The sequence below is a fragment of the Arthrobacter sp. ZGTC212 genome, assembly GCF_002929255.1.
In the GTDB taxonomy this organism is placed as follows: Bacteria; Actinomycetota; Actinomycetes; order Actinomycetales; family Micrococcaceae; genus Arthrobacter_B; species Arthrobacter_B sunyaminii.
Map to the genome: position 1 here is coordinate 1 of NZ_PJIJ01000001.1, position 111049 is coordinate 111049.

The window sequence follows — 111049 nt, forward strand, 5'->3', positions numbered from 1 at the left end:
CGGAAACAACCAGTTCAACCAATTAAAATAATTGGTATCAATAAACTTGGCACACTATTGAGTTCTCAAACAACAGATGCATCCGAAATACTCGGAAAAACAAAGAATGTTTTTCTTTTCTCTTCGCTGCAGTGTTTCTTTATTCTATTTCATCCGGACCGTATTTGGCAATTCGGGGTAATTCCCGAAGACTGCTTCATTGTGTCCGGCTGACCCCGCGCAAAAGCCCCGGCTTTCCGCTCCCGGGCCGTAAGGCGCAGGAAGGATCACCAGGAAGTTTTTGGTGGGGTTTGGCCGCCATGCTCGGGATGTTTTCCAACTCCCGGCCGCGGCGACTTAGAAGACTTTACACAGGTTTTGACCCACCCGCAAATCGGCCGCAAACCGTCCCCAAGCCGCCTCCGCTCCCGTCCCAAACGGACGCCGGAGCGCGTGGGAAGAGCCCGAAAGATCCCGCTGACTCCGGGGCCCTGCAGGATAGGTAGCGGACACACTATAGATAGGGACAGTGCAGGTTGGGGACACGGCGCGGGTTGGGTACACAGTGCGGGTTGGATACACAGTGCAGCTACGGATAAGTGGACAGGAAGTTGTCCACGCCAGGGGCCCTGGCCCGAGGAGCAATAGGAGGGAACGCCATGCCGTCGTCCCGTAAGCGGGCACTGAGCATTCCGCTCGAACTCCCTGTCCTCACAACTCCCTCCCACACTGCCGGCACCCGGGTGACGCTGCGTGCTTTCACAGCCGCCGACGTCGGACTTGTCCAATCTGCGTCCCGGGATCCCCTGATTCCCCTCATTACCTCCGTTCCCTCTACCTCCGGACCCTCCGAAGCCCTGGCATTCATAGAACGCCAGCATCAGCGGTTGAACAGCGGATCCGGCTGGTCCTTCGCCATTGCCGATGCCTCCTCCGATACTGCCGTGGGCCAGATCGGCTTGTGGCCGGGGCAATCCTCCCGCCGGACCAGCAACCCGGACACCATCGGATATTGGATCGGCCCGAACCACCGGAAACAGGGCTATGCGGGTGCCGCACTGGACCTGCTGACGGAGTGGGCCCTGACGGAGGCGAACATGCGCCAAATCCACCTGTATATAGAGCCATGGAATGAGGGGTCCTGGCGTACGGCGGAACGGGCCGGCTACAGAAGGGATGCACTGCTGCCCTCCTGGCAGAAGGTGGGGACGCAGTGGAAGGACATGTACCGCTACATACGGACGCCGCTCTGACCCTCGGATCCGCCTCCTCTGCGGCTCTCCCATATTCTGCGTGTCTCCTAAATACAGGTCGCGTTCAGGGGCAAACAAGGGCCCCGAAGGGCAGGCAGAACCTCCTGGAGCCGGCCGCCGCATAAGCACTCGAAAAATCGGGTAGACTGGTTCGCGGCCCCTCATGTGGTGTCATCCTGTGAACTCCCCCAGGACCGGAAGGTAGCAAGGGTAAGCGGGCTCTGGCAGGTGCATGGGGGGTCTTTAATTTTTTCAGGACCAGCAGGTTTTCCCCGCCCCAGGTGCCGGGATGCAAACCGTCAGTGCCAACCGATAGGGTTCTATCTGTGAGTACAGCCCTTTACCGCCGCTACCGTCCCGAGAGCTTCGCGGATGTGATCGGGCAGGAGCACGTCACTGAACCGCTGATGGCGGCGCTCTCCAAAAACCGCGTTAATCACGCCTATCTCTTCTCCGGCCCCCGAGGCTGCGGCAAAACCACTTCCGCACGCATCCTTGCGCGCTGCCTGAACTGCGCCGAGGGCCCGACGCCGGTCCCCTGCGGCAAGTGCGACAGCTGCGTTGAGCTGGCCCGCAACGGCTCCGGCAGCCTCGATGTCATCGAGATTGACGCCGCCAGCCACGGCGGTGTCGACGACGCCCGCGACCTGCGCGAACGCGCCACCTTTGCCCCGGTCCGCGACCGCTACAAGATTTTCATCATTGACGAAGCCCACATGGTGACGTCCGCCGGCTTCAACGCCCTGCTGAAGATCGTCGAAGAACCGCCGGAGCACATCAAGTTCATCTTCGCCACCACGGAGCCGGACAAAGTGATCGGCACCATCCGGTCCCGCACCCACCACTATCCGTTCCGCCTGGTTCCGCCTGAACCGCTCCTGGCCTACCTGGACAAGCTCTGCCAGCAGGAAAACGTTCCGGTTGCCCCCGGCGTCCTGTCCCTGGTGATCCGTGCCGGCGGCGGATCCGTCCGCGACTCGCTCTCGGTGCTGGACCAGCTGATGGCCGGCGCCGGAGAATCCGGATTGGACTACGAGCTGGCCGTCAACCTCCTGGGCTACACGCCCATCTCACTGCTCGACGACGTCGTTGACGCCTTTGCAGCCGGCGACGCCGCAACCGTCTTCCGCGCCGTGGACCGCGTCATCCAGACCGGCCAGGACCCCCGCCGGTTTGTCGAGGACCTGCTGGAACGCTTCCGCGACCTGATTATTGTCCACGCCATGCCGGACAGCGCCGCCGCGGTGCTGCGCGGCATGCCCGAGGACCAGATCAGCCGGATGAGCACCCAGGCAACCCAGCTAGGCGGCGCCGAACTCTCCCGCGCCGCGGACATCACCAACACCGCGCTGACTGAAATGACCGGCGCCACTTCCCCGCGGCTGCACCTGGAGCTGCTGTGTGCACGCATCCTGCTGCCGGCCTCGGACCAGACCGAACGCGGCACCGCCGCACGTGTAGACCGCATTGAACGGCGCCTGAGCTACGCCGGGGACAGCACCGAGGCCGTGGGCCGGGCTGCAGCTGCGTCGTCGCCGGTGGAATCCATCCCGGCGGCACGCCCGACGGCGGCACCGGAAACACCCGCCGTGGTTGCGGATGCACCGGCAGCGCCGGCTGAATCCCGACCGGATGCCGTGCCGGCAGCTGCTGCCGCTTCGAGTGCTGCCGAGACTTCGGGTTCAACAGGTGCTGCGGACAGTTCTCCCCTGGACTGGGGCGGAACGTGGGCAACTGCACCGGAACCGCAGGGCGCAACAAACACGTTCCAAGGCTCCGCGGCGGCCGCCCCGTCCGGATTTGCCGGCAACGGTACAACGCCTCCGGCCACGGCCGCCGGTCCGGCCGCTCCTGCACCTGCAGCTGCAGAACGGGATCCCCGGCAGGCACCTTCCGCGGCACAGGCACCCGCAACTCCAGCCCCTGCCGCGCAGCAGACGGGTGGTGCCGGTGATGCTTCGGGCGGCCAGATCGAAATGATCCGCCGCGCGTGGCCTGAAATCATGGATGCCCTCACGGGAATCCGCCGCGCCACATGGCTCAATGTCAGCAAGAACGCCAGCCCCAAGTCCTTCGACGGGCGAATCCTGCAGCTGGCGTTCAGCAATCAGGGCGCCGCCACAAACTTCAACCGCCCGGACCATCTGGAGAACCTCCGGAAGGCGGTCAGCCAGGTCCTTGGAGTGGATTGCCAGGTCAATGTGGTGCATGACAGTTCGGCGGGTGAGTCGGGCCCAAAAGCAGGTAGCCGGTTAACCCCGGCGCCGGCTCCCGCTCAGGTCCAGGCTCCGTCCCAGCAACCCGTCGGCCATTCGGCACAGGCTCCGGCTGTGTCGTCGGCACCGGCGGTTTCCGTAAATTCCCCCGCACGCGCCGCAGCTCCGGCTGCCCAGGCCAGTTCCGATCACCCGGCGCCACCCAGCAGGCCGGTACCGTCCAGCAGCTCGGTACCGCCCAGCAGCTCGGCACCGTCCGTCAGCCCAGAACAGCTCAACGGCTCGGCACGTCCCGACGCCTCAGGACCGTCAGCACAGCCACAGCGCGCCCACGGCTCCTCGGCCGTTGTTTCCGGCCCCGCGGCTGCCGCTGCCCTGAACCGTCGCCGCGGGCAAAGCCCTCAGCAAGGTTCCGTCCCCCAGCAGGGTTCAGGACAGCAGGGTTCAGCACAGCAGTCCTCGTCCTCTTCGCGGTTCCCGGGCCGCGGCGGCCGAAGCACTTCCGTCGAACCCGGCCCGCTGCCGGATGACTGGCAGCAGGAGCCGCCGGAGGATCCGTATGCCGGCGGTCCGGAAAGCAACGCCTGGGAGCAGGCCGAGCCGCCCGTTGACGTGTACTCGTCCGGCAATCTGTCCGACAGCGAATGGGCTGCCACTAACTGGGCCGGCACAGGTTCGTCACCGGCCCGGCAAGCGGGCGGAACACAGGCAGCCCAGGGCGCCCCGTCCACGGCGGCACAAGCAGCACCGGCCCAGGCAGGATCGGCCCAGGCATCGTCGTCGTCCACAAGCGCGCCCGTGCAGCCGCAGGCACAGCGGTCCGCCCCTTCCGCTGCGGTGCCTCCCACCGCCGCGCCCGGGCCGGGCAACGACGGGCGGCCGCTGAGCCGGTATCAAAAACTGCTCAATGAAGCTGCCGCGCGCAGCGGTTCGGCAAACCCCTCCGCCGGGCGCAGCACAGTAAACTTGGTGGAAGACATCCCCAGCGCGGATGACATCCGGCTTGAAGATTCCGGGCTGGTGGGCAGGAAAGCCATCGAGCGAATCTTGGGCGGCCGATTGATCGAAGAACGCAGCGTCGACGGCCGGTAACCCGCCGTTTCCGCGGTCCGACTGACAATGCACTCCCGTCGGCTTTGTCGGCGGGATCGTCCGGTAACGGCAGCACCAACGCAGCCCCAACGGCGGCGCACCAATTCAGCAGAGAAGGTCACGTGTACGAAGGCGCAGTTCAGGAACTGATTGATGAGCTGGGACGGCTTCCGGGGATTGGCCCCAAGTCCGCCCAGCGCATTGCCTTCCACATTCTGGAAGCGGATCCGGAGGACATGCGGAAACTGGCGTCCTCCATCGTCACGGTCAAGGACAAGGTGAAGTTCTGCAGCATCTGCGGCAACGTCACCGAGCAGGAAACGTGTGCCATCTGCCGCGACAGCCGCCGGGACCCGACCATGATCTGCGTGGTTGAAGAGTCCAAGGACGTCATTGCGGTGGAACGCACCCGGTCCTTCCGCGGCCGGTACCACGTGCTGGGCGGCGCCATTAATCCCATTGCCGGAATCGGACCGGACCAGCTTCGCATCCGTGAGCTCCTCAGCCGGCTCTCGGACGAGCAGATCTCCGAAATCATCATCGCCACGGACCCCAACCTCGAAGGCGAAGCGACGGCCACGTACCTGTCCCGCATGCTCAAGACGCTGGGCATCAACGTCACACGGCTGGCGTCCGGCCTGCCGGTGGGCGGGGACCTGGAATACGCCGACGAAATTACGCTGGGCCGGGCCTTCGAGGGCCGGCGCAGCATGTCCTAGCCGGTTCTCCGGGTCCCGTCTGCACCTCGGAAGCATCCGGCATCCCCCCGGACCTGCCCGAACGTGACATTAAGTGCATATGTCCCCTCTATTTCGGCCGGTTCAGGCCGCAACGCTAGACTTTTGATGATTGGCCACAGTATCCGTGGCCCGGCTTCCCTGGACTGCCGGGGATGACATCAGATGCACTGCGCCGAGGACGTCGCCGGGCAGCAAACCGGAAGTGATTCAGAGAGCGTGTACGCATGAGCCTGATAGTTCAGAAATTCGGCGGTTCCTCCGTGTCGGACGCCGAAGGCATCAAGCGCGTTGCCCAGCGGGTTGTGGACACTCACGCCGCCGGCAACGAGGTGGTGGTGGTGGTTTCCGCCATGGGTGACAGCACCGATGAACTGCTGGATTTGGCCGCGCAGATTACCTCCGGTGGAAACGCCCGCGAGATGGACATGCTGCTGAGCGCCGGTGAACGTATTTCCATGGCGCTGCTGGCCATGGCCATCAACGAACGCGGCGGATCCGCCCAGTCCTTCACCGGCAGCCAGGCCGGCATGATCACCGATGCCATCCACGGCAAGGCCCGCATCATTGATGTTTCGCCGCACCGGATCAAGACGGCCATCGAGAAGGGCGACGTCGCCATTGTCGCCGGGTTCCAGGGCATGAGCCGGGACAGCCACGACATCACCACGCTGGGCCGCGGCGGTTCGGACACGACCGCCGTCGCGCTGGCCGCCGCGCTGGGCGCTGACGTCTGCGAAATCTACACCGACGTGGACGGCATTTACACCGCGGATCCCCGCGTGGCACCCACCGCTCAGAAGATTGACACCATCTCCAGCGAGGAAATGCTGGAAATGGCGGCGTCCGGAGCCAAGATCCTGCACCTGCGCTGCGTGGAGTACGCCCGCCGTTTTGGCGTTCCGCTGCATGTGCGCTCCTCCTTCAGCCAGCACGAGGGAACCTGGGTCCTGCCCAGCCCCGATGACAAGATCAAGATTCAAGAGGGAGAACCCTTGGAACAGCCCATCATTTCCGGCGTCGCACATGACCGCTCCGAAGCCAAGCTCACCGTGGTGGGCGTGCCGGACATCCCCGGCAAGGCGGCGGAGATCTTCGGCATCGTGGCCGGTGCCAACACGAACATCGACATGATCGTGCAGAACGTCTCCACCCAGGGCTCGGGAAAGACGGATATCTCCTTCACCCTGCCGATCGTTGACGGCCAGGCGGCCATGGCAGCCCTGAACGCGGCCAAGGCGGAGGTCGGCTTCGACAGCATCGACTACAACGAGCAGATCGGCAAGCTGTCCCTGATCGGCGCCGGCATGCGCTCCAACCCGGGCGTCTCGCACAAGTTCTTCGAGGCACTGCATCTGGCCGGGGTGAACATCGACATGATCTCCACGTCGGAAATCCGCATCTCGGTTGTCACTGACGCCGCGCTATTGAACACGGCTGTCCGCGCCGTCCATGCCGCATTCGGGCTCGACGGCGAAGCGGAGGCCACCGTGTACGGCGGCACCGGCCGCTAGAACGACTGTTTAGGCGTCCGGGGGCAGCGGCGGACGAAGCGAATAGTTCCGGTAGGACAGGGGCAGTCCCGGCGGCTCAGGTTCCGCCGGGTCGGTAACCCGGACGGCGTAGTGCCCGCCGTCTGCATCCGTTTCCACCCGGATGGACCGTAGCTGGTCGTCGATCTCATTTTCCAGATCGTCGTGCAGATGCCGTACGGGTTCGGTTACCCGATCGCGTTCAGCATCTCCGTAGAAGACGGAGACCAGGCGGGCCACCCGACCGGCCATCCCGGCGCCGTGGGCGAAGGGTGCAGGCCGGGGAGGGATTTCAGCGCTCATGGAAAGTTCCTTGTGCGGTTGAGGCCGGAAGTCCGTCCAGACGCAGGTGGCCTGGGTTCCGGGTTAATCAACCGTACGCGCTCACCGTGGTGGTACGGGTCGAATACGCAAACGTCGGTATCGGGTTTTCTCGGAGTTGCTACTCAGGCTTGCGGGAAACGATGTAACTGCTGCCGTCGGCGCGCGTAACCGTTTCCCAAAGAGCCTTTTCCTGGGCCTGCTGTTCCTTGAGCAGCTGCTGGTTTTCATCCGTCATGGGATGGTCCAGGGCACTGGTCTGGGCAGGACCGAAAATCAACCGGACCTTGCCGGTTGTCCGCATGAATTTTGAGGTAAAGCTCTCTTTGTCAGCCATGTCCTGCACCTTTCGCAACTTCCTTGCCTGCAGCCCATAGTACGCTAATCATTAGTGCACTAATGATTTCAAGAAGGGATGAGGACATGAGCCGGGTTGATGAGGACCTCCTGCTGGAACATCAGCTGTGCTTTGCCCTGTCCGTGGCCTCCCGAAGCGTTGTCGGCGCCTACAAACCCGTGCTGGAAAAACTCGGTCTCACCCATCCGCAGTATCTGGTCATGCTTGCCCTCTGGGAGCAGAGCCCGCGAAGCGTCCGCAGCCTCGGTGCGGCCCTGGCCATGGAGCCGGCCACCCTGTCGCCGATGCTCAAGCGGCTGGAGGCGGCCGGGCTCCTCACGCGCAACCGTGCACCGGAAGATGACCGGTCCCTGGCCGTGGAGCTGACGGAAGCCGGACGTTCCCTTCGGGGGATGGCTGCTGAGGTCCCGGGCACCATGCTGGAACGGTTGAATCTGACCCGGGAACAGGTGCAGGAACTGAATGAAGCCATGCGGCGTCTGATTGAGTCCGCACAGTTGGCAGTGGCAGCGGATCAGAACTGATTCGGTCCCCGGGGGCCGCAGCAACGGCACCGGGCCCCACAACGGGGAGCGGGAGCGGGATAATGATTGCGTGACTTCTTCCGCTTTCTCCGCCGTCCTCCGAGAGGATCAGTGGCTGCCGCTGGTTCAGCAGCACCGGGAGCGCGTGCAGCCTTTCGTGGAGGGATTCCTGTCCCGCCGGTCGGCGGGGCAAAAACACCCCGTGGAAGATTTCCTCTTTACCTACTACTCCCAGAAGCCCGGACAGCTGCTGCGCTGGCATCCGGGGGCCGGCGTCGTCCTGGCTGGGACGGCGGCCGGCGAGCGCAAAGACTGGAAGTTTTACCGCCCCCTCAGCGAGCCGGAACTTGCAGCGGCGGGACTCGGCGCCGGCACGACGGCGGTGACCGTGGACCTGCCCGCCTTTGCGGCGGCGCGGGGAGACGCCACTGCCTTCACGGCCAGGCTGCTTGCCCGCACTGCCGCACGGAAGGCAACACTGGGCTGCTTCGGCATGCATGAGTGGGCGATGGCCTACAAGTCGGACACCAACGGCATCAGACATGAATACCTGCAGCTCCGCCTGGGTGCGCAGGGAACTGACGAGCTCGTGGAGCGCAGCAAGATCCGGTGCACCCACTTCGACGCATTCCGTTTCTACGCACCGCAGGCGGTGCCCCTGAATGAACTCCGGCCCACCCGCGAAAACCAGGTTGACCTGGAGCAGCCCGGCTGCCTGCACGCCAACATGGACCTCTACAAGTGGGCCTACAAGCTGGTGCCGCTGCTGCCGAGCGAACTGGTCATGGACTGCTTTGAACTGTCCTGGCGCATTCGAACCATGGACATGCAGGCCTCCCCCTACGATTTGCGGGATTGGGGCTACTCTCCAATCCGTGTGGAAACCCCGGGCGGCCGGAGTGAATATGCTGCCGCCCAGCGACAGTTCAGTGAAGAATCACAACTGCTGCGGGCCCGCATCCTTGGCCTGCTGGAACCCCTTCAGGAGCAGCTATGGAGCCACAACCCACCGGCAGGATCACCCGCACCGGACCGGAATCCTACGACCTGACTTTTTCCCGGTTGTTTTCGGAACCGCCGGACGCCGTCTGGTCCAGCTTCACGGATTCCGCCCAAACAGCCTCCTGGTTTGGACGCTGGCAGGGCACCCCCGCCCGGGGATCATGGCTGGATCTTCAGATGCTCTATGAGGATGGACTGCCGTGGAGCCGGCTGCAGGTTTCCGAATGCACCGCCCCTGAACTGCTTCGCCTGCTGGTGGAGGACGAGTACGGCAGCTGGGACCTGGAGATCCGTTTCCAGGGCCGCTCCGGCGGAACCCGGTTGGATTTCATTCATCATCTGGACGATCCGCTGGCTGCGGAAGGCGTGGGGCCCGGCTGGGAATACTATCTGGACCGGCTGGCGGCTGTCCGCGGAGGAGCCACGGTTCCGGAGTTCGGCGACTATTACCCCGGCCAGGGGCCGTATTTCCTGGCTCAGGCGCGTGCTGCAGCGGATGCGGACGAAACCGGTGGAATTGGCTAGGCTGGGGCCACCCTACCCGGAGGTCTCGCCCATGTTCCGTCCCCTTCGAGGACTGCTGGTCCTTGGTGTTGCCGCCCTTGCCCTGTCGGCGTGCGGCGACTCCGCCGGCGCACCGTCAGCCGACTCCTCGTCTGCCGCTCCCTCTGCTTCCTCTTCTGCATCCCCCTCAGCATCCCCGTCAACCGGCGGAACTCCGGCACCGGATGCATCATCAGCCGGGACCTCGCTGACCGTGGAGTACCGGCAAGACGGAGAGACCACCAGCGCAACCTGGACATTGCAGTGCGACGGCGCCACCCCCGTGGGCAGCTCCGACGCACCTGATCCGGCAGCGGCCTGCGCAGGACTGGCGGACCAGGGAAGCGCGCTGTTTGCCGCCCCGGACGCGAATCTGATGTGCACCCAGATCATCAAGGGGCAGCAGCGCGCCCATGTCACCGGCACTGTGAACGGCGAAGCCGTGGACCGCACCTTCTCGCTGCGGGACGGCTGTGAAATCGGCCGGTGGGAGAACCTTACCGCCCTGCTCGGCCCGGCGGAGGGAAACCTGTAGCGGCCGGTCCGAGCGTTCGGTTAGCCAGCTACTGTCTTGTTCCGCTCCTGCTTGCGGCGGACGTAGACCTGCTTGCGCACCCGCGCCACCACACCGCCGTCGGCATCCACCACGTCCACGGAGAACCACTCCAGGACCTTGTCCCCGCCGGCAGCCAGCTTCCTCAGGCGCTCCACGTCGGCCGGAGCCAGGACAAAGCGGGCCGTGACCTCGCCGCGCCCGGGCTTGATGAAATCGATTTCCGCCGCCCGGTCCCACACCACGTGGTCCGCGCCCAGATGACGCAGCAGAAGCATCATCCAAAAGGGATCCGTCATGGCAAAAAGCGACCCGCCAAAATGCACCCCCGCTACATTGCGGTTCCACCAGTGCAACCGCAGCCGCACCTCTGCGGACAGCGAATCAGCGCCCAGATGCGTGATGTGAATGCCGGAAAAAACAAAGGGCGGCCAAAGATTGATGAACCGGCGCATCACGGCCGGCTTCACGGTCAGAGCTTTCACGCACCCACTCTAGCGGCCGTGACGCAGCTCATCTTCCATCCGCCTGCCTTCGAAGACTTGTTCCCTACCCCTTCACTACGTAAAATCATTAAGCATGCTTAGTATCCGATCCGGCCGGAGGTCTTCCGCCCGGACCATATCTGGAGGCACAAATGTCAACGCAGGCACGACCCGAAGGCGAAGCAGACCCTGCGCCTGAACCCTACGTTCCCTGGTGTACCCGGTGCGGAACGGATGACTACCTCATTATTGAATCCGTGGAACCGGCCGTTGGCGATGACGCAGCGGAGTTCCTGGAAATCAGCTACACCTGCTCGGAATGCGACAGCTTTTATGGCCATCCGGTGCGGCACTCGTCCGTGCGTGCACGGCAACTGAAATCGGACAGCACCACCGCACAGTATCTGCACTGCGGAGAGCCGATGCAGCCCAAGGACAGCGCCATAGCGTCCATTTTTGAACCCGTCTTCACCGACCCGGACGGCACTCCCGTTCCCGAGGTCCAGCTGGACACCACAGTGCTGCGGTGCCGCTGCGGGTTCCAGATCAGCGTGCCGGCCTGACCGGGCCAGGCGGGATCTGCACGCAACGTAACAAGCTGCGTGCAGATCCCGCCGCCAGTGCGTAGTGTGTCTGCCACACCCCTAGGAGACTCATGCGCATCCACAAGACCCTCGCAGCACTCGCACTGGCCACCGGGACCCTGACGCTTGCTGCCTGCGGGTCAAGCGGGACTGATGACGCCGCCACCGCTCCCACCGGACTTGAGGCCATTCAGGAAGCCGGCACCATAGTGGTGGGCACGGAAGGCACCTACCGTCCGTTCAGCTTCCACACTGACGGTTCGGGTGACCTGACCGGATATGACATCGAAATCACCGAGGCCGTAGCGGACAAACTCGGCCTTGACGTGAAGTTCGAAGAAACGCAGTGGGACGCCATCTTTGCCGGGCTGGAGGCCAACCGTTTTGCCATGATCGCCAATCAGGTGTCCATCAACCCCCAGCGCGAAGAATCATACGAGTTCTCCGAGCCCTACACCGTGAGCCCGGGGGTCATTGTGGTACCCGCCGGTGAATCGTCCATCAGCTCCTTTGCGGATCTGAAGGACAAGACCACCGCGCAGTCCCTCACCAGCAACTGGTACACACTGGCGCAGGAAAACGGGGCAAAAGTCGAAGCCGTGGAGGGCTGGGCCCAGGCAGTGGCCCTGCTGGAGCAGGGACGCGTTGACGCGACGGTCAATGACAAGCTCACGTACCTGGACTACATGCAGCAGACCCCTGACGCCCCGCTGGAGGTCGCCGCCGAAACCGATGATCCCGCGCTTTCGGCCTTCGCCTTCGCGAAGGGCAACACTGAACTGCGCGACGCCGTGAACGAAGCGCTGTCCGAACTGCGTGCTGACGGAACGCTCGCCGAGATCTCGGAGAAGTACTTCGGCGAGAACGTCTCCGAGTAGGTCCGTCCGTGGATGAGTCGACCTGGGACCTTGTCCTGCGCTCCTTCCTGCCCCTTGTGGAAGGAGCGGTGAAGGGCACCATCCCGCTGGCCTTGGTCTCGTTTGTCCTGGGTCTGGCCATTGCGCTCGGCATCGCCCTGATGCGCCTGTCGAAGGTGCGGATCCTCTCCGGCATTGCCCGCGCCTACGTGTCGGTTGTCCGGGGCACGCCGCTGCTGGTCCAGCTCTTTGTCATCTTTTACGGGCTGCCTTCCATCGGAGTGCTGGTTCCCCCGTGGCCCAGCGCCGTCATCGCGTTCTCCCTCAACGTGGGCGGTTATGCGGCCGAAGTCATCAGGGCCGCCATCCTCTCCGTCCCGCGCGGCCAGTGGGAAGCGGCGTACACCATCCGGATGTCCCCCGCGCAGACCCTCATCCGCGTGATCCTCCCCCAGGCGGCACGGGTATCGGTGCCGCCGCTCTCGAACACCTTCATCAGCCTGGTCAAGGACACTTCCCTCGCCTCGCTGATCCTCGTCACCGAGCTCTTCCGGCAGGCACAGGAGATAGCGGCCTTCAGCCGGGAGTTTATGGCCCTCTACATTGAGGCCGCCTTCATCTATTGGATGATCTGCCTCGTCCTGTCCACGGGACAATCAGCCCTTGAAAGGAGGCTGGACCGCCATGTCGCCAAATGAGAACCCGGCCGGGTCCGACGTCCTTACCGTCCGCGGCCTCCACAAACGCTTCGGCCCGGTGGAAGTGCTCAAGGGAATTGACCTGGACATCCGCCGCGGCCAAGTGGTTGCACTGATTGGTCCCAGCGGATCAGGCAAAACCACCGTCCTGCGCTGCCTCAACGGCCTGGAGGTACCTGGCTCGGGGACGGTGCAGTTTGCCGAAGGGGCCGCGGTGGACTTCGGCAGCAAACCTCCGCGCCGCACGGTGTCGGGATTGCGGGAACACAGCGCCATGGTTTTCCAGCACTACAACCTGTTTCCCCACCGCACGGTGCTGGAAAACGTGATGGAGGGGCCGGTTCGGGTGCAGCGGCGCCCCCGGGAGGAAGCCTCCGCAGACGCGCTGGCCCTGCTGGAACGCGTTGGGCTTGCCGACAAGAGCGACTCTTATCCTTATCAGCTCTCCGGCGGCCAGCAGCAGCGGGTGGGCATAGCCCGGGCACTCGCCCTCAAGCCGCGCCTGCTGCTTTTCGACGAGCCCACCTCCGCACTGGATCCGGAACTCGTGGGTGAGGTCCTGGAGGCCATCCGTGAACTCGCAGCCGAGGGCTGGACAATGCTGCTTGTCACGCACGAGCTTCGCTTCGCACGGGATGTGGCAGACCGCGTCATCTTCATGGACGGGGGCGTTGTCGTGGAGGAGGGGCCGCCCTCGGAGGTTCTTGCGGCCCCGAAGCAGGAGCGCACCCGCCAGTTCGTGCAGCGGCTGCTGGACCACTAGCGGCCCCGCCGAAAGGGCCGTTCCGGACCCCTGAAAGACACGAAAGGACGGGCACGGAAAACGCCGCTAGACTGGACAGTGCAAGCTCGCGGAGCGCTGAATCAGCGTGAGACGGCAGGGTCCGCGGCCACCCATTTTCTCTCACAGGAGTTGCCCGGATGCCCCGGATCGTTGTTGACGTTATGCCCAAACCCGAAATCCTCGATCCGCAGGGCAAGGCCATCGCCGGCGCCCTCCCGCGCCTGGGCCTGACCGGATTTACCGGCGTCCGCCAGGGCAAGCGCTTCGAACTGACCGTGGACGGCGACGTGACTGAAGAAGTCCTCGAGCAGGCACGCACGGCAGCCGCCACGCTGCTGTCCAACCCCGTTATTGAAGACGTCACCCGCGTTGAAGTAATCCCGGAGGCCTGATTTTGAGCACTCCCCTGATCGGCGACTTCTCCGTCGCCCCCGAAAACGATGCCCTGCGGGCCGTGCGGATTGGCATTGTCACCTTCCCCGGCACCCTGGACGACCGCGACGCCGCCCGTGCGGTAACGCTCGCCGGCGGCACCGCCGTCGGCCTCTGGCACAACGAAGCGAACCTGCAAAGCGTGGACGCCGTCATCATCCCCGGCGGTTTCTCCTACGGGGACTACCTCCGCGCCGGGGCCATCGCCCGCTTTGCGCCGCTGATGGACAAGGTGGTGGATGCCTCCAAGGGCGGCATGCCCGTGCTGGGCATCTGCAACGGCTTCCAGATCCTCACCGAGGCACATCTGCTGCCCGGCTCCATGATCAAGAACAACCACCTCAAGTTCTCCTGCGCGGACCAGCTCCTGCGCGTGGAAAACAACACCACGGCCTGGACCGGTTCCTACGAGAAAAACTCCGGCATGGTCATTCCACTGAAAAACCAGGACGGCCAGTACGTCGCGGATGAAAAGACGCTGGACGAGCTCGAGGGTGAAGGCCGCGTGGTGTTCCGCTACGACGGCGCCAACCCCAACGGCTCGCGCCGGAACATTGCCGGCATCACCAACGCCGCCGGCAACGTCGTGGGACTCATGCCGCACCCCGAACATGCGGTAGAGGCCGGCTTCGGCCCGGATTCCTCCGCCTACGGCGAGGTCGGGCTGGGCTACGGCACCGACGGCCTGGGCATTTTCACCTCAGTTCTCACCTCGCTTGTTGCCGGAGGCAAATAAATGACAGTTTCCGCAGACTCCCCCGCCGGAGCGAAGAAATTCCGCATCGACACCGTCGAGCACGCCGCCGCGACCCCGGACACCGATCTCCCCTGGGCTGAACTCGGCCTGAAGGAAGACGAATACAACCGCGTTGTGGAAATCCTGGGCCGCCGCCCCACCGCGGCGGAACTGGCCATGTACTCGGTCATGTGGTCCGAGCACTGCTCCTACAAGTCCTCCAAGGTGCACCTGAAACAGTTCGGTGAGAAGGTCACCGAGAAGATGAAGGAGCACCTGCTGGTGGGCATCGGCGAGAACGCCGGCGTCGTGGACATCGGCGAGGGCTGGGCCGTGACCTTCAAGGTGGAATCCCACAACCACCCCTCCTTCGTGGAGCCCTACCAGGGCGCCGCGACCGGCGTCGGCGGCATTGTCCGCGACATCATTTCCATGGGCGCCCGCCCGGTGGCCGTGATGGATCCGCTGCGTTTCGGCGCCATCGACCACCCGGACACCGCCCGGCTGGTGCACGGCATCGTCTCCGGCATCGGCGGCTACGGCAACTCCCTGGGCCTGCCCAACATCGGCGGCGAAGTGGTCTTTGACTCCGTCTACCAGGGCAACCCGCTGGTCAACGCGCTGGCCGTGGGCGTCATGCGCCACGAGGACATCCGCCTGGCCAACGCCTCCGGCGTGGGCAACAAGGTGGTCCTGTTCGGTGCGCGCACCGGCGGCGACGGCATCGGCGGCGCGTCCGTGCTGGCCTCCGAATCCTTCGACGCCACCAAACCGTCCAAGCGCCCCGCCGTGCAGGTGGGCGACCCGTTCGCGGAAAAGGTCCTCATCGAGTGCTGCCTGGAACTGTTCAAGGCTTCCGTGGTGGAGGGCATCCAGGACCTGGGCGCGGCCGGCATTTCCTGCGCGACGTCGGAACTGGCGTCCAACGGCGACGGCGGCATGCACGTGGAGCTGACCAACGTGCTGCTGCGCGATCCCACCCTGACCCCGGGCGAAATCCTGATGTCAGAGTCGCAGGAACGCATGATGGCCGTGGTCACGCCGGAGAACGTTGAGGCGTTCGAGGCCATCATGGACAAGTGGAACGTGGAGTACTCCTGGCTCGGCGAGGTCACCGGCACCGGCCGGCTGATCATCGACTGGGACGGCGAAACGATCGTCGACGTCGATCCCAAGACCGTGGCGCACGAGGGCCCGGTCTACCACCGCCCCTTCCACCGCCCCGAATGGCAGGACAAGGTGCAGGCCGACGCTTTTGCCGGCACCCGCCCGTTCGGCGCCGAGGCCATCAAGGCGTCCATCCTGGAGCTGATGGCTTCCCCCAACATGTGCGACAAGTCCTGGGTCACCAACCAGTTTGACCGCTACGTCCAGGGCAACACCGCACTGGCAATGCCCGACGACGCCGGTGTCATCCGCGTGGATGAGACAACCGGTTTGGGCGTGGCCATCTCCACCGACGCCAACGGCCGTTACACCTACCTCAACCCTTACGAGGGTGCGCGTCTGGCCCTGGCCGAGTCCTACCGCAACGTGGCCACCTCCGGGGCCACCCCGCTGGCGGTGACCGACTGCCTGAACTTCGGCTCCCCCGAGGATCCCGAGGTCATGTGGCAGTTCGCCGAGGCCGTCCGCGGCCTGGCCGACGGCTGCCAGGAACTGGGCATCCCGGTCACCGGCGGCAACGTCTCCCTGTACAACCAGACCGGCGGCGTTGCCATCCACCCCACCCCCGTGGTGGGTGTGCTGGGCGTGTTCGACGACGTCGCCCGCCGCACGCCGTCGGGCTGGCGCGAAGACGGTCAGGCCATCTACCTGATGGGCGTCACGAAGGACGAGCTGGACGGCTCAGAATTCGCCAACCTGCACGGCCACCTGGGCGGACAGCCGCCCGCGGTGGACCTGAAGACGGAAAAGCTGCTCGGCGAACTGCTGGTCAACGCCTCCCGCGACGGCATGATCGACGCCGCGCATGACCTCTCCGAAGGCGGTCTCGCAGCGGCCCTGTCCGAGATGGCGCTGCGCTTCGGCGTGGGTGCCCGCATTGGGCTGGACGAGGTCTGCGAGCGTGACGGCGTGGACCTGTTCACGATGCTGTTCTCCGAGTCCCAGTCCCGTGCCCTGGTGTCCGTGGCCCGCAGTGAAGAGGTCCGTTTCAAGGACATGTGCTCGGCCCGCGGCTATGCGCACATGCGTATTGGCGTGGTGGACACCGAGATTGAGGCGCTGGACTTCCAGGGCCGCTTCTCGCTGCCCCTGTCCGAGTTGAAGGAAGCCCACGAGGGCACCCTGCCGAAGCATTTCGGCTAAGCTCCGCTCCGTCCGCTGAGGGCGGCAGGTGCTCGTCCCGTCCGGGGCCGCGCCTGCCGCCCTCAGCCGCGATGTGGTGAAGATTACTTTCCCTGAGTGAGGGCACGGGCGGTCTGACGTGCACAATTATGCTGTGACCCTTACCCCGGAACGTTCGGCACCCTCCACGAGTGTGCTCACCGAACGGCTGCGCCTGGAGACCATGTCTCCCGCAGAGATGGATGCCCTTATTAGCCAGTCCCGGCTGCCCGGCTGGGCTGAGGACTTTCCCCAGCCCACGGACCTCGACGCCGCCCGGCAGTTTTTTGAACAGGGCCTTCACACCGCTGCCCCTGCCCTGGCGACGCGGGTTATCCGCGAGCAGAAGACGGGCGAGGTGGTGGGAACCATTGGTTTCCTGATGCTGCCTGAGGCGGGCGACGCGGAGGTGAGCTACAGCGTGGTTCCTTCCCGCCGCAATCAGGGCTACGCCACTGAGTCACTGCTTGCGCTCTCCCGGGTGGCTCTGGACGAGCCCACCGTCTCCCGGGTCATTGCCCACACGGAGGAAGAGAACACCGCCTCGCAGGAACTCCTGCTCACCGCCGGTTTTATGCCGGTGGAAATCCCGGGCCTGGGACTGACGTTTGTCCTGCTCCGTGATCAGTTGCCGGACGCGAGTTTGTAGGCTGCGGCCAGGTACCGCCGGGTGATGAAGGCCTGCACTGCGCGGTTGGCGAAGTCTCCGGCAGCTATCACCTTGTTGGCAGGGCGGCTGTAGGCAGCGATGCGGAAGATGAGCTTTCCGTCGCCGTCCAGTTCGGCGTAGAAACCCTCTTCGCCCCGTTCCGGATGCCCGCGAAGGGTTCCGTAGCCGAAGCCGGCCCGCTGCCCCGGAACCGGGGTGCCGTCATCGTCCACTGCGGGCTCATCAGCCCACAAAACCCGGCAGGGAGCGTAGTAGCGCAGCGGTCCCGCGCCGATCCCGGAGGCCATTTCCACTCCCGGCGCCGCACGCGGCGTGCCCGGCGCCACCCGCAGCCCGCTTCTCCGGTGCAAATCCCAGTTCAGAATTCCGCTGGCCAGCCGCAGGTACCCGGCCGCCGGATCCGGAATGTCAAAACTCTCCCGGCGCAGCACCAGCCGGTAGCCTTCAGGCCACCGGTCGGTCAGCGGCTGCGGATAGGGCCGGCGGGTGTAGCCGCTTTCCGCATAGCCCAGATCCCGGCTCATCCACCCGCCAGCCCTTTCCAGGCCAGCGACTCGCGGTCCCGTGCCGGAAGGGAGGCCACCACCAGATCATAGGAATCCTCCACCAAATCGCGCACCAGCCCGTCTTCCAGTCCGTCATCCAGCACCACGGAATTCCAGTGGGTCTTGTTCATGTGCCAGGCACCGTTGATTTGCGGATGCGCGGCCCGCAGCTGCCGGGCCAACTCCGGCTCGCACTTCAGGCTGATCGTCAGCGGAAGACCGGCCAGCGCACACAGGGCAAACATTTTCGCCTTGCCGCCGGTTGCCTGGACCTTGAACACGGACGATTCCGGACCAAAGGGGAAGTCCTCGTAAGCGCCCGGGAAGCCCAGGCACAACCGCCTTACCTCTGCCGCGTCCATCATCCGAGCGTAGTCCGTCGCCCCAGGCCGCGCCATAGGTGACAAAATGGAGCCAGACCAGCATCAACCCGCCACACACCGCACGTGTGCTCACCTAACGGAGGACAGTTTTGGCTCGCACAGGACATGGGGACCGGCTCGCTTCGGCCGCGGAAAAAGCGGCGGATTCACAGGGGTTTGAGCGGGCCGCACGCATGGGATACGTCGCCAGCGGAGTGCTGCACCTGCTCATCGGCGTGATCGCCCTGCAGATTGCGTCCGGCAGCGGCGGCAGCGCGGATTCCTCCGGCGCCGTCTCTGCCCTGGCCGCCCAGCCGGGCGGACTGGTCCTGCTCTGGATCTGTTTCCTGGGCTGCCTCGCCCTCGCGCTGTTTCAGGCATCGCGCGTCTGGCTGGACGGCCGCGGGCTGCAGGGCAAAGACGCCTGGAAAGTGCGAGGCTCCGCGGCCACCCAGGCCATCACCTACGGTGCCATCGGCGTATCCTTCGGCACCGTAGCCCTGGGCGGCGGCACGGACAGCGGCGAGAGTTCCGCAGGCTGGAGCGCCAAGCTGATGGCGCAGCCGGCGGGCGCCGTCCTGCTGGGCCTGGTGGGACTTGGCATCGTCGGTGTTGGCGGCTATTTCATTTTCAAGGGCGCCACCGGACGTTTCCGCAAGGATTTGACGGCGATTCCGGCGGGCATCTGGGACCGCGCCGTCACCATTACCGGCACGCTGGGCTTTGTCGCCAAGGGAGTCTCCCTGGCTATTCTGGGCCTCCTGGTGATGGTGGCCGCTTTCACGGCCGACCCGGAGAAGTCCACCGGGCTCGACGGTGCACTCCGCGCCCTGCGCGAGCAGCCCTTCGGCGTGCTGGCGCTGGGAGCCGTGGGCGCGGGAATGATCTGTTACGGGTTGTACACCGGGATCCTGCGCGCCCGGTTCGCCAAGCTGTAACGGATCAGAGACCGAACCGGGGAGCTTCGATGACGGGACAGGTATCCATGACCACGTCCAGCCCGGCGTCGGCCGCCCGCTGCGCCGCTGCCTCGTCGATCACGCCCAGCTGGAGCCACACCGCCTTGGCGCCTGCCTCGATGGCCTGGTCCACTATGTTCCCGACACGGGAGGAATTCACGAAGCAGTCAACGACGTCGATCTGTCCGGGGATTTCGCTGAGCTGCCGGTAGCCCTTGTTGCCGTGGACATCGTCTCCCTTCAGGCTCACCGGGATGATTTCCATTCCGAGGTGGTCCTGGATGTAACGGGAGACGCCGACGGCGGTGCGGCGCGGATTGTTGGACAGGCCCACCACCGCCCAGCGGGCGCCCTTGTTGGTCAGAAGTGCTTCGACAACTGCGGGGTTATTGACGTGTGTCATCTGCCGTCCTTCGGTGGGCTCTGGATCGGGCACCAGCTTACGCCCGGCTGCGTGCCTCAGCTCAGGAAAGATTCGATGGCATCGGCCAGGGCGGTCTCCGGCACACTGGCCGTGTTGCCTTCCAGCAGCTGGAACTCCCCTTCCTCCAGGGCATCGGCGGCCCGCCGGGCCAGATCCTGCGTTTCGTTGCCGCTGGCGCTCCCTGCCAGCACCAGCACTGGCACCTGCACACCGCCGAGTCCCTCAAGTTCCGTCTGCAGCACCAGCATCTCGTCTTCGCCCTCCTCCAGGGCCAGGGTGGGCTCCAGCGCGACAACCCGCGTGATGACGGCGGACTCCTCGGCGGCGCGCAGCGCCAGGAAGGCACCCGACGCGAACCCGTAGAGGTCTGCCCTTCCGCCGGCCACCTGCACCACTGCCAGCAGGTCATCAACGTCGGACTCGGCCGTGTACTCCTCCCCCACGTCGCTTTCACCCAGTCCGCGCCGGTCATACGTGTAGACGGTGTGGTTTCCGGAGAGCAGCTGCGCCAGGGCCCGGGTACTGGAACTGTTGCGGTCAGCTGTCAGCGGATCCACGATCACCAGGGGCGGACCGTCGCCCTGCCGGGACCAGGCGATGCGGGTGCCGTCGGCGGAAAGGGCCATGCCGGTGGCGCTGGGTGAGGGTTCCATAGCCGACTCCTGCTCGCTAAAGGGGTTCACTGCGCGGACCCTTCAAACGTAAGGAGGCAGTCCGTCCCCGGTCAATGGCCCCGCCCGGAACCCGCCCCGCAAACCTCCGGCCGGACGGCGGAACCCCTCAGCGTGCCGGAATCCCTGCCGGCTGCAGACGGAAGGACGCGCCGCGGTGGTTTTCGGGCAGCTTGTCACCGGCACCGAAGAGCTTGTGGCGCAGCGTCCCCGGGGTATATTCCGTCCGGTAGGCACCGCGCTTCTGCAGCTCCGGCACCACAAATTCCACCACGTCCTCGAAGGTACCCGGGGTAATGGCGTAGGCCAGGTTGAAGCCGTCCACATCGGTCTCTTCCACCCACCGGATCAGCTCCTCGGCGACGTCGGACCCCGAGCCCACCAGCCGCGGACCCAGCCCGCCGATCCCCGCGGATTCGGCGATGTCGCGCACCGTCCAGGGTTCGCCGTCGTCCTTCGCTTTTTGGAAGTTGTCCGCGGCAGACTGGATCGCATTGGACTGCACATTGCCCAGCGGCTCGTCCAGGTTGTAGGTGGACAGGTCCACGCCGAGCCAGCCGGACATCAGGGCCAGGGCACCCTCGTCGCTGGCGTACCGCTGGTAGTCCAAATGCTTGGCTTCGGCTTCCTCGGATGTTGCCGCGGTGATGATGGTCAGCAGCGTGTAGATCCGGATGGAGTGGCGGTCCCGGCCGGCGGCTTCGGCGGCATCACGAATCCGGGTGACCGTGGCCCTGAGCTTTTCCTTCGTGGGGGCGCCCACGAAGACGGCCTCGGCATTGCCGGCGGCAAAGGCAATTCCCCGCGGCGAGGCGCCGGCCTGAAAGATCACCGGGGTGCGCTGCGGAGACGGCTCACTGATATGGATGCCGGGAACCTTGAAGTACTTGCCCTCATGGTTGATGTCATGCACCTTCGCCGGGTCGGTGAAGATGCCGCTGTCCTTGTCCCGGACGACGGCGTCATCCTCCCAGGAGCCTTCCAGCAGCTTGTAGATCACCTCGAGGTATTCATCCGCGTGGTTGTAGCGCTCGTCGTGCTCAAGCTGGTCTTCGGCACCCATGTTGCGGGCCGCCGAGGGCAGGTAGCCGGTAACCACGTTCCAGCCAACCCGGCCGTTGGTGAGGTGGTCCAGGGTGGAGAGGCGCCGCGCGAAGGAGTAGGGGTGTTCATAGGCTGTTCCCGCGGTGATGCCGAAACCGAGGTGCTCGGTGACCAGTGCCATGGCGGAGACCAGCAGCAGCGGGTCATTCACCGGCACCTGGGTGCCCTGCCGCAGTGTGGCCTCGTTGGAGTTTCCATACACGTCATAGGTACCCAGGACGTCTGCGATAAAGATGCCGTCAAACAATCCGCGCTCGCAGGTTTGGGCCAGGTTGGCCCAGTAGCGGAGATCCGTGTAATTCGCGGACTGGTCCTGCGGATGGCGCCACAGTCCCGGAGACTGATGGCCCACGCAGTTCATGTCAAAGGCGTTGAACCGGATCTGCCGCCGGCTGTTCTGAGGTGTTGAGGAAGATGATTCGGACACGGGGAAATCCTTCGGGATGGGACGCACCCGCTGGGGCGCCGTACTTGCCGTTCGCGGACGCGACACGGCCGGATCCTCATCTGGGGCACCCCGCTACGGAAAGAGGGTTGCCGCCCAACCAGCCAGAGCTTTGCGTTGGGACTCATGATCCTTCGCCACCAGTATTTGCACAGAGGGGCAGGCATGGAAAGAACATGACCCCGTGTGAACGGATTTATGACCCCGCATGACCACTGGTTGGCAGCATTCCCCATCCTGTCCCAGACTCCACAGATGGATGGCCTGGCCTGCGTCCCCGCCGGCACAGGCGGCGTCGAAATATTACGCGGGGGACTTGCCGGTTTCCGCAATCGCGCGTTTAGTTGCTCTTGACCATCCCGAGCGGCTGAGAGACCTGGATCAGTGAAGCCGCAGCAACCCTGGTTGCCGTACCTCCTCCTTGAGGGACGGCAATAGCGAGGACAACACCGCAGGAGGCCTACCGGCCCAAGGCGTTATCCGTAGGGTGCTACTGCCAGGACCGATGGAGAGTTAACATGACCGCTCTGGCTTCACAGTCCCCTGCCGCCGCGCCGCCCCAAACGCGCGCCGCCGGCTCCGCCCTTCCCGTTGCCTTTTCCTCCCTCGGCCGCGCATTCGGCTCCGGCGGTGAAACCCACCAGGTGCTGCGGGACATCACCTTTGACGTACATGCCGGCGAAGTCCTGGCCATCCTGGGCTCCAGCGGCTGCGGAAAGTCCACGCTCCTGCGGGCCGCAGCCGGCCTGGACGCTCCAACCAGCGGGGAAGTCCGGATCAACGGAACGCCCGTGCGCGGCATTGATGACCGGTGCGCCGTCGCCTTCCAGGAACCGCGGCTGCTGCCCTGGCAAACCCTGCAGGCCAACATCGCCATGGGCCTGCCCAAGGGCATCAGCGCCAAGAACGGCAAGGCCAAGGTGGCCGAACTGCTGGAGCTGGTGGAACTGGCCGCCTTCGCCAAACACCGTCCCCGGGCAGTTTCCGGCGGCATGGCGCAGCGCGCTTCTCTTGCCCGGGCCCTGGCCCGCACGCCCGGCGTGCTCCTGCTGGATGAACCGTTCGGTGCACTGGATGCCCTGACCCGGCTGAAGATGCAGGACCTGCTGCTCGCGGTTCACCGGGCCACCCCCACCACGGTGCTGCTGGTAACCCACGACGTGGACGAAGCCCTCCAGCTGGCAGACCGCATCATCGTCCTGGGCAGGGAGCCCGGTGCTGCCGGAGCCACCATTACGGACACCATCACCGTGCCCGGCCCGCGCCCGCGGAACCGCGCCTCGGCCGAGCTGGCCCGAATGCGCGGCGAGCTCCTGGCCCGCCTCGGCGTCGACCGCCACTAAAACTTCTCCCGGCGTCACCCCTCTAAGGGCCGCTACCCCCGCCGTTCTGCGCCCATTTTGCGCATGAACCGCGATGCCTCGCAGCCAACTCATCAGAAAGAATTTCCATGAACAGCCGTTCCCATAGTTCCCCCTCAGCTTCCCGCACCGCGCTCAAGGCCCTGGCCGCAGCCGCCGCCGCAGCTTCCCTGCTGCTGACCGGTTGCGTGGCAGGCGAGGATTCCGATGCCGCCGCCGACGCCGGCGCGGCCGACGGCGGAACCCTCACCCTCGACTTCGCCACCTACAACCCGCTCAGCCTGATCATCAAGGACCAGGGCTGGCTGGAATCCGCCCTCGCCGACGACGGCGTCACGGTGGAGTGGGTGCAGTCGGCCGGCTCCAACAAGGCCAACGAAAACCTGCGCTCCGGGGCGATCGACGTCGGTTCCACCGCAGGCTCCGCAGCACTGCTGCACCGCGCCAACGGATCCCCGATCAAGGCCATCGACATTTTCTCCCAGCCGGAATGGGCGGCCCTGGCGGTGGGCGCCGACTCGGACATCACCTCCGTGGCGGACCTCAAGGGCAAGTCCGTGGCGGCAACCAAGGGCACCGACCCCTACTTCTTCCTGGTACAAGCCCTGGACGAAGCCGGACTGAGCCTGGACGACGTCACCGTGGAACAGCTGCAGCACGCGGACGGCCGGAGCGCCCTGGAAAACGGATCAGTGGATGCCTGGGCAGGGCTGGACCCGATCATGGCGGGTGCCGAACAAAACGGTGCCCGGTTGATCCACCGCAACCTGGACTTCAACACCTACGGCATCCTTGCCGCGAACGAATCCTTCCTGAAAGAGGATCCGGAACTCGCCCAGGCGGTGGTCAACGCCTATGAGAAGGCCCGCGCGTGGGCTGCTGAAAACCCGGAGGAAACGGCGCAGATCCTGGCCGATGTTGCCGGTCTGGACCTGGCGGTGGCCCAGACCGTGGTGCTGGAACGCAGCAACCTGGACGTTGACCCCGCACCGGGTGAGGCCCAGCGCAGCGTGCTTGAGAAAATCGGCCCCACACTGGTGGAAACCGGGGACGTCGCCGGCCAGGACGCCGTGGACAAGGCACTGGACGGCCTGTTCGATGACTCCTTCGTGAAGTCCGCTGATCCCGAGTCCATTTCGGATGCACAGTGAGTTCGGCCCTTAAGACCCCGGCATCCGCGAGCGCCGGTGCCGGGAATACAGCGCCGGCCGGCACCATCCTGACAAGCCGCTGGACCCGCGCGGGCCTGGGCCTGGTGGTTCCCGTCCTGGTACTGGCCGCCTGGCAGATCACCACGGCGGCCGGGATCTTCAGTCCGGTCCAGCTGCCCTCGCCGTCGGCCGTCTACACTGCCGCAGCTGACCTGATCGGCCGCGGCCAGCTGGGCAACCACGTGGCCATCTCCACCCAGCGGGTGCTCATCGGTTTCGCCGCCGGCGGGCTGCTGGGCCTGGCCCTGGGCGCCGTGCTGGGGCTGTCCCGCCTGGCCGACATCCTGCTGGGTCCGATGATCGGCGCGCTGCGTGCCGTGCCGTCGCTTGCCTGGGTGCCCCTGCTGATCCTGTGGCTGAAGATCGGCGAGGACTCCAAAATCACGCTGATCGCGATCGGTGCCTTCTTCCCGGTGTTCACCACCGTGTCACTGGCCCTGCGCCACGTGGACCGGAACCTGGTGGAGGCCGCCCGCGCCTTCGGACTCAACGGGCTGAAACTCCTGACCACGGTGCAGCTGCCCGCCGTCGTTCCGGCGGTGTTCTCCGGGCTGCGGCTGGCGCTGGCACAGTCCTGGCTGTTCCTCGTGGCCGCGGAGCTCATCGCCTCTTCCATGGGGCTGGGCTTCCTGCTGACCGATTCGCAAAACAACGGGCGCACCGACCGGCTGCTGCTGGCCATCATCCTGCTGGCGGTGATCGGCAAGGTTACCGACGCCCTGCTCGGACTGGCCGAAAAGAAGGCGGTGGCCAAATGGGCCTGAGCACAACACTGCAGGAAACGCTCGAAGAAACCCTGCAGGCCCGGCAGGGCACGGCTGCGGACCCAACCACCGAAACCGAGCGGATCGCCTTCTGGGAGGCGGCAGCCCGCCGGCTGCAGTGGGAGCAGCCCTGGCACACGGCGCACACGTTTACCCCGCCGCAGCGGCTAAGCGGACCGGAGACCCCGGAGCCCGAGCCCGAGGCCGAGTACAGCGTCCCTGCCATCGAATGGTTTGCCGGCGGAACCCTGAACGTGGCGGTGAACTGCGTGGACCGCCATGTTGCCGCCGGCCGCGGGGACAAGGTGGCCCTGCACTTTGAGGGTGAACCCGGAGACCGGCGCACCGTCACCTACGCGGATCTGCAGCGCGACGTCTGCCGCGCCGCCAACGCACTGCTGCAACTGGGCATCGGCAAAGGTGACCGCGTGGTCATCTATCTGCCGGTCATCGTGGAAACCATCGTCATCACCCTGGCTTGCGCCCGGATCGGCGCCGTCCATTCCCTGGTGTTCGGCGGCTTTTCCGCCGAGGCCCTGAAGTTCCGGGTCGAGGACACCGGCGCCAAGCTGCTGGTCACCACCGACGGCCAGTTCCGCCGCGGCGCCGCCGTGCCGGTGAAGGACAATGCCGATGCAGCCGTGTCCGGGGCCAACGCCGTCGAACACGTTCTGGTGGTCCGCCGCACGGGCTGCGACATCGCCTGGACCGAAGGCCGCGACCTCTGGTGGCACGAGACCGTGGACACCGCCTCCGACATCCACGAACCCGAGGCGTTCGACGCCGAAACACCGTTGTTCATCATGTACACGTCCGGAACCACCGGACGCCCCAAAGGCCTCGTGCACACCATGGGCGGTTACCTGACCCAGGCGTCCTGGAGCTACGAGTTCCTTTTCGCCAACCCGGACGAACGTGCACGGGAAGCGGACGTCCACTGGTGCACCGCGGATCTGGCCTGGGTCACCGCGCACACCTACGAGATCTACGGGCCGCTCTCCAACGGCGTCACCCAGGTGATCTTCGAGGGCACCCCGAACACCCCGCATCCGGGACGGCATTTCGAGATCATCGAGCGCTACAAGGTGACCAGTTATTACACCGCTCCCACCCTGGTCCGGTCGCTGATGGGCTGGTTCCCCGACGGTGTCCCGGACACCTGGGACTTATCCTCCATCCGCCTGCTCGGCACCGTGGGCGAGGCCGTGAATCCCGAGGCGTGGCGGTGGATGCGCGGGCAGCTCGGCCGCGGCGAAGTTCCCGTGATCGACACCTGGTGGCAGTCCGAAACCGGCGCCACCATCCTCTCCCCGCGTCCCACCGACACCGGTTTCAAGCCCGGCTGCGCCTCCCGTGCCCTGCCCGGGGTATCCACCCGGATTGTGGATGAGGCCGGAAACCCGGTTCCCCCGCACACCCAGGGGTTCATCGTGGTGGACAAGACCGGCCCGGCCATGGCCCGCACCGTCTGGGGCGATCCGCAGCGTTATCTGGCGTCCTACTGGCGGCAGTACGCACGGCAGGGCTGGTTCCTCGCCGGTGACGGCGCCAAATACGACGACGACGGCGACACCTGGATCCTGGGCCGCACCGACGACGTCCTCAACGTCTCCGGACACCGGCTGTCCACAATCGAGATCGAGTCCGCGCTGGTGTCCCATCCCTGGGTCACCGAAGCCGGGGTCTGCCCCGTTGCCGATCCGAAGACCGGGCATGCCATTGCCGCGTTCGTCGTGCTGTCCTCCGCTGCACCCGCCGCGGGCACCGAAGCGGGCACTGAACCGGATTCAGATTTCACCCAGCGGGTCACGGCCGAGCTCCGGGCACACGTTGCCCGGCAAATCGGGCCGATCGCCAAGCCGGCCGCCGTCGTCGTGGTTCCTGATGTTCCCAAGACGCGGTCCGGGAAGATCATGCGCCGCCTGCTGACGCAGCTGTTCGAGGGCACCCCGCTGGGCGACACCACCAGCCTGCAGAATGAACCGTGCATCGCGGACATCGCGGATGTGTGTGAAGCGCGCCGCCGCGGGGCTTCTCAGTGAACGCGGGCCAGGGTCACCCGGTCCAGCACCACCACGCCGCCCATCAGGCGGTGGATGCGCACGAATTCCGTGGGCGAAACCTCCAGCATGGTGGTGTCCGCCTTGGCCGGCAGCAGGTCAGCGTGCATGCCCTCCAGCAGTTCCAGGAACAGCCGGTTAGCCTCCACCGGCGGCATCGGATCGGTGGCGGTGACCTTGTGTGTAGCGGCGGCAACTTTGTAGCCGGTCTCGATGACAACCACGTATTGGTCCATTGGGATCTTGCCCTTCGTCGTGCCGTCCGGCTCCCCCGCCGCTGTCCGTCTCGGATCTGCGGTTCTGCCCAGCCTTGCAGTCCTGTTCCCCATTGTTCGTCCGCCGCCCTCTACTTGCAACGATCCACCCGCCGCTTTGCGGCGGCACACCAGGAAGGAGCACTCATTTCATGAGTGATCGCCAGTTTGGCTTCCGTACCCGTGCCCTGCACGCCGGCGGCACCCCCGACGCCACGCACGGTGCCCGTGCCGTGCCCATCTACCAGAGCACGTCCTTTGTCTTCAAGGACACCGACGATGCCGCGAACCTGTTCTCGCTGCAGAAGTACGGCAACATCTACTCACGGATCGGCAACCCCACGGTCGCGGCCTTCGAGGAGCGCATCGCATCCCTGGAGGGCGGCATCGGAGCGGTAGCGACGGCGTCGGGAATGTCCGCGGAATTCGTCACCTTCGCCGCCTTGTGCGGAGCCGGTGACCACATTGTGGCCGCCGCCCAGCTGTACGGCGGCACCGTCACCCAGCTGGACGTGACCCTGCGCCGGTTCGGGATCGACACCACCTTCGTGGCCGGCACGGACCCGGCCGACTATGCCGCGGCCATTCGGGAGAACACCAAGGCCGTCTACGCCGAGGTGGTTGCCAATCCCAGCGGCGAGGTCACCGACATTGCCGGGCTGGCTCAGGTGGCGCACGACGCCGGTGTGCCGCTGATCCTGGACGCCACCTTGAGCACGCCGTATCTGGTGCGGCCGTTTGAGCACGGCGCGGACATTGTGATCCACTCCGCCACCAAGTTCCTGGGCGGGCACGGCACCACCCTGGGCGGCGTCGTCGTCGAATCCGGAAAGTTCAACTGGGGCAACGGGAAGTTCCCGGCAATGACCGAACCGGTGGCCAGCTACGGCAACATTTCGTGGTGGGGAAACTTCGGCGAGTACGGGTTCCTGACGAAGCTGCGCTCGGAGCAGCTGCGGGACATCGGCCCCTCGCTCAGCGCCCAGTCGGCGTTCCAGCTTCTGCAGGGCGTGGAAACCCTGCCGCAGCGACTGGACGAGCATCTGCGCAACGCCTCCGCCGTAGCGCAGTGGCTGGAAGCGGATCCGCGCGTGTCCTGGGTGAGCTATGCAGGGCTGCCCTCCCATCCGCACTATGACCGTGCCCGGAAGTACCTGCCCAAGGGACCGGGATCGGTCTTCAGCTTCGGTGTCCGCGGGGGCCGGGAGGCGGGCAAAGCGTTCATCGAGGCCCTGCAGCTGGCGTCGCATCTGGCGAACGTGGGTGACTCGCGCACCCTGGTGATCCACCCGGGCTCCACCACGCACGGTCAGCTCTCCCCCGAACAGCTTGCCGCCGCCGGAGTCGCGGAAGATCTGGTGCGGATTTCGGTTGGCCTGGAGGACCTTGAGGACATCCTCTGGGATCTGGACCAGGCTCTGGCCGTTGCAGCGTCTGCACCGCAGGCCGGATCCGAACCAGGCGTTCCCGCCGCCGCATTGTCCGGCACCGCCCCGCAGGCCGCCCGCACCTTTGATCTTGAGGAGTCCGCCCATGTCCGCTGAAGCCGCCGCACCGCGCACCTGGGAGGGCCCGAGCGCTCCGGAACGGCTGGCGCTGCTGCGCCGGGCCAAGTCCATCGCGATTGTGGGCGCCTCGGACAAACCCTCACGGGCGTCCTATTTTGTGGCAACCTACCTGTTGTCCTCCTCGCCGTACACGGTCTATTTCGTGAACCCGGTCGCCAAGGAGATTCTGGGGCAGCCGGTCTACGCGTCGCTGGCTGACCTGCCGGAGGTGCCCGACATTGTGGATGTGTTCCGCCGCCATGATGACCTGCCCTCCGTGCTGCAGGAGAGCATCGCCGTCGGTGCGAAAACGCTCTGGCTGCAGCTGGGCTCCTGGCACGAGGAGGTGGCCCGAGACGCGGAAGCTGCCGGGCTGGATGTAGTGATGGACCGCTGTGTGAAGATTGAACACGCCCGCTTCCACGGCGGTTTGAACCTGGCGGGCTTCAATACCGGGGTCATTTCCTCCAAGCGGCAGCTGACCGCTTAGGGCTTGCCGGCTCCGCCGGGCCTCCCGGGGGAACCCTGGCCGGGGTTACCGGGATGCTTGTCACCGGATTGCTTGTTTTCGGCCTGCTTCCCGCCGGCGCCGCCGGGCTCTCCGACACGGCTGCGTCCGTTCTCCCCCGGCCCGCGATCCTGGCCTCCGCCTTCCCGGGGGCCGGGGCCGCCGGTTTCCCTCGGGGCTCCAGGAGCATTGTTTTCCCTGTCGTTACTGCGGCCTCCGTCCGGACGCTCGCCGCCGTTCCGGCCGGGACCGCTGCGCTCAGGGCCGTTCCGGCCGTCGGGGCGGACGCCCGTGTCCGCCCCGGAGTCCCGGTCTGGCGTGCCGGAATCACACCCGGTCACGTCGTCGTCCTCACACTCGGGATCCACTACCTCGGGAAGCCCGGGGGCGGGATGAACTGGTGCAGCGGCAGCAGGGGGCGCGGAGACACCGCCGTCCGCACCGGATCCCGGGCCGGAGACGCCACTCGGATCCCCAGGAGAGGAGGCGTCCGCAGCCACCGGTGCGGGCAGGTCCGCGTTATCGGTGTCCTCCGGGATGACCTCGGCGGGAGCTGGAGTTTCAGCCTCTGCATCCTGGGCGGTGATTTCCTGTCCCGAAACCGTTTCGCGGTCGGCTGTTATCGGTGAGCTGGCGGTCAGGCGCAGGCCGGTGCCGGTATTGGCAGCCACACCGGTTGCGCCGGCTGCCATAGCAGCGGCCAGCGTGAAACTCAGAATGAGGCCCCGGTTGCGGCGCTGCGGCCGCTTAGGCGCAGGTTCCGGCCTTTCCGCTAGCAGCTGGCCCAGCTCGCCGGTTGGAACCGGTGCGGACGCGGCGGAGTAGAACCGAAGCCTCCGCAGCCCCTCCAACAGCTCAGGGCTCTCCTCGACCCCCGATTCAGTCAGGAGCCGCCGGATCATGATGTCGTCCTGCTCAGGCGATTTGTTCATGATCGGGCACCTCCTCGTGTTCCATCCGGTCCTTCAGGGTCTTTAGGGCCCTACCCTGCAATTGTTTGACGGCACCGGCGCTGATGCCCATGATCTTGGCTGTTTCCTCGATGGAAAGGTCCGCCACGACGCGCAGCAGCAGCACTTCCTGGTGACGGCGCGTCAAGCCCTGAAGCAGTGCGCTCACCCCGGAGGCTGACCCCAGCACGGTTTCCTCAGCTGATGAGCTGAACCTGTCATCAGCTTGGGGGTCAAACTGTGCCAGCACGGGTTGGCGTTCCCGGCGCCGCACGTCATCGACCATGCGGGCGTGGGCCACGGAAAAGGCAAAAGTCCGTAACCCGCTGACCCCGCCGGTGAGGTTCCCCAGCTTGCCGAACAGGGTCAGGAAGACTTCCTGGGTGAGACCCTCGGGATCGTCGCAGCCCTTGCCGGCGAGATACGCCAATATGGAGGGAGCCAGGAACTCATAAATATCGCGCAGTGCCCGGGGCTGTCCCTCACGAGCAGCGGAAAGGATTTCCTCAGTCGGGGTTATGGCCAAGGGGCGGTCTTTCCCTCGCGAAAGATGAGCATCCCACATGATATCCCGCGGACATAAAGAAACATCCGCACCGGGGCTCGTTGGGGGGATAAGCCTCGGTGCGGACGTTCCAAGAGAGTAATCGTTACCGGTTCCAAAAAGGTTACGCCCCGCTCGATAATTTTTTTATTCTTTCGGTTGAGCGGAGCGTCCGGCCAGAATACGAGCCCGGATTGGCTCCTATCCGGCTGAATTTATCTGGTCGTTCGCCGCAAACCGCCGGTTCTTCAGCACAGGCAGGAACTCGCGCACATCGTCTATCCGTTTCCGGGTAACTTCCGCGGTGACCACGGCCTCGGGTTCGTCGTCGAGGAATGCCTGCGGCACTCCCATGGGGTCGAGGATGGCCGAGTGCCCCACAGTGTGCCGGCTGGAGGTCCCCGCAGCAGCCACCCAGACCGTGTTTTCAATGGCACGGGCCTTAAGCAGGGTTTCCCAGTGTTCAATCTTGTGCTCGCCCTTGAACCACGCGGCGGGAACGGCCAGCAAATCGGCACCCTTGTCGGTCAGTGCACGGGCCAGTTCGGGGAAGCGGATGTCGTAACAGGTCATCAGACCCACGTTGATGCCGTTGAGTTCCACCACTTTCACGCCGCCGTCGCCGGGTTTAATCCGGGAGGACTCGGAGTAGCTGAACGCGTCGTAGAGGTGCAGTTTGCGGTAGGTGTCAGCAATCCGGCCCGTCTCATCGATGAGCACCAGGGTGTTATAGGGACGTTCCTCCCCGCTGGACTCATAGCCGCCCGCAACAACGGCCATGCCCAGTTCCGCTGCCAGCAGCGACAATTGCTGGACAAAGGTGGTCCAGCCGGCATCCACCGCAGCCGCCAGGGAACCCTCCACCTTGCCCACACTGAACATGGACTCCTCAGGAAACACGATCAGCTCTGAGCCGTCCGCCCTGGCCTTGGCCGCCAGCGAGCGCATCACCTCGAGGTTCGCTCCGACGTCGCCCGTGGGACTGAACTGACCTACGCTCACCAACATTGTGCGGCACCGCCTTATCTGGGCTGAAGTTTCTCCCCCAGCCTAAACCAGGACCGCTGGGCCCGGCACGGAAACAGCGGGCGCAAAAGGCAGGCTCCGGCCGGGGTGGTGCGCCGGCGGGTGCCGCTGACCCGCCTAGACTTGGGCCGCATGAACGAACTCACGCTGCCGACGGACCTCACCACCGCCCGCGGAACCCTCAACCCGGAGGCGGTGGGCTACTCCCGCTCACCGCTGCACCGCACTCCGCTCGCCGGCAACACGGCGTCCCGGATGCGCACCAAGCGCTGGGAATACTGGGGTGTGCTCACGCCGGAGCTGGCGGTCGGCATGACCATCGTGAACCTTGGCTACGCCGCGACGCTGCAAATTTACGTCCTGAACCGTGCAACCGGCGAGGAAATCAGCATTGAACCGTTGAAGATCCTGCCCGGCGCCGCGGACATCGTGCTCCCGGATACCCTGCCTCCGCTCACGGCACTGGGCACCGCGGGGGACGTGACGCTGCGTTTCCACGACGACGGCGGCGGCACCCGCCTGCGCGCCCGCTCCCCGCGGGTGTCGGTGGACTTGTACGCCCCGGCGTCGGGCGATGTGCTGGGAGTGGTGGTGCCGTGGTCGGACCGGCGGTTCCAGTACACCCTTAAGGACGTGGCGCGAAGCGTGTCCGGAGCAGTGACCGTGGACGGCAAAGTCTTCACAGTGGGGGCAGATGCCTTTGCCGTGCTGGACCGCGGAAGGGGCCGCTGGCCGTACCGAACCACTTGGACCTGGGGTGCCGGATCAGGAACCGTGAACGGTACCCGGCTTGGCCTGCAGATCGGCGGACAGTGGACCGCCGGAACTCCGGCCACGGAAAACGCCCTCATTGTTGACGGCCGGCTGCACCATTACGACGGCGAACTGGAGTTCGCGTACGATCTCTCGGATCCCGCCTCCACCTGGACCGTGCACGGTCCGTGGATCGACGCCGTGCTCACGCCCTTCCACCGCAGGGAGTCCGCCACCAAGCTGGGTGTCATTTCCTCGGAGATCTGGCAGGCCTTTGGCACCTGGGCCGGAACGGCGCGCACCCCGGACGGCACCAGCTACTCCCTGGACGGGCTGGGCGGCTGGATCGAGGAGGCCCGGCACCGCTGGTAGGCCTGCTTACTCAGGCATCGCGTTGGAGACCAGGATTCCGGCGCCGACGATGAAGAGGATCAGCGGAACAAGCGTAATGCGCAGGGTGTAGGCCACTGCATCCCATGCTCCGTGCCTGCGGGCGGAAGACTCCCGTCCCGCGGGCTTTTGCAGCACCCTGCCCACCACGAAGGGATTGTCCGCACCGAGGGCAAGCTGCAGGCGGGCAAGGTACGCCGCGCGTGCCATCCAGAGCAGCGCTGCCAGGCAAGCTCCCGCCCCCGCGGCGGCAGGTGTATCCGATTCGGAAAGCCCGGCCACCGACATCCCGGCGATGCCGAGAATCAACCCGGCCCAGGCAATCCGCCGGGTCGACAGGTATATCTTCACGCGGTTGTTCCAGTAGGCACGCCTGGCGTCCGCATCGGCATCGGGCCAGGCGGAGAAGCGCTCGGGGTACTGCCCCTGGCTCAGCAGGTGCAGGCTGGCAATGACCGGAACCGCCGTCAGGGCCAGCGCAACGGCACCGAGCTGGCTGCCCCCGGACAGGGCAACCCAGAGCGCACTCACGCTCACCCATGCTTCTGCCGCTGCCGCACACTTCACAGCCCTGAGCGCCCGGGGTGATGAGCGGAGTTCTCCCCGCAAATATCCCCGCGGCAGCCGTCCTTCGAGCCGGCGGAAGGACAGGAAGAAGAACGCGGAAACCGCCGCGGTCAGCCCCAGGGCCACCAACGCTGCAGCCGCCGGATGCGGCAGGACCAGTCCGGAAGTGACACCGAAAACCAAGCCCTGCAGCCACGGCAGGTAGAAGAGCCGCCGCAGTCCCCGGAAGGCCAGGGCACGCAGGTCTTCCGCGCTTTCATCATCAAACGGGTTGGATGCCAGCTGAGAGGACAACAGCGGTGCACGGTCGCCCACCACCCGCTCACCGCCGTCGACAATCCCGGCGGCCTGGAGCAGCACCGCACTGTTGGGGTGGGCGGCGAGGCCGGTCCGCAGCAGATCAAGTGCCTGGTCTTTGCGGCCCAGCAGGTCTACAGCCCGGCTTCCCAGCGCAAACGCGTCCTCGAGTTCCGCTGACAAATTGATGGCATTCAGGGCGGCCTGCAATGCAGTCCACAGATCCGTCCCGCTCGAGCGGCGGTAAAAATGGGCGGAGGCAACGGCAAGGTGCGCGGAAGGTTCCTGCGGATGTTCCGCGGCAGCTTGGAGCGCAGCTTCCACGGACTCGTCACCGCGCCTGAGCCATCCCAAAACATAGCTGAGCAGCACCAGCGCCGGAAGCATAGTCGGGGCCAGATTCAAGGCCTCCCGGACGGCACGTTCGGATTCCTCCAGCTCCCCGGTGCTGGCCAGCCCGCTTCCCAGGTAGAACCAGAGCCGCTCGTCGTCCAAGTGGTGGCCAATCTGGTCCCGGAGCAGCGCCACAGCTTCCTCGTACCTGCCCGCCTGTGCATAGGCGGTGTAGCGGACGGCTATCAGATCCGGGTCGAGGACGTCGCTCACAGGATGCTGCGGGAGCGCAGGTATTCGGCCAGGTCGTTGTAGCGGCCGTGGTCGTTGCTGAATTTCACCACGTTCCGGGAGGACTCCAGCCAGGCGAGGGTGGAGGGCCCGATTTCCTCCAGCGCCGCATCAATGTGCGTCATGCTGATGGGGCAGATCCGGTTGGCCTGGATGGATTCCGTCATGGCCTTTTCAGCCGCGGTCACGCAGATGTGGGCCAGGTCCGCGCCGGAAAACATCTCCGTCCGGGACGCGATGCTGGTCAGGTCAATTCCGGCCAGCGGACGGTCCTTGAGGTGGTACTCCAGAATGGTGCGGCGTGCCTCAAAGTCCGGCGGCGTCACCAGCAGCGTACGGTCCAGCCGTCCGGGCCGGAGCAGGGCTTCGTCCAGATCCCAGGGGTGGTTGGTGGCGGCCAGCAGGTACAGGCCGTCATTGTTGCCCGCCATGGAGTCCATCTCGATGAGCAGCTGGTTCACCATTTGCCGGATCATGGCGTGGTGGCCCAGTCCGCTGCGCTTCATTCCAATGGCGTCCACTTCATCCAAAAACAGGACGGTTGGCGAGTGGGCCCGGGCGGAGTCGAAGACGGCCTTCATGTTCTTCTCGGTCACCCCGTGGTACGGATCGAGGATGTCCGTCATGGTCACGGACATAAAGACGGCGCCCAGTTCTCCCGCCACTGCGCGGGCCAGGAACGTTTTTCCGCAGCCGGGCGGCCCGTACAGCAGCAGACCGCCGCGCAGCGACTTCCCGAAGGCCTTGGCAAGCTCTGCATTCTTCATGGGCTGCATGAAGGACTCGTCCAGCCGCTTCTTGACGGCCTCCAGACCGCCCACGTCCTTGAGGGTGACCGGCGGGGTTGCGGGTTCCAGCGGAGCCACACCCTCGCGGCTCTCTCCTGCTGCCAGCTGCGGTTCCGCCACGAAGGGCGGCGGAATGTCGGAGCCAACTTCGGTTTCTGCGCGGGTCCAGTCGAAAGCCGCGGCAGCAGGTTCTTCCGGGTCGGAGACCGGGTCCGGTTCCGTGGCGGGGTCAGCACTCGGGGCCCCGGAGGCCGCGGTGGCGGATGCTGAGGTCAGCGCTGCCACGGTGCGGCTAAGCAGCTCCAGTGCCGCCTCATGGGTCGGCTCCTGCTGCAGCACGGCGTTTACCTCGCCGATGGTTTCGGTATGCCGGCCTGCTGCCAGCAGCATTTCCGCTACGTGAAGGCGAAGGCCTGTGTCCTCCGGGCTGGCTTCAACGGCCCGCCTCAGGCTGGCCAATACGTCGTCGTTCATTTCCCCGTAGTCCTTCCCCCGATATGCGTGACACCAATTACTCTGCCACGGCGGCGGTCCAATGGCGGGGAACCACGGGCCGCCTACGACGACGGCGCCGTCCCGGTGGACGACGCCGTGCGGACCAGCTGGTTGACCGCAGCTCAGACGGGAGCCGCGTTAACGGGAGCCGGGGACGATGCGGGCCCCCGCATCGTCCCCGGCTAACGGGCACCCTATTCGGAAATCAGGTCCCGCACCACAATGGTCTGGTCCCGGTCCGGGCCCACGCCGATGGCGGAGAACCGGGTGCCGGACATCTTCTCCAGTGCCAGCACGTAGTTGCGGGCGTTCTCCGGCAGGTCCTCAAGGGTCTTGGCGCCGGTGATGTCCTCGGTCCAGCCGTCAAAGTACTCGAAGATCGGCTTGGCGTGGTGGAAATCGGTCTGCGTCATCGGCATTTCGTCGAAGCGCACGCCGTCGACGTCGTAAGCCACGCACACCGGAATCTTCTCAATGCCGGTGAGCACGTCCAGCTTGGTCACGAAGTAGTCCGTGAAGCCGTTGACGCGCGAGGCGTGGCGGGCCAGCACGGCGTCGTACCAGCCGCAGCGGCGCGGCCGGCCGGTGTTCACGCCAAACTCGCCGCCGGTCTTCTGCAGGTACAGACCCATGTCGTCGAAAAGCTCGGTGGGGAACGGACCGGCCCCCACGCGGGTGGTGTAGGCCTTGATGATGCCCACCGAGCGGGTGATGCGGGTGGGGCCGATGCCCGAACCCACTGACGCGCCGCCGGCGGTCGGGTTGGAAGAGGTCACAAACGGATAGGTGCCGTGGTCCACGTCCAGGAACGTTGCCTGGCCGCCTTCCATCAGGATGACCTTGCCCTCGTCCAGCGCCCGGTTCAGCTCAAACGTTGAGTCAATGACCATGGGGCGCAGCCGGTCCGCGTAGGACAGGAAGTATTCGACGACCTCTTCAACGTCCACGTCGCGGCGGTTGTAGACCTTGACCAGCAGCTGGTTCTTCTGGCGCAGGGAGCCTTCAACCTTCTGGCGCAGGATGGACTCGTCGAAGATGTCCTGGACGCGGATGCCCAGGCGTGCCACCTTGTCCATGTAAGCCGGGCCGATGCCGCGGCCGGTGGTGCCGATGGCGCGCTTGCCCAGGAACCGTTCGGTGACCTTGTCCATGACCTGGTGGAACGGGGCCACGAGGTGGGCGTTGGCGGAGATGCGCAGCTTGGAGGTGTCCGCCCCGCGTGCTTCCAGCCCGTCAATTTCGGTGAAGAGCGCCTCGAGGTTCACCACGCAGCCGTTGCCGATCACCGGAATGGCGTTGGGGCTCAGGATGCCGGCCGGCAGAAGCTTGAGTTCGTATTTTTCACCGCCGACGACGACGGTGTGGCCGGCGTTGTTTCCGCCGTTGGGCTTGACGACGTAGTCGACACGGCCCCCGAGCAGGTCAGTGGCCTTACCTTTACCTTCGTCGCCCCACTGGGCGCCGACGATGACAATTGCGGGCATGGGATCCTCCCCCATTAGTTACGAAAGGGAGAAAACGCCGACGGCGCGATCCGCTTCCGTGCATGAGAACGCCCCTAAACTCCCAAGCCGGACCGGAAATGGCTGTGCGCCGGGTCTGGCCGGAGTCGCGGGGCTCTTACCTACCAAGTTTAGCCGATTGTAGGTCTTCTGCTCTTTTGAAGGCGCCACAAGAGGTATTCTGCCGGGCGATACCCGCGTAGCGTGGCCGGATGGACCGTTTTCGGGGCTTCATTGCCGGCATTGGAACAGCCTCCGGCACCCGGATGGTGGTGGGCCACTGGCTGGAGTCGCCATTCGGCGCGTTCACGGATGTCATGGCGGAGAACGCCGCCGGGTCACGCCTGCTGCTGGCCCCCAGTTCCGAGGTTGCGGACTACGTGTCCGGTACCTATTCCTTTGATGCGGTGGACGTGTTCGACGTCGATGCCCGGCTCACGGCGGACAGCCTCCTGGTCAGCGCGGGACCGCTGCGACTCAGGGCCGAGCTGGGGCCGCGCACCGCCCTCGGGCAGCTGCTGGAGCGGGTTCCGCCCGCTGTCGCGGTGCATCCGCGCTGGCTGGCCGCCGTCAGCCCCCTGGCCGGGCTGCTGGTGCCCGGCGTCCGGACGTCGGGGTCTGCGGGCGGCGGTCGACGCGAGTACTACGGGGTCCGGTCCATCCGGTCCGTCACGGGGGCACTGGCCAGTTGGGACGGCCGGGATTTGGGCGGTTTGTCACCTGTAGATCCGCCGGTTCGGTTCGGTTTCAGCTCAGTGCCGCCGAAACCGCAAATAGTTGCTGTGACGACCAGCATTGTTTCCTGACGCGCTTTTGACCCGATTTAATCTGCGTGCTGCGCAGGCATAAACGCCGGCTACCCGGGTGACAAAACTACCGTGTCCATACTCTCTTTCCTGTCACCGTCACTCGGATGACGACCCCACATGGAAAGCAGAGCCCAATGAAGAAACGCACAGCAGGACTCGCACTCGCAGCCGTAACCGGACTCTCGGCACTATCCGCGACGCCGGCTTTCGCCGTGACCTCCGGTCCCTATGTAAATTGCACTGCCGCGGAACTGGACGGCGTCTACAACATTCAGCGTGGTGACTACAGGTACGTAGAGGAACAGGACAGAGACGGTAACGGCGTCGCCTGCCAAGACGACAGCAAACAGCTGACCCCTGTTGTCGCTCTCCCGGGCGATCCGATGCCGCCCACGCCAGCACCCACCGGGATGCCCATGCCCGAGGGCGGAGTGGATGCCGGTGTGGCGGCGGAGAAGGGGACGGACTTCGGTTCAGTCGCCCTGGCCGGAGGATTCATGCTGGCAGCCGCCGGGGCCGGAACGTTCGTCATCCGGCGCCGCAGCGGGAACCATGCCTAGTTCCGTGCGATCAGGATCAGCCGGACTAAGGTTCCATCACTCATGAGCCGACTGACACCTGAGACCGGCGGCGGCAGGAGTCTTCGGGCAACTGCCGCCGCCGGCCTGCTCATTACAGCCAGCTTGCTGATCCCGGGATGCGGAACCAGCCCTGGCGCTGAAGCGTTGCCGCCGGAACCCTCGAAGTCGTCCTGGCAGCTGCCGCCGTCGCCCGCTCAGACCACCGGCAGCACCGTCACCTCCGAGCCAACAGAAACACCCAGCCCTGAGCCGGCCCGCGAGATCACGGCACCACCCAGAACCCTGACGCTTCCGTCCGTTGCCGCAGGTTCGGACCTGATGCAGGTGGGGCTGAGGGAAGACGGCACATTGGAAGTGCCCCCCGGCAACCCCGGAGCACCCGCTGCCTGGTACAGAGATTCACCAAAACCCGGAGACCCCGGACCGGCAGTGATTCTGGGGCACGTCAACGCCGATGACGGCGGACCGGGGGTCTTCGCGAACCTGCGCGAACTGCAGCCAAATGATGAGATTCAGGTGCAGCGTGAGGACGGTTCCACCGCGGTCTTCACAGTGATGTACGGCGAACAGTATCCCAAGGACACCTTCCCCACCGAGAAGGTCTACGGAAACACCGACGGGCCGGAACTCCGCCTGATCACCTGCGACGGTTACGATCCCCAGACCGGAACCTTCGGTGACAACTACGTTGTCTATGCGCGGATTGCCTCCTAGAGCTTCTTCCCCCCGAAGCACCCATCCCGAACATCCACAGCTCCGAAGCACGGCATAACCCGGAGAAACCGAAACCCCGGGGAGGAGCCGACTGCGGCCGGCAGGTGAAAGGGCTGATCATGGAACAACTTCCTCTGCATCCGGAACAGGAACGCGCCGCCGAATCCGTCTGGGACTACCCCCGCCCGCCGCGGCTGGAGCCGACGTCGGAGCATGTGCAGGTGTTTCTCGGCGGAAAGCTGATAGCGGACACCACGTCAGCCGTCCGGGTCCTGGAGACCAGCCACCCGCCGGTCTACTACATTCCGCTGGAGGACTTCGCGCCGGAGGCGCTGGTTCCTGTCCCCGAGTCCACCTGGTGTGAGTACAAGGGAAAGGCGGCGTACTTCGACGTCGTCGGGGGAAACGGGCGGGCCGCCCGTGCGGCGTGGACCTATCCCGATCCCGTGACCGGCTATGCACCGCTGGCGAGCCGGGCGGCGGTGTATCCCGGAAGGATGGACCGCTGCACTGTGGATGGAGAAGAGGTCCGTGCGCAGGACGGCGACTTCTACGGCGGCTGGATTACCGGGCGCATCACGGGACCTTTCAAGGGGGCGCCGGGCTCCGGCGGCTGGTAACAGCGATAACCCGCGCGGCCCGGACAGGCCAAAGGCCGGGCACCCAACCGAAGTCGGGCACCCGGCCTCTGGCACGGATCAGCGGGGAATCAGGACTCGCGCCCTTCAATGGCGATCTTCGCCTGCGGATCCGACTCGTTCAGGAACTTGGTGATCCGGTCTACTTCCTCGGCCTCGCCAATGGCCGCTGCCGCCCGGCCCAGGGCGTACAGCGAACGCAGGAACCCCTGGTTCGGCACGTGCTCCCACGGGATGGGGCCGGCACCGCGCCAGCCGGAACGCCTCAGGGCATCCAGGCCGCGGTGGTAGCCAACCCGCGCATAGGCGTAGGACTCAATGGTCCGTCCCTCATCGAAGGCCTCGTCGGCCAGAATGGCCCAAACCTGGGACGAGGTGGGGTGCTTCGCGGCCAGGTCCACGGCTTCGTCTCCGGCCTCAAGGCGCGCGACGACGTCGGACTCCTCGGGCAGGTACGTGGGCTCGGGGCCGAGCAGGTTCTTGCGGAATTCATCTGACATTAGAGGGACTTGCCTGCCGATCCTAGGTTCTGTGCTGCTTCAACTACGCGCGCGGACATCCCGGCTTCCGCCGAGGCGCCCCATACGCGCGGGTCATACTGCTTCTTGTTCCCAACTTCTCCGTCAACCTTCAGCACGCCGTCATAATTCCGGAACATGTGGTCCACCACGGGGCGGGTGTAGGCGTACTGGGTGTCGGTATCGATGTTCATCTTCACGACGCCGTAGGACACCGCGTCGGCGATTTCCTGTGCGGAGGAGCCGGAGCCGCCGTGGAAGACCAGGTCAAAGGGACGTTCCCGGCCAATCGATTCACCCACCGCGTCCTGGATGTCCTTGAGGATTTCGGGGCGCAGCTTTACGCCGCCGGGCTTGTAGACGCCGTGCACGTTGCCGAAGGTGAGAGCGGTGAGGTAGCGGCCCTTGTCGCCGGCGCCGAGTGCCTCAATGGTCTTCATGCCGTCCGCAACCGTGGTGTAGAGCTTCTCGTTGATGGCGTTCTCCACGCCGTCTTCCTCGCCGCCCACGGTGCCGATCTCCACCTCGAGGATCATCTTGGCAGCGTGGGTGCGGGCCAGCAGTTCCTGGGCGATCCGCAGGTTGTCTTCCAGGGTTTCCGCGGAGCCGTCCCACATGTGGGAGTTGAAGATGGGGTCTTCGCCGCGCTTGACGGCAGCTTCGGAGGCCGCCAGGAGGGGCAGCACAAAGTCGTCCAGCTTGTCCTTGGGGCAGTGGTCCGTGTGCAGGGCAATGTTGACGTTGTAGCTCTTCGCCACTTCGCGGGCATAGGCTGCGAAGGCCAGTGAGCCGGTGACCATGTTCTTGATCTTGGCACCGGACCAGTACGCCGCACCGCCGGTGGACACCTGGACAATGCCGTCCGATCCGGCCTCGGCGAACCCTGCAAGGGCGGCGTTCAGCGTCTGGGACGAGGTGACGTTCACTGCCGGATATGCGAATCCCCCGGCCTTTGCGCGGTCGATCATCTCGGCATAAATCTCAGGGGTTGCAATAGGCATGCTGACTCCTCGTGAAAGGTCGATCTACGGCAGGGCCAGGGCCCTCATTGGCTTCCTACATCCTAGCCATAAGTATCCTTCCGGCAGTGCGCCGTGTCACGGCATAACGGACTGCGGACGGGCGCCGGGGCCTACAAGGGACCGAGCGGAGCCGGTCCCTGCTCAGTTCACCGTCTGGCCGAAGACATGCCGCCGGATCCAGCCGTGCATGGCGATGGCCGCAGCGGAGCCTGCGTTGATGGACCGCGTGGATCCGAACTGGGCAATGGACAGGGTGGCGTCGGCGGCGGCGTGCACCTCGGCGCTGAGCCCGGGTCCTTCCTGGCCGAACACCAGGACACAGTTTTGCGGCAGTTCGTAGGTTTCCAGCGGCACCGAATCCGGAAAGTTATCGATTCCGATGATGCGCAGGCCCTCGCTGTGCGCCCACTGCACAAAGTCCTCCACCGTGGGGTGGTGGCGCACATGCTGGTAGCGGTCGGTGACCATGGCGCCCCGGCGGTTCCAGCGGCGCCGGCCGATGATGTGCACTTCCTTGGCCATGAACGCATTGGCTGTGCGTACCACCGTGCCGATGTTGAAGTCATGCTGCCAGTTCTCAATCGCCACATGGAACGGATGCCGCTTGGTGTCCAGGTCCGCCACGATGGCGTCATGTTTCCAGTAGCGGTACTCATCCACGACGTTCCGGACATCACCGTTGGCCAGGAGCTCCGGGTCCCAGTGATCCCCTTCCGGCAGGGGGCCTTCCCACGGTCCTACGCCCACCTGGTGCGTGGGGGCGGTGTCGGGTGTTTCAACGGGCAGGTCCGGCAATTGTTCAGCGCTGTCTTTCACCCAACAAGCCTAAGGTGAAAGACTGGGACGGACGATCACGGGTCACCGGCAGCACGGCGTGCACAGCCGGACCCGCACGGCAAGAAAAGGGACAGCGTGGGCGAAAACGAGAACATTGAGTGCTGGCTTACGGACATGGATGGTGTCCTGGTTCACGAGAATAATCCCATTCCGGGCGCAGCCGAGCTCATTGACCGCTGGGTGGCGACGTCCAAGCGGTTCCTCGTCCTGACCAACAACTCGATCTACACTCCACGGGATCTCGCTGCACGGCTGCACGCGTCGGGACTGGAGGTTCCCGAAGAAAACCTGTGGACTTCCGCCCTGGCCACGGCCGAATTCCTGAAGGACCAGGTCAAGAACGCCGGGGTGCCGGGCCGCTGCTTTGTGGTGGGTGAGGCAGGGCTGACGACGGCGCTGCACGAGGCCGGAATGATCCTTACGGACACCAATCCGGATTACGTGGTGCTGGGCGAAACCCGCACCTACTCCTTCGGCACCATCACCAAGGCCATCCGGCTGATCATGGGCGGCGCACGCTTCATTGCCACCAACCCGGACGTCACCGGGCCTTCACCGGAGGGGCCCCTGCCGGCCACCGGCGCGATCGCGGCCCTGATCACGGCGGCCACCAACATGAAGCCCTATATTGTCGGCAAGCCCAACCCCATGATGTTCCGTTCCGCGATGCGCAAGATCGACGCGCATTCGGAATCGACAGCCATGATCGGGGACCGGATGGACACCGACATCATTGCGGGCATCGAAGCAGGCCTGACCACGGTCCTGGTGCTCAGCGGCATCACGCAGCGCGAGGACATCAACAGCTATCCGTTCCGGCCCACCCAGATCGTCAACTCAGTCTCGGACCTGATCAGCACCGTCTGACCCGCCGGCGGGCAGGCCGGCATGCAACCTCAAAACACCGATTTCAGGCCGCCTCCCTGTTCCGGCGGCGAGTACTGCCGGAGCACCTCGCGCACCACCCGCTGATAAACCACGGGATTCCACTGCGGGCTGGCATGCGCCGGGCTGGCTCCTTCGGTCACCAGATCATTGGACACCAGGTTGCGCGGGAACACCGCCGCCCATTCATACTTGGCGCCGAAGTAGTTGACCGTCCTGTCATCCGGATTGCCGATGAACGCCAGCGAGGTTCCGCCGAGGGCGCCTGCGTAGCGCCGGGCGTCGTAGTGGAAGATGTAGGACGCCTCGGACTGGATCAGCGTGGTGGACGGCGCCAGCGGCGAGAGCTGCTCCAGGGTCTGATCCACCACGGTCCGCCACGTCCGCTCGTCCTTGTGCAGGACCCGCTCGCCCAGTTCGTAGCCGCCGCGGACCACGCTGGGAATCCGGTAGCCGGCGTCGTACAGGGCCACCACTCCTTCGAACATGGCACGGTCCAGGACGTCCTGCGGTCCGGCCGGGCTGGAGTCCAGGATGACAAGCTCGACGGCGACTCCGCGCTCGAGCAGCCGGGCCGCCACCTGGACGGCGAGCATGCCGCCGAAGCTGTGGCCGTAAAAGTAGATGCGCCGCAGCTGATGGTTGCGGATGTAGCGGTAGACGGCGGCCACAATGTCATCGACGTCCAGCCCCCGGTTGGAGTAGCCGACGCCGGCCAGCTGCCCGCGGGAGGCCAGCACGGGGCGCAGGGAGTTCAGGATCCAGACCGTTTCTTCCCAGCTGGTCTTGTACCCGGGAAACAGGAACCAGGAGGCCGTGGGAAACCGCCGCTCCGCGGTCTCGTCCCGGACCCGGAGGATTTCCAGATCCTCCCGGTAGCGCTGGATCCGCTGGGTGATCAACAGATCCGCGGCCAGGGTCAGCCCCAGTGCGCTTCCGGCCAAAAAACGGCGCCGGGAGAACCGCTTGAGGTCTTCGGCGGACCGCAGGAACTCTGCCGGATCCCCGCTCACGGCTGCCCGGTCCCTGTGCCCGGCACTGCGAATCCCGCCGTGGTGGCCGCGGCCTTACTCCAGGCCCAGTTCATCCTTGCCGAAGGCATACAGGTAGGGCACGCCGGCTTCGGCTTCAATGCGCTCCTTCGATCCGGTGTCCCGGTCCACGATGACGGCAACGGCAACCACGTTTCCGCCGGCACGGCGGACGCCCTCCACCGCGGTGAGCGCCGAGCCGCCGGTGGTGGAGGTGTCTTCCAGGACCACCACGTTGCGTCCGGCAACGTCGGGGCCCTCAACCTGGCGGCCCATGCCGTAGGACTTCTGCGCCTTTCGCACCACGAAGGCGTCGATGGGACGGCCGGCGCGGGCGCCAGCATTCATCACCGCCGTGGCCACCGGATCAGCACCCATGGTCAGTCCGCCGACGCTCTCAAAGGAAATGCCGGCCGCGTCGATCAGGTCCAACATCACCTCGCCCACCAGCTGGGAGGCCTCATGGTGCAGGGTGACGCGGCGCAAATCAATGTAGTAATCAGCCTCGGCGCCTGAGGATAGCGTGACCTTTCCGCGGACCACCGCCAGCTCACCGATCAGATCCAGGAGGCGGGCACGGGCAGCAGGCGAAACGGGCGCAGTCATGGCCTCCATCCTAGCCGAGCACCCCTTTCCCGGACGCAGATGTGACGGGAGATATAGGCTGGAACACATGCGCCAACTACAAGCTGAAATCATCGCGGAAATGGGCGTGCAGCCCACCATTGAACCCGCTGCTGAAATCCGCCGTCGGGTGGATTTCCTCAAGGCCTACATGGCCGCCTCGCACACCGGCGGTTTTGTCCTGGGAATCAGCGGCGGCATCGACTCCACCCTCGCCGGCCGGCTGGCCCAGCTGGCCGTGGACGAACTCAACGCCGGGGGCACCGAGGCACAGTTCATCGCCCTGCGCCTGCCTTACCAGGTCCAGCATGACGAAGCTGACGCCCAGGCCGCCCTGGAATTCATCCAGCCCACCCTCTCCTGGGTCTACAACGTGGCGCCCGCCGTGGACGGCTATGAAGACGAATACGTCAAAATGACCGGCGAGCGGATCAGTGACTTCAACAAGGGCAACATCAAGGCCCGCGCCCGGATGACGGCGCAGTATGCGGTGGCCGGCCAGCACAACCTGCTGGTCATCGGCACGGACCACGGTGCCGAATCCGTCACCGGTTTCTTCACCAAGTACGGTGACGGCGGCGCCGATGTCCTGCCGCTGTTCGGCCTGAACAAGCGCCAGAACCGGCAACTGCTGGCCGAGCTCGGGGCTCCGGACGCCCTGATCCACAAGGCTCCCACCGCGGACCTGCTGGATGACGCCCCCGGCCAGACCGATGAGACCGAACTGGGTATTTCCTACGACACCATCGATGACTATCTGGAAGGCCGCGATGTTCCGGAGGAGGCTGCGGAGAAGATTGAACGCCGCTTCCTGATGACCCGGCACAAGCGCACCGTGCCCGTCAGCATTCTGGACACGTGGTGGAAGCCCTGAGGCATGCCCTGAACCGGCGCCGCATTCGGTAACGTAGCAAGGGTGAAGATTGCTACCTGGAACGTGAACTCCATCCGTGCCCGTGCAGACCGCGTTGAAGCGTGGCTGCAGCGCTCCGACGTCGACGTCCTGGCGATTCAGGAAACCAAGGCCAAGGACGAGAATTTCCCCTGGGAGATTTTTGAGAACAACGATTACGAAGTGGCGCATTTCGGTGTGAACCAGTGGAACGGCGTGGCCATCGCCTCCCGGGTGGGGCTCGACGACGTCGAGCGCACCTTCCCGGGACAGCCGGCCTTCGGCAAAACCGAAGCCACCACCGCCACCGAGGCGCGCGCCATCGGAGCAACCTGCAACGGCGTGCGGGTGTGGAGCCTGTATGTTCCCAACGGCCGGGCCGTGGGAGACCCCCACATGCCGTACAAGCTGCAGTGGCTGGACATCCTGAAGGACCAGGCCGCAGGCTGGGTGAAGGACAACCCGGACCTGCCCCTGGCGCTCATGGGCGACTGGAACATCGCCCCGCAGGATGACGATGTGTGGGACATCGACTGGTTCCGCGCCCAGAACGCCACCCACGTCACGGAGCCCGAGCGGGCAGCATTTCAGGCTTTCCTGGACGCCGGATTCACCGACGTCGTCCGGCCCTACACTCCGGGACCCGGTGTGTACACGTACTGGGATTACACCCAGCTGCGGTTCCCCAAGAAGGAAGGCATGCGCATCGACTTCGTCCTTGCCTCCCCCGCACTTGCCGCCCGGGTCACCGGCGCGTCCATTGACCGCGAGGAACGCAAGGGCAAGGGCGCATCGGACCACGCCCCCGTCATCGTGGAGCTGGACTGACCATGAGTCCGCGGCCCGGAGATCCCATGCACCACACGTTCCCCTACGTGTCGCATCTGCGTGTCTATGAGCCGCTGGACGTGTTTGACGATGACCAGCAGCTGGCCATCCTCGAGCAGCGGGCACGGGGACGCCACGAGACCGAGGTCTTGGAACGCAGCGACGCCGTGCGGCGTTTGGTCCGTGCCGTGTCGGATCCTTTTCCTCACAGTTCCACTGATCTGGTGCGGGTGCTGCATTATCCGGACCATCAGGGCTCAACGCGCCGGCTGTACTGCCCCAACCAGCTGGCGGTCCGGGCTTCACTGGCCGCCGAGTCGCTGGGCGAGAGCATGCGCGGACCCCTGGTCGATGTCCTGGTACCGGAGGTGGCCCGCGAAGCGCACGCCGCCCGAATTGATCCCGACTCCTTTGCGGACTCTCTGGCCCGCCTGCACACCCGATCCGCCACATGGGGTGTTCCGTTCGGCTGGTTTGTGCTGCTCCACGAGGATGACCACAGCGAGGTGGTAGAGGACGACGGCAAGGTGCAGACCGTCCGGCTCGCAGCACCCGTAACCCAGTGCCTGGAGCGGGCACGCGCCGCCACTGCGTCCCTGGCGCTCGCCGCACCCGAACTGGATCTGCTCGATGAGCTGGACGAGCTGACGAACTGGCTGGAAATCTTCTCCGAGGACGCCGTGCTTGAACTGGACTACGGCTCGGTGGCGGACCTGGTGTTCCCCGACGATTCGCCCTCGGACGTCCGCCTGGGCATCGAATCCCTCGCAGACGGTGACATGACAGGAGCCGCCGCCTCTTACCGGAGGCTGGCCAACCGCTGGATTCCGATCCGCCAGCTGGCCCGCGCCAGCTAAGAGCGCCGGGTTACCTAGCGGACGCGGTCCTCGCGGTTGAAGCGCAGCTTGCGGCCCGCATCGATACTGATCAGTACCGCCGGCTCCCGGCCCAGTGCGGCGTCCAGCGCCTCAACTAGGCGCGTGGCGTCGGCGGCGATCAGGTGGGGTGCCGCACCTTGCCGGGGATTGATGCGAATCCGCAGGGCCGAGCTGCCCCGCACGTCATAGGTGCTGACGGCGGCAGCCGCCACATCGGGATCTTCCTGCAGCGCCGAGCGCAGGGCCTGCTCCGCCATCGCGCCGCTGATCGCCACCCGGCCCGGTGCGCCGTCGTCGTCGTATTCTGACACCAGGGTTCCGGTTCGGCCGCGGCCCTGCGCTGCGGCCCAGAGGACCAGAAGCACAATTGCCACCAGCATGACTACCGCCAGCAGCACCCAGATCCAGCTCTGTGACTGCCCCGGGAGGGCGGTGTCCGCCCCGAAAGCCTGGATCCGCTCCAGCATGTTAGGCGCGAAGCGCTGCCAGCTGCCGGCGGCACCGCTGTCGAGGGTGAGCCAGAGCAGGCCGCCGCCGATCCCGATGAGGATCAGGCCGATCAGCCCCAGCAGGATGCGGTTCAGTGCCCGGGGTGTGCGGTTCACTGGCCGATCACCCCCACGGAAGACACCTGCACGCGAACCTCGGGGCGGGGCACCAGGCCGGTCAGCTCCAACTCTTCGGTCACGGCCGCGCGCACCGCCTCTTCATCGACGGGGATACCCGACGTCGGCCGGATGCGGACGTCAATACGGGTGCGGCCCACCGTCACCAGCACCTGCTCGGCAGTGACGCCGGCAGTGAGGCGGGTCCGGCGCGCCAGCGAAGAGGCCAGCACTTCAGCGTCCACCACGACGGCGGCGCGCGGGTTGGGCAATGAGTAGCGCGGACGCCTGCCCGGCAGGACCGCCTGCAGGAAGAACACCAGGCCCGCCAGCAGGATCAGCAGTCCGCTGAGTCCCAGAATGGCGGAGTCTGCGTTTTCGGGAAGCCGGGAAAGCCAGGCGCCCAGGGCGGCAGGGTCTGTGAGCCAGGCATCCTGGCCGAGGGCCTGGAGCGTTGCTTCCAGCAGGACGTATAGGCAGAAGATGATGGCCAGGATGACCAGCACTATGGAAGCGGCTGCCCGGCTGGCGTGGGTTTCACGGCGTACGATCTGCCGCGTGCGAACGTCGTTGCTGCTCACCGGACCCTGCTTCCTTCCTCGAGGTGGACCCCGGTAATGCGTATGTCCACGCGGGAAACGAGCGAGCCGGTCAGTTCGGTAACCCTGTCCCTGAGCAGGGGTTTGGCCTCATGGGCGCGGTCCCAGACGGATCCGCCGGCCCGGCTTACAAGATTCGGATCAGCCGCGATGCGGTTCAGGGGCGGAAGAGCAACCGGCAGGGCAAGAGACATGGCGAGCATGCCCTGGTCATCGGACCAGGTGACCCTGATCTGCGCCGGCGGAACCCGAAAGAACTCGGCTGCCGCGGCTTTGGCCGTGGAGGTCAGCGCCTGGGTGCTGATCCGGTTGTGTCCGGCGAGACCTGCTTGGCGTTCAGCGGCCGGAACTGCGGGCAGGACTGCGGAGCTCACGAGGAAGAACGGCGTCCGGTCAGCGCGTCACGGACAGTGCGGAAATCCACTTTGCCCTCGGCGGCGCGCCCGCACAAAGCCCCTGCTGCAATGAACAGTGCCATCAGCAGGAAGCCCCAAAAATCGAAAATCAGTGCGGTGAAGGCGAGAACGGCTCCGATCGCCATGCCTGTAACGGTTGGTTTCATTGTTCCTGCCTCATGACGGTGATCCCGAACTCTTCTTCGACCCTATAACGGATACTGCCGCAGCCCTTCCGCTAAGCGGACTCGGACCCTGAGCCCGGCTTGTCGGACCGGCCTTCGGCCGCACCCGGAATCTGGACATCATTCACGTCAACGTTCACTTCCACCACCCGCAGTCCCACCAGCGATTCCACCGCAGAATAAACGGCGGTACGGACATTGTCGGCAATCCGGGTCAGCGGGGTTCCGTAAACAGCCACGAGGGTCACGTCAACCGCAACTTCAGTCTCACCCACATCAACGTGGACCCCTTGAGTGGCGCTGGACGCACCCACTGCATCGCGGACGGCGCCCAGCGCACGCCCGGAACCGGTGCCCAGTGCGTAAACTCCTGCCACGGACCGGGCGGCAATGGCAGCAACTTTGGCCACTGCCTGCTCGCTGATGGCCGTCTTGCCGCCGACCGCGGTTGGCGGAACCGCATCGGGAACCGATGCGGCGGCCGGATTTACCGTGCGGTCCGGAGCAGGTGCGTGCACGGGGGCCCGATGGGCGGCGGCATCCGCGGATCCCTGCCCGGCCAGGCCGGCCTGGGCCGCGGACATGTTCTGGTTCTGGGCATCATCCATGCTGCAAAGCGTATCCTGCAGGTCCGCACTTTGGGCAGGCAGGGCCACGGGCGGCCGTCATCGCCGCCCCACCCTGCGCCCGGTCAGGAGCCCCGGCTCAATGCCGATGAAAACATCCCGCTGACCGCCGCCCCAGGGCTCATCCATGCGGCGGCCCCAGAGTTCGGTCAGCAGGTCTGCGTCCGTGACCGGCTCGGCACGGCCGCTGAGCAGAACCGACCAGCCTTCCATGCGCCCGGAATCATGGTGGTCAATCTGGAACGATGCGTTTTGGTGCTCCGGTCCACCTCCCAGCACGCCGTCCCGCGCTGTTCGGAAATACACGCCTTGGTCGTGGACCACGTAGTTGACCGGGAACACCAGCACCCGGCCGTTGTCCTGGTAGGCAACCCGCCCGGTTCCCGTGTCCGCCAACAGCGTCCAGCACTGCGCTTCCGTCAGGTCCTCACTCTGGTGGGTTGCAGCAGTTTCCCACACAAAAGCCCGTGTATCTTCCGTCGCCATCATTGCCTCCGAAGTAGATTCGGGACCATTCAAGCGGGAACCCGCAGATTTTGGGAAGAGAAGCTCCGGATTTTTCCGGTTATAGGGTGTGGGTTCTGTTGCGACGCCGGGGGTGCCACAGCCGAAATCAAAGACGCCGCCGGCAGCGGCGGACAGTTAAAAGAAAAACCCCGGACTCGTAAGTCCGGGGTTTTAGCTGGTGGCTCCGACCGGCGTCGATCCGGTGACCTTTCGATTTTCAGTCGAACGCTCTACCAACTGAGCTACAGAGCCGGGCATCATCGCAACCGATGATCACCGAGATCTTCCAAATCGCTTCAGAAAATCTGAGCGACCCTGACGGGACTCGAACCCGCGACCTCCGCCGTGACAGGGCGGCGCGCTAACCAACTGCGCTACAGGGCCTTGCTTTTCACGAGTGTAAACTCTACCAGCATTTTGCCGGTCCGATTACCACTCCTGAGTACCCCCAACGGGATTCGAACCCGTGCCGCCGCCGTGAAAGGGCGGTGTCCTAGGCCGCTAGACGATGGGGGCCTTTAGAACACACAGGGAACGCTTGGAAGCGGAAGTTTCCGTTCGTTTGCGCCCCTGTGGACTCATAAAACTATAGGGCCTGATTGGGCAAACAGCAAAACGGCCGCCGTAACCGGGCCGGAGACCGCCCCGCTAGAGTGGCTTAGGTGCCCATAGAGATGCTTCCCGAAGACTTCGAGACCGCAGTGGATGACGCCATCGATACCATCCCCGCGGACCTGGCCGCCGCCATGAACAACGTCGCGATCTTCATCGAGGACGAGTACATCCCGGGCCCCGGAGAGGACCCCGCAACCGAGCTGCTGGGCCTGTACGAAGGCACCCCCCTGACGGAACGGGATTCGTGGTGGGATGCCGGTTCCCTTCCGGACCGCATCGTCATTTTTCGCGGTCCACTGATGCGGATGTGCACCTCCAGGGATGAGTTGGTCGATGAAATCCGCATCACGGTTATCCACGAGGTCGCCCATCATTTCGGGATCGACGACGAGCGCCTGCACGAACTTGGCTGGGGGTAGTTAGCCTTAAGCCATGGGAGATCATCACGGCCACAGTCACGGACTGCCCGCAGGAACCGCCACCGGACGGCACCGCCGCAAACTGCTGATCGTTTTCCTGATCACCATCAGCGTTGTCTTCCTCCAAGTAGTGGGTGCCCTGCTCTCCGGCTCACTGGCTTTGCTTGCCGACGCCGGCCACATGCTCTCAGACGCCGCCGGCGTTTCAATCGCGCTGCTGGCAGCCTGGATTGCCACCCGGCCCGCCACCAAGCGCCGCACCTACGGTTACCAGCGCGCGGAAGTCCTGGCCGCCCTGGCCAACGCCGTGCTGCTGATCGTCATTGCCACCGTCATTTTCGTGGAGGCGATCCGCCGCTTCGGATCGGAACCCGAAGTGCACACCGGCCTCATGCTCGGTGCCGCGATTGTGGGCGGGCTGGCCAACCTCGCGTCCCTGCTGGTCCTGCAAAGCGGCCGCAAGGAGAGCCTGAACGTGCGCGGCGCCTATCTGGAGGTTCTGGGCGACCTGCTGGGGTCGGCCGCCGTGGTGGTATCCGCCGTCGTCATCATGCTCACGGGTTACCAGCAGGCGGACACCTGGGCGTCCATCCTGATTGCCCTGATGATCCTGCCGCGGGCGTGGTCGCTGCTGAAGGAAGTCATCGATGTCCTGCTCGAAGCCACTCCGCAGGGCGTGGACACCGAAATGATCCGGGACCACATTGTGCGGGTGGACGGCATCTCGGATGCGCATGACATCCACATCTGGACCATCACCTCGGGTGTTCCGGTGTTCTCTGCACACGTGGTGGTCGACGACGACCATCTCACCTCCGAGCGGATGGACCAGCTGCTGGACCGGCTGACCACGTGCCTCAGCGAGCACTTTGACACCGAGCACTGCACGTTCCAGCTGGAGCCGGCCACGCACGCCGTACACGAGGGACAGCAGCACGCCTGACCCCGGGCATCCCGGTCCGGGCTATTCCTCCGGAAGGGAACCGAAGTTCGCCCGGTCCGCCAGCCGCGGATCCTCGTGATCGGGAACCACCATTACCGGACCCTTGGCATGATGCAGCACGCTTTGGCTGGTGGAGCCCATCAGCATGCCGGCGAACCCTCCGCGTCCGCGCGTGCCCATGACGAGCAGTTCCACGTCCGCCGTCCGGTCGATCATGATCTCGGCGGGAGGACCGTCGAGCAGCTGCACGGACATCGGCAGGTCCGGGAAGTGGCTTTGCAGCCAGGCCTGGCCTGCCCGCAGCTGCTCGGAGATTTCCTCGTGCAGGGCTTCAAGGTCCAGCGGGGCGGGAACCCAGGCAAGGGAGCCGCTGAAGGGCGGCAGTGCGCAGAGGATCTGCAGCGGCAGTCCTCGGCTCATGGCCTGCTCAGCGGCCACTAGGGACGCCGCACGCCCCTGTTCGGAGCCGTCCACGCCCACCACCACCACGTCCTCAACGGTCTGCGTAGTGGGTGATCCGGACGGCGGCCGGACCCCGGCTTCGGGGAGCCGTCCCGCCGTGCGCAGGGGAACCACCACCGTGGGGCATTTGGCATGCGCCGGCAGGGCGCTGGAGACCGACCCCAGCAGGCGCCCCACGAAGCCGCCGCGGCCCCTGGACCCCACCACCATCAGCTCCGCTTCCTCGGACAGCTCCAGCAGGACGGCGGACGCATCTCCGGTTTCGACCCGCGGAAAAACCTCAATGTTGTACCGGCTGATGCGCTCCAGGGCCTTGTCCAGGACAGACTGTGCACCCTCACGGATGATGGCGTCATCCATGGTCGAGTAGCCGGCGTCCATGGACGAGGCCGCAAAGATGGGCACGGTGTATGCGGTGACGACATGCAGCGGGCTTCTGCGCCGCTGAGCCTCCTTCGCTGCCCACACGAGGGCACACAGGCTTTGGTCGGAGCCGTCCACACCCACCACGATGCCCGTCGATGCCTCCAGCCCACTGTCTTCGCTCCACATTGAACTACCCACAGTTCCGCACCCCTCTCGCTCCGCCCACGGCCGCCGGCGTCCCGGAGGAACGCCGCCAAACACCGCTTTAGTGGGTAGCCTACAGTGCCTCGCCCCGGAGAGAGACGGCTTCCGGAACACACCGAAAGAGGCACTACACGGCACCGCGAAAGGCGGATATGCTTCGGGGCATCACAACCGGAAAACCTGCCCGCATCCGTCCGGGGCGGGCATCTGCGGAACCGGAAGAGGCGCCGGACCCGCAGCCTTGATCTACGTCAGGGGGTTGCCTCGGTGGTTAGAACAGTGACCCGCACAATTAACGGCACGGCAGAAGCAGTACCCCCGGAGGCGGGAATCCACACGGAAGTGACCAGCGCCGTCGTCATTGGCAGCGGGCTGACCGGTCTGGCAGTAGTGAGTGAATTGAACCGCCGGGGCGTGGAGTCCGTTGTCCTGGACGGCCTTGCGCATGACAGCCAACCGGCCCATGTGCCGGTTACGGATTCCGCGGGCCTGCCGGGACGGGCCGAGCTGCTCCGCCTGCTGCACGGTTACGCGACGGGCCACTCCTTGGATATCCGCCGCGGCACTGCCGTCCAGGCAGTGGGCCTGCTGCGGGGTTCCAAGATTCCCGCACCGGTGACTCGGACAGCCGTCAAGTGGGCGGTCCGCACCCCCGAGGGCCTGCTGCTGGCCGATGCCGTGGTGCTGGCCGGATGCGGGCGCCCGGCAGTGCTAAAGCTGCTCCGCTCACTCGGATTCACTGCCGGAGCGGAACGGCGCAAGTCCCTGCGCAGTGCGGGCCTCTACGTTGTGGGTGCGGGGGAAGCAGTTACTTCATCCACCCGCGAACTGGTCCGTCAGGCCAAGCGCGCGGGACAGGAAGTGGCTCAGCGCGGCGCGGCTTTCGACTCTGGTTCCGGGGTTTGGACCGGCAGCGCTTAGTTCCGGCGCGGACGGACGCGATGAATCTCACGTTACGGGCTCTCCACCCTTATATGTCCTCCCGGTAATGCGACCAAAGGCGCGCGATAAGATCGAATGGCGGGATTCCCCTCACACGCCAAGACCCATTCAGAGGAAGCGTCATGCTCAAACAAGGTTCAAAGCTGGACCGGTATTTCGAGATCTCCAAACGGGGTTCGTCCGTCTCCCGCGAAGTCCGGGGTGGTTTGGCCACATTTTTCGCCATGAGCTACATCGTGGTGCTTAACCCGCTGATCCTCGGCGGCCAGGACGGCGTAGGCAACACACTGTCCGGGCCTGCTGTCGCTGCTGCCACCGCCCTCGTGGCCGGCGTGCTGACCATCATCATGGGCGCCTGGGCCAAGCATCCGTTTGCGCTCGCTACCGGGCTGGGCGTCAACGCCTTCGTCGCCGCAACGGTGGCAACCAATCCGGGCCTGACCTGGCCCGACGTCATGGGCCTGGTCCTGCTTTCCGGCGTGACCATGTTCATCCTGGTCCTGACCGGTTTCCGGACCGCGGTCTTCAGGGCCGTTCCGGCCAGCCTGAAAACGGCGATCGTCGTCGGCATCGGCATGTTCATTGCACTGTTGGGCTTTGTGAACGCGGGCTTTGTCCGCCGCATCCCCGACGCGGCCGGCACCACCGTTCCGCTGGAATTGGGCACCGGGGGCCAGCTGCTGGGCTGGCCGAGCCTGGTCTTCGTCTTTGGCCTGCTCGTGACGATCGTCCTGATGTCCCGCAACGTCAGGGGCGCCATCCTCATTGGCATCGTGTCCTCCACCGTCCTCGCCGTGATCATCGAGATGGTCGCTGCCCCCGGCTCCCAGGGCGCCGGCATCGAAACCGGCTGGTCGCTGGTCACCCCGAGCATGCCGCAGTGGGCGGCCCCGGATCTTTCCCTGCTGGGCGAAGTCAGCGTCTTTGGTTCCTTCCAGACGCTTGGTGTCGTCGCTGCGTCCCTGCTGACCTTCGTGATCCTGCTGAGCATCTTCTTTGACGCGATGGGCACCATGGTGGGCCTGGCGTCCGCCGCCGGATCCGTCGACAAAGACGGTCACATCCCGAACGTGGACCGCGTCCTCCTGGTCGATGCAGCCGGTGCAGTTGCAGGCGGTGCCGCGGGTGTTTCCTCCAATCAGATCTTCGTGGAATCCGGCTCAGGCATCGCCGAAGGCGCCCGCACCGGGCTGGCCTCCGTGGTGACCGGCCTGCTCTTCATTGTCGCCATGTTCCTGACGCCGCTGATTTATCTGGTGCCGTTTGAGGCTGTCGCCCCCGCACTGGTGGTGGTGGGTTTTCTCATGGTTTCCCAGGTTGGCAAGATCGACTGGAGCGACATTGGGTTGGCCATTCCCTCGTTCCTGACGATTGTCCTGATGCCGTTCACGTACTCCATCGCCACCGGCCTGGGTGCCGGGTTCGTGACTTTCGCCGTGATCCGCCTCTTCCAGGGCCGCGGCAAGGAAGTCCACCCGCTGATGTATGTGGTGGCCGCAGCCTTCGTGGTGTTCTTCTCCGTGGGGGCAATTTCCTCAGCCCTCGGGATCTAAGTCCCCGTTCCCGAAGCAGTCGGGTTTCGAAGGGCATGAAGAAAAGGCCGCCCGTGGTGCACTGTGCATCACGGACGGCCTTTTTGATGCCAGAAATTTGTCAGGACGCCTCTTCGTCCGTCAGCGGACGCGTGCCCGCGGCAAAGGCGCGCACCTGGGCGTCATCCCACAGATGGGCAGGAACGCCGCCGCCCAGCAGGGTCCGCGGCAGGGACGGGTGCCCGGCAAACGGTGCGTCACTGCCGGCAATGATCATATTGCCGTAGCGCCGGCCCTTGAGCATCGCGGGATCCGCGACGACGGCGGTGTGCGCAAACACCCGGCTCACCGCGGCGGCTTCGCGGCGTGCTCCGCGCAGATCCGGGGTGTCGCCGCAGTTGATGATGTAGAGCCCGCCGGGTGCCAGTACCCGCGCCGCCTGGGCGGTGAATTCGAGGGTGGTGAGACGCTCCGGAGTTTTGGCACCGGCGAAGACATCACGGATCACCAGGTCGCGGCTGTCGTCGTGCAGGGTTTCAGTGACCTCGCGGGCTTCCCCCACGCGCAGCCGCATCAGGGGTGCACGCGGCAGGTCAAACCAGGCACGAACCAGTTCGGCGAGGCGGCCGTCCAGTTCCACCACCACCTGGCGGGCATTGGGAAAACCGGCGGCAAAGTAGCGGGCCATGGAGCAGGCGGCGCCACCAAGGTGCAGGGCGCGCAGCTTCGCGTCGGCTTCCCAGTGTGTGTCCACAAGCGCAGCGATCCAGCGCATGTATTCAAAGTCCAGCAGGCGCGGATCGGCGACGTCGATGTGGGAGCTGTGCACTCCGTTGACCTTCAGGATCCAGCCGTGGGGGTTGAACTGGTCCGGGATCAGTTCACAGGTTCCGGTGTCCACCGGATAGGTTCCGGCCACAGGCCCACCCGAGGGCGCATCTCCTGTATCCGCAGAGTGAGCCGGATTCTTTCCGGGCCGCTGCCGGCCCATCAGGCAGCCATCCGGAGAACCGGAATGGTCCGGAGGCAGCCGGTCGGCGTCGTCGCGCAGGGAGTAAGGGTCATGCTTCCAGTTTAAGCGCCTGCAGCGGTGCCGCCCGCGGCAGGAACGAGACTTCAGGAACGGGTGCTGCCGCTCCCGGAATCCACTTCCCGGGAGCGTTCCAGCGCCGCTTCAAGCCGCTCAACCTTGCCTTCTATTTCACCGGTGTGGCCGGGCCGGATGTCGGCTTTGAGCACCAGGGACACGCGGCTGCCGTAACGGCCCACCGCTTCCGTGGCACGGCGGATCACCTCCATCACCTCGTCCCACTCCCCCTCAAGGGTGGTGAACATGGAATCGGTGCGGTTGGGCAGGCCGGACTCGCGCACAATCCGGACTGCCGCGGCGACGGCGTCGTGCACTGACGCGTCAGCCGCCGCGGGACCCGCGGGAGTGTCCGGACCAACGCCGGACGGGGCTACTGAAAAGGCAACTAGCATGAGGCCCAGTCTGCCACCGGCGCCTCCGAAAGCAACCCCGCCGGCCCGCCCACGGGTCCAACCCGCAGGCGAGCCGGACGCGTTCAGGCCTCCGTTGCGGAAGAGTCCTGTTCGCGGGCCAGCCGGTCCGCGCGTTCATCCCGTTCCGCCTGCCGGACCTCGGCAAACTTCTCATTCATGCGCGAATTCCGCTGGCCGTAGGCGAAGTACACCAGGAATCCGATGAGGAGCCAGCCGGCGAAGTAGATCCACGTTTCCACGGCCAGGTTGGCCATCAGGTACAGGCACAGCAGGGCTGAAAGCACGGGCAGCACGGGCCCAAAAGGCACCCGGAAGGAAGGCTTGAGGTCCGGGCGCTTGCGGCGCAGTACGAGGACACCCAGGCTGACCACCACAAACGCGGACAGCGTGCCGATGTTGATCATCTCTTCCAGCACATCAACCTGCGTGAAGCCGGCTACCAGTGCCACCAGGGTGCCGCACAGGATCTGCAGGCGGGCCGGGGTGGCGTGCTTGTCGCTGGTGCGGGAGAGGGAGCGGGGCAGCAGGCCGTCGCGGCTCATGGCCAGCACCACGCGGGCCAGGCCCATGAGGAGCACCATGATCACGGTGGTGAGGCCAATCAGTGAGCCAATGGCTATGACCTGCGCCGCCCAGGTGTTGCCCACCAGGCTGAAGGCAGTGGCGAGGTTGGGCGCTTCGGCGGCAGCGAGATCGGTGTAGGAAACCATGCCGGTCAGGGCCAGGGATACGCCGATGTAGAGCAGGGTGACCACTGCCAGTCCGGCGAAGATGCCCCGGGGAAGGGTTTTGCCCGGGTCCTTCACTTCTTCGGCGGACGTCGCCACGACGTCGAATCCGATAAAGGCGAAGAAAACAATGGCGGCACCGGCAAACACGCCGAGTGCACCGTACTGGGCCGGCGCCGCACCGGTCAGGAAGGAGAACAGCGACTGCTGCATAACGCTTTCGGCGCCCGTGCCTCCGGTGGGTACGGAATCCGGAATGAAGGGCGTGTAGTTCTCGGCCTTGACGTAGAAGAAGCCGGCGACGATGACAAACAGCACCACGCCGATCTTGATCAGCGTGAAGACGTTGCTGACCTGGGCGGACAGCTTGGTGCCCATCACCAGCAGTACGGTGAAGACCGCGACGATCAGGAGCGGGCCCCAGGTCAGGTCCACCGGACCGAGGTCGATGGTGGCCGGAACGTCCCAGCCGATCAGCCGGAACACCTCACTGAGGTAGATGCCCCAGTACTTGGCGATCACGGCCGCGGCAGTGAACAGTTCCAGGATCAGGTTCCAGCCGATAATCCAGGCCACAAGTTCGCCCATGGTGGCGTAGGTGAAGACGTAGGCGGAGCCGGCCACCGGAATGGCGGTGGCGAACTCGGCGTAACACATGATGGCCAGCGCACAGGTGAGCGCAGCCAGGACAAAGGACAGGGTCACCGCCGGACCGGAGAAATCGGCAGCCGCCTTGGCGCCCACCGAGAAAATCCCGGCACCCACGGCCACGGCCACCCCCATAATCATGAGATCCCAGGTGGTCAGGGAGCGTTTTAGCCGCCGTCCGGGTTCGTCGGCATCCGCTAGGGAATCCTCAATGGGTTTGGTTCGGAAGAGACTCACGGTGGTCCTTGTACTCGAGGTATTCGGTAAAACTGACCGATCAATCGTAGGCCGCAGACCGGCGCTCTCCAGTTTAATCCCACATGCTGAGACGTTACAGTCCAGCCAGGACGGGGGAAACGGTACGCGGCGGGCTCCGGCGGCCTGCCTGCTAGCCACTGCCCGGTGCTTTTGGGAAGATGGAACAGTGTCGCCGGTCACACCTTGTGCGCTTCCGGTGTCAACGCAGCGGCACGGCCCTGAAGCCCACAGATCGGACAACAACCATGGCCCGCGGAATCTATGTCAGTGCCATGACCCCGGGGTCCGGCAAGTCCCTTGTCACCCTCGGCCTTGCCGACATGCTGCTGCGCCATGCCGACCGCGTAGGGTTCTTCCGGCCAATCGTGGAAGGCTCCGAACCGGCACAGGATCCCATGGTGCGGCTGATGCAGCGCAACTTTAACCTGACCGCCGAGACAAGCCGGGGCGGGCTCACCCGCCGCGAGGTCCGCTCCCTGCTTGTGGCCGGCGAACGCGGTGAAGTGGATTCCCGGTGCCTGACGATCTACAACGAAGTTGCAGCCCACTGCGACGTGGTGATCATCGAGGGCACCGACCTTTCCGGGCACGACGTCGCCCTTGAGTTTGTCCTGAACGCCCGCCTCGCGAACAACCTGGGCGCTGTGGTGCTGGCGGTCGTCAACGCGCGGGAGATGACGGTGCCGGAAACGGCCGATGCGGTGGACGTAGCCAGGCGGGAGCTGCACGACGCACACTGCGACCTCCTCGCCATGATGGTCAACCGGGCGGAGCCGGACGCCGTGGATGAAGTCAGGGCCGCCGTACGCCCGGGAGCCTCCGGCCGGCCGGTGTACGTGATGCCCGAACTGAACGAGATTTCCCAACCCTCCATGTCCGAGGTCGCCAGGGCTCTGCACGCGCGCCAGGTGGCCGGCAGCGCATCCTTGGAACGCGACGTCGTCGGCATCAAGGTCGCTGCCATGACGGTGGGGAACTTTATTTCCCAGCTGGACCACGGCAATCTGGTCATTGCCCCCAGCGACCGGGCGGACGTCATGGTGGCTGCGCTGGCCTCCGCCGTTTCGCCCGAGTTTCCGGTTCCCAGCGGCATGGTGCTGACCGGCGGCCTGCCCATTGATGCGGGCATCCTCGCCCTGCTGTCGCAGGCACCGTTTCCCGTGTTCGCCGTCGACGACGACACGTACACGGCCGCGCGGAAAGTCAGCCGGGTGCGCGGCGAGATTGCCTCGGGCCAGCGCCGGAAGGTGGCGGCCGCCCTCGGCGTCTGGACCCGGCACGTGGACGAGCATGAGCTCCTGGAGCGACTGGAGCTGCCCCGCCCGGAGAAAACCACGCCGCTGCGGTTCCTGAACCAGCTGATCGTGCGTGCCCGGGCGCAGCGCAAGCACATTGTCCTGCCGGAGGGCCTGGACGCACGGGTACTCCGCGCCGCCGAAATCCTGCAGCGCCGGGACGTGTGCGCCCTAACCATCCTGGGGCCCGAAGGCCAGGTGAGGGAACTGGCTGCCAGCGAAGGCGTTGACCTCAGCGGCACCACCATCATCAACCCGGCAACCAGTGGACTGCGGGACGACTTTGCCCGCGAATACGCGGCCCTGCGGGCCAAGAAGGGCGTGACCCTGGAGGACGCCCGCGAACGCATGCTCCACGGGGCATACTTTGGCACCATGATGGTCCAGCTGGGACGGGTGGACGGGATGGTCTCCGGAGCGGCCCACACCACTGCCAACACCATCCGGCCGGCACTGGAATTCATCCGCACCAAGGAAGGGGTGGAGATCGTCTCCTCGGTCTTCCTCATGCTGCTGGAGGACCGGGTGCTGGTGTATGGGGACTGCGCTGTCAACCCGGAGCCGGATGCCAAGCAGCTGGCGGACATTGCCCTGGCCTCCGCGGACACTGCCGCCCGGTTCGGCGTGACGCCCCGGGTGGCCATGCTGTCCTATTCCACCGGAGCTTCGGGACACGGTGAATCGGTTGAAATGGTCCGCGAGGCCACCGAACTGGTCCGCAGCCGCCGGCCGGACCTGCCGGTGGAAGGACCCATCCAGTACGACGCCGCAGTGGACGCCTCCACTGCCGCCTCGAAACTGCCCGGTTCCAGCGTGGCCGGGCAGGCCACCGTCTTCATTTTTCCCGACCTCAACACCGGCAACAACACCTACAAGGCGGTGCAGCAGTCGGCCGGAGCGGTGGCCGTCGGGCCAATCCTGCAGGGACTGCGGAAACCGGTCAATGACCTTTCCCGCGGCTGCACCGTTGAAGACATTGTCAACACCGTGGCCATCACCGCGGTCCAGGCCCAGGAGGGCTGATGCTGGTACTTGTCATCAATTCCGGATCCTCGTCGCTGAAATACCAGGTGCGGGACACCGCAACCGGTGAGCTCCTGGTCAAGGGCATCATCGACCGGATCGGCGAAGAGGCGGTGCCGGACCACGGCGCTGCGCTGGAGGAGCTGGCCCGCCGCCTGCCCGAAGCTCTCGGCGGCCGGGACATTGACGCCGTCGGACACCGGGTGGTGCACGGCGGCGAGCGCTTCAGCGAGCCGGTCCTGATTGACAATGAAATTGTCCGTTCCATTGAGCGCCTTAGCCCGCTGGCACCCCTGCACAATCCGGCCAGCGCGCGCGGCATCCGCGCCGTGCATGACAAATGGCCGGACACTCCCCAGGTGGCAGTTTTCGACACCGCGTTCCACCGCACCCTGCCCGAGCACGCCTGGCGCTACGCCCTCCCCAACAGCCTCTACCGCAAGTACGGCATCCGCAGGTACGGCTTCCACGGGACCAGCTACGGTTTTGTGGCTCCGGCTGCGGCACGTTTTTTGGGGATCAACCCTGAGGAGTTCGACGCCGTTATCGCCCACCTCGGCAACGGGGCCTCGGTGGCGGCCATCAAGGACGGCCGGAGCATCGACACCTCCATGGGGTTCACCCCGCTGGAGGGACTGGTGATGGGCACCCGCAGCGGTGATGTTGACCCGTCCATCCTGGTGTTCCTGCTCCGGGAAGGGTATGACGCGAAGACCCTTGATGATCTCTTGAACCGGGAGTCGGGTCTTTTGGCCCTGGGCGGAGCCTCGGATATGCGGACTCTGGAGGAGGCGGCGGCAGCCGGGAACACAACCGCCGCCACGGCCCTGGACATTGCCGCGTACCGGCTCGCCAAGTACATCGGCGCCTACCATGTGGCTGTGGGAGGCGCGCAGGCGGTGGTGTTCACTGCGGGCATCGGAGAGAACTCCTGGGACTTCCGCGAGCTGACCGTGGACAAGCTCGGCGCCCTGGGGATCGAGCTGGACCAGGAAGCAAACCGGCGGCGGGAATCGGGGGCCCGGCTGATCAGCAGTGCCGCGTCTGCCATTCCTGTCCTGGTGGTGCCCACCGATGAAGAGGAAGCAATCGCCGAAGCTACAGCTGAAACCGTGGCCCGGAACAGCGCCTCGCCCGCGGGTGCGGCGCCCAGTTAGCAGGTGCCGGGCCAGTAACCACTCCCAGGGGCAGACAGACCGTCTCACGTGGGATAACGTCGGTTACCCGGTTAAGCAGACGCCGCCTAATACAAGTGTGCGGAGGATTCGATGCTCAGTGAATCACGGGACCAGTCCTCAAACGGCCACGGGCTTCGGGTCCTGGTGCGAATCGATACACAGCTGCGCCTAGCCTGCTTAGAGGTCCGGGGCTGCCTTACCGCTTCCACTTACGCAACACTGGTGAACATTCTTACCCATACCGGATCCCTGGGCGCCGCGGTCCGGGTGAACCTCGCCAGGGCCGAACACGTGGAAAGGGACGCTTTGACGCAGTTGCGCGCGGGCGCTGATGCCGCCGTGGATGCCGGCATCCGGTCCGGTCCTGCCGACGGGGGGCGGCCAGGAGCGGGTTATGCGGCTGTCCAGCCGGTGGAAATCATTGTTCCGTCCGCCCTTCCAGTGTGCCGATTGGGTCCGGAATCGCCGGCATCGCATTCATTGCCCTCAGGTCGTGTACTAACCAACGAGGAAGCCCTGGAAATGGCCTTTCTCCGCCGGGACCCCCGAGTCCTCGCGACACCGGCATCCCCTCGCAAGGTCCCGCCCCGGAGCACCCCCTAGGTCTGCTGGGGCTAAGGCCCGCCGCTGATTCGAGATGCGACTGCCGATATCCGCTGCGCATAGGTGCCCCCACTTCGAGCATTGGATGCGGCGCGCCGTGGACAGTATTTTGTCAGCACCCTTACTATTTGCCACAATGGGTTCCACGCACTTTCAAAGCATCCAACGCAATCAGCAGGAGGTTTGCACATGAAGGCAGTAACTTGGCAGGGAAAGCGGAACGTCAGTGTCATCGAGGTACCGGATCCGGTGATCCAGGAACCCACCGATGCCATCATCCGCATCACGTCCACGGCCCTGTGCGGATCTGACCTGCATCTGTATGAGGTCCTGGGCCCATACATGAACCAGGGCGACATTATCGGCCACGAACCGATGGGCATCGTCGAAGAGGTCGGCTCCGGCGTCACCAACCTCAAGCGCGGTGACCGCGTGGTGATTCCCTTCCAGATTGCCTGCGGCTCCTGTTTCATGTGCCGCCGCGGCCTGCAGACCCAGTGTGAAGTCACCCAGGTCCGGGAGAAGGGATCCGGCGCTCCGCTCTTCGGCTACTCCGAGCTCTACGGCTCCGTACCCGGGGCTCAGGCCGAATACCTGCGCGTGCCGCACGCGGACTACGGCCCCATCAAGGTCGGTTCCGAACTGCCGGACGAGCGCTACCTGTTCCTGTCCGACATCCTTCCCACCGCCTGGCAGGGCGTCCAGTACGCCAATGTGCCCGACGGCGGAACGCTGGCCGTGTACGGCCTCGGCCCGGTGGGACAGTTCGCAGCCCGGATCGGCACCCACCTCGGCTACCGCGTCATCGCGGTGGAGCCGGTGGCTGAACGGCGGGCGCTGGCCGCCAAGCACGGCGCAGAGGTGCTGGACCTGACCAAGGACGTTGCCGATGAACTGCGCGAGATGACGGACGGCCGCGGACCGGACTCCGTGGTCGATGCCGTGGGCATGGAAGCCCATGGTTCGCCGGTGGGCGCCATCGCCCAAACCGCCGTCGGCTTCCTGCCCGACAAGCTGGCACAGAAGGCCATGGAAACAGCCGGAACCGACCGGCTCTCCGCCCTGCACGGCTCCATTGACGCTGTGCGCCGCGGCGGCACGGTGTCCCTGAGCGGCGTGTACGGCGGCATGGCCAGCCCGATGCCGCTGATGGAGATGTTCGACAAGCAGATCAACATGCGCATGGGCCAGGCCAACGTCAAGCGCTGGGTGGATGACCTGATTCCGCTGGTCGAAGATCCCTCCGATCCGCTGGGCGTCATGGACCTGACCACCCACCGTGCCGGACTGGAGGAAGCACCGGACCTGTACAAGAAGTTCCAGAAGAAGGATGACGGCTGCATCAAGGTCGTCTTCACGCCCGGCGCCAACTAAACCGGCAGCAACTAAGCCTTTCGAGGGGGAAGCCGCACCAGCTCCACGGTGACGGCTTCCCCCTCTACTGTGAGGCGCATGTAGGTGCAGAAGGGCTGGCGCCTGCGGTCCGTGGGCGACCCGGGATTCAGCAGCCGCATTCCGGCCGGGGTCACGGTGTCCCACGGAATGTGGCTGTGCCCAAAGATCAGTAGATCCGTGTCCGGAAACTGCTCATCCAGGCCTTTTTCCCGCCCTGCGGCAGGACCTGTTTCGTGGATGACGGCCAGCCGCACCTGCTCAACCGTGGCCGTGGCAACCAAAGGCAGCCGGGACGGCAGCGCACCGCCGTCGTTATTGCCGTAGCAGGCAATCAGTTTTCGCGAGCGCTGCAGCATTTCATCCAGTGCGTCATCGCTGACCCAGTCACCGGCGTGGACCACGGCATCAGCTGCCTCAATCTCCGCCCACAGCTGCGCGGGCAGCTCCCGCGCCCGCTTGGGCAGATGGGTGTCCGACAGCACCAGCAAATTCGTTGCCATGTCCCGCTTCCTAGCCGCGCAGGCTCCAGGCCCAGCGGATCAGGGGCAGCTGCAGGGGCAGCCGGGCCAGGTGGATGGCCTTCTCCCGGTCCGATCCGCGGGGACCGAAGGCACGCTGCAGCGCACTGAGGTGTCCGGCGATGAAGGCGATGTACATCAGCGTGGTTCCCGTGGCGGCCGCCCGGCGGGTGGCCGGCAGCAGCAGACCCGCCGCGGCGGCAAACTCCAGCACCCCGCTCAGGTGGGTCCACTGCCGGCGGGTCAGCACACCGAACTGCCCGTCCGTGTCCGTGCTGATGCTGCGGGGAACCACCGCGTTGTAGAACTTCGGGTTGCGGAAATGATTGACGGCGCTGACGGACAGCAGCGCCGCCATGGCGGCTGCTGAGGAACTTTGGCGGTTCATGTGCTTCTTTCGGTGGGGTGGAAGATGACGGAAGGTCCGGCAGGAGCATCCGTCAGCGGCGCCGCGGTGTTCAGCGCGTCCGCGGCTCGGACCAGGGCAAGGTGGGAAAAAGCCTGCGGAAAGTTTCCGGCCATCGTATTGTGCACCGGATCATATTCCTCGCTGAGCAGGCCCAGCTCGTTGGAGTATGCCACCAATTGGTCCATGAGGGCGCGCGCCTCCCCGGTCCGCCCGGTGGCGGCATACTGTTCAACGAGCCAGAAACTGCAGGCCAGAAAGGGGTTCTCACCGGGCTCCAGGCCGTCAATCCCGCTGTGCGTGGCGTAGCGCAGCAGCAGGCCGGAGTCGGTGCGCAGGTCCTGCTCAAGCCGGGCCACCGTGCCCAGCATGCGTTCGTCGTCGTAGGCCAGGAAGCCCACTTGAGGAAGCTGAAGGAGAGCCGCATCCACTTCCCTGCTGCCGTAATACTGCGTGAAGGTATTCAATTCTTCGTTGAAGCCTCGGTTCAGGATCTCCTCGCGCAGTCCGTCCCGCAGGGCGTCCCACAGCTCCACCGGACCGTCCAGGCCATGGGACCGGACGGCGGCGGCCGCCCGGTCAAACGCCGCCCACATCATGACCCGAGAATGGGTGAAGTGCTGGGGCTCTCCCCGCATTTCCCAGATTCCGTGGTCCTTATCCTCGAGGTGGCGTTCCAGGAAGGTCATCAGGGCCCGCTGCAGGGGCCAGGAGAAACTGTCCTCCGCCACGCCCGCATCCCGAAGCTTGGCCAGGGCAACCATCACTTCACCGACGACGTCGGCCTGGTACTGGGAAACCGCCCCGTTCCCCACGCGCACCGGAACGGATCCTCCATACCCGGTGAACTGGGGCAGGATGCGTTCGGGAAGTTCACGGGCACCGTCCACCGCGTACATGATCTGCAGGTCCTCCGGGTCACCGGCCACGGCACGCAGCAGCCAGTTGCGCCAACGCAGTGCCTCATCCGCGTAGCCGTGACCCAGCATGGCTTCGAGGGTCAGCGCCGCATCCCGGAGCCAGCAGTAGCGGTAATCCCAGTTGCGTTCCCCGCCCGCAACCTCCGGAAGCGAGGTGGTGGGAGCCGCCACAATGCCGCCGGTGGACTCATGCGTCAGCGCGCGCAGTACCAGCAGCGAGCGCTGGACGGGTCCAACATACTGCTGCGCGGGATCGCAGTGGTCCGCCCATCTTTCCCAATAGTCGGTGGTGGACGCCAGCGCGGTGTCGATGTCCGTCAGCGGAGGCACTTCATGGTGGGAGAGATGCCAGGTCAGTTCCATGTCCACGCGCTCGCCGGCACCCACAGTGAAGCGCCCTACGTGCTGGTGGTCCACCGCCCGGGGCAGGTTGTCCCCGCGCAGCACCAGTGCATTCGGTCCGGCTATCGCCAGCAGCCGCTCGCCGTGGGGATCGGGGTCACGGCGCATCCACGGCAGGACGGTTCCGTAGTTGAAGCGCACTTCCAGCTCCTGGCGCATATCCACGGTTCCGCTGATTCCCTCCACCCGGCGCACAATCGAAGCCCGGCCGTCACCCACCGGCATGAACTCAGTGACCAGCGCAGCGCCGGTGTCAGTTGCCCAGTGTGTCTGCAGGATAAAGGTGGGTCCAAGATAGCTTCGGCTCACGACGGCGGCATCCCCCTCCGGAGCCAGCAGCCACCGGCCATGGTTCTCGGTTCCCAGCAATGCGCCAAAGACCGACGGCGAGTCGAACCGCGGCAGGCACAGCCAGTCGATGCTTCCCCGCCGGGAAATCAGGGCACCGGTGTGCAGGTCTGAAACCAGCGCATAATCCTCAATCGGGGAAGCCATGAGCCCCACTCAACCACACGGCCGGCGCCGCTCCCAGCATGTCCCCCGGGGACGGCGTTTGCCGACACGGTACCTTGCACAGCAGACTGATTACATTGGCTGGACGGTTCCTGCCGCGGCGTCCGACCGGCCCGCGGCACACGAACCGGCACAAGCACGAGGAGCGGTTTTGCTTTTGTCTTCGATTTCATCTTCGGTTCCCCGGCCGGGGAACCTTCGTAACGACGGAAACGGAGCGTCGGCATGAGCCTCCCGGTACTGGACGATGCCCAGCGGGCGGCAGGGCTGCGCCGAATGAAAATGGTGGCGACCGGACTGCTGGTGGTGCTCGCCGTCATCTTCGTCATCTCCTTTGCCCTGCAGGAGCGCTATCCCTGGCTGCAGTACGTTCGGGCTGCCGCCGAGGGCGGCATGGTGGGCGCCTTGGCGGACTGGTTTGCAGTCACCGCGCTTTTCAAGCACCCCATGGGAGTGAAGATTCCGCACACGGCGATCATTCCGCGCAAGAAGGATCAGATCGGCGCGTCCCTCGGCCAGTTCGTGGAGAGCAACTTCCTCTCCGAAGAGGTCATCACCCAAAAGCTGGGCTCCATGCAGCTGGCGCAGAAGGCCGGCGCCTGGCTGGAACGCCCGGAAAGCGCCACCCGCGTAGCCACCGAGGGGTCCGCCGCCATCCGCGGAATCCTGCGGGTCCTGGACGACGACGCCGTCAAAACAGTTCTGGAGTCCATGTTCCGCCGGCACGTGGTGGATCCGCCGTGGGGCCCGCCCATGGGCCGGGTGGCGGAACGGGTCTTCGAAGAGGGGCACCATCACCAGCTCGTGAATCTGGTGGTAGACAGCATCAATGACTGGGTGGAAGCGAACCCGGATGTCATCTCCGAACTGGTGGCCCAGCGGTCCCCGTCCTGGGTGCCTTCGTTTGTGGATGACTTGGTGGGCGACCGTGTGCAGGTGGAAGTGGGGCGCTTCCTGCGGGCCGTGCAGGAAGATCAGAACCATGAGATGCGCCGTGCCCTGGACAACTACCTCAAGGGAGTGGCCCGGGACCTGCAGGAGGATCCCGCCGTCATGGCCAAAGCCGACGCGATCAAAGAACAGGTACTGGATGATCCCCGGGTCCAGCAGCTCATCACACAGACGTGGGCCACTATCAAGAATGCCCTGACCACCGCCGTGGATGACCCGGACAGCGAGCTGACGCAGAACTTCAAGGCTGCAGTGCAGGACTTCGGTCACCGGCTCGCCACCGATCCCGAGCTCGCCGCAAAGGTGAATACCTGGATCGCCGATGCCGCCGGATACCTGGTGAAGACCTACAGCAGCGACATAGCCGGCGTGATCACTGAAACGGTGGAGCACTGGGACGCGCAGGAGACGTCCGAGAAGATCGAGCTTCAGGTGGGCAAGGACCTGCAGTTTATTCGAATCAACGGCACCGTGGTGGGGTCCCTGGCGGGGCTGGCCATCTTCACCGTGGCGCACGCGGTCTTCGGCTAGGGCGGGCAGCGGGCGCACACGCCCGCCCGGCCTGTTTCGCTAGGGCGTGTCCGGCGTCTGCCGCAGATCCTCGGCCAGTTCGCCGCTGATTGTTTCCGGTACCGGGCCAAACGCACGCCGGGCGGCCTTGATGACACCCTTGCCCATGGCGTGGTTGCCCGCTCCGCCCACCACCGCCCCGATCCCCAGGGGCAGCGCGCGGCCAAGCAGAGCCGTTCCCTGCCGGGCAATGACGCGTTTCATGAACTGCTTTCGAATGGATGATCCAACGGATCCCATCACGCCGGACGGCATTTTGCCCAGCGAGCTGGCCCAGGGTTTGCCTCCACGCCCGGCAACGGACTGCATCATGGCGGTTCCCTCTTCGCCAAGCATGATGGCCATGACCATGGTCCGTGAACGCTCCGGATCTGAGAGGTGCACCCCGTGCAGTTCGGCGACTGACTGCGCGTAGAGCGCCGTTGCCTCAAGGAAACCCACCGTTGCCGCCGCTGAGAGCCCCAAAGCTGCGACAGTGCCGATGGCGGGCACGACGGCGGTCGCGCCCACCGCGGCTCCGCCTCCGGTCACGGTGTTCAGGTAATGCTTCTCCACGATCGACACCAGTTCCGCCGGTGTCGCCTGAGGATGCTTGCGCTGCAGCCGTCTGATATTTGCGAGCACCAGGGGGCGCTGGACCTCCACGGCCCGCTCCATTGCCCGGAGCACCGAAGCTTTGGGTGTCCCGTCCTTTTCAAAGACGGTCCCCCCGGCAGCCTTCATGGCACGGTTGGATAAAAATCCCACGGCAACGCTCCTTTTCGACACATGTTCCGGTGCAGGGCACCAGCCCGTTTAAGCCTACGTGAGGCAGGTACGTAAAAAGCGGGGCCGGCGGAATAATCCGCCGGTCCCGCTTTCTATCTGCAGTCTGCTGCAGAACTCTGCGCCGGAGCGCAGACTCACGAACTAGGCGCGGCTGCTCTTGCGAGTAACGAAGCCGTAGATCGCGAGAACGATGATGGAGCCGATGATGGCAACAAGCCACGTCTGGATGGAGAAGAATTCTTCCAACTCGACACCGAAGATGGCGCCGCCAATCCAGCCACCGAGCAGGGCGCCGATGACGCCGAGGACCAGAGTAGCGATCCAGCCGCCGCCCTGGCGACCCGGAAGGATTGCCTTAGCGATAGCACCTGCGATAAGACCAAGAATAAGGAAAGCAATGAAACCCATGATGATTACTCCTTGCTGTGTGAACGAGTGATGATTTCGTTGTTTTGCCGAGCGACCTGTGGGCCGCGCTTTCCTCCACTGTACTTCATAAGCATGCTTAGGTAGTAGTTGAAAGCGATTTTGGTTCCTTGCCGATAGATGTTAGCTCCGTTTGTCTTCCCCGTCAGGGCGGGGCTGGGCCACTACATAACGCCTCAGGAAGAGACTCACGTCACGAAGCTCGTCGGCACCAATGTTGTGCCCCATCCCGGGGTATGTGCGGGCGGTCAGCGCGGTATTTTTTTCCAGCCAATCCTGCGTCCCAAGAACCGCGTCTTCATTGATCACCCAGTCATCCCGGTCCCGCCCCCAGAAGTAGGGGACGGGCTCCGGAAGCGGTTCTGCCATGGCCAGCAGTTCGTTCTCAGCCACGAACCCGGACAGTCCCACAACGGACTCAAACCTTCCGGGCCGCAGACGGAGCAGGGTGGTGGCCATCGCCATGCCCTGGGAAAACCCCAGCAGCGAAACCCCGGTGAAGGATTCCCCTGCCATGGTCCGGTCCAGCCAGGTGAAAACCGCTGCTGCGGCCTCCAGCACCTCGGCGGTGTCGGACTGCAGATACGGATCCAGGAGGAACCAGCCGTGCGAGTCCCCCACTGGAAAGGTGCCTCGCAGCGCAGCAGCCGTAATCCCCGCGGGAATTGACGGAAACAACCTTGCCAAGCTGTGTTCATCCGTTCCGTAGCCATGCAGCATCACGAGGAGGTGGGTGCCGGGGCGGGCGTCGGCAGGGGCGGACCATAGGACGTTGCGCATGCACCCACCCTATTCCGGACAGACCCGTTTGGGCTTTGGAACAGCGCGGCAAACGCCTCCCATTGCAATCGCTGGTCAACCTAAATAGCGTTGGTTCAGCACACCGGACGTGGCGTACGCCACGTCATGAGGTGGCGCAGATTGCGGGTGTCCATGCCGAAACCATCAATGATCGTCACCCTCACCGTCAATCCCAGTTTGGACCGGACCATCGAGTTGCCGGGACCGCTGGTCCGCGGGGCTGTCCAGCGCGCTGCCGCCATCAGCGGGGATCCCGGAGGCAAAGGAGTCAACGTATCCCGCGCCCTCACCGCATCCGGGCTGCAGTCAATCGCCGTCCTGCCCGGCGGCGACAATGACCCTGTGCTTTCCGCCCTGCGCAGCGCCGGCGTCAGCTACGCAAACCTGCCCATCCGATCCGCGCTCCGCAGCAACATCACCCTGACGGAACCGGATGGAACCACCACCAAGATCAACGTCCCGGGCCCTGCACTGGACCCTTCGGACCAGGAAGCCCTCATCAGCCTGCTGGTGCACACCTGTGCTGCCGGCGGGAACGGCGTTGCTGCGTCGTGGCTGGTGCTTGCCGGGTCGTTGCCTCCCGGGGCGTCCCCGGACCTGTATGCACTGGTGGCACATGCCGTCCGCAGGCAGTTTGGCGACGCCGCTCCGCGCATCGCCGTTGATTCCTCAGGCCCTCCGCTCCTTGGTGCGCTGATGCACGGCGCCACACCGGACCTGCTTAAGCCCAACGCAGAGGAGCTGGCCGAAGTGACCGGCGTTGGAAGCGAAGACGAACTCGAAGCAGATCCGCTTTTGGCCGTGCAGGCGGCACGGACCCTTATCGCCCGGGGCGTCGGAGCCGTCCTGGCAACTCTGGGCGCCAAAGGCGCCCTGCTCATCACGGCTGAGGGGGCCTGGCAGGCCACCCGCCCGCCGGTCGCGGCCCGGTCCACCGTAGGCGCCGGCGACTCCTCCCTGGCCGGGTACTTGCTCGCCGACGTCGCCGGCGCCCCGCCGGGCGACTGTCTGCGCCAGGCCGTGGCACACGGCGCCGCAGCCGCATCCCTTCCGGGCACCACTGTCCCCACGCTTGCGCAGACTGATCCCGCCGCGGTGACCGTGACGGAGATACCCCTCCCCGCTAACACCCCCGGCTCCGCAACCGCTCAGGCGGCATCTAAGGAGGAAAACTAATGTCGGATCTCATCACACCGGAGTTGGTCACCCTTGACCAGAATCTGGGAACCGAACGGTCCGAGGTGATCCGCCACCTGGTCCAACAGGTGGTCTCAGCGGGACGCGCCACCGGCTTTGACGGGCTGTACTCAGATGCCATGGCCCGGGAATCCAAGACAGCAACGGGGGTTCCCGGCGGAATAGCCATTCCCCACTGCCGCTCCTCGGCAGTCACCAAGGCCACGCTGGCCATGGCCCGGATCCAGCCACCGGTGGACTGGGGAGCCAAGGATGGCCCGGCGGACATCGTATTTTTCATTGCCGCACCGGAAGGCGCGGACCAGGAACACCTGCAGCTGCTCTCCAAGCTGGCACGTTCGCTGATTAAGAAAAACTTCACCAGTGCGCTGCGGACAGCGGCCTCCCCCCAGGAAATAGTTGAGCTGGTGGACGGAGCACTGGGGCTGGGACCGGTCCCGGAGTCACAATCCGGAGGAACGGCTTCGGGTGCCGCGAATCAGGCTCCGGTCACCGGGGCCACGGCGGCAGGCGCCGGCAACGCAGGTGCTGAAACCGCGTCCGGGAGTCCGGAGGGCGCCCATGCGGCAGGAGCTCCGGCATCGGAGCCCACCGCGGACAACGGCGATACAGGCGCAGCCGGCGACGGCGGAGGAACCCACCATCTGGTCGCTGTCACCGCCTGCCCCACAGGCATTGCCCACACCTATATGGCGGCGGATTCTTTGGCTGCGGTGGCCGCCGAACGGGGGATTGACCTGCAGGTGGAAACACAGGGATCCGCGGGGTCAACCCCCTTGGACCCTTCGGTCATCCGCAACGCGGAGGCTGTCATCTTCGCCACCGACGTCGATGTCCGGGACAAGGGCCGGTTTGCCGGCCTTCCCGTGGTGGCCGGTCCGGTCAAGCGGGGCATCGACGAACCCGGCGTCATGATCGATGAAGCGCTTGCCGCCGCCAAGGATCCCAATGCCCGGCGTGTTGCGGGCGGCGGAGGAGGCGGCGAGGAGCGCGATCCGCAAAGCAGCGGCGGCGGTGAGGGATTCGGCGGACAGCTGAAGCGGGCTCTGCTCACCGGCGTCAGCTACATGATTCCGTTTGTTGCCGGCGGCGGCCTGCTCATTGCCCTGGGCTTCCTCCTCGGAGGTTATGAGCTGTCGCTGTCCAACGACGACGGCGACCTGACCGGTGACATCATCCTGGACGGCGGCACCCTCTTCAATCCGGGCGATCAGGGCCTGCTGACCTATCTTGGAGCAGTCTTCTGGAAGATCGGCAACCTGTCCCTGGGATTCCTGGTGCCTGCCCTGGCCGGGTACATTGCCTACGCCCTGGCTGACCGGCCGGGCATCGCTCCGGGGTTCACTGCCGGTGCAGTGGCCCTGTTCATGGACGCCGGCTTCCTTGGCGGACTCGTCGGCGGCCTGCTGGCCGGCTACGTTGCGCGGTGGGTCGGCAGCTGGTCGGTACCCTCGTGGCTGCGGGGTCTGATGCCCGTGGTGATCATTCCGCTCATCAGCTCACTGATAGCCTCCGGGCTGATGATCCTTGTCCTGGGCGGTCCCATAGCCGCCCTGACCCAGGCCCTGAATGACTGGCTGTACGGCCTCGGCGGAGTGACCGCCATTGTGCTGGGCATCATTCTGGGACTCATGATGGGCTCGGACCTCGGCGGCCCCATCAACAAGGTGGCGTACGCGTTTGCAGTGGCGGGACTCGGCGAAGGAAGCTTCGAGAACCAGGCACCCTGGCAAATCATGGCCGCGGTCATGGCCGCCGGCATGGTTCCTCCGCTGGGCATGGCCCTGGCAACCGTGGTGGACAAACAGCAGTTCACGATGGCTCTGCGGGAGAACGGCAAGGCCGCCTGGCTGCTCGGTGCCGCCTTCATCTCCGAAGGCGCCATTCCCTTTGCCGCGGCAGACCCCTTCCGTGTCATTCCGTCCTGCATGGTTGGCGGAGCCGTTGCCGGCGCCATCTGCATGGGCACCGGCGTGACGTCCCAGGCACCGCACGGCGGAATCTTCGTGTTCTTCGCCATCGGCAACATCCTGATGTTCATTGTGGCTATCCTCGCGGGAATGGTGGCCTCAGGATTGATCTATGTGGCGCTCAAACGCTGGACGGCCCCCAAACGCGTGGAGGAACCCGTCATTGCCTAGCAGCCCACTACCCACACACAGAGAGGCACACTGATGCGGACCATCAAGGGAATCGGAGTCAGCGCCGGGCGGGTGCTTGGCCCATCGCTGCGGATGCCGCCTCCGGTGCCCGAGCCCGAAGCTGATGCCAGATTCGGGGCAGACAGCACGGTGGACGGAGAGAAGGCCCGGCTGAAGGACGCAGCCGAAGAAGTCCGGGCAGACCTCCGCCACCGGGCTGAAACGGCCAGCGGAGATGCCAAGGCCGTACTGGACGCAACAGCCATGATGGCCACAGACCCCATGCTGCTCAAGGCTGCCGGCAAACACATTAATGCCGGCATGGCCGCCGACCGGGCCATTTGGGAGGCGGGGCTGGAGGTTGCCGCCATGCTGCAAAGCCTGGGCGGCTACATGGCTGAGCGCACACAGGACGTCCTGGACGTCCGGGCGCGCATCGTGGCTGAACTGGACGGGCTCCCGGCGCCGGGGATTCCCGCGTCCGACACCCCGTTCATCCTGGTCGCCGAGGAACTGGCCCCCGCTGACACGGCCACCCTGGACCCGGCGAAGGTTATTGGCCTTGTCACCTCCGGCGGCGGACCACAATCACACACCGCCATCCTGGCACGTGCCCTGGGGCTGCCGGCTGTGGTGGGAGCCCCAGACGCCGATTCACTCAGCGACGGCACCGAGCTCTACGTCGACGGGGCCACCGGAACCGTGGTGGCGGAACCGGGCGCTTCGGAACGGGAAGCCGCTTCCAAGTACGCCTCACGGGTGTCCCTGCCCGCCTTCAGCGGTACGGGAACGACGTCGGACGGTCACCGTGTTCCCCTCCTCGCCAACGTGGGTTCCGGCAAGGACGCGAAGGCTGCGGCGGCGGCCGGTGCGGAAGGCATCGGTTTGCTGCGCACCGAATTCTGCTTCCTTGGCCGCGATTCGGAGCCTACCCAAGAGGAACAGGTCACGGCTTACGGTGCCGTTTTTGAGGCTTTCCCCGGACGGAAAGTGGTGGTCCGCACCTTGGATGCCGGTGCGGACAAGCCCTTGCCGTTCCTGACTGATGCCACCGAACCCAATCCTGCCCTGGGCGTTCGGGGATTCCGTACCGACAGGTCCTCCCCCGGCGTCCTCGGCCGCCAGCTGGAAGCGATTGCCATTGCCGCCGGCGCACACGAAGCCGATGTGTGGGTCATGGCTCCGATGATTTCCACCGCCGAGGAGGCTGCGGATTTTGCGGTTCAGTGCACCGGTGCAGGACTCGCGATGCCCGGAGTGATGATCGAAGTCCCGGCAGCCGCACTCATGGCTGAGGCCGTCCTTTCCCGGGTCCGTTTCGCTTCGCTGGGCACTAACGACCTCACGCAGTACACCATGGCAGCGGACCGGCAGCTCGGCACCCTGGCCACCCTGAATGATCCCTGGCAACCGGCGGTGCTGCAGCTGATCGGGCGAACGGTTGAAGGAGCGCGCGCCGCGGAAGCAGCCGCTGAGCCGGGCCAAACCACTTCCGCAACCAAGAATGTGGGCGTCTGCGGTGAAGCGGCGGCAGACCCTGCCCTCGCCGTCGTGCTGACAGGGCTGGGAGTCAACACGCTGTCCATGACCCCGCGGGCACTCGCCTCCGTGGGAGCAGTCCTGGCCACCGTGTCCCTCGCTGAGGCGCAGGATCTGGCGTCAGTCGCCCTGAGTGCGCACACTGCAGCAGAGGCACGTTCCGCGGTCCGCAGCCGTCTTCCCGTCCTCGAGGAGCTGGGACTGTAGCCTCACCCTGAGTCATCCACCACGCGTACTGAGAGTAGAAACGGAAGGAAACACACACCATGCCAGAACGTAAAGCCACAATCGCCAGCAGAGTTGGCCTGCACGCCCGTCCCGCCTCCATCTTCGCCGAGGCAGCTGCGGCCCAGCCCGTCGACGTAACCATTGCAATGGAGGGGGAACCCGCCGAGGAGGCAATGGACGCCGCCAGCATGCTGTCGCTCATGAGTTTGGGTGCTTCCAACGGCGACGTCGTGGTGCTGCGGGCCGAGGGTGATGGGGCCGACGAGGCCCTCGATGCCCTGGTAAAAATCCTGGAAACGGATCTCGACGCCTAATAGGGAAATCCGGATACAGCGAAGCCAGCGGAGTTATCCGCTGGCTTCGGTCGTAACGTCACGCTGACCCCCCACAGGCAGCGGATGTTACATAATCATTATTCTGGCACATGATCATGAAATTGTGAACGAGCGATACCGATTCTTTACCTACTGCCGTAGGCTTCCGCGAGCAGATTTGATTTCGGCCTCTTTTTCTCAGTCCTGCGTGCGTTCCACATCATGGCCAGCGCAATTGAAATGACCAGGACTGCCGAATACGGCAGTATGCGGTCCCAGGCACCCCGCGGCAGATTCCATGCTGCCAGGCTCAGTAAGGCATGAAGCACAACGGAGGACATCCCCAGCGACATGAGGCCGGCACTGATACGGATGTCCCGGCGGCGCCGTGAGTCCAACGCACACAGAAACAAGGCCGGGGCCAGGCAGGCAGCAACATACATCTGATAAAGCCTGGCGGTGTCTCCGTAGGCGGCCACTGTGCCTTGATCCGCATAGGCGCGCAGTGCCGTGGAGGACTCGGGGACGTCGCTCAGGGCAAAGAGCACGGTCACCGCCGCCACAACCATTCCCAGGACAATAAATCCCACGGGTCCGGAAATTAAACGCTGCGCGCGGGGTGCCGTAAAGGCTGATGTAACCTTTACGCCGAGGATGAGGAAGGTAGCGAACACTGAGAACCGCAGCAAAAGGTTGGCGATGTTCCTTCCGCCCAACAGCGAATCAACCTGCAGGTAAAAGAATGGGATGCTTAGCGCCACTGCCAGCGTAATCGTGGCCATCGCCCAGAACATCCCGCGGTTCTCACCCCGGATTGCTGACGGAAGACGCTGAAGGGCCAGGAAAGCAGTGGTCCCAAGGACCACCCATTGCAATGTCATCCCAATTCCTCCAAAAATGAAGAGTTGTTTTTCTCGTCGGTTTCAAGTTTTCTCAGCACCTTGCCCAAGGTGTCCAGCCGGTTCCTCGCAAGGAACACCAGGTCAGTGTCGGAAAGCTGTGAGAGCGCACGTTCGCGGCCGCCTATGGGCCACCCGCACTCATCCGGAGTCAGAAGTCCGGTGGCCACCAGCCCGCCGGTCAGGGACACTCCTGCAATCCTGGCGGCCTGAACGGCTAGCTCCGGGGCGAGCCGGCCGGCCGTGAGCTGCGCTGAGAGGTTTTGGGGTGCCACGCCGCTTACGGCACTCAGACGCTGGCGCAGGTCCCCCGGATCAACCGCCTCAAACCAGGCGCGCACGGAGTTCCGGTGCGGAAAGGGCCCCAGGCCCGGCAGATCTGCGGGCGACGGATTGGGGTGCAGGCTCCGCGCCACCAGCAGCTGCAGGACGCAGACATACGTCACCTGGCTGATGAGCTCGCTGGCTGTGGGCGGTCGGGAGCCCGCCAAGAGATCCCGGTACTCCTCGAAGAAGGACAGAGCTTCAACCGGGTTCTGATCACAGGCCCGGGCTACACGGACAACCGTGGCCTCAGACACCTTCCCGCGGACCAGCTGCTGCGCCAGGGTTGAGCGTTTTATGCCGGCCATACGGCAAAGATCAGCCGTGGACTCCCACGGGGCAGTCATGGATCGCCAGTTCTGGAAAGCTTTGGCAGACACAGCCACAGGCGGTTCCCCCCAATTGGTTTCTCCGGACTGATGCCACTATACTATTTTCACTGGCTCCCCCTTCTGCGTTCCCCCCATATGCAGAGCGGGGAGCCAGCTTCAATTAAGGGTGATTCAAGCCAACCCTCATCATTGGATCAGCCGCTTATTTGGGCGGCCACGCGATTAGCGCGCCTGCTGCGGCCATGAAACGTGATGGCTCAGCTCACGATGCTTGCCGAGATATGACGCCGCGTAGGAGCAATACGGCTTTATTCGCCGCCCCGACGCAATAATGTCTTCCGCCGCGAACTTCACCAGCATGGATGAATAACCCCGGTGCCGGAATTCCTCCCGGACCACCGTGTGAGTCAGGGCCACTGCGTCCGGGGCGTCCTCGTACTCCGCCGTGCCTGCCAGTTCACCGCCCACGCGAAGCTCGTACCGGTCATGGTCGTCGTTTCGGGAGACCACAATGTCATCCCTTATATGCCCGCTCATGCCCCTGAGCCTGACATCGAAGCTGCGTTTCGTCCAGACCCCGGAAGGCTAGGCCGCGTGGCCGCCTCCGGCTGAGCTCTCTGCGCTGACCCACGCATTTTCCAGACCGGCAACGGCCGTTCCGTAGTCCCTGATGTTCTCATCATCCACCGCACCGGAACCTTCCACCGGCGGCCGGAGCGCAGCAGCGCTCTTCATGGCACGCATCAGGTTTTTGGTCTCGGGCCTGGCCGCGTCTGTGAGTCCCGGTTTTTCCAGAGCCTTCCAGCCGTCCAGCTCATAAGAACTCCAGCTCTTCAGCACGGCATCGTGGCGGCGCTCCAGAGCTGCAATCTGCTGCCGGCGGGCGTCCTGTTGCCGGGCCGCTTTACGCTGCCGGTGGCGCACCTGCACCCAACGGACAGCACCGGCTGCCCCGCCCACGGCAGCCAAACCCACCCACGGTCCACTGCCGGGGCTGCCGGCAACCGCCCAGGCCACGGCCAGCAGGGCTGTCAGAGACCCCGTCAGACCCACCCAGAACAGTTTCTCGCCGTCCCCGCGTGCAAGCGCCGCATCAATCCGGGCTGCGGTCAGAATCATGGCCGCAATCATCAGCAGCAGTGCCGGAACGAGCATTGAACCTCCTGCGTCAATCAGCGGCATGGGTTTCCTCTTTTCCGCAGCCATCGTAGTCTTCCGCACAGGCGGGCGATCATTTTCATGCGCAGCCCACCGTACGCTTCCATCTCACGCCGGATGAGCGGAAAGGTCAATGTCCGCGCAGCCGGCCGCGGGCGGGACGAGTTCCGGCCCAAACGGTTTAGCAAGTATGCTGATGTCTTTGATTTGCTGTCCCGCCCACGGCGTCTTCCTGGGACCCTTGACCCGGAGTACAAAGGATAAGAATGAGAATCCCCGCACCCCGCGGACCAGTCAGTGCCGCCCTTCTTGACCTGCTCACGGCCCCGGAGGCCCCGTCCGCCGGCGCGCTTACGGATCTGGCCGAAGCCGTCCGCCGTGCCTGCCATGGCACTGCCGACATCCTCCGCGACGACGACCTCCAGCTGGCTTTGTTTTGCCTGTACGAGCTGCACTACAGCGGGCTGGACACGGTGCCGGACACGCTGGAGTGGCATCCCGGCCTCGTGGGCCTTCGCCTGGACCTCGAGAAGACTTTCGAGGCGGCCCTTCGCCGCACGGTTCCTGTTCCTGCGCTCCCCGACCCCACCTCGGAAGCAGTTGCTGCGGAGCTGTTCCGGATGGCCGCCGACGACGACGGACCCAGCGTTTCCCGCTTCGTCGCCGCCAAGGCAACCCGTGAGCAGCTGGAGGAGTTCCTGATCCTCCGTTCCGTCTACCAGCTGAAGGAAGCCGACCCCCACAGCTGGGCCATTCCCCGCCTGCCGGTGGGCCGCGCCAAGGCGGCCCTGATCGAAATCCAGGCGGACGAATACGGCGGCGGACGTCCCGAACGCATGCATTCCCATCTCTTTGCGGTCACCATGAAGGGCCTGGATCTGGAGACCGAGTACGGCTGGTACCTCGACGCCGTCCCCGCCCTGACCCTTGCTTCATCCAACGCCATGTCCCTGTTCGGCCTGAACCGCCGCCTGCGCGGGGCTATCGCGGGCCACCTGGCCGCCTTTGAAATGACCTCCTCCATCCCGAACTCCTTCTATGCACGGGGCTTCCGCCGGCTCGGGTTCGATGACACCGTCACCTACTACTTCGATGAGCATGTGGAGGCCGACGCCGTTCACGAACAGATTGCTGCACGGGACCTGGCCGGAGGACTGGTGGAGGCTGAACCTTCCCTGCTGACTGATGTGATGTTCGGCGCCGCAACGGTTCTGGCCCTGGATGCCATGATGGGTGAGGATCAGCTCACGGCCTGGAAGGAAGGCCGAACCGCCCTGCGCGTGCAGCCCTCCGGGGCAACAGCAGCAGCCCTGGACGGCTTTGCCCCGGCGTCCGGAGTGACCCAGTGAGCGAAACCCCCGCTGGACACGGGTGTGCCGGGTGTCCCGGCAACGATGAACATCCACAGTCCGAAGCTGCGGAATCCGGGAAACGGCCCGCAGCGGCCTCCGTGGTCACCTATCCCAACGGGCCGCTGCTGGTGCGCGGGGACTTTGAAATCATCACTCCCGACGGCGAACTTGTTCCGCGTGACCGGGAAACCGTGGCACTGTGCAGGTGCGGCGGATCCGCCATCAAGCCCTATTGCGACGGAACGCACAAGCTGATGAAGTTTGACACCGCCCGCCGCCGGCCCGTACCTGCCCCCGTGGCCGAACGCAGCCGGCCTGCCGGGGAAGAGGGCAACGAAGAAGGTGCCGGGGAAGGCGACGGCAGCCAGTCCTCCTGAGCCGGCGGCTGACCGCCCCGGCCCGGGAGTGCTCCCGGCAAAGAAAAAGCACCCCGGTCCGAAAACCGGGGTGCTGCCGAAGTCCCGGCCCGCCGCTGACGGCTTGCCGGCCCATCTTCTGGTGGGCCCTGTGGGGCTCGAACCCACGACCCACGGATTAAAAGTCCGATGCTCTACCAACTGAGCTAAAGGCCCCCAGTCGTATCGGGACGACTGTTACCGCCGGGGTTTCCCCTGGCAATCCAGCCGTCGACGAATCGACTTCTCCACTTTATCGCACAGGGGACGTATCTCACGAAACATCGTGGCGCACACTTTTCGTTTCGCCCCGGGAGCAGCCGCGCCGGCCCCGCTCCTGTCCGTGGAGGCACTCCTCGACGCCCGTTCCCGGGGCGGAGTATTCTCAAATTATGAGTGAGTCCAATGAAATGCCCCCACGGCATCACAAACCCAAGCTGTACGCTCCGCTGGACTTCGCCAACATCCCCGGAGGCGCGGATCCGGCCCGAGTATCCGAAGCGGCCCACCTGGCAGCCCAGGCACTGGTCCACCACGGCAGGGAGAGCTCCGATCCGGAGATTACCCGCCGCCTGGTGAAACTGGCGGACCGGCAGGGCCTGGAATCCATCGCGGAGATGTGGGCGGAAAGCCCCGCCCGCTCGCTGCCGGGTGCCCTGTGGCGCCTCTATGCCCTCCGCGCAGCCACTCAGCAGAATCCGGAGCGGGTCGCCGCCTACTACGCCGCAGGCAAAGACGTCGCCCAGGTGTCCAAGGTGGTGGCCGGAGTAGCGGAACCCCTGGGCGCTGATGAGGTCAAAGCCATGGCTGACACCATCCTCTCCGGGGCTTTCGAAGGAGAGTTTGACGTAGCCCTGGAGCGCTTCGCTGCATTCTGCCGCGTGGTGGCCCTGGGCCAGACCCATCATGCAGATTCAGCGGAGGCAGGCAGCACGGACAAGGCGACGCAGCTCACCCGCAATGCCCGCCAGTTGATGCGCACCGCCGAAGACCTGGAGTATTCAGCGGCTGCCTGGCGTCGGGGAGAGCTGGATTAGGGGCCGTCCGAAGCCCATGTTGACAACATCGGCGAAGCGTAGAAAACTGAAATTGGTGTCGGACCGCGGAACCCCCGGGCTTCAACTTAGAGCCGCTTCGAGCGGCCTTCCGCCGAGAGGCGCTCCCGGTCCGGCACCGCTTTTGGATCTTCCTTCACAGCCGATAATCTTGGGCTCGTGACCTACTTCGCGCAGGACCCCCACTCCGGCCGGCAACCCCGGGTTGCCCTGTGAGGCTGCGGCTCTTTCCCCAGGAAAACGCGGGGCTCGAGCTCCTTTCCCAGATGGGCGGCGTCCTCATCCGCGGCGCAGGGACCCTCTCAGAGGTCCTCGGCGCAGAACCGGCTGACTATGAACGCCTCGCCGAGCACATGCATCAGCTGGAGGCTGAATCCACTGACCTGCATTTCGCGCTTATGACGCAGATGAGGTCAAGCTTCATCAACCCACTCCCCCGCGAGGACCTCTACGACCTTTCCCTCACGCTGATGTCAGCAATGGAAAACCTCGACGCCGCAGCGGAAATCATCTCGCTGTACCGGCTGACAGGCATTTCAAAACGTGCGGCCGAACAGCTTGAAGTCATTGGCCGGCAGGCCGAGCTGACGGCAAGTGCCATGCGCCGCCTGGCTTCACTGGAAGACCTCGACGACTACTGGATTGAGATGCTGCGCCTGTCCAAGCGCACCGAGCGCACCCACCGCATCTGGGTGTCCGAACTCCTGCGCGACCACAAGCCGCTCACGTATGCCCGGCACAGGGACCTCGCCGACCAGTTGGCCGGAACCACCGCTTCACTGCGGCAGTGCGCCACCGCCGTGGGCGGCATCCTGGTGCGGGAATCCTAGGTGGAGCCGGTTCTGCTGGCCGCCGTGGTTCTCTTTGCAGGCGCCTACGCCTTCATCAACGGGTTCCATGACGTTTCAAACTCCGTAGCCACCTCGGTGCGCACCCGCGCACTGACTCCCACCGTCGCCGTCGTGCTTGCCTCCGTTTTCAACCTGACCGGCGCGCTGCTGAGCACAGCGCTGGCCCTGGTTCTGGCGGATCGGTTCATCCAGCTGCCGGCGGGAACCCCCGGCCTGGGCATCCTCATCGCGGGTTTGCTGGCGGCGTGCGGCTGGGGGCTGTGGACCTGGTGGCGGCGCATGCCCTCGTCCTCAACGCACGCCCTGGTGGGCGGCATAGTCGGCTCGGGAGCCGCGTCCACCCTGGTGGGAGGCCCCAACATCGCCGAGTCCTATCAGGTGCTCCTGCAGCAGATTGTCCTGCCGCTGCTGCTCTCCCCCGTTATTGCCTTTGTGCTGGCCTACCTGCTGGTTTTTCCGACCACATGGCTCATGCGCTACAGCTCGCCGCGGCGCGGAGACGCGGGGAACCGGATTGCCCAGTCAGTGTTCACCTCGGCGTTTTCCCTGGGGCACGGCATGCAGGACGGGCAGCGGACAATGGCTGTGATTGTCCTGGCGCTGGTGGCCGCCGGATTCTCCGGCACCACCGGCATTCCACTCTGGGTACAGATCTTTTCCGGCGTGGCACTGGCCGCGGGCAGCCTGTTCGGCGGCTGGCGGATCAGCCGCACACTCGGCAGCCGTCTGGTGCGCATTGACCCGCTGCGCGGCATGAGTGCGACGGCGGTCAGCTCGTCCATGCTTTTCCTGGGCGCCGTATGGCTTCAGATCCCGCTCTCCAGCACGCAGACCATGACTTCGGCGATCGTGGGCGCCGGCGCCAACCAGCGGTTCTCCACTGTCCGCTTCATTCCGCTGCGGGAAATCCTGGTGACGTGGCTGGTCACAGCACCGGTCACCGCACTGCTGGGCGGGATTCTCTTCCTGGCCATCAGCCCGCTGCTCTGACCTGCCGGGCGGGAAAGCGCCGGGGAGCCGGGAACGGTCTCTATCCGAAGCGTCCGGAAACGTAGTCCTCCGTGGCCTTCTGGGACGGGTTGTTGAAGATGACCGTGGTGTCGTCATACTCGATGAGCTTGCCCGGCTTGCCCGTGCCGGCAATGTTAAAGAACGCAGTCTTGTCCGAGACCCGGGCTGCCTGCTGCATATTGTGGGTCACGATCACCACGGTGTAGTCACTCTTGAGTTCCTCGATGAGGTCCTCAATGGCGAGAGTGGAGATCGGGTCCAAGGCCGAGCACGGCTCGTCCATGAGGATGACCTCGGGTGAGACGGCGATGGCGCGGGCGATGCACAGGCGCTGCTGCTGGCCGCCGGAGAGGCCGGAGCCGGGCTTGTCCAGGCGGTCCCGGACCTCCTTCCACAGGTTGGCCCCGGTGAGCGACTTCTCCACGAGGTTGTCCGCATCGGATTTGGAGATGCGCTTGTTGTTCAGCTTCACGCCGGCCAGGACGTTGTCCCGGATGGACATGGTGGGGAACGGGTTGGGGCGCTGGAACACCATGCCGATGTGGCTGCGCACGGTCACGGGGTCCACGCCGGGACCGTAGAGGTTCTCCCCGTCCAGCAGGACTTCGCCCTCCACGCGGGCACCGGGAAGGACTTCATGCATGCGGTTCAGGGTCCGCAGGAAGGTGGACTTTCCACAGCCCGAGGGTCCGATGAACGCCGTGACGGAGCGGGCCTCAATGTTGATATTGACGTTTTCTACGGCCAGGAAGTCGCCGTAGTAGACGTTGAGGTCCTTGACGTCGATTCGCTTGGACATGTGATTCCTTTTGTTCGAGGTTCTTCGGGGGCGGGGCAGCGGTGCCTCCGCAGGGGGGGGTGGTTCCGGTCAGCGTCCGGTCTTGGGCGCAAACATCCGGGCGATCAGACGGGAACCCAGATTCAACAGCATCACCATGATGATCAGCAGCAGCGCCGCCGCCCAGGCACGCTGTGTGCTGGGATCCGTGTTGGTGGGCGAAGTGGGACTCATTAGCTGCCGGTAAATGTAGGTGGGCAGGGTGCTCATCCAGCCCGCAAACACGTTCATGTTGATGGTGTTCACAAACCCTGCGGTGACCAGCAGCGGGGCTGTCTCGCCGATGACGCGGGCAATGGCCAGGGTGACGCCCGAGGCGATGCCGGAAATCGCCGTCGGCACCACCACCTTGAGGATGGTGCGCCACTTGCGCACGCCCAGGGCGTACGAGGCCTCCCGCAGCTCATTCGGCACGATCTTGAGCATTTCCTCGGTGGATCGCACCACCACGGGGATCATCAGGACGGAGAGGGCGACGGCGGCCACAAAGCCGGTGCGCACGCCCGGTCCGAACACCAGGGCGAAGAAGGCGGCGGCGAACAGGCCGGCAACAATGGACGGGATTCCGGTCATGACGTCCACAAAGAAGGTGATGGCACGGGACAGCGGGCCGCCGTTGCTGTATTCCACGAGGTAAACGGCGGTCAGCAGGCCGATCGGCACGGAGATGATGGTGGCCCAGAGGGTGATCAGCAGCGTGCCCACAATGCCGTGGTACGCCCCGCCCAGCACCGGGCCGCCCGTTTCGGCACTGTTGTTGTCCACGGCTCCGGTCATGCCGCCCATGGAGGTGAACAGGAAGTCCGGGCTCAGCCCGGCCAGGCCCTTGGACAGCACAGTGAAGATCACGGAGACCAGGGGAACCAGCGCCAGCAGGAAGGAGCCGCAGATCAGGTAGGTGGCAAAGCGGTCCACCGCGCGCCGGCGCCCCTCGACGATCCAGGTCATGACGGTGGCGCCGAGCACGAAGATCACCGCGGTGAAGATGGTGAAGCTTGCGATGCCGAAGCCGATCAGGGCCGACAGGGCCGCGCCCAGGATGACTGCCGCGCCCAGCGCCACCCATACTGCGTACGGCGGGAGCTGGTTCTTGGTCAGTGTCGCCGGACGGCGGCTGAGTGTTTGTGTCTGCATCAGTTGGCTCCGGAGAATTCTTTATGGCGGCTGATGATCCAGCGCGCAATCACGTTCACGGCCAGGGTGATCAGGAACAGCACCAGGCCGGCGGCGATCAGCTCGGACAGGCGCAGCCCGTACGCCTCGGGGAAGTTCAGGGCAATTTCCGCGGCGATCGTCTGGTTGCCCGGACGGATCAGGCTGGCAATCAGGCCGCCGGAGGAGAGAACCAGGGCCACGGCCATGGTTTCGCCCAGGGCGCGTCCCAGACCCAGCATGACGGCGCTGATGACACCAGGCCGGGCGAAGGGGAACACCGCCATGCGGATCATTTCCCAGCGGGTGGCACCCATGGCCAGGGCCGCTTCCTCATGCAGTTTCGGGGTTTGCAGGAAGATTTCACGGGTCAGCGAGGTGATGATCGGCAGCACCATGACGGACAGCACAATCCCCGCCGTCAGCATGGTCTTGCCGGTCTGGCTGGCCGGACCGGAGAAGATCGGGATCCAGCCGGCGTTGTCGGCCAGCCAGGTGTAGGGACCCACCAGGGCCGGTGCCAGCACCATCATCCCCCAGGCTCCGTACACAACTGACGGGATGGCTGCCAGCAGGTCAATAAGGTAGCCCAGGCCCTGTGCCATGCGGCGCGGCGCGTAGTGCGAGATGAACAGCGCGACGCCGATGCCCACCGGCGTCGCGATCAGCAGGGCGATGGCTGCAGCGATGACGGTGCCGATGACCAGCGGCCAGATGTAGGTGAAGAAACCCTCCCCGCCGCTGATGTCCGCGGAATCGGCGGTAAACGTGGGCAGCGCCTGCCAGAGCAGGAACACAGCCACGGAAAACAGGACAAGAAGGATGAGGCAACCGGCCAGGAGCGTGATTCCGGAGAACACCTTGTCTCCGGCACGGCCGGCACCACCGGTGCCTTCTATGGACTTGCTGGACACTGCACAACCCTTCGGTTCTTCACTGGCAACTTCTTAAACTCTACTGACCCTGCGCTGATCCCTTTGACGCGGGGCCTCAGTCTGACTCCGCAATCCCCCCATTTACTGTCCCACGGCCCGGCGGAGGGTGCGAATAGGAAGCGTTCCCCCGGGTGGCGGCGGAAGCTCCGCCGCCACCGGAGGGCACGGGCTACTTCGCGACGCTGATGCCTGCCAGTGCGGCTTCGGCCTTCTCGCGAAGCGGCTGTGAGAGCTCCGCGTTGCCTGCTGCGTCCGCTGCAGCTGCCTGGCCCTCCTCACTGACCACGTAGGAGCCGAAGGCCTTCACCAAATCTACGGTTTCAGAATCCGGGTAGGTGGTGCAGTAGATGTGGTAGGAGACCAGGACCACGGGGTAGGCTCCGGATTCGGTGGTGTCGCGGACCAAATCCATGGCCATGTCGCCGTCGGGGCGGCCCTCGCCGGTCACCGGAGTGGAGGCTTCCACCGCCTTCGCCGCGGCCTCGGAACTGTAGGGGACGTACTCTGCGCCAACCTTTACCGCTACCGTGCCCATGCCCTCGACGGCTGAGGCGTCCGCGTACGTGATGGCTCCGTCAGTGGCGCCGGCAGCAGACACGACGCCGCTGGTGCCCTGGGCATTCTCCTGGCCGTCCAGATCGGCCGGCCATTCACCGCTTGCCTCGGTGCTCCACACGGCCGGCGCTGCAGCCGCGAGGTACTCGGTGAAGTTTTCGGTGGTTCCCGACTCGTCAGAGCGGTGAATAACCGTGATGGGCGTATCGGGCAACTGCGCACCCTCATTCTGGCCCGCGATCGCCGGGTCATTCCAGGTGCTGATTTCACCGCGGAAGATGCCCGCAATCGTCTCGGCATCCAGGTTGAGTTCATCCACGCCGTCCAGGTTGAAGGCGATGGCGATGGGGGAGATGTAGGCGGGAATGTGCAGAGCACCGTCCGGCCCGCATGCCTCGATGGAGGCTTCCACTTCCTCGTCCTTCAAATGGGCATCCGAACCGGCAAACTGCACACCGCCGGCCAGCAGCGCCTTGCGGCCGGCTCCCGATCCGTCCGGAGAGTACTGCACTGCGGTGTCCGGGTTCACTGCGGTGAACCCCGCGATCCAGGCCTGCATGGCAGAGTCCTGGGAGGAGGCGCCGGACCCGGAAAGCGTCCCGGCCAGGGTGCTTTCCGATGAGGACGACGGCGTGCTGCCGCCGGCCGGGGTGATGGCGCTGTCGCTGCCGCACGCCGACAAGGCGAGCGCGGCGGCTGACAGCAGTGCTGCGGAACGAACTATGCGAATTACCGACACGTCTGGCCCCTTTCAAGGGCTCGTTTTCCGTAGAGCAGGTGTCCCGGCACGTTCCGGCACACCGGGACGTTCTGCCGCCCCTCCATCGATGGTGGACGGAGAAGGTTAACGAAAGGTGAACGGGGCCAAGCGGCGGAGGAAACTCTGGCCGGCACACCCGCGGCCACAAGGTGCCGGTGTTGTCCCCGCCGGATTTGCCCCTTCACCGAAGTACGTCACAGTGCTCTTCGGATGGAGGGCGCACCGCTCGGCCCCTAGACTGTTGGCATGCCCCCACGTGACCGCCTTGCCCAAAGCCGGGGGTTCCTGCGCAACCGGGCAAAGGTTGGGCTGCGCCGAAGCCGCGATTCGATCATCCCCGCACTGCAGATGACCATCTGCGCCGTCGGGGCGTACGGCTTTGCCGAGTATGTGCTCGGCCATGAGGGACCGCTCTTCGCGGCCACTGCCGCGCTCATATCGCTGGGCTTTTCCCGGGAACCGCGTACCCGCCGGGTACTGGAGGTTGGCATTGGCTGCACCCTGGGAATCACCATCGGTGAACTTCTGCTGCACACACTGGGCACCGGACTGTGGCAGGCCGCCGTCGTACTCTTTCTCTCCGTCATGCTTGCCCGTTTCCTGGACCGGGGCGTCATTTTCACCACTCAGCTGGGCCTTCAGTCTCTGCTGGTGGTACTCCTTCCCGCTCCCGACGGCGGCGTGTTTACGCGCAGCGCAGATGCCCTCGTGGGCGGATTGTTTGCACTGCTGGTCACTATGCTGGCTCCCCGCGATCCCCGGCGGGAGCCAAAGTCCAATGTCCGCGATCTGCTGCACGAGCTCTCCGCGGTGCTGCGGCAGTGCGCCGAAGCGGTGGCAAAGAGTGATTCCACCGTTGCCTGGCATGCCCTGGTGCGTGCCCGCAACACGCAGCCCCAGCTGGATCTGCTCACGCGCAGCGTGCGTGATGCCCGGGAGATTGCCAGAATATCCCCGGCCTACCGGCGGCATCTGGCCGAGCTCGGTGACCTGCGCGGATCCATCGGCTACCTGGACCTCGCAGTGCGCAACAGCCGGGTCTTCGCCCGCCGCACCACGTCGGTCATCAACCACGCCTCCCTCGATGACGAGGCTATTGAGCGCGTCACCGAAGTTGTCAATGACACGGCCGACGCCGTCGATATCCTCGCCCGCGCGCTGGCCGGCGGTGAGTCGGCGGGTGCGAGGGAGCGGCATCTTCGCCAGGCACGCAACGAACTCTCCGCTGTGGGTGCGCAGCTGAACCCCGGATCGCTGGGCATCACCAACATCCAGGGCGACGCGCTGATCATGCTATTCCGGCCGCTTGTGGTGGATCTGCTCGAGTCCACGGGACTCAGCCACGAGGAAGCAGTGAGCTGCCTGTCCGAGGTGTGATCCGGTGTGGTCCCCAGGCCGCGGGGGCACGGCGCGGAAGTGTCAGTGCGGCGGGATAGCCTGTTTTTATGGCCACGAAGACAACCCGCGCAAAAACCGCCAACTACCGATGCGCCGAGTGCGGCTGGACCACCGCCAAGTGGGTGGGCCGCTGCGGTGAATGCCAGGCCTGGGGCACTGTGGAGGAAGCCGGGGAAGTCATTGCCCGCACCACTGCGGCAGCCACCGTTGCACGCCCGGCGCAGCGCATTGCGGACGTGGACTCCACCACCGCCGCTTATCAGGCCACGGGAGTGGATGAGCTGGACCGCGTTCTGGGCGGCGGACTGGTCCCGGGTGCCGTTATCCTGCTTGCCGGTGAACCGGGTGTCGGAAAGTCCACGCTGCTGCTGGATGTGGCAGCCAAAGTGGGAAACCTCGGACGGGAGGTCCTGTACGTCACCGGTGAAGAATCCACGGCGCAGGTGAAACTGCGCGCCGAGCGCATCGGCGCGGTTTCGGATTTCCTGTATTTGAGTGCGGAAACCGATTTGGGGCAGGCTCTGGGCCAGGTGGAGCAGGTCAAGCCCGCGCTGCTGATCGTTGACTCCGTGCAGACCCTGAGCAGCGCCGCTGTGGACGGCAGCGCCGGCGGAGTCAGCCAGGTCCGCGAAGTGGCTGCCTCCCTGATTGCGGCGGCCAAGGAACGGAACATGACCACCCTGCTCGTGGGGCACGTGACCAAGGACGGCTCCATCGCCGGGCCCCGGCTGCTGGAACACCTCGTGGATGTGGTCTGCCAGTTCGACGGCGACCGCCACTCCCGTCTGCGCCTGCTGCGGGCCGTGAAAAACCGCTACGGTCCCACCGATGAAGTGGGCTGCTTCGACCTGACGGAGGAAGGCATTGTGGGCCTCGCCGACCCCTCCGGGCTGTTTGTGTCCCGGACCAAGGAACCCGTGTCCGGCACCTGCATTACCGTCACGCTGGAAGGAAAGCGGCCCCTGGTGGCCGAGGTCCAGGCATTGTTGGCCGAAACCAGCAACGCGCAGGCCCGGCGTGCCACCAGCGGACTGGATTCCTCCCGGGTCGCCATGCTCCTGGCAGTGCTGCAGCAGCGGGCGTCCATGAATCTGGCCAAGGATGACAGTTACGTGGCCACCGTGGGCGGGGTCAAGCTCAGCGAGCCGGCCACCGATCTGGCAGTGGCCCTTGCCGTTGCGTCCGCCAAGATGAACAAACCCCTTCCCGCCCAGCTGATTGCCTTTGGGGAGGTTGGCCTGGCCGGAGAAGTGCGGCCCATCCCCGGCATAGCCCGGCGGATCCAGGAAGCAGAACGCCTCGGTTTCACGCACGCGGTGGTTCCGGCTTCACCCAACGGTCCCGGCGCGGTTCCGGCCGGTTTCCACGTCCGGGAGGTTTCCACCCTGACGGAGGCACTCAAGCTCCTGTTCTAGGACGGCGCGCACCTGCGGCGGACGGCACAAAGGTGGTCATTGTCCCGTGCGGGACCACTACTATAGGGAAAGTGTCTGTGCATTGTCCGCCCAGAACGCCCGTGGGCCCGACGGCCGGAAGGAAGTGACCGTGGCACGAAGTCCCGAAGATTCATTGAAGGCCACCCTGGCCCGGGTTGCGCCGGGAACCGAACTCCGCGATGGCCTGGAGCGCATTCTCCGCGGCCGCACCGGCGCGCTGATCGTCATGGGATTTGACCGCACCGTTGACTCCATCTGCTCCGGCGGATTCGACATCGGCATCGATTTTTCGCCCACCCGCCTGCGGGAACTGGCCAAAATGGACGGCGCCATTGTCTGCGACAAGGACGCCAAGACCATTCTGCGCGCAGCAGTGCAGCTGGTGCCGGACCACACGATCGAGACGCACGAATCCGGAACCCGGCACCGCACAGCGGAGCGGGTAGCCATCGAAACCGGTTTCCCCGTCATCTCGGTCAGCCAGTCCATGCAGATCATCCAGCTCTACGTCGGCGGACTGCGCCACGTGCTGGAGGGTTCCGAGCCGGTGCTGGCCCGCGCCAACCAGGCCCTGGCCACTCTGGAACGCTACCGGGCGCGCCTGGACCAGGTCACCAACTCCCTCTCCGCCCTGGAAATCGAAGCCATGGTCACGGTCCGGGATGTTGCCGTCACCCTGCAGCGCCAGGAAATGGTGCGCCGCATTTCCGAGGAAATCTCCCAGTATGTCCTCGAACTCGGGGTGGACGGCCGCCTGCTGTCGCTGCAGCTCGAGGAACTCACCGCCGGCTTGGGGCCGGGCAGTGAGATGATCGTCCGCGACTACGCAGACCTGCAGGACGGCAGCCAGCGGCCCGAAGACCAGGTGGCCACGCTGCAGAACCTCAGTTCCTCCGACATGGTGGACCTGAGCAAGATTGCCGCCGTTGTGGGCTTTCAACCCGGCCAGGATTCGCTCGAGGCCGTGGTGCAGCCCCGCGGCTACCGGCTGCTCAGCAACATCAAGTCCGTGCCGCCGGCGGTCTCCAACCGGCTGGTGGACCACTTCGGCGGTCTGCAGAACCTGATGGCCGCCAACATTGATGACCTGATGACGGTGGACGGCATCGGCGAGCAACGCGCCCGCACCGTGCGCGAGGGGCTCTCCCGCATTGCCGAGACCAGTCTGCTCGACCGTTTCATGTAGCGGGCGGACCGGCTTTATGATCCAGCAGTCCGGTCACTCGAGTTCGAAGGTGGTCCGTTCGCTGCTGATGTTCCCCAGACGCGCGGTGAACGAGTAGGTTCCCGGGTTGGGATTGCTGGCAACTTCCGAGCATCCGGGGGCCGAGCGCTGGCGGTCCCAGCTGAACTTTGCCGTTTCCACGGTGTTGGGCTTAATGGTCTTGAACAGATCCTCACCGGCCTGCTGGCAGTCGGCGGAGGAAAAGATCCGGTCTGAGCCGCTGGTGATGATGAACTCCATTTGGCTGGTGCCCACGTTGACGTCGCATGCCTCCGCCCCGGTGTTGGTGACCGTCATGGTCAGCATGGGTGCAACGCCGGCGGTGTAGCTCAGAGCGTCGGTGGTGGCGCTGACTCCCACGGAGGCCGGCGGACACAGTGCCGGTGCGGCGGTTGCGCTCGCTGTGGCTGCCGGGCTCGCGGCCGGAGCTGTCGGAGCAGCAGTGCCGGCGGGCGCGGCTCCGGGCTGCTGGCTGTCCGGCCCGGGCAAAGTGGCTTCCTCAGTTGTCTCAGTCGCGGAAGCGCTGTCGTCCCCCCGCAGCATGTTGACCGCTGCGCTGATGCCTGCGACAAGGCCCATCAGGACCAGGAGCACCAGGATTCCTGCGACGATCCTGCGCCGCCGGTAGACAGCCGCACTGGGCCGCTCTAGAGCCCTGTTTGATGTTTCGTTCCCAACCATGACTTAAGGCTAGGTACCCGGCCCCGGATTACCTGCCGCACCACGCCGGTTAGTAGAGTATTGCTGGTCATAACCAAGGGAGAATGCATGGAACCGGGCCTGCAGCAGGCACCGCAGCTGCATACGGAAATCATCAGCTGGTTCACGGCCAATGCACGCGATCTGCCGTGGCGGCGTCCCGGGTGCAGCCCGTGGGGTGTGTTCGTCAGTGAGATCATGCTGCAGCAGACCCCCGTGGTCCGGGTATTGCCGGTGTGGGAGCAGTGGATGAAGCGCTGGCCGGAGCCGTCCGCCCTGGCCGCCGAGCCGAGCGGGGAAGCGGTTCGCGCCTGGGGCCGGCTGGGGTACCCCCGGCGTGCGCTTCGGCTGCATGCCGCTGCCGCCGCCATGACGGACCGCTTCAACGGTTCCGTTCCCGCAACCCGGGAAGAACTCCTGACTCTGCCCGGCGTGGGCACCTACACCGCTGCGGCGGTTGCCTCTTTTGCCTTCGGCCGCAGGGAAACAGTGGTGGACACCAATATCCGCCGGGTCCATGCCCGGGCACTTTCGGGCAAGGCGCTGCCTGCGCCGGCGCTGAATGCCGCTGAAATGCGCCTGGCCGTGGCACTGCTGCCCGACGACGACGCCGCCTCCGTCGCCTGGAATGCGTCCGTCATGGAGCTGGGCGCTCTTGTGTGCACTGCCCGGTCCCCCAAATGCGCGGTGTGTCCGGTGCGGCAGCGCTGCGCCTGGGTGGCGGCCGGAGAACCAGCACCCGATTATGTGCCCAAGGGACAGGCCTGGGCCGGCACCGACCGGCAGGTCCGCGGCGCCCTCATGGCCGTGCTGCGGCAGGCCCGGGAGCCGGTCCCGCGGAATCTGCTCCTTGGCCCGGCGGACCTGATGACGGCCGCGGCCGCAACTGGCAACACGGCAACAAGCTCAGCGGAAGCGGACGCCGGGACGGACGCAGCCGCGCTGGCCAAGCTGCACGCCCTGCAGGCGCCCGCCGAACAGCTGGAGCGCGCCCTGGCCGGTCTGCTGGCGGACAAGCTGGCCCAAGAAAACGACGCCGGCCTGCAGCTTCCCGTCTGAACACAGCAGCACCGCCGGCCCCCCAGGCTAAATCTCGCCGAAACCGTTGCGAACTTCCAGGGCCATCATCTCCACGGCCCGGGCCGCATCGGGACCGCGTGCCGTCACGGTCAGGGTTTGCCCCTGTCCCAGCCCGAGCGTCATCAGCATCATCATGGACTTGGCGTCCACTCCGTTGATGCGGACCTCCGCATCCAGGTCCGACATGGCCTGGGCCACGGCTGCGGCAGGGCGGGCATGCAGTCCCGCCGGGTTAATGAGCTCCCACGAACCGGTGTGAACCCCGGCATCATCGGGATCGAAATCATCGTCACCGGCATCGCCCGGCTCCCCCGCGCCGGCCGCCGGTTCCGCGCCGGGCCGCTCCCCCGTCCCTGTCCGGGCGGCGGCTGTCGGTTCCGTACCGGGCTGGGCTCCGGATTCCTGGGTGCCGGTGTCCGGGGTGCCCGCCGGCCCCGGTATTCTCCCTGCCGACTCGGCTTCCTGCAGCACTGCCTGCAGGGTTCTTCCGGTTTGGGCGGCAACTGCCGCCGCCACGGTTCCTTCAACCAGCGGCGCGTCGGCCAGGCGGACACGTGCCCGCTGCTCATCTTCAAGGAATTCCACTGCCGTTTCCGCGGTCATGACCGCTGATCCCAAGTCGGCAAGCAGCAGTGCCCCGTCGCCGGTGTCCGCCGCCGCAATGGCAGCGGAGATTTTCTCCAAGCTGGTGCCGATCCCGCCGTCGTCCGTACCTCCGGCCGTTTCGATGGTGACGTCCCGTGCCATCTGCGCCGCCAGCTCCCGGAGACCCTCAGCGAGTTTGGCACTGTGCGAAACGATCACCAATCCAACGCTCATGAGCCCTCTTCCGCCGCTTGTGCCGCCGCCTGCAGGATCAGGACAGTGGAAGCAGCCCCGGGATCAAGATGTCCGGCACTGCGCTCTCCGAGGTAGCTGGCGCGGCCTTTGCGGGCTATCAGCGGTTCGGTGCCGGCAAGGCCGGCCCGGGCTCCGTTTGATGCGGCGGCAAGCACCTCAGCGGATGAGGCCGAGGCGCCGGCTGCTGTCTGGGCTGCCTCAACTGCCGGCGTCCAGGCATCCACCATGGTTTTGTCTCCGACTTCGGCTTTTCCGCGGGCAACAATTCCGTCCCGTGCGGCTGTGAGGACAGTGACCAACGTTCCTGGATCCAGGTCCGGTGCCGGTCCCGCCGCCGTGGCAGCCCGCAGGAAGGCCGTGCCGTACAGCGGCCCGGCTGCCCCGCCAACTTTGGACATCAGGGTCATAGCGGCAAGCTTCATCACGTCACCCGGAGTGGCCGGGGTTCCGTCCGCATCCAGCTTCTCCACCACCGCCGAAAATCCGCGGTCCATGTTCTCGCCATGGTCCGCGTCACCGATGTCCCGGTCCAGGTCGATCAGGTGCTGCCGGTTCTCGGCCATGGCTGCGGCTGCTGCACGCATCCACCGGTCTGCCCACGCTGCGTCCAGTGACATGGTTACATCCCCCATCGCAGGGCCGGCGTGTTGACCGGCGAGTCCCAAAGTTCCGTCAGTTCATTGTCCAGCCGCAGCACCGTCACCGATGCCCCCTGCATGTCCAGGGCCGTGATGTAGTTTCCCACCAGGGAACGTTCAACCCGGATACCGCGCTCGGCCAACACTTCCGCTGCCCGGCGGTAGACGATGTACAGCTCGCTCAGCGGGGTTCCACCCATGCCGTTGACGAACAGGAGCACAGGGTCCCCGGAGGAGGCTCCCAGGTCCTGCAGTACGGGTTCCAGCAGCTGGTCCGTGATGCTGTTGGCGTCCGCCATGGGCATCCGGCGCCGGCCCGGCTCGCCGTGGATTCCTACTCCCAGCTCAATTTCATTGTCGGCCAGGGTGAAGCTTGGTTCCCCGGCATGGGGAACGGTGCAGGGGGCGAGGGCCACTCCCATGGACCGGACATTGGCATTGACGCGTTCCGCCACCGCGGCCACCTGCTCCAGCGTGTCTCCCCGTTCCGCTGCCCCGCCGGCGATCCGCTCCACCAGCACCGTTCCGGCCACTCCCCGGCGGCCCGCCGTGTACAGCGAATCTTCCACTGCGACGTCGTCGTTCACCACCACTGTGGCGACGGTGATGCCCTCCGCCTGCGCCAGTTCAGCAGCGGTCTCAAAGTTCAGGATGTCCCCGGTGTAGTTCTTGACGATCAGCAGGACCCCGGCGCCGGTGTCGGTTTCAGTGATTGCCGGAAGGATCTGATCCGGAGTGGGGGAAGTGAACACGGCACCGGGGACTGCCGCGTCCAGCATCCCGGTGCCTACGTAACCGCTGTGCAGCGGTTCGTGTCCGCTGCCGCCGCCGGAAACCAGGGATACCTTGCCCCGCGACGGCTCCCGGCGGAGCACGAGGTCAGGATCGCTGTGGACACGAACCAGGTTATGGTGGGCCAGCCCAAATCCTGCGAGGGACTCCGAGACAACCCTGCGCGGGTCATTGATCAGCTTCTTCATCTTTGAGCAGCTCCTTCAGCGCAACGGCCCGTACAGGCGATGCGGCTGCACCGGTGTGTTCGGGATCAGGACATCTGTGAGACTGCTTTCGACCCTACCCCCGGGACTGACCGTTGGACAGGCGAACGGAGGGATCGCATTAAACAGCGGCGGGAGGGGCATCATGCCCCTCCCGCCGCCTCCCGGACGTGTTATATCCGAGGAAGGTCTACTTGCCCTTGAAGGCATCCTTGATGTTTTCGCCGGCCTGCTTGGCACTGCCCTTGGCCTGGTCGCCGTGTCCTTCAGCTTCCATGCTCTCGTTGCCGGTGGCCTTACCGAGGCCTTCCTTGACCTTGCCGCCAAGCTTCTCGGCTGAATTCTGCACCTTGTCATCTGCGCCCATAATTGGATCCCGCTTTCTGATCGTGGTCCGCCGGCAACTGCCGGTTCGCCGGACCGTGAATGATGCTAAGTACCCTGAGCTTATCCACCGGCAGGAGCAAAAGGCCAGCTGATGAGGGTCTGTTCCCCTGATCGCGAACACCCGCCCCGTCAGCGGCGCTACAGCGTGCGGATCATCCGGGTGTTTCCCAGGGTGTTGGGCTTGACCCGCGCGAGGTCCAGGAACTCGGCCACTCCCTCGTCATGGGAGCGCAGCAGTTCGGAGTAGACCTCCGGATCCACGGCCGACTGATTGGCCATCACCTCGAATCCGTGGCGTCGGAAGAAGTCCACCTCAAAGGTCAGGCAGAAGACACGTTGCACACCAATCTCCACGGCATCGGCCAGCAGTGCCTCCAGCAGGACGTGGCCAACGCCGTGCCCGCGCCAGCGGCGGTCCGCGGCCAGGGTCCGCACCTCGGCGAGATCTTCCCACATGACATGCAGCGCACCGCAGCCAATCACCTCGCCGTCGGGCCCTTCCGCAATCCGGAACTCCTGGAGCCCCTCGTAGTAGGCAACCGCTTCCTTCGCCACCAGGATCCGCTCGTCGGCCAGGGGCGCCACGAGGGAACGAATGCGGTGAACATCGGAGGTGCGTGCTCGGCGGACAGTGATGGTGGTGGAAGTCACCGGTCCAGTCTAGGACTGCACGGACTGCCCGCCGCAAAACGGCTGTCAAGGCACGCAATGGAAGGGATCCGGAAACGCGAAAGGACCCGGCGGGCTGCATGCCCGCCGGGTCCTTTCATCTGTTCAAACTGCGCATGTGTTCACACTGCGCCGCAGGCTAGTCGCCGACGCCCGCCTCAATTGCGGACGGTGCCTCTTCGAGGGCCTTGGGTACGCCGTGTCCCTCGAAGGTGAAGGTGGCGTCGTCTCCTTCGCCCTCCACGTCCACGGACACCAGTTCTCCGGGCTTCAGATCCCCGAACAGGATCTTCTCGGAGAGCTGGTCCTCGATCTCGCGCTGGATGGTCCGGCGCAGCGGCCGGGCACCCATGGCGGGATCGTAGCCCCGTGTGGCCAGCAGAACCTTGGCCGCCGGGGTCAGCTCAATGGTCATGCCCTTGTCCGCCAGGCGCTTGCCCAGGCGTTCCAGGAACAGGTCCACGATCTGCACGATCTCGTCCTGCGTGAGCTGCGGGAAGACCACCGTGTCATCAACACGGTTCAGGAACTCGGGGCGGAAGTGCTGACGCAGTTCCTCCGTGACCCGCGCCCGCATCCGGTCGTAACCGGTCTTGGTGTCGGTGCCGGACTGGAAACCGGTGGAGACACTCTTGGAGATGTCCCGGGTTCCCAGGTTGGTGGTCATGATGATGATGGTGTTCTTGAAGTCCACCACGCGGCCCTGGCTGTCCGTCAGGCGGCCGTCTTCGAGGATCTGCAGCAGCGAGTTGAAGAGGTCCGCGTGGGCCTTTTCCACCTCGTCGAACAGGACCACGGAGAACGGACGGCGGCGGACCTTTTCGGTCAGCTGCCCGCCTTCTTCGTATCCGACATATCCCGGAGGGGCACCGAAGAGCCGGGAAACAGTGTGCTTCTCGGAGTATTCGGACATGTCCAGCGTGATGAGTGCTTCTTCATCACCGAAGAGGAATTCAGCCAGTGCCTTGGCAAGCTCCGTCTTACCCACACCGGTGGGACCGGCGAAGATGAAGGAACCGCCCGGACGCTTGGGATCCTTAAGTCCGGCCCGCGTACGGCGCATGGCCTGCGAGATGGACTTGATGGCCTGATCCTGACCGATGACGCGCTTGTGCAGCTCGTCTTCCATCTTGAGCAGGCGTGTGGATTCTTCTTCGTTGAGCTTGACCACGGGAATGCCGGTGGAATTGGCCAGCACCTCGGCGATGAGCTCCTCGTCCACCTCGGCAATGTCATCCAGGCCGCCGGACTTCCACTGGCGCTCCTTTTCAGCCCGCTGGTCATGGAGCTTCTGCTCCTTGTCCCGCAGGTTGGCAGCGCCTTCGAAGTCCTGGGAATCGATGGCTGATTCTTTCTCCAGCTTCAGCGCAGAGATGCGCTCATCGATCTCCTTGAGCTCCGGCGGAGCCGTCATACGGCGGATCCGCAGGCGGGCGCCGGCCTCATCGATCAGGTCAATGGCCTTGTCCGGCAGGAAACGGTCGCTGATGTAGCGCTCCGCCAGGGTTGCCGCCGATGTCAGCGCGGCGTCCGTGATGGACACGCGGTGGTGCGCTTCGTAGCGGTCCCGCAGTCCCTTCAGGATTTCGATGGAGTGCGCAACGGAAGGTTCGTTGACCTGGATCGGCTGGAAACGCCGCTCAAGTGCCGCATCCTTCTCGATGTGCTTGCGGTACTCGTCCAAAGTGGTGGCACCAATGGTCTGCAGTTCCCCGCGGGCCAGCATCGGCTTCAGGATGGAAGCTGCGTCGATGGCGCCTTCGGCGGCACCGGCGCCCACGAGGGTGTGGATCTCATCGATGAAAAGGATGATGTCGCCGCGGGTGCGGATTTCCTTGAGGACCTTCTTCAGGCGTTCCTCAAAGTCACCGCGGTAGCGGGAGCCGGCAACGAGGGAACCCAGGTCAAGCGTGTACAGCTGCTTGTCCTTGATGGTTTCCGGAACATCGCCGCGGACAATGGCCTGGGCCAGCCCTTCAACGACTGCCGTCTTGCCGACGCCGGGCTCACCAATCAGAACAGGGTTGTTCTTGGTGCGGCGGGACAGGACCTGCATGACCCGTTCCATCTCATGCTCGCGCCCGATCACCGGGTCGAGCTTGGACTCGCGCGCAGCCTGGGTGAGGTTGCGGCCGAACTGGTCCAGGACAACCGAACCGGCCGGCTGGCCTTCCTGCTGCTGGCCGCCGGAGCTGACAGGTTCCTTGCCCTGGTAACCCGAGAGCAGCTGGATTACCTGCTGGCGCACCCGGTTCAGGTCAGCGCCAAGCTTGACCAGCACCTGTGCGGCAACGCCTTCGCCTTCACGGATCAGCCCGAGCAGGATGTGCTCGGTGCCGATGTAGTTGTGGCCAAGCTGCAGGGCCTCCCGGAGGGAGAGTTCGAGAACCTTCTTGGCACGCGGGGTGAAGGGGATGTGGCCGGACGGGGCCTGCTGGCCCTGACCGATAATCTCCTGCACCTGCTCACGCACGGCACCGAGCGAAATACTCAGGGATTCAAGGGCCTTAGCTGCGACACCTTCACCCTCATGAATGAGCCCGAGCAGGATGTGCTCGGTGCCGATGTAGTTGTGGTTGAGCATGCGAGCCTCTTCTTGGGCAAGCACGACAACGCGACGGGCACGGTCGGTAAATCTTTCAAACATGAGGCACACTCCTAGCTAACGCGTAATTCGATGCTACGTGTCCTGCGCGTGCTTAAGGAGCGTGTTCGCCGTAGGCGTGACCACGGCCCCGAATAAGGTTCCCGGGAGGCCCCCTGCCGGGCCTTAGCCCTGCGCGGCCCGGTACGCTTCGATGATTTCGCTGTTTACGCGTCCACGCTCCGAAACGGTGTATCCGTTATTGCGGGCCCATTCACGGATCTGCGCCGCTTCGTTGCTGCGTGCAGAACCTGCAGCACGGGGACGCCCGGTCCGGCCGCCCACCTTGCGGCCTGCATCCAGGTAGGGCTTCAGGGCCGCACGAAGATTCTTTGCATTGTCCTTGGACAGGTCAATCTCGTACTGGGATCCGTCCAAGCCGAACCGTACGGTCTCATCCGCACTTCCGGCGTCGAGGTCATCAACCAGAATGATTTTTACTTTTTGCGCCACAACAGGCTCCTAAGCAGTGTTAAACCCGAAAAAACGATAATGAGACCACTTAGAGTATGACGCAATTTTGAATGCCCCGTCAAAGCCGTGGGGCGAAATTAATTACTTTCTTTTTCCGGGGTTCCACTACTTGTATCCCGATCGGCCGCAAGGTCGGCTTCACGTTCGGCTTCGGCCAGCGCCTTTCGTTCCGAACGGTCCACGTTGAGCAGGGCCTTCATCACAAAATAAAAGAGAGCTCCAACACATATCGACGGCAGGAGAACTTCGACGTATTCCATGGTTCTAACCCATTTCCGGCTTTAGGAGGGGGAACAAAATTGTTTCCCGGATACCTGTGTTCGTGAAAAGCATCACCAAACGGTCAATTCCCAGCCCGATACCGCCCATAGGCGGGGCACCGTATTCAAGGGCGCGGAGGAAGTCCTCGTCAAGGGCCATGGCCTCATCGTCACCGCCGGCGGCCTTGAGCGACTGCGCGGTGAGGCGCTCACGCTGAATCACGGGGTCAATGAGCTCGGAGAAGGCTGTACCGCGCTCCATGCCGCCGATGATGAGGTCCCAGGCTTCAATGAGGCGCGGGTCGTTCCGGTTGGGGCGGGCCAGCGGCTGGGCCGACGGCGGATAGTCATAGACAAAAGTCGGCTGAATCAGGGTCGGTTCGACAATCTCCCCGAAGAGCTCCACCACCAATTTCTCGGCATCCCATTTCGGATCCACCTTGACGGCATGCTTTTCGGCGATGCCCCGAAGGGTTTCCACACTGGTGTCCGGAGTGATCTCCTCGCCAACGGCTTCGGAAAGACCGGGGTAAACGGACAGCCATTTCCATTCGCCGTCCAAATCAATGGTTCCGGCCTCAGTTTCGATCTGGCGGCTGCCGACCAGGTCAGCGCAGTGCAGGATAATTTCCTTGATGCGGTCCGCCATCACGTACTGGTCGGCGTACGCCTCATAGCATTCCAGCGTGGTGAATTCAGGACTGTGGGTGGAGTCGACACCCTCATTGCGGAAAATGCGGCCCAGCTCAAAGACCCGCTCAATGCCGCCGACAACCGCCCGCTTGAGGTAAAGCTCAGTGGCAATCCGCAGCGTCATCTTCTGGTCGAAGGCATTCAGATGGGTCTCGAACGGACGCGCCGCGGCACCGCCGTGAATCAGCTGGAGCATGGGAGTTTCCACTTCCACGTATCCGTGGCTGTGCAGAGTATCGCGGACGCCGCGAATGATGGCTGCCCGCTTGTACACCATGTCCCGGGCTTCCTCGCGGACCATCAGGTCCACGTAACGCTGCCGGACCCGGGTCTCTTCGTTCAGTCCGGCATGCAGTACCGGCAAGGGGCGCAGGGCCTTCGAAGCCATGGACCAGGATTGCGCCATGACTGAGAGCTCGCCGCGCCGCGAGGAGATGACTTCCCCGCGGATGAAGACGTGGTCACCGAGATCAACGAGCGCCTTCCAGTCGGCCAGGGCCTCTTCTCCGACCACGGCCAGGCTCAGCATGGCCTGCACGCGGGTGCCGTTTCCCTCCTGGAGGGTGGCGAAGCACAGCTTGCCGGTGTTGCGGATGAAGACGACGCGGCCGGTGACGCCGACAACTTCGCCGCTGGTCTCATCGGCCTGCAGGTGTCCGAACTTTTCCCGAATCTCTTTCAGCGAGTGCGTGCGTTCCACACCCACCGGGTAGGCCTCGGAACCGCCGGCGATCAGACGCGCCCGCTTCTCAGCGCGGATGCGCATCTGCTCGGAGGTGTCGGCTGCTTCGGGAACGGGGCTGGATCCGGGAACGGAGTTAGATGTGGTCACACCCTTAAGTTTACAGAGCCGCGCGGCGCGGGCTTACGGCCCGCACCCAGCTTGTTCGCGGCGGGCGCACAGTCTGATGGTTTAATGCACAGTCTGATGGTTTAAGCGGTCTCCGGGTTTTCCAGCGGCAGGTTGTCGATCAGGCGCACGGACCCCACCTGCGCCGCCAGCAGCGCCAATGCGGGCTTCTCCAGCGGACCGTCGGTGGGCCTGAGCGGTTGCAGCGTCTGCGGGTCCACAATGTCGAAGTAGTCCAGTTCCACCAGCGGTTGTGCTTTCACGAGGGCGACGGCGGCGGCCAGGTCCGGCGGTTCACCGGCGGATACCCGGTCCCGCAGGGAAAACAGGGCACGCGGAAGCGCCGCTGCGGCGCGGCGGTGGACAGGATCCAGGAACCCGTTTCGGCTGGACTCGGCCAGTCCGTCCGGGGCCCGAACCACAGGCACGGCCCTGACCTCCGCGTCGAAGTTGAGGTCGGCGACCATCCGCCGGATCAGCACCAGCTGCTGGGCATCCTTTTGTCCGAAATACGCCCGGTAGCGGACCGGAGTGCCGGATGCCGCGGCGGGGGACGCGTAGTGCAAGAGCTTGGCCACCACGGTCAGCACGCCGTCGAAATGTCCGGGGCGCGAGGCTCCCTCATAACGGGCCCCCAGCTCTCCGGAGCTCACCCGCACCAGCGGCGCTCCTTCCGGGTACACCTCGTCCTCGTCGGGAGCGAACACGAGGTCCACGCCGGCGGCGCCCAGTAGTTCCACATCCGCTTCGAGGGTGCGCGGATACCGGCGCAGGTCCTCGGGATCGTTGAACTGCAGCGGATTGATGAACACGGTGGCAACGACGACGTCGTTCTCGGCCCGCGCGGCATCCATCATGGAGCGGTGGCCCTGGTGCAGGGCGCCCATGGTGGGTACCAGGCCAAGGCTCAGCGGTTCCTCCCCCGCGCCGGCCCCGGCGACACTTTTTGCAGCGAGCGCTTCAGCGACGGCAGCCTTCAGTTCCGCAGCCGTGCGCACCAGCTGAGGAGAATTCACTGTCCCTCGTCCAGGCTCAAAGCGTCAATAACGGCTTTGCCGCGCTCTTCGCTCAGCAGGCCCCGGTCAATGGCCCGCAGAGCAGTGGCCAGGGACAGGGCACGATAGGTATCCCTCAGGTTGGCGCTGTCCTGGGCGGCCATTTCCTGCAGGTGCGCGCTCACGGTTCCGGCGTCCCCGCGGGCTACAGGTCCGGTGAGGGAATGCTCTCCGGAGGCAAGGGCGTTTTCCAGCGAAGCCCGCATGAGCGGGCCCAGCAGCCGGTCCGGGTTCTCCACCCCTATGTCCTTGAGCAGCTGTGTGGACTGGGCGGTGATGGTGACCAGGTGGTTGGAGGCGTGCGCCAGTGCCAGGTGGTAGTTGACACGGTCCGCTTCATCGATGACCACGGGTTCGGCACCCATCTCCACCACCAGGGCCTGGGCGATGGGCAGCACCGCGGTGGGGGCGGTCACGCCAAAGGAGCAATCAGCCAGCCGGGTCAGGTCAAGGCTCATACCGGTAAAGGTCATGGCCGGATGCAGGGCCAGCGGGATGGCGCCGGCCCGGCGGGCGGGCTCGAGGATTTCCGTGCCGAAGCGACCCGAGGTGTGGGCAACAAGCTGCCCGGCCTGCCAGGCATTGGTTACCGCCAGTCCGGAGACCAGCGGACCCAGGGCGTCATCCGGAACAGCCAGGAGCACCAGTTCGGAACGTTCCACAATGTCCGGAATCTCCATGACGGGGACGCCGGGCAGCAGGTTGGCCGCACGCTCACGGCTTTCCTCACTCACTGCAGAAACGCCGACGACGGCGTGCTCGGCCGCGCGCAGGGCAGCACCCAGGACGGCTCCGACCCGTCCGGCGCCGATCACGCCGATGCCGAGCCGGCCGCGCCGCCGCTTGTCAGCGGTGCTCATCTCAGAGCTGTTCATGGGGGTACTCCTTGGAAACTGTTTCAGCGGGAAGGGGTGACGGGTCCTCAGGTGCCGGGGCGGCCGCAGCGTTGTTCCAGCGGCCGGTGCGGTCCCGGCGCCGGGCCTCGCGTGCCCTGACGGCCTGTTCCAGGAACAGCGTGCGGGCATCGTCGACGTCGATTTTCCGCACGTGCGGCCGGACGGGACCGGGAGTGGAATGCAGGATCAGGTCACTGGTGCCGAAGCGCCGGCGCAGCGGACCCTGCTCCAGGGCGATGGATTGGGTGCGCTCATGCGGCACCACCGAAAGGACCCGCCAGAGCGCTCCGCTGCGGATCAGCAGTGCAGTGTCCGTCAGGGCATAACCGTTGCGGCGCCAGCTCAGCGGCGCGATCCAGCGGGCCCGGCGCGGCGTCGTCGTGAATCCGTCAGCACCGTCCCGGCCCGTGATCCCGGCCGTAAAGACGTCCACCGGGCGGTCGGTGCCCGGTTCGGGCAGGACAAGGGCGAGGACAGCAAACACTTCGGCCAGCGTCCCTGCCGGCAGCAGCTTGGTGCGGGCCTGGGTATCGGAGGTGGTGCCGGCGCCGTAGCCTGCCACATTGACGGACACCCGATACCACCCGGTGAGCCGCCACAACGGTGACTGCGTGACGGACACCGCCTGGATCCGGCCCGGAGGCACGGTCTGGGTGCGGGTGTCCAGCAGGCCGTAGCGCAGCCGGATGCCGTCCCGGGAGACCGAAGCCCGGAAATTGAAGGACGTGGAGAATTCGGTCCAGTACCCTCCAACGGTGCCAAAGAGGATGGGCAGCATGATGGCCAGGCTGATCGCCTCTCCGGTGGCGACCATAATAACCAGGACCACAGCAATGCCGATGAGCAGGAACAGGGTGGTACCGGAGAGCAGAGTGGCGGCAATGACCCGTCCCGGCCGCAGCTCCAGGACGGGCTGCTCCGGGGCCTCGCGGGGGCCGGAAACAAAGGTGCCGGCGGCGGGATCGGTTCCCGGTGCACCCGGGCTGCCTTCGGCGCCGTCGCCGGGGGAACCGGATTCCATCCCGCCGGTTTCGGCGGCAAGCCCGGTGCCGGCGCCGGCACCGGAGGCACGGTTCAGGAGCAGTGCCCGCAGGCGCTGCGCATCATTCAATTTCAGGTACGCCAGCTGAACCGCTGATTCTCCGGCGTCGGCAACTTCAAAGCGCAGTTCGGCCAGCCCGAACAGGCGTGCCAGGAGCGGCTGGACAATATCGATGGCCTGCACCCGGTCCAGGCGTGCCTGGCGCTGCTTGCGGAACACCACTCCGGAGTGAACACGGACGTGGTCATCCGTGACCTGGTAGCGGGTAAACCACCAGGACAGGAAAAAGATGCCGGCCAGGATCAGCAGGACCACGGCGAGGATGCCTGCACCAATGAGCAGGGCGGTCCCGTCAAGCGGGTTTCCCGGTCCTGAGCTGTTGTTACCGCGGAAGCCCGCTGTTTCCTCGAACCAGTTCCGGCCGATAACAAAAGCGATTGCGGCCAGCGCAATCCACCCGCGGACCAGAGGTGACACCGGATGGACGCGGGCCCACTCCCCGTTCTGCGGGACGCTCACAGTCCGGCCAACTGCGTTTCGCCGCGTTCGGACAGGTGCTCCCGCAGACGTGCACCCTCGGAGGCAGGCAGACCGGGCAGCACGGCATTGGTGCCGGGGGCGGCAGTGTGCAGTTTGACGGAGCACAAACCGAAAGCGCGCTCGAGCGGGCCCACGGTCACGTCCACATACTGCATCCGGCCGTACGGAACCACGAGGGTGCGCTGGAAAAAGATGCCGCGCCGCAGCAGGAAGTCCTCGTTGCGTTCTGCGTAACAGACAGCGCGGACCTGCCGCGGCAGCAGAACTCCGCGCCAGAGATAAGCTGCTGCGACCACCGCGGGAAGCCCCCAGGCCAGCCAGTCCGGAACCCAGGTCCAGGCGCCGACGCTTCGCAGGATGAGGGGAAGGCAGGCTGCGGCCACTGTGAGCACGGCTTCCACCGCCCAGCCGATGAGGCGGACCGTAAGGTACCTGGGCGAGATGTGCTCCCAGGACAGACCGCCCGGATCGATGGCTTCGCTAGGCATATTCTCCGTCTTCCCGTTCATCTGCGTCATCCGGGCGGGCGGCGGTGCCGCGCCCGTTGGAGTCATCCGGCGGAAGCCGGCAGAAGCGTTCCACCAGGAGCCCGACGGAGATCATGAGGACCCCTCCGGCGATCATAGCCAAAGACCCCCAGGTGGCGGCATGCCCCGGACGCAGCGACCACAGCGGCAGCTGCTGGATGAAGACCCCTGCATGCCAGCCCAGCAGCAGCGAACCCGCATAGGCCGTGGCCTGGGCCAGGACCAGCGTCCGGGCCGCCGCGATCGGGTCCAGCTCGCGGTCGCGGCTGCCCTGCTGCCAGCGCCGCACCCGCAGCCCGAGGAAGAGCGTGGCTCCCGATATCAGCAGGACGGTCAGCAGCCCGATGATGCTCAGGACTGCCGGGGGCAGGGAGTTGCGGGTTGCCCAGTCGTTGACCAGCCAGCCGGCGGCACCGGACGCAAGGACAATGACAGCCAGCCAGCGGTATCGGATGCTTCCCACGGTGAGGATCAGTCCCCTTCGAAGATTTCCAGGCCGGGCAGGTCTTCGGCTTTGGCAGCCAGTTCGGCAACGGGGGTACCCGAAAGCACGGCTTCCGGATCCATCCAGGCCCAGGGCTGCAGCACAAACGCCCTGGTGGAAGCGCGGGGATGGGGCAGGGTCAGGGTTTCGTCATCGAGCACCGTGTCGCCGTAAGTGATGATGTCGACGTCGAGCGTCCGCGGACCCCAGCGCACCTCGCGGACCCGGTGGTGTGCGTTTTCCACCGCCTGGCAGTGCGCCAGCAGGTCATGCGGGGCCAGATCCGTCTCCACGGATATGACGAGGTTGAGGTAGTCCGGCTGGTCCGGTCCGCCCACGGGACGGGTGCGGACCACCGGAGAAACTGCCTGCAGGCGGACGCCGGGATGGTCGGCCAGCTGGGCGACGGCGTCGGAGAGCGTGTCGCGGCTCTCGCCGAGGTTGCTGCCCAGGGCCAGGACTGCCGTTACGGCACCGGCGTTCATGACCGGCTCCGGCGGATGGTCACTGATACGTCGCCGAAGGGAACCGTAATGGGTGCCTGCGGTTTGTGCACGGTTACTTCCACGGCATCCACGCCGGCGTATCCGGCCAGAACGGCCGCGGCAATGCGCTCGGCCAGTGCTTCGATCAGGTTCAGGGGCTCGCCGCTGATGATGGCCGCCACCTGCTCGGCAAGGACGCCGTAGTGTGCGGTCTTGGTCAGGTCATCGCTGATTCCGGCCGGCTGCAGGTCCGCGTGCAGCACGAGGTCAACCACAAACGGCTGTCCGTTGCGGCGTTCCTCTTCGAAGACACCGTGGAAACCCTGCGCGGTGATGCCGGTCAGGGTGATGGTGTCGCGGACGCCGCGCACAGCTGTGCGTGCGTCGGAGGCGTTGGTTGTGTTCATGGGGTCAGCCTTTCCAGGCGGCAGTGGTCTTGACGGCGTCCACGCTGGGGCCGACGTTGTGCACGCGCACGCACCAGGCATTGGAGAAGGCGGCCAGCGCCGTTACGGCCGCCGTGGCGCTGTCACGTTCAACCGGCGGAGCCGGCTCGCCGGCACGTGTCAGCAGTGAACCCAGGAAACGCTTCCTGGATGCACCGATCAGCACCCTGTGGCCCATGGCGTTCAGGCGGTCGGTGGCCCGCAGGAGTTCCCAGTTGGAGGAACCGTCTTTGGAGAATCCCAACCCGGGATCGATGATGATCTGCTCGGGGGCAACCCCGGCTGCGTAGAACATTTCCCGGATCTGTTCGAGTTCGGAAATGACCTCGTCAACCACGGAGTCGTAGGCGGCACGCGGATCGGCGCTGCGGACAGCGCCGCGGCTGTGCATCAGGACGTAGTGGACGCCGGTGCGGGCCACCAGTGCCGGCATGGCAGGATCGACTTCCGTGCCGGATACATCGTTGATGAGGCAGGCGCCTGCGGCAATGGCTTTTTCCGCCGTGGATGCGTTCATGGTGTCCACGCTGACCAGGACTCCGGCCCGGGCCAGGGCAGCCACCACGGGGAGGATGCGCTGCTGTTCCTCTTCCGGGCTTATGCGGACGGAATCGGGGCGGGTGGACTCGCCGCCCACGTCAATGATGTCGGCGCCGTCGTAGTGCATTTTCAGTCCGGCATCGACGGCTGCACCGGTGTCGGCGAAGCGGCCGCCGTCGCTGAAGGAATCCGGGGTAACGTTCAGGATTCCCATCACCAGTGTGCGGCCGGAGGGAAGGTCCTCGAACCGCCGCGGCGCCCTGGCCGGGCGCAGGAGCCTCAGCGGAGAAGTGGCCGGACCGGTTCCCGGAGCAGCTGCGAGTGAATCCATGGGGCAGACGTCCTAACGTCCGAGAATGAGGCTCATGGCCTCGGCACGTGTAGCCGTTTCACGCAGCTGGCCGCGCACTGCGGAGGTAATGGTCTTGGCTCCGGGCTTGCGGACCCCGCGCATGGACATGCACAGGTGTTCGCATTCGATGACGACTATGGCGCCGCGCGGGTTCAGGTTGTCCATCAGGGCCTCCACGATCTGCGTGGTGAGCCGTTCCTGAACCTGGGGGCGGCGGGCGTAGACCTCCACCAGCCGGGCCAGCTTGCTGAGTCCGGTAACCAAACCATCCTGTGACGGAATGTAGCCAATGTGGGCGGTGCCGTGGAACGGCACCAGATGGTGTTCGCAGGTGGAGAAGAACGGAATGTCCTTCACCAGCACCATCTCCTCGTGCTCGATCGCAAAGGTGGTGGCCAGCAGATCAGCGGGGTCCTGGTGCAGCCCGGCGAAGATCTCTGCGTAGGATTTCGCCACGCGCTTTGGCGTGTCCTGCAATCCCTCGCGGTCAGGATCCTCACCGATCGCCAGGAGGATCTCGCGGATCGCCTTTTCGATTCGGGGCTGGTCCACGGGGGCCGGGGGAACGGAGAGATTCTCCATTGTCAGTTCATCGTCGAAATCCGTCACTGCTTGATCCTACCGTGACTGTTCGGAACGACGGCGGCCCGGCACTTCCGTGCCGGGCCGCCGTTCGCTGCTATCGGTTGGTCTGTTCCGGGGTGTCGGTCCCGTCGGTGCGGCCGGCTGTTCCGCCGGCACCGCCCTGTCCGGGATGCCCGGATCCGCTTCCCTCAGGCTGAGGGAGCCCGTTGCCGGACACGTCAAAGTCCTGGGGCAGGTCAGCGTCCGCAATCTGGTCCTGCGGGGACACGGTGTCCGGATCCGGCTGCCCGTTGGCTGCTGCCTCCCGGCGTTCTTTGGCGGACACCACCGGCGGCAGGCTGTGGACCTGGCGGGTCGGCTTGGACAGCCACACTTCGCGGACGTCGCGCTTGCGCACGTCGGAGAAGACCTCGGCAATTTCGGCCTGGTTCAGTGTCTCGCGCTCCAGCAGTTCCAGGGCCAGCCGGTCCAGGACGTCCCGGTTCTCGGTCAGGATCTGGTAGGCCTCGTCATGGGCGTTGTCTAGCAGGCGCCGGACTTCCTCATCCACCACGTAGGCCACCTGGTCGGAGTAGTTGCGTTCCTGGCCCATGTCCCGGCCCAGGAACGGCTCGCCGCCGCCGGAGCCCAGCTTCACGGAACCGATCCGCTCGCTCATGCCGTACTGGGTGACCATCTTCCGGGCCGTTGCAGTGGCCTTTTCAATGTCATTGGAAGCACCGGTGGAGGGGTCGTGGAACACGATCTCCTCAGCAACGCGGCCGCCCATGGCGTAGGCCAGCTGGTCAAGCAGCTCATTGCGGGTCACCGAGTACTTGTCATCCTGCGGCAGCACCATGGTGTATCCGAGGGCACGGCCGCGCGGCAGGATGGTCACCTTGGTGACCGGGTCCGTGTTCCGCAGAGCGGCTGCCACCAGGGCGTGTCCGCCCTCGTGGTACGCGGTGATCTTGCGCTCTAGTTCCTTCATCACGCGGCTGCGCTTCTGCGGACCGGCAATGACACGGTCAATGGCTTCATCCAGCGCCCGGTCATCGATCAGCTGGGCGTTGGAGCGCGCGGTCAGCAGCGCCGCTTCGTTGAGCACGTTGGCGAGGTCTGCACCGGTGAAGCCCGGAGTCTTGCGGGCCACGGTTTCCAGGTCTACCCCCTCGGCCATCGGCTTGCCCTTGGCGTGGACCTGCAGGATTTGCAGGCGGCCCTGCATGTCGGGAGCTTCGACGCCGATCTGGCGGTCGAAGCGGCCCGGGCGCAGCAGCGCGGGGTCCAGCACGTCGGGCCGGTTGGTCGCGGCAATCAGGATGACGTTGGTGTTGCCGTCAAAGCCGTCCATCTCGACGAGGAGCTGGTTCAGGGTCTGCTCGCGCTCGTC

Annotated in this window: 119 protein-coding genes, 4 tRNA genes, 1 other RNA gene and 1 riboswitch (1 of these 125 cut by a window edge); of the genes, 56 read left to right on the forward strand and 68 right to left on the reverse strand. The window is 65.3% G+C overall.

Features of this window, described 5'->3' with window-relative positions; all coding sequences use genetic code 11:
- The 6 genes from CXQ89_RS18540 to CXQ89_RS00025 all read left to right on the forward strand — a co-directional run.
- Window positions 1-213, forward strand: a 213-nt coding sequence (locus CXQ89_RS18540) for a hypothetical protein (protein WP_219815552.1), incomplete at its 5' end; no start/stop codon positions are given.
- 425 nt (window positions 214-638) lie between these two features.
- Window positions 639-1232 carry a GNAT family N-acetyltransferase gene (locus tag CXQ89_RS00005; protein ID WP_104159901.1) on the forward strand — a complete coding sequence of 198 codons (594 nt, stop codon included), beginning with the start codon at window positions 639-641 and terminating at the stop codon, window positions 1230-1232.
- 152 nt (window positions 1233-1384) lie between these two features.
- An RNA gene (gene ffs / locus CXQ89_RS00010) (signal recognition particle sRNA small type) lies at window positions 1385-1480 on the forward strand.
- Window positions 1481-1558: 78 nt separating this feature from the next.
- Window positions 1559-4540, forward strand: a complete 2982-nt coding sequence (locus CXQ89_RS00015; protein WP_104159902.1) for a DNA polymerase III subunit gamma and tau — start codon at window positions 1559-1561, stop codon at window positions 4538-4540.
- 122 nt (window positions 4541-4662) lie between these two features.
- Complete coding sequence (gene recR / locus CXQ89_RS00020; RefSeq protein WP_104053647.1) at window positions 4663-5259, forward strand: recombination mediator RecR; 597 nt, start codon at window positions 4663-4665, stop codon at window positions 5257-5259.
- Window positions 5260-5504: 245 nt separating this feature from the next.
- Complete coding sequence (locus CXQ89_RS00025) at window positions 5505-6791, forward strand: aspartate kinase (protein ID WP_104159903.1); 1287 nt, start codon at window positions 5505-5507, stop codon at window positions 6789-6791.
- A 9-nt stretch (window positions 6792-6800) separates the two neighbouring features.
- Here the strand turns inward: CXQ89_RS00025 and CXQ89_RS00030 are convergent, their stop codons facing one another.
- Window positions 6801-7112: a hypothetical protein gene (locus tag CXQ89_RS00030; RefSeq protein WP_104159904.1), complete on the reverse strand. Its 312-nt coding sequence runs from the start codon at window positions 7110-7112 to the stop codon at window positions 6801-6803.
- A gap of 139 nt (window positions 7113-7251) precedes the next feature.
- A complete protein-coding gene (locus CXQ89_RS00035; protein ID WP_104102893.1) occupies window positions 7252-7467 on the reverse strand; it encodes a hypothetical protein in 216 nt (71 codons plus the stop codon).
- Window positions 7468-7553: 86 nt separating this feature from the next.
- On the opposite strand from CXQ89_RS00035, the gene CXQ89_RS00040 reads away from it, so the two are divergent.
- The 4 genes from CXQ89_RS00040 to CXQ89_RS00055 all read left to right on the forward strand — a co-directional run bounded on the left by CXQ89_RS00040 (window position 7554) and on the right by CXQ89_RS00055 (window position 10092).
- Window positions 7554-8012, forward strand: coding sequence for a MarR family winged helix-turn-helix transcriptional regulator (locus CXQ89_RS00040; RefSeq protein ID WP_258059740.1), 459 nt, complete (start codon window positions 7554-7556; stop codon window positions 8010-8012).
- A 70-nt stretch (window positions 8013-8082) separates the two neighbouring features.
- Complete coding sequence (locus CXQ89_RS00045) at window positions 8083-9063, forward strand: 3-methyladenine DNA glycosylase (RefSeq protein WP_104159906.1); 981 nt, start codon at window positions 8083-8085, stop codon at window positions 9061-9063.
- A complete protein-coding gene (locus CXQ89_RS00050; protein WP_104053642.1) occupies window positions 9006-9539 on the forward strand; it encodes an SRPBCC domain-containing protein in 534 nt (177 codons plus the stop codon). Before CXQ89_RS00045 ends, CXQ89_RS00050 begins: the two co-directional genes overlap by 58 nt.
- 31 nt (window positions 9540-9570) lie before the next feature.
- Entirely contained in the window at window positions 9571-10092 is a 522-nt protein-coding gene (locus CXQ89_RS00055) for a hypothetical protein (protein WP_104159907.1), read from the forward strand.
- 20 nt (window positions 10093-10112) lie between these two features.
- Here the strand turns inward: CXQ89_RS00055 and CXQ89_RS00060 are convergent, their stop codons facing one another.
- Window positions 10113-10595: a DUF4442 domain-containing protein gene (locus CXQ89_RS00060; protein ID WP_237688641.1), complete on the reverse strand. Its 483-nt coding sequence runs from the start codon at window positions 10593-10595 to the stop codon at window positions 10113-10115.
- Window positions 10596-10747: 152 nt separating this feature from the next.
- Between CXQ89_RS00060 and CXQ89_RS00065 the strand changes: the two genes are divergently transcribed.
- The 8 genes from CXQ89_RS00065 to CXQ89_RS00100 all read left to right on the forward strand — a co-directional run bounded on the left by CXQ89_RS00065 (window position 10748) and on the right by CXQ89_RS00100 (window position 17663).
- Window positions 10748-11158: a hypothetical protein gene (locus CXQ89_RS00065; protein WP_237685525.1), complete on the forward strand. Its 411-nt coding sequence runs from the start codon at window positions 10748-10750 to the stop codon at window positions 11156-11158.
- A 92-nt stretch (window positions 11159-11250) separates the two neighbouring features.
- Complete coding sequence (locus CXQ89_RS00070) at window positions 11251-12057, forward strand: amino acid ABC transporter substrate-binding protein (protein ID WP_104159908.1); 807 nt, start codon at window positions 11251-11253, stop codon at window positions 12055-12057.
- A gap of 8 nt (window positions 12058-12065) precedes the next feature.
- Window positions 12066-12734: an amino acid ABC transporter permease gene (locus tag CXQ89_RS00075; protein ID WP_104159909.1), complete on the forward strand. Its 669-nt coding sequence runs from the start codon at window positions 12066-12068 to the stop codon at window positions 12732-12734.
- Window positions 12721-13497, forward strand: a complete 777-nt coding sequence (locus CXQ89_RS00080) for an amino acid ABC transporter ATP-binding protein (RefSeq protein WP_104159910.1) — start codon at window positions 12721-12723, stop codon at window positions 13495-13497. Before CXQ89_RS00075 ends, CXQ89_RS00080 begins: the two co-directional genes overlap by 14 nt.
- Before the next feature lie 158 nt (window positions 13498-13655).
- Window positions 13656-13910 carry a phosphoribosylformylglycinamidine synthase subunit PurS gene (purS, locus tag CXQ89_RS00085; RefSeq protein ID WP_104053637.1) on the forward strand — a complete coding sequence of 85 codons (255 nt, stop codon included), beginning with the start codon at window positions 13656-13658 and terminating at the stop codon, window positions 13908-13910.
- Window positions 13910-14686 carry a phosphoribosylformylglycinamidine synthase subunit PurQ gene (gene purQ, locus CXQ89_RS00090; RefSeq protein WP_372434211.1) on the forward strand — a complete coding sequence of 259 codons (777 nt, stop codon included), beginning with the start codon at window positions 13910-13912 and terminating at the stop codon, window positions 14684-14686. Before purS ends, purQ begins: the two co-directional genes overlap by 1 nt.
- The gene (gene purL, locus CXQ89_RS00095) at window positions 14687-16996 is read left to right on the forward strand and encodes a phosphoribosylformylglycinamidine synthase subunit PurL (protein WP_104159912.1); all 2310 of its coding nucleotides are present in this window, start codon (window positions 14687-14689) and stop codon (window positions 16994-16996) included. It begins immediately after the preceding gene.
- Window positions 16997-17129: 133 nt separating this feature from the next.
- Window positions 17130-17663, forward strand: coding sequence for a GNAT family N-acetyltransferase (locus CXQ89_RS00100; RefSeq protein WP_146067172.1), 534 nt, complete (start codon window positions 17130-17132; stop codon window positions 17661-17663).
- Here the strand turns inward: CXQ89_RS00100 and CXQ89_RS00105 are convergent.
- Together CXQ89_RS00105 and CXQ89_RS00110 are read right to left on the reverse strand one after the other, a co-directional pair.
- Window positions 17639-18208: a DUF1990 family protein gene (locus tag CXQ89_RS00105; protein ID WP_104159914.1), complete on the reverse strand. Its 570-nt coding sequence runs from the start codon at window positions 18206-18208 to the stop codon at window positions 17639-17641. The genes CXQ89_RS00100 and CXQ89_RS00105 overlap by 25 nt on opposite strands.
- Window positions 18205-18591 carry an MmcQ/YjbR family DNA-binding protein gene (locus CXQ89_RS00110; RefSeq protein ID WP_104160627.1) on the reverse strand — a complete coding sequence of 129 codons (387 nt, stop codon included), beginning with the start codon at window positions 18589-18591 and terminating at the stop codon, window positions 18205-18207. The genes CXQ89_RS00105 and CXQ89_RS00110 overlap by 4 nt, the downstream gene beginning before the upstream one ends.
- A gap of 110 nt (window positions 18592-18701) precedes the next feature.
- Here CXQ89_RS00110 and CXQ89_RS00115 point away from each other — a divergent pair, with 110 nt between their 5' ends.
- Window positions 18702-19529, forward strand: coding sequence for a DUF1206 domain-containing protein (locus CXQ89_RS00115; RefSeq protein WP_237685526.1), 828 nt, complete (start codon window positions 18702-18704; stop codon window positions 19527-19529).
- A gap of 4 nt (window positions 19530-19533) precedes the next feature.
- Here CXQ89_RS00115 and CXQ89_RS00120 read toward each other — a convergent pair whose 3' ends face one another.
- The 3 genes from CXQ89_RS00120 to CXQ89_RS00130 form a co-directional block, all read right to left on the reverse strand.
- The gene (locus CXQ89_RS00120) at window positions 19534-19953 is read right to left on the reverse strand and encodes a CoA-binding protein (RefSeq protein WP_104053633.1); all 420 of its coding nucleotides are present in this window, start codon (window positions 19951-19953) and stop codon (window positions 19534-19536) included.
- A 56-nt stretch (window positions 19954-20009) separates the two neighbouring features.
- Window positions 20010-20627: an alpha/beta fold hydrolase gene (locus tag CXQ89_RS00125; RefSeq protein WP_104159915.1), complete on the reverse strand. Its 618-nt coding sequence runs from the start codon at window positions 20625-20627 to the stop codon at window positions 20010-20012.
- A gap of 127 nt (window positions 20628-20754) precedes the next feature.
- A complete protein-coding gene (locus CXQ89_RS00130; protein ID WP_258059742.1) occupies window positions 20755-22176 on the reverse strand; it encodes an LLM class flavin-dependent oxidoreductase in 1422 nt (473 codons plus the stop codon).
- Between the two features lie 35 nt (window positions 22177-22211).
- A riboswitch (SAM riboswitch) is annotated at window positions 22212-22326 on the reverse strand.
- Between the two features lie 386 nt (window positions 22327-22712).
- Here CXQ89_RS00130 and CXQ89_RS00135 point away from each other — a divergent pair.
- From CXQ89_RS00135 to acs, 4 genes are all read left to right on the forward strand, one after another.
- Window positions 22713-23537: an ABC transporter ATP-binding protein gene (locus CXQ89_RS00135; protein ID WP_104053631.1), complete on the forward strand. Its 825-nt coding sequence runs from the start codon at window positions 22713-22715 to the stop codon at window positions 23535-23537.
- Between the two features lie 107 nt (window positions 23538-23644).
- Window positions 23645-24706 (forward strand): aliphatic sulfonate ABC transporter substrate-binding protein, encoded by a 1062-nt coding sequence (locus CXQ89_RS00140; RefSeq protein WP_104159916.1) that lies wholly within the window; start codon window positions 23645-23647, stop codon window positions 24704-24706.
- Window positions 24703-25530 (forward strand): ABC transporter permease, encoded by an 828-nt coding sequence (locus tag CXQ89_RS00145; protein WP_104159917.1) that lies wholly within the window; start codon window positions 24703-24705, stop codon window positions 25528-25530. The genes CXQ89_RS00140 and CXQ89_RS00145 overlap by 4 nt, the downstream gene beginning before the upstream one ends.
- Entirely contained in the window at window positions 25521-27572 is a 2052-nt protein-coding gene (gene acs, locus CXQ89_RS00150) for an acetate--CoA ligase (protein ID WP_104159918.1), read from the forward strand. Before CXQ89_RS00145 ends, acs begins: the two co-directional genes overlap by 10 nt.
- On the opposite strand, the gene CXQ89_RS00155 is transcribed toward acs, so the two are convergent.
- Window positions 27566-27826 (reverse strand): hypothetical protein, encoded by a 261-nt coding sequence (locus CXQ89_RS00155; RefSeq protein ID WP_104053627.1) that lies wholly within the window; start codon window positions 27824-27826, stop codon window positions 27566-27568. The genes acs and CXQ89_RS00155 overlap by 7 nt on opposite strands.
- 170 nt (window positions 27827-27996) lie before the next feature.
- Between CXQ89_RS00155 and CXQ89_RS00160 the strand changes: the two genes are divergently transcribed.
- Window positions 27997-29388: an O-acetylhomoserine aminocarboxypropyltransferase/cysteine synthase family protein gene (locus CXQ89_RS00160; protein WP_104159919.1), complete on the forward strand. Its 1392-nt coding sequence runs from the start codon at window positions 27997-27999 to the stop codon at window positions 29386-29388.
- A complete protein-coding gene (locus tag CXQ89_RS00165) occupies window positions 29378-29881 on the forward strand; it encodes a CoA-binding protein (RefSeq protein WP_104053625.1) in 504 nt (167 codons plus the stop codon). The genes CXQ89_RS00160 and CXQ89_RS00165 overlap by 11 nt, the downstream gene beginning before the upstream one ends.
- On the opposite strand, the gene CXQ89_RS00170 is transcribed toward CXQ89_RS00165, so the two are convergent.
- The 3 genes from CXQ89_RS00170 to CXQ89_RS00180 all read right to left on the reverse strand — a co-directional run bounded on the left by CXQ89_RS00170 (window position 29878) and on the right by CXQ89_RS00180 (window position 32401).
- Window positions 29878-30831 carry a hypothetical protein gene (locus CXQ89_RS00170; RefSeq protein WP_104159920.1) on the reverse strand — a complete coding sequence of 318 codons (954 nt, stop codon included), beginning with the start codon at window positions 30829-30831 and terminating at the stop codon, window positions 29878-29880. The two genes, CXQ89_RS00165 and CXQ89_RS00170, sit on opposite strands and share 4 nt — an antisense overlap.
- On the reverse strand, window positions 30815-31375 hold the full coding sequence (locus CXQ89_RS00175) for an RNA polymerase sigma factor (protein WP_237687299.1): 561 nt from the start codon (window positions 31373-31375) through the stop codon (window positions 30815-30817). The genes CXQ89_RS00170 and CXQ89_RS00175 overlap by 17 nt, the downstream gene beginning before the upstream one ends.
- Window positions 31376-31594: 219 nt before the next feature.
- The gene (locus tag CXQ89_RS00180; RefSeq protein WP_104159922.1) at window positions 31595-32401 is read right to left on the reverse strand and encodes a carbon-nitrogen hydrolase family protein; all 807 of its coding nucleotides are present in this window, start codon (window positions 32399-32401) and stop codon (window positions 31595-31597) included.
- 150 nt (window positions 32402-32551) lie between these two features.
- Between CXQ89_RS00180 and CXQ89_RS00185 the strand changes: the two genes are divergently transcribed.
- On the forward strand, window positions 32552-33544 hold the full coding sequence (locus CXQ89_RS00185) for a DUF2804 domain-containing protein (RefSeq protein ID WP_104160630.1): 993 nt from the start codon (window positions 32552-32554) through the stop codon (window positions 33542-33544).
- Between the two features lie 6 nt (window positions 33545-33550).
- Here the strand turns inward: CXQ89_RS00185 and CXQ89_RS00190 are convergent, their stop codons facing one another.
- Both CXQ89_RS00190 and CXQ89_RS00195 read right to left on the reverse strand, forming a co-directional pair.
- On the reverse strand, window positions 33551-35032 hold the full coding sequence (locus tag CXQ89_RS00190) for a hypothetical protein (RefSeq protein WP_104159923.1): 1482 nt from the start codon (window positions 35030-35032) through the stop codon (window positions 33551-33553).
- A complete protein-coding gene (locus tag CXQ89_RS00195) occupies window positions 35029-36312 on the reverse strand; it encodes an ATP-binding protein (protein WP_104159924.1) in 1284 nt (427 codons plus the stop codon). Before CXQ89_RS00195 ends, CXQ89_RS00190 begins: the two co-directional genes overlap by 4 nt.
- A 27-nt stretch (window positions 36313-36339) precedes the next feature.
- On the opposite strand from CXQ89_RS00195, the gene CXQ89_RS18110 reads away from it, so the two are divergent.
- Entirely contained in the window at window positions 36340-36519 is a 180-nt protein-coding gene (locus CXQ89_RS18110; protein WP_146067173.1) for a hypothetical protein, read from the forward strand.
- Window positions 36520-36527: 8 nt separating this feature from the next.
- On the opposite strand, the gene CXQ89_RS00200 is transcribed toward CXQ89_RS18110, so the two are convergent.
- A complete protein-coding gene (locus CXQ89_RS00200) occupies window positions 36528-37817 on the reverse strand; it encodes an adenylosuccinate synthase (RefSeq protein WP_104053619.1) in 1290 nt (429 codons plus the stop codon).
- A 230-nt stretch (window positions 37818-38047) separates the two neighbouring features.
- Between CXQ89_RS00200 and CXQ89_RS00205 the strand changes: the two genes are divergently transcribed.
- The 4 genes from CXQ89_RS00205 to CXQ89_RS00220 all read left to right on the forward strand — a co-directional run bounded on the left by CXQ89_RS00205 (window position 38048) and on the right by CXQ89_RS00220 (window position 40559).
- The gene (locus CXQ89_RS00205) at window positions 38048-38641 is read left to right on the forward strand and encodes a hypothetical protein (protein WP_104159925.1); all 594 of its coding nucleotides are present in this window, start codon (window positions 38048-38050) and stop codon (window positions 38639-38641) included.
- Between the two features lie 137 nt (window positions 38642-38778).
- A complete protein-coding gene (locus CXQ89_RS00210; protein ID WP_104159926.1) occupies window positions 38779-39204 on the forward strand; it encodes an excalibur calcium-binding domain-containing protein in 426 nt (141 codons plus the stop codon).
- A gap of 42 nt (window positions 39205-39246) precedes the next feature.
- Window positions 39247-39939: a sortase domain-bontaining protein gene (locus CXQ89_RS00215; RefSeq protein ID WP_104159927.1), complete on the forward strand. Its 693-nt coding sequence runs from the start codon at window positions 39247-39249 to the stop codon at window positions 39937-39939.
- A 119-nt stretch (window positions 39940-40058) separates the two neighbouring features.
- Window positions 40059-40559 (forward strand): DUF427 domain-containing protein, encoded by a 501-nt coding sequence (locus CXQ89_RS00220; protein WP_104160631.1) that lies wholly within the window; start codon window positions 40059-40061, stop codon window positions 40557-40559.
- A gap of 89 nt (window positions 40560-40648) precedes the next feature.
- Here the strand turns inward: CXQ89_RS00220 and CXQ89_RS00225 are convergent, their stop codons facing one another.
- The 3 genes from CXQ89_RS00225 to CXQ89_RS00235 all read right to left on the reverse strand — a co-directional run bounded on the left by CXQ89_RS00225 (window position 40649) and on the right by CXQ89_RS00235 (window position 42912).
- Window positions 40649-41077 (reverse strand): DUF3151 domain-containing protein, encoded by a 429-nt coding sequence (locus CXQ89_RS00225; RefSeq protein ID WP_104053616.1) that lies wholly within the window; start codon window positions 41075-41077, stop codon window positions 40649-40651.
- Window positions 41077-42096, reverse strand: coding sequence for a class II fructose-bisphosphate aldolase (gene fbaA, locus CXQ89_RS00230; protein ID WP_104053615.1), 1020 nt, complete (start codon window positions 42094-42096; stop codon window positions 41077-41079). Before fbaA ends, CXQ89_RS00225 begins: the two co-directional genes overlap by 1 nt.
- 162 nt (window positions 42097-42258) lie before the next feature.
- Window positions 42259-42912 carry an RNA methyltransferase gene (locus tag CXQ89_RS00235; RefSeq protein ID WP_258059908.1) on the reverse strand — a complete coding sequence of 218 codons (654 nt, stop codon included), beginning with the start codon at window positions 42910-42912 and terminating at the stop codon, window positions 42259-42261.
- A gap of 156 nt (window positions 42913-43068) precedes the next feature.
- On the opposite strand from CXQ89_RS00235, the gene CXQ89_RS00240 reads away from it, so the two are divergent.
- A complete protein-coding gene (locus CXQ89_RS00240; RefSeq protein WP_104053779.1) occupies window positions 43069-43821 on the forward strand; it encodes an HAD-IIA family hydrolase in 753 nt (250 codons plus the stop codon).
- Between the two features lie 29 nt (window positions 43822-43850).
- Here the strand turns inward: CXQ89_RS00240 and CXQ89_RS00245 are convergent, their stop codons facing one another.
- Together CXQ89_RS00245 and pyrE are read right to left on the reverse strand one after the other, a co-directional pair.
- Window positions 43851-44852: an alpha/beta fold hydrolase gene (locus CXQ89_RS00245; RefSeq protein WP_104053613.1), complete on the reverse strand. Its 1002-nt coding sequence runs from the start codon at window positions 44850-44852 to the stop codon at window positions 43851-43853.
- Between the two features lie 54 nt (window positions 44853-44906).
- A complete protein-coding gene (gene pyrE, locus CXQ89_RS00250) occupies window positions 44907-45476 on the reverse strand; it encodes an orotate phosphoribosyltransferase (RefSeq protein ID WP_104160632.1) in 570 nt (189 codons plus the stop codon).
- A gap of 67 nt (window positions 45477-45543) precedes the next feature.
- Here pyrE and nadE point away from each other — a divergent pair, with 67 nt between their 5' ends.
- The 3 genes from nadE to CXQ89_RS00265 are packed head-to-tail and all read left to right on the forward strand — an operon-like array spanning window position 45544 to window position 48071.
- Entirely contained in the window at window positions 45544-46368 is an 825-nt protein-coding gene (nadE, locus tag CXQ89_RS00255; RefSeq protein ID WP_104159928.1) for an ammonia-dependent NAD(+) synthetase, read from the forward strand.
- A gap of 42 nt (window positions 46369-46410) precedes the next feature.
- Window positions 46411-47214: an exodeoxyribonuclease III gene (locus CXQ89_RS00260; RefSeq protein ID WP_104053611.1), complete on the forward strand. Its 804-nt coding sequence runs from the start codon at window positions 46411-46413 to the stop codon at window positions 47212-47214.
- A gap of 2 nt (window positions 47215-47216) precedes the next feature.
- A complete protein-coding gene (locus tag CXQ89_RS00265; RefSeq protein ID WP_258059743.1) occupies window positions 47217-48071 on the forward strand; it encodes a hypothetical protein in 855 nt (284 codons plus the stop codon).
- A 14-nt stretch (window positions 48072-48085) separates the two neighbouring features.
- On the opposite strand, the gene CXQ89_RS00270 is transcribed toward CXQ89_RS00265, so the two are convergent.
- The 9 genes from CXQ89_RS00270 to CXQ89_RS00310 form a co-directional block, all read right to left on the reverse strand.
- Entirely contained in the window at window positions 48086-48697 is a 612-nt protein-coding gene (locus CXQ89_RS00270) for a hypothetical protein (RefSeq protein ID WP_104159930.1), read from the reverse strand.
- Window positions 48694-49278, reverse strand: coding sequence for a DUF6286 domain-containing protein (locus CXQ89_RS00275; protein ID WP_104053609.1), 585 nt, complete (start codon window positions 49276-49278; stop codon window positions 48694-48696). Before CXQ89_RS00275 ends, CXQ89_RS00270 begins: the two co-directional genes overlap by 4 nt.
- Window positions 49275-49670 (reverse strand): hypothetical protein, encoded by a 396-nt coding sequence (locus tag CXQ89_RS00280; RefSeq protein ID WP_237688638.1) that lies wholly within the window; start codon window positions 49668-49670, stop codon window positions 49275-49277. Before CXQ89_RS00280 ends, CXQ89_RS00275 begins: the two co-directional genes overlap by 4 nt.
- Complete coding sequence (locus CXQ89_RS00285) at window positions 49667-49858, reverse strand: DUF2273 domain-containing protein (protein WP_104053608.1); 192 nt, start codon at window positions 49856-49858, stop codon at window positions 49667-49669. Before CXQ89_RS00285 ends, CXQ89_RS00280 begins: the two co-directional genes overlap by 4 nt.
- A gap of 71 nt (window positions 49859-49929) precedes the next feature.
- Window positions 49930-50484 carry an Asp23/Gls24 family envelope stress response protein gene (locus tag CXQ89_RS00290; RefSeq protein WP_308471666.1) on the reverse strand — a complete coding sequence of 185 codons (555 nt, stop codon included), beginning with the start codon at window positions 50482-50484 and terminating at the stop codon, window positions 49930-49932.
- Window positions 50485-50541: 57 nt separating this feature from the next.
- Window positions 50542-50988, reverse strand: a complete 447-nt coding sequence (locus CXQ89_RS00295) for a pyridoxamine 5'-phosphate oxidase family protein (protein WP_181032185.1) — start codon at window positions 50986-50988, stop codon at window positions 50542-50544.
- A gap of 197 nt (window positions 50989-51185) precedes the next feature.
- Window positions 51186-51261, reverse strand: a tRNA-Phe gene (locus tag CXQ89_RS00300).
- A 58-nt stretch (window positions 51262-51319) separates the two neighbouring features.
- Window positions 51320-51393: transfer RNA gene (locus CXQ89_RS00305), tRNA-Asp, on the reverse strand.
- A 59-nt stretch (window positions 51394-51452) separates the two neighbouring features.
- Window positions 51453-51525 (reverse strand) — tRNA-Glu (locus tag CXQ89_RS00310).
- A 158-nt stretch (window positions 51526-51683) separates the two neighbouring features.
- Between CXQ89_RS00310 and CXQ89_RS00315 the strand changes: the two genes are divergently transcribed.
- Both CXQ89_RS00315 and CXQ89_RS00320 read left to right on the forward strand, forming a co-directional pair.
- Window positions 51684-52043: a metallopeptidase family protein gene (locus tag CXQ89_RS00315; protein WP_104053606.1), complete on the forward strand. Its 360-nt coding sequence runs from the start codon at window positions 51684-51686 to the stop codon at window positions 52041-52043.
- 13 nt (window positions 52044-52056) lie between these two features.
- On the forward strand, window positions 52057-52986 hold the full coding sequence (locus CXQ89_RS00320; RefSeq protein WP_104053605.1) for a cation diffusion facilitator family transporter: 930 nt from the start codon (window positions 52057-52059) through the stop codon (window positions 52984-52986).
- Between the two features lie 21 nt (window positions 52987-53007).
- On the opposite strand, the gene CXQ89_RS00325 is transcribed toward CXQ89_RS00320, so the two are convergent.
- Window positions 53008-54000 carry a universal stress protein gene (locus CXQ89_RS00325; RefSeq protein ID WP_104053604.1) on the reverse strand — a complete coding sequence of 331 codons (993 nt, stop codon included), beginning with the start codon at window positions 53998-54000 and terminating at the stop codon, window positions 53008-53010.
- Window positions 54001-54297: 297 nt separating this feature from the next.
- Between CXQ89_RS00325 and CXQ89_RS00330 the strand changes: the two genes are divergently transcribed.
- Together CXQ89_RS00330 and CXQ89_RS00335 are read left to right on the forward strand one after the other, a co-directional pair.
- A complete protein-coding gene (locus CXQ89_RS00330) occupies window positions 54298-54939 on the forward strand; it encodes an FAD-binding protein (protein WP_146067175.1) in 642 nt (213 codons plus the stop codon).
- Window positions 54940-55082: 143 nt separating this feature from the next.
- A complete protein-coding gene (locus tag CXQ89_RS00335) occupies window positions 55083-56513 on the forward strand; it encodes an NCS2 family permease (protein WP_104053602.1) in 1431 nt (476 codons plus the stop codon).
- Between the two features lie 100 nt (window positions 56514-56613).
- On the opposite strand, the gene CXQ89_RS00340 is transcribed toward CXQ89_RS00335, so the two are convergent.
- From CXQ89_RS00340 to CXQ89_RS00350, 3 genes are all read right to left on the reverse strand, one after another.
- A complete protein-coding gene (locus CXQ89_RS00340) occupies window positions 56614-57483 on the reverse strand; it encodes a spermidine synthase (protein ID WP_104159933.1) in 870 nt (289 codons plus the stop codon).
- Window positions 57484-57608: 125 nt separating this feature from the next.
- Window positions 57609-57974 carry a thiamine-binding protein gene (locus tag CXQ89_RS00345; RefSeq protein WP_104159934.1) on the reverse strand — a complete coding sequence of 122 codons (366 nt, stop codon included), beginning with the start codon at window positions 57972-57974 and terminating at the stop codon, window positions 57609-57611.
- A gap of 83 nt (window positions 57975-58057) precedes the next feature.
- Window positions 58058-59608 carry an APC family permease gene (locus tag CXQ89_RS00350; RefSeq protein ID WP_104159935.1) on the reverse strand — a complete coding sequence of 517 codons (1551 nt, stop codon included), beginning with the start codon at window positions 59606-59608 and terminating at the stop codon, window positions 58058-58060.
- A gap of 266 nt (window positions 59609-59874) precedes the next feature.
- Between CXQ89_RS00350 and pta the strand changes: the two genes are divergently transcribed.
- The 3 genes from pta to CXQ89_RS00365 all read left to right on the forward strand — a co-directional run bounded on the left by pta (window position 59875) and on the right by CXQ89_RS00365 (window position 65102).
- Complete coding sequence (pta, locus tag CXQ89_RS00355) at window positions 59875-61947, forward strand: phosphate acetyltransferase (protein WP_104053599.1); 2073 nt, start codon at window positions 59875-59877, stop codon at window positions 61945-61947.
- The gene (locus CXQ89_RS00360) at window positions 61947-63104 is read left to right on the forward strand and encodes an acetate/propionate family kinase (protein ID WP_104159936.1); all 1158 of its coding nucleotides are present in this window, start codon (window positions 61947-61949) and stop codon (window positions 63102-63104) included. Before pta ends, CXQ89_RS00360 begins: the two co-directional genes overlap by 1 nt.
- 813 nt (window positions 63105-63917) lie before the next feature.
- Window positions 63918-65102 (forward strand): zinc-dependent alcohol dehydrogenase, encoded by a 1185-nt coding sequence (locus CXQ89_RS00365; RefSeq protein ID WP_104159937.1) that lies wholly within the window; start codon window positions 63918-63920, stop codon window positions 65100-65102.
- 11 nt (window positions 65103-65113) lie between these two features.
- On the opposite strand, the gene CXQ89_RS00370 is transcribed toward CXQ89_RS00365, so the two are convergent.
- Genes CXQ89_RS00370 through CXQ89_RS00380 form a run of 3 tightly spaced genes read right to left on the reverse strand, consistent with a single transcriptional unit; the run spans window position 65114 to window position 67864 of the window.
- Window positions 65114-65623 (reverse strand): metallophosphoesterase, encoded by a 510-nt coding sequence (locus tag CXQ89_RS00370; RefSeq protein ID WP_104159938.1) that lies wholly within the window; start codon window positions 65621-65623, stop codon window positions 65114-65116.
- Between the two features lie 10 nt (window positions 65624-65633).
- Window positions 65634-66029, reverse strand: a complete 396-nt coding sequence (locus CXQ89_RS00375) for a hypothetical protein (protein ID WP_104053594.1) — start codon at window positions 66027-66029, stop codon at window positions 65634-65636.
- The gene (locus CXQ89_RS00380) at window positions 66026-67864 is read right to left on the reverse strand and encodes a glycoside hydrolase family 15 protein (protein WP_104159939.1); all 1839 of its coding nucleotides are present in this window, start codon (window positions 67862-67864) and stop codon (window positions 66026-66028) included. Before CXQ89_RS00380 ends, CXQ89_RS00375 begins: the two co-directional genes overlap by 4 nt.
- 243 nt (window positions 67865-68107) lie before the next feature.
- Between CXQ89_RS00380 and CXQ89_RS00385 the strand changes: the two genes are divergently transcribed.
- Window positions 68108-69364, forward strand: a complete 1257-nt coding sequence (locus CXQ89_RS00385; protein WP_104159940.1) for a DUF445 domain-containing protein — start codon at window positions 68108-68110, stop codon at window positions 69362-69364.
- 39 nt (window positions 69365-69403) lie between these two features.
- Here the strand turns inward: CXQ89_RS00385 and CXQ89_RS00390 are convergent, their stop codons facing one another.
- The 3 genes from CXQ89_RS00390 to CXQ89_RS00400 form a co-directional block, all read right to left on the reverse strand.
- On the reverse strand, window positions 69404-70126 hold the full coding sequence (locus tag CXQ89_RS00390) for a hypothetical protein (RefSeq protein ID WP_104159941.1): 723 nt from the start codon (window positions 70124-70126) through the stop codon (window positions 69404-69406).
- 186 nt (window positions 70127-70312) lie between these two features.
- Window positions 70313-70579, reverse strand: coding sequence for a GlsB/YeaQ/YmgE family stress response membrane protein (locus CXQ89_RS00395; RefSeq protein WP_104102621.1), 267 nt, complete (start codon window positions 70577-70579; stop codon window positions 70313-70315).
- Window positions 70580-70720: 141 nt separating this feature from the next.
- Complete coding sequence (locus CXQ89_RS00400) at window positions 70721-71377, reverse strand: alpha/beta hydrolase (RefSeq protein ID WP_104053589.1); 657 nt, start codon at window positions 71375-71377, stop codon at window positions 70721-70723.
- A gap of 168 nt (window positions 71378-71545) precedes the next feature.
- Between CXQ89_RS00400 and CXQ89_RS00405 the strand changes: the two genes are divergently transcribed.
- The 4 genes from CXQ89_RS00405 to CXQ89_RS00420 are packed head-to-tail and all read left to right on the forward strand — an operon-like array spanning window position 71546 to window position 76817.
- Window positions 71546-72574, forward strand: coding sequence for a 1-phosphofructokinase family hexose kinase (locus CXQ89_RS00405; protein ID WP_104159942.1), 1029 nt, complete (start codon window positions 71546-71548; stop codon window positions 72572-72574).
- Window positions 72574-74736: a fructose-specific PTS transporter subunit EIIC gene (locus tag CXQ89_RS00410; protein WP_104159943.1), complete on the forward strand. Its 2163-nt coding sequence runs from the start codon at window positions 72574-72576 to the stop codon at window positions 74734-74736. The genes CXQ89_RS00405 and CXQ89_RS00410 overlap by 1 nt, the downstream gene beginning before the upstream one ends.
- 33 nt (window positions 74737-74769) lie before the next feature.
- On the forward strand, window positions 74770-76482 hold the full coding sequence (gene ptsP / locus CXQ89_RS00415; protein WP_104159944.1) for a phosphoenolpyruvate--protein phosphotransferase: 1713 nt from the start codon (window positions 74770-74772) through the stop codon (window positions 76480-76482).
- A 59-nt stretch (window positions 76483-76541) separates the two neighbouring features.
- The gene (locus CXQ89_RS00420) at window positions 76542-76817 is read left to right on the forward strand and encodes an HPr family phosphocarrier protein (protein ID WP_104053585.1); all 276 of its coding nucleotides are present in this window, start codon (window positions 76542-76544) and stop codon (window positions 76815-76817) included.
- Window positions 76818-76963: 146 nt separating this feature from the next.
- On the opposite strand, the gene CXQ89_RS00425 is transcribed toward CXQ89_RS00420, so the two are convergent.
- The 4 genes from CXQ89_RS00425 to CXQ89_RS00440 all read right to left on the reverse strand — a co-directional run bounded on the left by CXQ89_RS00425 (window position 76964) and on the right by CXQ89_RS00440 (window position 79554).
- Complete coding sequence (locus CXQ89_RS00425) at window positions 76964-77698, reverse strand: hypothetical protein (RefSeq protein ID WP_104159945.1); 735 nt, start codon at window positions 77696-77698, stop codon at window positions 76964-76966.
- The gene (locus CXQ89_RS00430; RefSeq protein ID WP_307859006.1) at window positions 77695-78348 is read right to left on the reverse strand and encodes a hypothetical protein; all 654 of its coding nucleotides are present in this window, start codon (window positions 78346-78348) and stop codon (window positions 77695-77697) included. Before CXQ89_RS00430 ends, CXQ89_RS00425 begins: the two co-directional genes overlap by 4 nt.
- Window positions 78349-78594: 246 nt before the next feature.
- A complete protein-coding gene (locus CXQ89_RS00435; protein ID WP_104053582.1) occupies window positions 78595-78909 on the reverse strand; it encodes a GNAT family N-acetyltransferase in 315 nt (104 codons plus the stop codon).
- Between the two features lie 48 nt (window positions 78910-78957).
- Window positions 78958-79554, reverse strand: a complete 597-nt coding sequence (locus CXQ89_RS00440; protein ID WP_104053581.1) for a hypothetical protein — start codon at window positions 79552-79554, stop codon at window positions 78958-78960.
- Between the two features lie 242 nt (window positions 79555-79796).
- Here CXQ89_RS00440 and CXQ89_RS00445 point away from each other — a divergent pair, with 242 nt between their 5' ends.
- Complete coding sequence (locus tag CXQ89_RS00445) at window positions 79797-80879, forward strand: iron-containing redox enzyme family protein (RefSeq protein WP_104159946.1); 1083 nt, start codon at window positions 79797-79799, stop codon at window positions 80877-80879.
- Window positions 80876-81259: a CDGSH iron-sulfur domain-containing protein gene (locus tag CXQ89_RS19035; RefSeq protein WP_104159947.1), complete on the forward strand. Its 384-nt coding sequence runs from the start codon at window positions 80876-80878 to the stop codon at window positions 81257-81259. The genes CXQ89_RS00445 and CXQ89_RS19035 overlap by 4 nt, the downstream gene beginning before the upstream one ends.
- Before the next feature lie 119 nt (window positions 81260-81378).
- Here the strand turns inward: CXQ89_RS19035 and CXQ89_RS00455 are convergent.
- Window positions 81379-81454 (reverse strand) — tRNA-Lys (locus CXQ89_RS00455).
- Window positions 81455-81669: 215 nt separating this feature from the next.
- Between CXQ89_RS00455 and CXQ89_RS00460 the strand changes: the two genes are divergently transcribed.
- The 3 genes from CXQ89_RS00460 to CXQ89_RS00470 all read left to right on the forward strand — a co-directional run bounded on the left by CXQ89_RS00460 (window position 81670) and on the right by CXQ89_RS00470 (window position 84173).
- On the forward strand, window positions 81670-82314 hold the full coding sequence (locus tag CXQ89_RS00460; protein WP_104053577.1) for a hypothetical protein: 645 nt from the start codon (window positions 81670-81672) through the stop codon (window positions 82312-82314).
- Between the two features lie 230 nt (window positions 82315-82544).
- Window positions 82545-83162 carry a DUF47 domain-containing protein gene (locus CXQ89_RS00465; RefSeq protein ID WP_104159948.1) on the forward strand — a complete coding sequence of 206 codons (618 nt, stop codon included), beginning with the start codon at window positions 82545-82547 and terminating at the stop codon, window positions 83160-83162.
- Window positions 83163-84173, forward strand: coding sequence for an inorganic phosphate transporter (locus tag CXQ89_RS00470; protein WP_104053575.1), 1011 nt, complete (start codon window positions 83163-83165; stop codon window positions 84171-84173).
- 40 nt (window positions 84174-84213) lie between these two features.
- Here the strand turns inward: CXQ89_RS00470 and pstB are convergent, their stop codons facing one another.
- The 4 genes from pstB to pstS form a co-directional block, all read right to left on the reverse strand.
- Window positions 84214-84993, reverse strand: coding sequence for a phosphate ABC transporter ATP-binding protein PstB (pstB, locus tag CXQ89_RS00475; protein ID WP_104053574.1), 780 nt, complete (start codon window positions 84991-84993; stop codon window positions 84214-84216).
- Window positions 84994-85062: 69 nt separating this feature from the next.
- The gene (pstA, locus tag CXQ89_RS00480) at window positions 85063-86166 is read right to left on the reverse strand and encodes a phosphate ABC transporter permease PstA (protein WP_104159949.1); all 1104 of its coding nucleotides are present in this window, start codon (window positions 86164-86166) and stop codon (window positions 85063-85065) included.
- A complete protein-coding gene (gene pstC, locus CXQ89_RS00485) occupies window positions 86166-87098 on the reverse strand; it encodes a phosphate ABC transporter permease subunit PstC (protein ID WP_104053572.1) in 933 nt (310 codons plus the stop codon). Before pstC ends, pstA begins: the two co-directional genes overlap by 1 nt.
- Before the next feature lie 190 nt (window positions 87099-87288).
- The gene (pstS, locus tag CXQ89_RS00490; protein ID WP_104053571.1) at window positions 87289-88413 is read right to left on the reverse strand and encodes a phosphate ABC transporter substrate-binding protein PstS; all 1125 of its coding nucleotides are present in this window, start codon (window positions 88411-88413) and stop codon (window positions 87289-87291) included.
- A gap of 267 nt (window positions 88414-88680) precedes the next feature.
- On the opposite strand from pstS, the gene CXQ89_RS00495 reads away from it, so the two are divergent.
- From CXQ89_RS00495 to disA, 3 genes are all read left to right on the forward strand, one after another.
- Window positions 88681-89811, forward strand: a complete 1131-nt coding sequence (locus CXQ89_RS00495) for an aromatic acid exporter family protein (RefSeq protein WP_258059751.1) — start codon at window positions 88681-88683, stop codon at window positions 89809-89811.
- 68 nt (window positions 89812-89879) lie between these two features.
- Window positions 89880-91247 (forward strand): DNA repair protein RadA, encoded by a 1368-nt coding sequence (gene radA / locus CXQ89_RS00500; RefSeq protein WP_104053570.1) that lies wholly within the window; start codon window positions 89880-89882, stop codon window positions 91245-91247.
- A gap of 130 nt (window positions 91248-91377) precedes the next feature.
- A complete protein-coding gene (gene disA, locus CXQ89_RS00505; protein WP_104053770.1) occupies window positions 91378-92454 on the forward strand; it encodes a DNA integrity scanning diadenylate cyclase DisA in 1077 nt (358 codons plus the stop codon).
- A gap of 33 nt (window positions 92455-92487) precedes the next feature.
- On the opposite strand, the gene CXQ89_RS00510 is transcribed toward disA, so the two are convergent.
- Window positions 92488-93174, reverse strand: a complete 687-nt coding sequence (locus tag CXQ89_RS00510; protein WP_104159950.1) for a hypothetical protein — start codon at window positions 93172-93174, stop codon at window positions 92488-92490.
- Between the two features lie 87 nt (window positions 93175-93261).
- Between CXQ89_RS00510 and CXQ89_RS00515 the strand changes: the two genes are divergently transcribed.
- Window positions 93262-94251 carry an A/G-specific adenine glycosylase gene (locus CXQ89_RS00515; protein WP_104053568.1) on the forward strand — a complete coding sequence of 330 codons (990 nt, stop codon included), beginning with the start codon at window positions 93262-93264 and terminating at the stop codon, window positions 94249-94251.
- 27 nt (window positions 94252-94278) lie between these two features.
- Here the strand turns inward: CXQ89_RS00515 and dhaM are convergent, their stop codons facing one another.
- The 19 genes from dhaM to ftsH all read right to left on the reverse strand — a co-directional run.
- Entirely contained in the window at window positions 94279-95091 is an 813-nt protein-coding gene (gene dhaM, locus CXQ89_RS00520) for a dihydroxyacetone kinase phosphoryl donor subunit DhaM (RefSeq protein WP_104159951.1), read from the reverse strand.
- Complete coding sequence (gene dhaL / locus CXQ89_RS00525; RefSeq protein ID WP_104053566.1) at window positions 95088-95729, reverse strand: dihydroxyacetone kinase subunit DhaL; 642 nt, start codon at window positions 95727-95729, stop codon at window positions 95088-95090. The genes dhaM and dhaL overlap by 4 nt, the downstream gene beginning before the upstream one ends.
- Window positions 95730-95731: 2 nt before the next feature.
- Window positions 95732-96730: a dihydroxyacetone kinase subunit DhaK gene (gene dhaK, locus CXQ89_RS00530; RefSeq protein WP_104053565.1), complete on the reverse strand. Its 999-nt coding sequence runs from the start codon at window positions 96728-96730 to the stop codon at window positions 95732-95734.
- A 208-nt stretch (window positions 96731-96938) separates the two neighbouring features.
- Complete coding sequence (locus CXQ89_RS00535) at window positions 96939-97115, reverse strand: CsbD family protein (RefSeq protein WP_104159952.1); 177 nt, start codon at window positions 97113-97115, stop codon at window positions 96939-96941.
- 158 nt (window positions 97116-97273) lie between these two features.
- On the reverse strand, window positions 97274-97786 hold the full coding sequence (locus CXQ89_RS00540; protein ID WP_104053563.1) for an amino-acid N-acetyltransferase: 513 nt from the start codon (window positions 97784-97786) through the stop codon (window positions 97274-97276).
- Between the two features lie 157 nt (window positions 97787-97943).
- Window positions 97944-100451 (reverse strand): ATP-dependent Clp protease ATP-binding subunit, encoded by a 2508-nt coding sequence (locus tag CXQ89_RS00545; protein ID WP_104053562.1) that lies wholly within the window; start codon window positions 100449-100451, stop codon window positions 97944-97946.
- 123 nt (window positions 100452-100574) lie between these two features.
- Window positions 100575-100901: an Lsr2 family protein gene (locus CXQ89_RS00550; protein ID WP_104053561.1), complete on the reverse strand. Its 327-nt coding sequence runs from the start codon at window positions 100899-100901 to the stop codon at window positions 100575-100577.
- Between the two features lie 98 nt (window positions 100902-100999).
- Window positions 101000-101182, reverse strand: a complete 183-nt coding sequence (locus CXQ89_RS00555) for a hypothetical protein (protein WP_104053560.1) — start codon at window positions 101180-101182, stop codon at window positions 101000-101002.
- Between the two features lie 4 nt (window positions 101183-101186).
- Window positions 101187-102641: a lysine--tRNA ligase gene (gene lysS, locus CXQ89_RS00560; RefSeq protein WP_104053769.1), complete on the reverse strand. Its 1455-nt coding sequence runs from the start codon at window positions 102639-102641 to the stop codon at window positions 101187-101189.
- Between the two features lie 167 nt (window positions 102642-102808).
- A complete protein-coding gene (panC, locus tag CXQ89_RS00565) occupies window positions 102809-103741 on the reverse strand; it encodes a pantoate--beta-alanine ligase (RefSeq protein ID WP_104159953.1) in 933 nt (310 codons plus the stop codon).
- Window positions 103738-104655, reverse strand: coding sequence for a Rossmann-like and DUF2520 domain-containing protein (locus CXQ89_RS00570; RefSeq protein ID WP_258059755.1), 918 nt, complete (start codon window positions 104653-104655; stop codon window positions 103738-103740). The genes panC and CXQ89_RS00570 overlap by 4 nt, the downstream gene beginning before the upstream one ends.
- Window positions 104642-106237, reverse strand: a complete 1596-nt coding sequence (locus CXQ89_RS00575) for a PH domain-containing protein (protein ID WP_104159955.1) — start codon at window positions 106235-106237, stop codon at window positions 104642-104644. The genes CXQ89_RS00570 and CXQ89_RS00575 overlap by 14 nt, the downstream gene beginning before the upstream one ends.
- Window positions 106234-106746, reverse strand: a complete 513-nt coding sequence (locus CXQ89_RS00580) for a PH domain-containing protein (RefSeq protein WP_104102582.1) — start codon at window positions 106744-106746, stop codon at window positions 106234-106236. The genes CXQ89_RS00575 and CXQ89_RS00580 overlap by 4 nt, the downstream gene beginning before the upstream one ends.
- Entirely contained in the window at window positions 106739-107248 is a 510-nt protein-coding gene (locus tag CXQ89_RS00585; protein ID WP_104159956.1) for a DUF3180 domain-containing protein, read from the reverse strand. The genes CXQ89_RS00580 and CXQ89_RS00585 overlap by 8 nt, the downstream gene beginning before the upstream one ends.
- Before the next feature lie 8 nt (window positions 107249-107256).
- On the reverse strand, window positions 107257-107754 hold the full coding sequence (folK, locus tag CXQ89_RS00590; protein ID WP_104159957.1) for a 2-amino-4-hydroxy-6-hydroxymethyldihydropteridine diphosphokinase: 498 nt from the start codon (window positions 107752-107754) through the stop codon (window positions 107257-107259).
- Window positions 107751-108161 (reverse strand): dihydroneopterin aldolase, encoded by a 411-nt coding sequence (gene folB / locus CXQ89_RS00595; protein WP_104159958.1) that lies wholly within the window; start codon window positions 108159-108161, stop codon window positions 107751-107753. Before folB ends, folK begins: the two co-directional genes overlap by 4 nt.
- A gap of 4 nt (window positions 108162-108165) precedes the next feature.
- Window positions 108166-109071, reverse strand: a complete 906-nt coding sequence (folP, locus tag CXQ89_RS00600; RefSeq protein ID WP_104159959.1) for a dihydropteroate synthase — start codon at window positions 109069-109071, stop codon at window positions 108166-108168.
- A 12-nt stretch (window positions 109072-109083) separates the two neighbouring features.
- Complete coding sequence (gene folE, locus CXQ89_RS00605; protein ID WP_374952963.1) at window positions 109084-109701, reverse strand: GTP cyclohydrolase I FolE; 618 nt, start codon at window positions 109699-109701, stop codon at window positions 109084-109086.
- A gap of 70 nt (window positions 109702-109771) precedes the next feature.
- Window positions 109772-111049 carry the 3' portion of an ATP-dependent zinc metalloprotease FtsH gene (gene ftsH / locus CXQ89_RS00610; RefSeq protein WP_104159960.1) on the reverse strand. 837 nt of this gene lie beyond the right edge of the window, so only the last 1278 of its 2115 coding nucleotides appear in the window; its start codon lies beyond the right edge, outside the window — the gene reads right to left on this strand; the stop codon is at window positions 109772-109774.

Bases quoted from the DNA above. Each gene is read 5' to 3' on its own strand.
- CXQ89_RS00420 (WP_104053585.1), top strand. From the start codon at position 76,542: ATGCCAGAACGTAAAGCCACAATCGCCAGCAGAGTTGGCCTGCACGCC.
- dhaM (WP_104159951.1), bottom strand. From the start codon at position 95,091: ATGAGCGTTGGATTGGTGATCGTTTCGCACAGTGCCAAACTCGCTGAG.
- CXQ89_RS00055 (WP_104159907.1), top strand. From the start codon at position 9,571: ATGTTCCGTCCCCTTCGAGGACTGCTGGTCCTTGGTGTTGCCGCCCTT.
- CXQ89_RS00315 (WP_104053606.1), top strand. From the start codon at position 51,684: ATGCTTCCCGAAGACTTCGAGACCGCAGTGGATGACGCCATCGATACC.
- CXQ89_RS00395 (WP_104102621.1), bottom strand. From the start codon at position 70,579: ATGGGTTTCATTGCTTTCCTTATTCTTGGTCTTATCGCAGGTGCTATC.
- CXQ89_RS00140 (WP_104159916.1), top strand. From the start codon at position 23,645: ATGAACAGCCGTTCCCATAGTTCCCCCTCAGCTTCCCGCACCGCGCTC.
- pstA (WP_104159949.1), bottom strand. From the start codon at position 86,166: ATGCAGACACAAACACTCAGCCGCCGTCCGGCGACACTGACCAAGAAC.
- CXQ89_RS00160 (WP_104159919.1), top strand. From the start codon at position 27,997: ATGAGTGATCGCCAGTTTGGCTTCCGTACCCGTGCCCTGCACGCCGGC.
- CXQ89_RS00580 (WP_104102582.1), bottom strand. From the start codon at position 106,746: ATGCCTAGCGAAGCCATCGATCCGGGCGGTCTGTCCTGGGAGCACATC.
- CXQ89_RS00025 (WP_104159903.1), top strand. From the start codon at position 5,505: ATGAGCCTGATAGTTCAGAAATTCGGCGGTTCCTCCGTGTCGGACGCC.
- CXQ89_RS00390 (WP_104159941.1), bottom strand. From the start codon at position 70,126: ATGAAGGCTGCCGGGGGGACCGTCTTTGAAAAGGACGGGACACCCAAA.
- CXQ89_RS00425 (WP_104159945.1), bottom strand. From the start codon at position 77,698: ATGACATTGCAATGGGTGGTCCTTGGGACCACTGCTTTCCTGGCCCTT.
- CXQ89_RS00460 (WP_104053577.1), top strand. From the start codon at position 81,670: ATGAGTGAGTCCAATGAAATGCCCCCACGGCATCACAAACCCAAGCTG.
- CXQ89_RS00120 (WP_104053633.1), bottom strand. From the start codon at position 19,953: ATGACACACGTCAATAACCCCGCAGTTGTCGAAGCACTTCTGACCAAC.
- CXQ89_RS00295 (WP_181032185.1), bottom strand. From the start codon at position 50,988: ATGGCGACGGAAGATACACGGGCTTTTGTGTGGGAAACTGCTGCAACC.
- CXQ89_RS00400 (WP_104053589.1), bottom strand. From the start codon at position 71,377: ATGCGCAACGTCCTATGGTCCGCCCCTGCCGACGCCCGCCCCGGCACC.
- CXQ89_RS00440 (WP_104053581.1), bottom strand. From the start codon at position 79,554: ATGCCGCTGATTGACGCAGGAGGTTCAATGCTCGTTCCGGCACTGCTG.
- CXQ89_RS00040 (WP_258059740.1), top strand. From the start codon at position 7,554: ATGAGCCGGGTTGATGAGGACCTCCTGCTGGAACATCAGCTGTGCTTT.
- CXQ89_RS00545 (WP_104053562.1), bottom strand. From the start codon at position 100,451: ATGTTTGAAAGATTTACCGACCGTGCCCGTCGCGTTGTCGTGCTTGCC.
- CXQ89_RS00360 (WP_104159936.1), top strand. From the start codon at position 61,947: ATGCTGGTACTTGTCATCAATTCCGGATCCTCGTCGCTGAAATACCAG.
- CXQ89_RS00220 (WP_104160631.1), top strand. From the start codon at position 40,059: ATGGAACAACTTCCTCTGCATCCGGAACAGGAACGCGCCGCCGAATCC.
- CXQ89_RS00290 (WP_308471666.1), bottom strand. From the start codon at position 50,484: ATGGATGATGCCCAGAACCAGAACATGTCCGCGGCCCAGGCCGGCCTG.
- CXQ89_RS00320 (WP_104053605.1), top strand. From the start codon at position 52,057: ATGGGAGATCATCACGGCCACAGTCACGGACTGCCCGCAGGAACCGCC.
- CXQ89_RS00430 (WP_307859006.1), bottom strand. From the start codon at position 78,348: ATGGCCGGCATAAAACGCTCAACCCTGGCGCAGCAGCTGGTCCGCGGG.
- folK (WP_104159957.1), bottom strand. From the start codon at position 107,754: ATGAACGCCGGTGCCGTAACGGCAGTCCTGGCCCTGGGCAGCAACCTC.
- acs (WP_104159918.1), top strand. From the start codon at position 25,521: ATGGGCCTGAGCACAACACTGCAGGAAACGCTCGAAGAAACCCTGCAG.
- dhaK (WP_104053565.1), bottom strand. From the start codon at position 96,730: ATGAAGAAGCTGATCAATGACCCGCGCAGGGTTGTCTCGGAGTCCCTC.
- CXQ89_RS00165 (WP_104053625.1), top strand. From the start codon at position 29,378: ATGTCCGCTGAAGCCGCCGCACCGCGCACCTGGGAGGGCCCGAGCGCT.
- CXQ89_RS00570 (WP_258059755.1), bottom strand. From the start codon at position 104,655: ATGAACAGCTCTGAGATGAGCACCGCTGACAAGCGGCGGCGCGGCCGG.
- purL (WP_104159912.1), top strand. From the start codon at position 14,687: ATGACAGTTTCCGCAGACTCCCCCGCCGGAGCGAAGAAATTCCGCATC.
- CXQ89_RS00385 (WP_104159940.1), top strand. From the start codon at position 68,108: ATGAGCCTCCCGGTACTGGACGATGCCCAGCGGGCGGCAGGGCTGCGC.
- pta (WP_104053599.1), top strand. From the start codon at position 59,875: ATGGCCCGCGGAATCTATGTCAGTGCCATGACCCCGGGGTCCGGCAAG.
- nadE (WP_104159928.1), top strand. From the start codon at position 45,544: ATGCGCCAACTACAAGCTGAAATCATCGCGGAAATGGGCGTGCAGCCC.
- CXQ89_RS00495 (WP_258059751.1), top strand. From the start codon at position 88,681: ATGCCCCCACGTGACCGCCTTGCCCAAAGCCGGGGGTTCCTGCGCAAC.
- folB (WP_104159958.1), bottom strand. From the start codon at position 108,161: ATGAACACAACCAACGCCTCCGACGCACGCACAGCTGTGCGCGGCGTC.
- lysS (WP_104053769.1), bottom strand. From the start codon at position 102,641: ATGCGCATCCGCGCTGAGAAGCGGGCGCGTCTGATCGCCGGCGGTTCC.
- CXQ89_RS00030 (WP_104159904.1), bottom strand. From the start codon at position 7,112: ATGAGCGCTGAAATCCCTCCCCGGCCTGCACCCTTCGCCCACGGCGCC.
- CXQ89_RS00445 (WP_104159946.1), top strand. From the start codon at position 79,797: ATGAGAATCCCCGCACCCCGCGGACCAGTCAGTGCCGCCCTTCTTGAC.
- CXQ89_RS00050 (WP_104053642.1), top strand. From the start codon at position 9,006: ATGGAGCCACAACCCACCGGCAGGATCACCCGCACCGGACCGGAATCC.
- CXQ89_RS00135 (WP_104053631.1), top strand. From the start codon at position 22,713: ATGACCGCTCTGGCTTCACAGTCCCCTGCCGCCGCGCCGCCCCAAACG.
- CXQ89_RS00065 (WP_237685525.1), top strand. From the start codon at position 10,748: ATGTCAACGCAGGCACGACCCGAAGGCGAAGCAGACCCTGCGCCTGAA.
- dhaL (WP_104053566.1), bottom strand. From the start codon at position 95,729: ATGTCACTGGACGCAGCGTGGGCAGACCGGTGGATGCGTGCAGCAGCC.
- CXQ89_RS00510 (WP_104159950.1), bottom strand. From the start codon at position 93,174: ATGGTTGGGAACGAAACATCAAACAGGGCTCTAGAGCGGCCCAGTGCG.
- CXQ89_RS00435 (WP_104053582.1), bottom strand. From the start codon at position 78,909: ATGAGCGGGCATATAAGGGATGACATTGTGGTCTCCCGAAACGACGAC.
- fbaA (WP_104053615.1), bottom strand. From the start codon at position 42,096: ATGCCTATTGCAACCCCTGAGATTTATGCCGAGATGATCGACCGCGCA.
- CXQ89_RS00340 (WP_104159933.1), bottom strand. From the start codon at position 57,483: ATGGGCCGGCAGCGGCCCGGAAAGAATCCGGCTCACTCTGCGGATACA.
- CXQ89_RS00410 (WP_104159943.1), top strand. From the start codon at position 72,574: ATGTCGGATCTCATCACACCGGAGTTGGTCACCCTTGACCAGAATCTG.
- CXQ89_RS00375 (WP_104053594.1), bottom strand. From the start codon at position 66,029: ATGAACCGCCAAAGTTCCTCAGCAGCCGCCATGGCGGCGCTGCTGTCC.
- ptsP (WP_104159944.1), top strand. From the start codon at position 74,770: ATGCGGACCATCAAGGGAATCGGAGTCAGCGCCGGGCGGGTGCTTGGC.
- CXQ89_RS00240 (WP_104053779.1), top strand. From the start codon at position 43,069: ATGGATGGTGTCCTGGTTCACGAGAATAATCCCATTCCGGGCGCAGCC.
- CXQ89_RS00205 (WP_104159925.1), top strand. From the start codon at position 38,048: ATGGACCGTTTTCGGGGCTTCATTGCCGGCATTGGAACAGCCTCCGGC.
- purS (WP_104053637.1), top strand. From the start codon at position 13,656: ATGCCCCGGATCGTTGTTGACGTTATGCCCAAACCCGAAATCCTCGAT.
- CXQ89_RS00555 (WP_104053560.1), bottom strand. From the start codon at position 101,182: ATGGAATACGTCGAAGTTCTCCTGCCGTCGATATGTGTTGGAGCTCTC.
- CXQ89_RS00080 (WP_104159910.1), top strand. From the start codon at position 12,721: ATGTCGCCAAATGAGAACCCGGCCGGGTCCGACGTCCTTACCGTCCGC.
- CXQ89_RS00035 (WP_104102893.1), bottom strand. From the start codon at position 7,467: ATGGCTGACAAAGAGAGCTTTACCTCAAAATTCATGCGGACAACCGGC.
- CXQ89_RS00155 (WP_104053627.1), bottom strand. From the start codon at position 27,826: ATGGACCAATACGTGGTTGTCATCGAGACCGGCTACAAAGTTGCCGCC.
- CXQ89_RS00185 (WP_104160630.1), top strand. From the start codon at position 32,552: ATGAACGAACTCACGCTGCCGACGGACCTCACCACCGCCCGCGGAACC.
- CXQ89_RS00125 (WP_104159915.1), bottom strand. From the start codon at position 20,627: ATGGAACCCTCACCCAGCGCCACCGGCATGGCCCTTTCCGCCGACGGC.
- CXQ89_RS00380 (WP_104159939.1), bottom strand. From the start codon at position 67,864: ATGGCTTCCCCGATTGAGGATTATGCGCTGGTTTCAGACCTGCACACC.
- CXQ89_RS00535 (WP_104159952.1), bottom strand. From the start codon at position 97,115: ATGGGCGCAGATGACAAGGTGCAGAATTCAGCCGAGAAGCTTGGCGGC.
- pyrE (WP_104160632.1), bottom strand. From the start codon at position 45,476: ATGACTGCGCCCGTTTCGCCTGCTGCCCGTGCCCGCCTCCTGGATCTG.
- CXQ89_RS00325 (WP_104053604.1), bottom strand. From the start codon at position 54,000: ATGTGGAGCGAAGACAGTGGGCTGGAGGCATCGACGGGCATCGTGGTG.
- CXQ89_RS00170 (WP_104159920.1), bottom strand. From the start codon at position 30,831: ATGAACAAATCGCCTGAGCAGGACGACATCATGATCCGGCGGCTCCTG.
- CXQ89_RS00370 (WP_104159938.1), bottom strand. From the start codon at position 65,623: ATGGCAACGAATTTGCTGGTGCTGTCGGACACCCATCTGCCCAAGCGG.
- CXQ89_RS00195 (WP_104159924.1), bottom strand. From the start codon at position 36,312: ATGAACGACGACGTATTGGCCAGCCTGAGGCGGGCCGTTGAAGCCAGC.
- CXQ89_RS00265 (WP_258059743.1), top strand. From the start codon at position 47,217: ATGAGTCCGCGGCCCGGAGATCCCATGCACCACACGTTCCCCTACGTG.
- pstB (WP_104053574.1), bottom strand. From the start codon at position 84,993: ATGTCCAAGCGAATCGACGTCAAGGACCTCAACGTCTACTACGGCGAC.
- CXQ89_RS00215 (WP_104159927.1), top strand. From the start codon at position 39,247: ATGAGCCGACTGACACCTGAGACCGGCGGCGGCAGGAGTCTTCGGGCA.
- CXQ89_RS00515 (WP_104053568.1), top strand. From the start codon at position 93,262: ATGGAACCGGGCCTGCAGCAGGCACCGCAGCTGCATACGGAAATCATC.
- CXQ89_RS00110 (WP_104160627.1), bottom strand. From the start codon at position 18,591: ATGGACGCGGCAGAGGTAAGGCGGTTGTGCCTGGGCTTCCCGGGCGCT.
- CXQ89_RS00005 (WP_104159901.1), top strand. From the start codon at position 639: ATGCCGTCGTCCCGTAAGCGGGCACTGAGCATTCCGCTCGAACTCCCT.
- folP (WP_104159959.1), bottom strand. From the start codon at position 109,071: ATGGATTCACTCGCAGCTGCTCCGGGAACCGGTCCGGCCACTTCTCCG.
- CXQ89_RS00105 (WP_104159914.1), bottom strand. From the start codon at position 18,208: ATGAGCCGGGATCTGGGCTATGCGGAAAGCGGCTACACCCGCCGGCCC.
- CXQ89_RS00225 (WP_104053616.1), bottom strand. From the start codon at position 41,077: ATGTCAGATGAATTCCGCAAGAACCTGCTCGGCCCCGAGCCCACGTAC.
- CXQ89_RS00365 (WP_104159937.1), top strand. From the start codon at position 63,918: ATGAAGGCAGTAACTTGGCAGGGAAAGCGGAACGTCAGTGTCATCGAG.
- CXQ89_RS00345 (WP_104159934.1), bottom strand. From the start codon at position 57,974: ATGCTAGTTGCCTTTTCAGTAGCCCCGTCCGGCGTTGGTCCGGACACT.
- CXQ89_RS00405 (WP_104159942.1), top strand. From the start codon at position 71,546: ATGATCGTCACCCTCACCGTCAATCCCAGTTTGGACCGGACCATCGAG.
- CXQ89_RS00285 (WP_104053608.1), bottom strand. From the start codon at position 49,858: ATGAAACCAACCGTTACAGGCATGGCGATCGGAGCCGTTCTCGCCTTC.
- CXQ89_RS00335 (WP_104053602.1), top strand. From the start codon at position 55,083: ATGCTCAAACAAGGTTCAAAGCTGGACCGGTATTTCGAGATCTCCAAA.
- CXQ89_RS00180 (WP_104159922.1), bottom strand. From the start codon at position 32,401: ATGTTGGTGAGCGTAGGTCAGTTCAGTCCCACGGGCGACGTCGGAGCG.
- CXQ89_RS00200 (WP_104053619.1), bottom strand. From the start codon at position 37,817: ATGCCCGCAATTGTCATCGTCGGCGCCCAGTGGGGCGACGAAGGTAAA.
- CXQ89_RS00070 (WP_104159908.1), top strand. From the start codon at position 11,251: ATGCGCATCCACAAGACCCTCGCAGCACTCGCACTGGCCACCGGGACC.
- CXQ89_RS00210 (WP_104159926.1), top strand. From the start codon at position 38,779: ATGAAGAAACGCACAGCAGGACTCGCACTCGCAGCCGTAACCGGACTC.
- radA (WP_104053570.1), top strand. From the start codon at position 89,880: ATGGCCACGAAGACAACCCGCGCAAAAACCGCCAACTACCGATGCGCC.